The organism is Paraconexibacter antarcticus, assembly GCF_024220175.1.
GTDB classification, from domain to species: domain Bacteria; phylum Actinomycetota; class Thermoleophilia; order Solirubrobacterales; family Solirubrobacteraceae; genus Paraconexibacter; species Paraconexibacter antarcticus.
Genome location: NZ_CP098502.1, coordinates 1,835,990 through 1,947,316, shown reverse-complemented (window position 1 = coordinate 1,947,316; position 111,327 = coordinate 1,835,990). Strand labels below are relative to the sequence as shown.

Here is a 111,327-nt window from a genome sequence, read left to right as displayed (position 1 = left end):
CCGTCCCGGCGCCTGCGCCCGGCTGTCGTCGAGGTTCCATTCGACCTCGGCGCCGCCGTCGACCGCGCGGACCTCGACCCAGCGCGGGAGCGGCAGCGGCTCGGCGGGCAGCGGGAACGGCCGCCCGAGCAGGGCGTCGGCGGCGGCGATGCCCTCGAGCGGCTCCACGCGCGCACCGTACCGACCCGGGTAGGTTCGCCCCATGCCCGACCTGCGCTGGGGCCTGACCGTCCCGTTCACCGGCGTCCCGCTCGCCCACCACGCCGACCTCTACCGCACCGCGGAGGCGGCCGGCTTCGACGACCTCTGGACCGGCGAGACCGCCGGACCGGACGGCTTCACCCCGCTCGCGCTCGCGGCCGCGGTGACCGACCGCGTCCGCCTCGGCACCGGGATCGTCAACCCGTTCACGCGCGGGCCGGCCGTCCTCGCCCAGCACGCCGCGGCCCTCGCCGACGCCTCGGAGGGGCGCTTCGTCCTCGGCCTGGGCTCCTCGTCGAACGTCATCGTGGAGCGCTGGAACGGCGTCCCGTTCGTCAAGCCGCTGTCGAAGGTCCGCGAGGCCGTCGAGCAGCTGCGCCCGGTCCTCGCGGGCGAGCGGGGGCTCGGTGGCTTCAAGCTCGAGACCAGACCCGAGCACGAGATCCCGATCGTCCTCGCCGCACTGCGGGGCAAGATGCTCGGCCTCGCCGCCGAGGTCGCCGACGGCGCGTTCACGAACTGGCTGCCGGTGAGCGGGGCCCGCCAGGTCGCCGACGCGTTCGGCGCGCCGGACAAGGAGCTCGTCTGCCGCTTCTTCTGCATCCCGAAGCCCGCCGACGAGGCGATGGGCCTCGCGAAGTGGATGTTCTGCGCCTACGGGACGGTCCCCGTCTACACCGAGTTCTTCCGCTGGCTCGGGTTCGCCGAGCAGATCGACCCCGTCGCGGCGGCGTGGCACGGCGGCGACCGCGCGAAGGCCCTCGAGCTCGTCGACGAGGACCTCATGCACGAGATCTTCCTGTTCGGCGACGAGGCCGCGATGGGCGAGCGGCTCGCCGAGTTCCACGCGGGCGGCATCACGACGTTCGTCCTCACGGCGATCACCGAGCCCGCCGACCTGCCGCGGATGATCACGGCGCTGGCGGCAGCGCGGCCCTGAGGGCGGCCGCGGTCGCCGCGTCCGCCGGCAGGAACGTCTCCACCGCGAGCTCGGCGAGGGTCACGTCGGTCGCGGTGCCGAACGTCGTCACGGTCGAGAGGAACGTGAGCTCGCCGCCGTCCGCCCGCAGCCGCAGCGGGACGAAGAGGTCCGCGTGCTCCTCGTGCGCGCTCGCGTCCTCCCCGCCGGGCAGCGCGAGCAGCTCGGCGTGCAGCGCGGCGAGCGCCGGGTCGCCGGTCTGCTGCGCCTGGCGCCCGAGCCGGTGCAGGACGTGCCCGCGCCACTGCGCGAGGTTCACGATCCGCGGCGCGAGGCCGTCCGGGTGCAGGCTGAGCCGCAGGACGTTCACCGGCGGCGCGACGAGCTCCCCGGTCAGGCCGGCGAGCAGGAACCCCACCCCGCGGTTCGCCGCGACGAGGCCCCAGTGGCGGTCGACCGCGAGCGCCGGCGCCGGGTCGTGCGCCGCGAGCAGCCGGTCCAGGGCCGTGCGCACCGGGTTGCCCTCGCCGAGCTGCGCCTCGTCGAGGTCCGCCTGCCCGTAGACCGGCGCGAACCCGCCGGCCAGCAGCAGCCGGTTGCGCTCGCGCAGGGGGACGTCGAGCCGCTCGGCGAGCTGCAGGATCATCTCGGCGCTCGGCCGCGCCCGTCCCGTCTCCACGAACGACACGTGCCGCGCCGAGACCCCGGCCTCCAGCGCGAGCGCCATCTGGCTCAGCCGCCGCCGGACCCGCCAGTCCCTGAGCAGGTCCCCCACGCGCCGCCCCGTCACCGCGGTCTCGGTCATGGCCGGACCGTATCGCCGGCCCGGAGGCCCGGCGCTTACCTCGCAGGTCATCGACGCGACGGCCGCCGCGAGCGATCTTCCGGCCCATGACCGACATCACGACCCTCGTCGACACCTACCTGCAGACCTGGAACGAGACCGACGACGCCGCCCGGCGCGCCCTCGTCACCCGCGTCTTCGCCGCCGACGCCGACTACCTCGACCCCCAGATGGCGGGGACCGGCACGGACGGCATCGACGCGATGATCGCGGGCGTCCAGGCGCAGTTCCCGGGCCACCGCTTCACCCTCGCCTCGGGCCCCGACGCCCACCACGACCGCGTCCGCTTCAGCTGGCACCTCGGGCCGGAGGGCGGCGACCCGATCGCCCTCGGCATCGACTTCGCGACGCTCGACGCGGACGGCCGGATGCGCAGCGTCACGGGCTTCCTGGAGCCGGTGCGCGCCTGAAGCTCGCGGAATCCTCACGAGATCGGAGCCCGAGGTGTCTAGGATCGAAGTACGGGTATCCCATCTCACATCGGAGCATCGTTGGCGCAGCGCTGCATAGGAGTGGACATCGGCGGCACGAAGGTCGCCACCGCCGTCCTGGACGGCGCGGACCTGTCCACCCCGAACGAGGTGCGGACGGAGACCGGGAGCACCGACGCGCTGCTCGATCAGCTCACGCAGGCGATCACCGAGGCCGCCGACGGCGACCGCGACGCGCTGGTCGGCATCGGCGCGCCGTCGGTCATCGACTTCGCCACGGGGACGGCCCGGTCGTCCGTCAACGTCCCGCTGAAGGACGTCCCGCTGCGCAAGGTCCTCGGCGACCGCACCGGCCTGGAGGTCGTCGTCGACAACGACGCGACCGTCGCAGCGCTCGCGGAGGCGACGGACGACCGGACCGGCGAGGTCGTCGTCGACGTCCTCGCCATGCTCACCGTCGGCACCGGCGTCGGCGGCGGGGTCATCATCGGCGGTCGCATCTTCCGCGGCGCGACCGGCGCGGCCCCCGAGCTCGGCCACCTCATCGTCGCCGCCGACCTCACCGACGGCGCCCCCGCCGGGCAGCCGACCTTCCCCCAGCCCGCCTCGCTCGAGGCCCACGCGGCCGGCCGGGTCCTCGACGGGCTCGCGCACGCCCGGGGCTACGCGGACGGGCGCGCGGCCCTCGCCGCGGCGCAGGAGGGCCACGCCGACGCGATCGAGGCGTTCCGCATCCTCGGCAGCCGCCTCGGCGTCGGCATCGCGAACCTCATCAACGCCTTCGACCCGAACGAGGTCGTCGTCGGCGGCGGCGTCTCGGCGGCCGGCGATCTGCTGCTGCAGCCCGCCATCGCCGCCGCGTGGCCGCTCGTCCTCCCCGGCATCGGGACCGCGACGACGATCCGGATCGCCCGCCACCACGGCAGCGCCGGCGTGCGCGGGGCCGCGCTGCTCGCCCGCACCGAGCTCGGCGCGAGGTCCCGCGCATGAGGATCGCCGTCGCCTTCGACCACGCCGGCGTCCCGCTCCGCGACGCGATCCTCGCCGCCGTCACCGCCGCCGGCCACGAGGCCGACGAGCTCGGCACCTGGGACGACTACCCCGTCGCCGCGCTCGCCGCCGCCTCCGCGATCCTCGATCGCACGCACGAGCGCGCGATCGTCGTCTGCGGCAGCGGCGCCGGCATCGCGGTCGCCGCGACGAAGGTCCGCGGCATCCGTGCCGCCTGCTGCCACGACACCTACTCGGCGGCGCAGTGCGTTCAGCACGACGACGTGAACGTCCTCTGCCTCGGCGCGCGGGTCATCGGCCCCGCGCTCGCCGACGCGCTCGTCACCGCCTTCGCCGGCGCGACCTTCAGCGGGGAGGAGCGCCACGTCCGGCGCCTCGCCCAGGTCGCCGCGATCGAATCCTCCCCGCCGCCCGCCCCCACCACACCAGGAGCCCCCTCATGAGCCAGACCGACACCACCGTGAACGCCCACCTCGACGCCATCACGAAGGCCGGGACCTCGGTGTGGCTCGACCAGATCAGCCGTGGTCTCATCGAGACCGGAGAGCTCGAGTCGATGGCCCACGAGTACTCGCTCCGCGGCCTGACCTCGAACCCCGCGATCTTCGAGAAGGCGATCCTCGGCGTCGAGGAGTACGACGAGCAGCTCGCCGAGCTCGCCAAGGAGGGCAAGGACGCGCGGGAGATCTACCAGGGGCTCGCGATCAAGGACGTGCAGGACGCGGCCGACATCCTGCGCCCGGTCTTCGACGCGTCCGGCGGCACCGACGGGTTCGTCTCCTTCGAGGTCGACCCGGACCTCGCCGAGGACGCGGACAAGACGATCGCGCAGGCCCGGGAGTACTGGCAGCGGGTGGACCGCCCGAACCTCATGATCAAGATCCCGGGGACCCCGGCCGGCCTCGGCCCGATCGAGACGGCGATCTCGGAGGGCATCAACGTCAACGTCACGCTGCTGTTCTCGGTCGACGCGTACGCCGACGTGGCGGAGGCGTACATCAAGGGCCTCGAGAAGCGTCACGCCGCGGGCGAGTCGCTCGACGTGCAGTCGGTCGCCTCGTTCTTCGTCTCCCGCGTCGACAGCGAGGTCGACAAGCGCCTGGAGGCCCTCGGCCACGAGGCGCTCGCCGGGAAGGCCGGGCTCGCGAACGCCCGCGCGGCGTACCGCAGATACAAGGAGATCTTCCACGGTGAGCGGTTCGCCGAGCTGAAGGCGGCCGGCGCGCCGGTGCAGCGCCCGCTGTGGGCCTCGACGGGGACGAAGAACCCCGCCTACTCCGACGTCCTCTACGTCGACGGGCTCATCGGCCCGGAGACGGTGAACACGATGCCGATGGCGACGCTCAAGGCGGCCGCCGACCACGGGTCGGTCAGCCCCGACGGGCCGACGGTCGAGCTCGACCCGACGCACGACCTGAACGCGCTCGCCGGCGCCGGCATCGACATGGACGACGTCACCGCGAAGCTCCTCACCGACGGCATCGCCGCGTTCGTCACCCCGATGGAGTCGCTCCTCGAGGGCATCGAGAAGAAGCGCGGCGAGCTCGCATGACGGCGGTCCCCGAGACGCTCACGGCCCACCTCCCGGACGGCGTCGCCGAGGCGGTCGACGCGCGCCTGCTCGTCGCCGCCGAGGACGACATCGTCGCCCGCATCTGGCGACGCGACGACACGGTCTGGGGGCCGGCGGGGCAGCCCGAGGTCGCCGACCGGCTCGGCTGGCTCGACATCGCCGACCGGCTGCTGCCCGAGGCGGACGACCTGATCGCGTTCGCGGACGAGGTCCGCGACGCCGGCATCCTCGACGTCGTGCTCCTCGGCATGGGCGGCAGCTCGCTGGCCCCCGAGGTCCTGCGCCGGACGTTCGGCTTCCAGGCCGGGTACCCGCACCTGCACGTCCTCGACTCGACCGACGCCCAGGCCGTGCTCGACGTCGAGGCGGTCACCGACCCCGACACGACGCTCTACGTCGTCGCCACGAAGTCGGGCGGGACGATCGAGACGCTCAGCGCCTTCGCCCACTTCCACGCCCTGCAGCCGGACGGCACGCACTTCGTCGCCATCACCGACCCCGGGTCCAAGCTCGTCGACCTCGCGACGGAGCACGGCTTCCGGCGCACCTTCCTCAACGACCCCGACATCGGCGGGCGCTACAGCGCGCTGTCGTACTTCGGGCTCGTGCCCGGCGCGCTCATGGGCGCGAACATCCGGGGATTGCTCCAGGGCGCGGGCATCGCGGCCGCGGCGGCCCGCCCGATCGACACCCGGGTCGAGCACGCCGCCTTGTGGCTCGGCGCGGCCCTCGGTGAGCTCTCGGCCCGCGGGCGCGACAAGCTCACCTTCCTCATCGACGAGCCGCTGCAGTCCTTCGGCCTGTGGGTCGAGCAGCTCGTCGCCGAGTCGACCGGCAAGACGAACGAGCACCCCGAGCACGGGGAGAACGCCGTCGGGATCCTCCCGGTCGCCGACGAGCCGCTCGGCGCCGTCGCCGGCTACGGGCAGGACCGCGTGTTCGTCCACCTCGAGCGCAGCGACGGCGAGCCGTCCGAGGGCGACCTCGCCCGCGCCGCGCTCATGACCGAGCTCGCCGCGGCGGGCCACGCGACGATCACGACGAGGTTCTCGCCCGCGTCCCTCGCCGAGGACCTCGGCGGCCTCTTCTTCACCGCCGAGTTCGCGACGGCCGTCGCCGGGTGGGTCCTCGGGATCAACCCGTTCGACCAGCCGAACGTGCAGGAGGCGAAGGACAACACGGCCAAGGCGCTGGAGGCGCGCACGCCCGCGCAGCCGGACGCGCACGACCACGAGCTGCAGGAGCTGCTCGCGGCCGCCGGCCCGCCGTCGTACGTCGCGATCATGGCCTACGTCGCCCCGTCGGAGCAGTTCGACGCGGCGATCGCCGAGCTCCGCGCGGCGATCCGCGACGCGACGCAGGCGACGACGACGTTCGGCTACGGGCCGCGCTTCCTGCACTCGACCGGGCAGCTCCACAAGGGCGGGCCCAAGCACGGCCGCTTCCTCCAGCTCGTGCACGGCGCGGCGGCCGGCGTCGAGATCCCCGGGCAGGACTACGACTTCGAGACGCTCAAGGCCGCGCAGGCCATCGGCGACCTCGAGACCCTCCGCCATCACGGCCTCCCCGCCGAGCGCGTGACGCTCGGGGAGGACCCGGTGGCCGCCGTCAAGCACCTGACCACCCGCGTACAAGGACTCCTCTAAGACATGGCGCAGATCGGCTTCGTCGGCCTCGGCCGGATGGGCGGCAACATGGTCGCCCGCATCAAGCGCGACTCGGACCACGACGTCGTCGCCTTCGACCCGTCCAAGGAGGCGCGCGCGAAGGCGAAGGAGGCCGGCGCGCGGCCGGCGACGTCGCTCGCCGACCTCGTGAAGAAGCTCGACGCCCCCCGCACGGTGTGGCTCATGGTCCCGTCCGGGCAGATCACGCAGGACGCGGTCGACAAGCTCGCGAAGCTCCTCGAGAAGGGCGACACGATCATCGACGGCGGCAACTCGCGCTGGACCGACGACAAGGCGCGGGCGGCGGCGCTGAAGCCGCTCGGGATCGACTACATGGACGTCGGCACGAGCGGCGGCGTGTGGGGCCTCGAGGTCGGCTACTGCATGATGGTCGGCGGCCCCGCGGCCTCCGTGAAGCGCGTCGCGCCGATCCTCGATGTCCTCGCCCCGCCGAAGACCGAGCAGCACGGCCCGGGCTGGAACCACTTCGGCCCGGTCGGCGCCGGCCACTACGTGAAGATGGTCCACAACGGGATCGAGTACGGGATGATGCAGGCGTACGCGGAGGGGTTCTCGCTCTTCGACGCCTCCGAGTACGACATCGACAACGCGAAGGTCGCGCACCTGTGGATGCAGGGCTCGGTCGTCCGCTCCTGGCTCTGCGAGCTCGCGGCGAAGGCGTTCGACGAGGAGGGCAACGCCCTCGACGAGATCGCACCGTTCGTCGAGGACTCCGGCGAGGGCCGCTGGACCGTCGAGGACGCGATCGACAAGCGCATCCCGATGCCGGTCATCACCGCCTCGCTGTACGAGCGCTTCTCCTCGCGCGGGCAGAACGCGTTCGCGGCCAAGGTCAACGCCGCGCTGCGCAACCAGTTCGGCGGGCACGCGATCACGAAGGCCGTCAAGAAGACGAAGCCCTCATGAGCGAGGCCCCGGAGAACCCCCTCGCCAAGGGGCTCGAGCGGCTGCCGGTCCACCCCACCGTCCTCGTCATCTTCGGCGCCACGGGCGACCTCGCGAAGCGCAAGCTCCTCCCCGCGCTCTACAACCTCGCGCACGAGGGCGCGCTTCCCGAGCGGTTCCACCTCATCGGCGTCTCGCGCCGGGAGAAGGCGCACGAGGACTTCGCGGCCGAGGCGGCGGAGGCGATCCGCTCGTTCTCGCGGCGCGAGCCGGACGAGAAGGTGCTCGAGGCGCTGCTCGCGGAGGCGAAGTACGTCCCGGGGACGTTCGACGACGAGTCGGTCTACCGCGGTCTGAAGGAGCAGCTCGACGCGTTCGACGAGGCCGCCGGCCAGCCGCTGAACCGGGCCTTCTACCTCTCGACGGCGCCGGAGTTCTTCCCCGTCATCGTCGAGGCCCTCGGGAACGAGGAGCTCACGAAGGCCGCGGGCGAGCGCGAGGTCCGCGTCATCATCGAGAAGCCGTTCGGCACGACGCTCGCCGAGGCGCAGGACCTCAACCAGCGCGTGCTGTCGGTCCTCGACGAGTCGCAGGTCTTCCGGATCGACCACTACCTCGGCAAGGAGACCGTCCAGAACATGCTGGCGTTCCGGTTCGCGAACTCGATGTTCGAGCCGCTGTTCAACCGGAACTTCATCGACAACGTCCAGATCACCGCGTCGGAGGACATCGGGATCGGGACGCGGGCGGGCTACTACGACCACGCGGGCGCGCTGCGCGACCTCGTCCAGAACCACATGCTCCAGCTGCTCACGCTGCTGTGCATGGAGCCGCCGGTCGACTTCTCGGCCGACGAGGTGCGCTCGGAGAAGGTGAAGGTCCTCCACTCGATCCGGCCGCCGCACCGCGACGCGACGTTCCGCGCGCGGTACGGCCCCGGCACGGCTGCGGGCGAGGACGTCCCCGGGTACCTGCAGGAGGACGGCGTCCCCGCGGACTCGCACACGGAGACGTACGCGGCGCTGCGCCTGCACGTCGAGAACTGGCGCTGGGCCGGGGTCCCGTTCTACCTGCGGACCGGCAAGCGCCTGGCGCGGAAGGTCACCGAGATCGCGGTGACGTTCAAACCCGTCCCCCACCTCGCGTTCGGCAGCGAGGGGTCGGTCGGCGTCAAGCCCAACCAGCTCATCTTCACGATGCAGCCGAACGAGGGCGTGTCCATGTCGCTCGGCGCGAAGATCCCCGGCACCCGCATGCGCATCCGGCCGGTGAACATGGAGTTCCTCTACGGGACGGCGTTCATGTCGCAGTCGCCCGAGGCGTACGAGCGGCTCATCATGGACGCGATGCGCGGGGACGCGACGCTCTTCACGCGCAACGACGAGGTCGAGGCGCAGTGGCGCATCATCGACCCGGTCGTCCGCCGCTGGGAGGACGAGGCCGAGACGCTCGTCGAGTACCCGTCCGGCTCGCAGGGGCCGCCGGAGGCGAACGAGCTGCTCCTCGGCGACGACGAGTGGCGGGCGATCTGAATGGCGGCCCCGCCCGCCGCGATGATGGACGGGGTCTGGCGCGAGCGCGACACGTCGCCGGCCGCGATCGAGGCGGCGATCCGGCGGCTGCTCGGCGAGGCGCACGCCGCGAACAGCGCGTACGTCCCCGCGCGCGTCATGAACCTCGTGTGCATCGTCGACAAGCAGTGGAGCGGCGAGATCGCGAACCGGCTGCGGCGTGTCGGGCGGCTGCATCCGTCGCGGACCGTCGTCGTCGAGGTCGAGCCCAGGCGCACGACGCTCGACGCGGTGGCGACCGTCGCGGGCCCGGCGGAGACGAAGCCCGGCGATTTCGCCGTCCTCCGCGAGACGGTCATCGTCACCTGCGGCCCCCAGCACCTCGCGCACGTCGACACGATCGTCGACCCGCTCGTCGTCACCGACCTGTCGACGATGGTGTGGGCGCCGCACGGCCACGACGAGGCCGTCGACGCCCTGCGTCACCTCAGCCAGATCGTCCTGCTCGACTCGGTCGCGGACCCGGACGTCGACGAGGCGCTCCAGCGGGCGAGCGACCTGTCGGACGAGCTCTACGTCGTCGACCTCGCGTGGCTGCGCTCGACGCCGTGGCGCGAGCGGATCGCGGCGACGTTCGACCCGGCGCCCGTGCGCGGCGACCTGAAGCTGCTGAGCGGACTCCAGATCCGCCACCACCCGGACTCCGCCGCAGCCGCGCTGCTGGTCGTCGGCTGGCTCGGCTCCCGGCTCGGCTGGGAGCTCTCCCCGCTCGTCACGCGGGCGGGCAACGGCGCCACCCGCAGCGGGACCGCCCACGGCAAGCGCCAGGACGTGAAGGTCAAGCTCGTCGCCGACCCGTCGATGTCGGTCCCGGGGCTCGCCGGCGTGACGCTCGAGTCCGCCTCGGGCCGCACGCTGCGCTTCGACCGCGGAGAGGGCGGCCTGCGCGCGCACTACCGGCGGACGGTCCGCGGCGGCGCAGACGTCGAGCGCGAGTGGACGGTCCTCGGCGCGTCCCGCGGTGAGTCGGGCATCCTCGGCGAGGGCATCCGGCAGGCGCTGCTGCGCGACCCGACGTACGGGCCGGCGCTCGAGGCGGCGCTCGTGCTGGCGGGTTAGCGGCCGCCCGGATCGGGCGGCCGCTCCGTCCAGGCCAGGAGGGCGTCGACCGCCAGGCCGAGGTCCCAGGGGGCGCCGGCGGACTTCGGGTAGAGCGCTTGCGGGTCGCCGGGCGGGAGCTTCCCCGTGGCCGTGGGGTCCGGGCACGGGGGCGACGGCACGGCGGGGACGTGGTGGCCGTCCGGCGCGAGCGCGTCGACGGAGCGCATGTCCGGGGTGACGATGAGCTGCCAGCCGCCCTCGTGGACGAGCTGATGGTGGTGCCGGCAGAGCAGGACGAGGTTCTTCAGCTCCGTGTGGCCGCCGTGGGCCCAGTGCTCGATGTGGTGGGCGTGCAGCCAGCGCCGGCGCACGCATCCCGGGAAGCGGCAGCCGTCGTCGCGCACGGCGAGCGCGCGGCGGATCGCCGGCGGGATCGACCGGGTCCGGCGCCCGACCGAGAGCACCTCCCCCTCCGCCCCGCGGACGACCGGCACGATGCCGGCGTCGCAGCACAGGCGACGCACCGTCTCGGCGGCGAGCGGCGGGCCCGCCTCGACCTCGCAGATGCGGTCGCGCGTTCCCGCGGGAACGTCCGCCGGGTGGGGGTCCGTCAGGGTCGCGGCGTCGACGTGGACGGTGACCTGCACGGCACCGGGCGCCAGGCGCGGCGCGGTCTCGCCGTCGGTGATCGTCGTGTGGCCGGTGGCGGCCTGCGCGAGCGCGACGAGGGCGTCGGCGCGCAGCGCGCCGGCCGGGACGGGCTCGGGCCGGGGGCTCGCGTCGGTGATGGCGTCGTTGCCGGCCGCGGCGACCGGCCAGCGCAGGAGCTCCTCGGCCGCGAGGACCGCCGCCATGACGGTCGCACCGAGCTCGGCCGGCAGGCGGCCGTTGATGTGGAGCGTGCCGTCGGAGTCGGTGAACAGCTCGAGGCAGCGGTCGGCGTAGGCGTCGGCCGCGTCCTCGCGGGTGACCGACCGGAAGGCCCGGACGATGCGCTCGAGCTGCGCCGCGTTGGCGTGCCGCGCGAGCTCGACGAGCTCGGCCTCGTCCTTGATCGCCTCGACCCGGGTCAGCGCGCGGGCCTTGGCGTACGAGAGCTCCCCCGCGGCGAAGGCCGCGCCGACGAGCGGCAGCTCCTGAAGGCGCCGGGCGACGCGGACGTGCTCCCGCGCCGTGCCCGGGGCGACGCCGCAGCGCCACGAGACCCACGCCGCGCAGGACGAGGCACCGGCCGCGGCCCAGCCGAGCCGCTCGTCGAACTCCGCGATCAGGCCGAGCCAGCGACAGGTCGCCGCGCTGATGTGGGCCGCGAGGGACGCGATCTCGTCTCCGAGCGCCTCGACGCTCGCTGCCTCGGCCTCTGCTTCCTTGCTCGTGCGCACGAACGCATGTTCGCATGACGGTAGGACGGATTTGTCGGACGGACCTGCCGCACGGATCGGTCAGGCGGATCGGGCCGGGGGGGTGTCCCTATGGGTTTGTCAACTTTGGGGTCAGGCAGAGACGGGGATGGGTGAGCCGGTCTTGCCGGCGGGGAGTTCGCCGTAGGTCAGGCCGGTGCGGAGCATCTTGTGGATGAGGTCGCAGCGGCGGCGGGCGAGGCAAAGAATGGCGGCGTTGTGCTGCTTGCCCTGGGAGCGTTTCATGGCGTAGTAGTCGCGTGATGGCGGGTGATGCAGGCTGCAGAACGCCGAGAGCCAGAGCGCGTTCTTCAGGCGGTGGTTGCCGCGGCGCGATCGGTGCTCGCCGCGAATCGAGGTGCCGGATTGTTTGGTCACCGGCGCCAGGCCGGCGTAGGCGGCGAGGTGGCCCGGGGTGGGGAATCGAGAGACGTCACCGATCTCGATGAGGATCCTGGCTCCGGTCCGTGCCCCGATTCCCGGGATGCTCAGCAGGACCGGTGCCTGAGGGTGGCAGGTGAACACCGCCTCGATGTCGCGGGCGAGCTGCTCGCGTGATGTCGCAAGGCGGGTGAGCTCGATCGCGAGGTCGCGGATGATGCGGCCGATCGTCGCTTCCGCGGGAACGCTCACGGTCTGAGACTCGAGCGCGGCGAGGAGGTCGTCGACGAGTCATGCGCCCATCCGCGGCGCCTTCGGTTGAACGATCCTGAGCAGCCGGCGCTTGCCCGCCGCGCGCATCGCCGTGGGCGTTGGGTAGCGCTCGAGCAGTGCGCGAACGGCGGCGTGGTCAAGTCGTGGTCCGAGGACGCGCTCGACCGCGGGGCTGGCCTGCAGCAGCAGGTCCCGCAGCCGATTCGCGGTCCTCGTTCGGTCGTGCGCGAGGTCGTCGTCGTAGCCGCCCAGGACGCTGAGCTCCTGCAGCAGCTCGTCGCTCGGGGTCAGCCAGTGCACCCGTGCCTGGTGGATGCGGGCGGTGTCGGCGATCACGAAGCTGTCCTTGCGATCGGTCTTTGCCTCGCCGGGATACAGCTGCGAGGCGCGGCGCATGACCAGCCCCGGGATGTACGCGACCGGGATCCCGCGCCGCCGGGCGAGCGCGACCGCGAGCGTGCCAATCGAGCCGGGCTGGTCGATCACCAGCGCCGCGTTCGGGCCCGCATCGTCGAGCAGCTTCTCGATCGCCTGCTCGTCGTTGCGGCACGGCCTGTCGAACAGCACCGTTCCGGTTGGATCGATGAGCGTCGCGTGATGGTCGCTCTTGCCGACATCAAGCCCGATCCATCTCAGGATCTCGTCCACCACCAGGTCCCTTTCGCTCGCCGAGCACTCCGGGCTCGAACGGCACCTCCGTCGCATCCACCTTACGAATGAGCCCTCTCGGGGCAGGTCCCTATAAGCGACTCGAGGTGCCCGGACGGGTCGGGTGGCAACACCCCCCAGATCACGAAGACAGGGGGCAGAAAGCCCTGCCCGACCCGCCGAGCCCTACAAGACGAAAATCGTAAGGTGTCGGCCCCGGGCCGGGCGGGCGGGTGGCCCGGGCGGCCCGGCGGGGCGGACCGGCCTGGCGCGCCGCCGCCGGCGGCGGCGGCCGACGTTCCCGCGGGAACGCCGCGCGCGGCGCCGGCTACCGCCCGAGCGTCCGCACGAACAGCCGCGCGCGGCCGGGAACCTCGTGCAGGATGCGGCGGACCTCCGCGAGGCCCGCGCGGAGCTCCCCGTCGCCGACGTCGACGAGCTTCATGGAGTCCTGGAGGGTCACGAGCGTCGCGTCGGCGCGGCCGCAGGCGGCGACCGCGCTGTCGACGAAGCCCTTGACGCCCTGCGACGGGTGGCCGGGCGTCGCGGCGGTGAACGTCCGGGTGGGCAGGTCGTGACGCTCCGCGAACCCGGAGTGGGCGCGCTTCGCCCGGCCGTAGGCGGTCTGCACCGGGCGGAAGAGCTCCCCCTCCAGGCGCTCGCCGGTCTGGTCGTCGACGTGCTCGTAGGCCTCGCCGAGGTCGGCGAGGGCGACGCCGATGTGGTCGGCCGCGTCCCCGATCGCGTCCAGCAGCTCGCGCCGGGCCTCGGCCGTGTCGTACGTCATCCGCGGAGCCTAGCCCCCGCTCACGTGACGGTCGCGGCCTCGTGCACGTCGTGCGTGAGAATCACCGCGTCGTCGGTCATGGCGATGCGGCCGTAGTACGTCGACATGACGACCTGGATGAGGCTCCCGTCGACCGGGAAGCCGCACTCGTCCGACAGCTCGGCGAAGTCGAGGCGCAGCCGCCCGCGGGCGCGGACCTCGCAGTAGGACGCGTTCTCGTAGACCTCGACGCCCTCGTGCTCGCAGAGGGCGTCGACGATCGCGTCCCCCTCCACGCTGCGGGCGATCGTGATCCCGACGTAGTCGAAGGTCTGGTCGCCGTCGGCCTGCGGCGCGGGGCCGTTCGTCACCGACATCAGGTGCTCACCGCCGTATCGAGCCCGGACTCCGCCAGCAGCGCCTCGTAGTCCGCTCGCACCCGCTCTTGCGCGGTCGCGAAGTCGACCCCGGGCGCCCCGGCGAAGACGCCCTCGAGCGCGTCGATCGCGGCGGCCGTCTCCGGCTCCCAGTCGGCGAGCCAGCGCGCCACGAGGGCCCGGTTCGCATCGCCGTGGGTGGGATCGGCGACCGCGAACCGGGTGAAGGCGGCCGCGAAGTCGCGCCACCAGTCCCCCTCGCGCTGTGCGACACGGATGACCGCCGGGGTGACCGGGTCCGCGGCACGGTGGGCACCGCGGAGCAACAGCTCGCGGCGGACGAGGTTGCCGAGCAGGGGCTCGACGACGAGGCCGCAGACGACGATGACCTCGCCCCAGTCGGTGATCGTGCCGAGCCGCTCGACGAGCCGGCGCGTGGGCTGCCACTCGGGCGCCTCCAGCCAGCGGGCCTTCGCGGCCTCGATCGGGAACCCGCCGAGGTCCTCGTCGAGGTCCATCCCCTCGATCACGAGGGCCTGCGCCTGCCGCTGCTTGACGGCCGCGTAGAGCACGATCCCGTGGGTGAGGGTGTCGGCCAGGGCCGCGCGCGAGCGCCGGGTGGCCAGCGACCAGACACCGTGCTCCACGAACGCCTGGACCTGGCCGTCGCGGCGCAGGAACTCGACCCAGGCGGGATCCATGTCGGCGTACAGGGCCTCGGAGCGCGCGCTGCGCACGGCCCCCTCGATCTCCCGCTCACCCTGCGCCCCCTGCTGGTAGTACGGGCGTTCCCACAGCTCGTTCGGATCCCGGAAGGCCGACCACGTCTCGACGTCCAGGGCGGTGGAGTCCTCCCACCACGTCCCGCGCCCGTCGGGGAACGAGCACGTGTAGCCGCTCGTCATGAAGCGGTGGACCGACGGCTGCGTGTCGACGGTCAGGTCCTCGTAGAGCGACGCCTTGCGGCCCTTCGGGACGATCCACTGGAAGGAGCGCTCGGGATCGTCGCCGCGCCGCTGCCGGCGCTCGCCGGCCCGCACCTCGCCGGCCATCAGAGCTTCACCCACGGCGTGTCGCCGACCGCGGCGCGGGCGAGGTCGTCGACGCGCACGCGGCCGTCACCGGCCTGGCCGACGCCTCCGCCGTAAAGCGTCACGGGCTGGAAGCCGTTGCCGTCGCCCTGCACCGCCCCGAACGGGTCGCCGTCATCGTGCCAGCTCCCGCTCGGCAGGCCCATCGCCTCCGCGGAGGTGATGTTCGGCGACAGGACGGTGAAGTCGCAGTCGCGGATGTGGTCGATCGTCCACATCTTGTCGGTGCGCAGGTGCGGCTGGCCGACGAGGGTCTTCCCGTCGGCGCGGAGCAGCCCGAGCTTCACGATGACCTCCGAGAGCGCCATCCCGTGGTACTTGTCGAAGTAGTTGCGGTCGCCGGTGTAGCGACCGGGGTTCGTCTCGTCGAGCCACCGGCACTCGGGCGAGCAGTAGAAGCGGGTGCGCTCGACGCCGTGGCGGTCGCAGCACGTGCGGTGGCACATGTCGTCGTCGATGACGCACGCGAGCATGCACGTCCAGCAGAAGGGCGGCGCGCCCTCCATGAAGCCCGAGAGCAGGATCGCGCCCTCGGCCGGGTCCGCGAGGGCTCCGTAGGCCTCCCACGTCGCGCCGTACTCGTCGTACCAGCCGGGGTACTTGTCCTCGAACCACTCGAAGTCGGTCTCCGTCAGCGGGTCGAACTTCCAGAAGTTCAGCGGCCACGTGGCGAAGGCGAGCGGCGCCGTCTTGTGGACCAGGCCGGCGACGAGGCGCTCGCGGGCGCGGTCGAACATGTCCGGCGGGATCGTCACGCCCATCTTCCCGAGCTGCTCGACGTAGGAGCGGTACCAGTCGTCGCGGATCCAGCGGTCCCACTTCGTGATGTAGTTCTCGTTGTCGGAGCGGTCGGTCGAGAAGTACTCCATCACCGAGCCCACGAACGGGTCGACCCACGCGTGGACGACCCACCACGCCTGCTGCAGGTCGTGCTGGATCAGCGGGATGTTCTCCTCCTTCTGGAGGACCGTGAGCATCGTCGCGTAGCCGTTGGAGATGTGACGGGCCTCGTCGGACTGGACGCTCGAGTACGTCGTCGCCTGGATGAAGTCGCCGTTGCGCGTCGCGACGTCGGGGAGGGCGACGAAGGCGACGTTCGTGAACGCCGTCTCGATGACGGTCATCATCGTGAAGCCAGCGGCGATCGGGTCCCCCACGAAGGAGTGGGAGAACATGTTGATCCCGGCGCGGGTGATGAGGTTGTCGGCCATGTACTCCTGGCCCTTGTGCCAGCCGGCCGGGTCGGGCGTGTGCTTCGTGTACCAGCGCGCGAGGTTCATCTGCATGCCGATGTGGCGGACCTCGTCGACGAACTGCACGTGGTAGCCGTTGAGCAGCTCGTCGTTCGGGACGACGTCCATGACGACCGACATGCAGCGGCCGGCCGCGCCCTCGGCGAACACGAGGATGAGGATGAGCGGCTTCATGACCTGCAGCCAGCGCTCGTCGGCCTTCGTCGGCATCCCCGCGCGGAGGGCCGCGTCGAACCCGCCGTAGACGCGCTCGTCCTTCTCGAGCTGCATCGGCAGGTACTCGCGCATGATCTGCTTCATCGGGTCCTTCGCCTTCTCGGGGAAGACGTAGCGCGTGTCGTAGATCGGGACGGGCTGGTGGTAGTCCCGATCCCAGCCGAGCTGCGCGATGCGCTCGTGGGTCTTCGTGACGCTGCGGCGACGGGTCTGCTGGGAGGCCATGGGTCCACTCTCGCCGCGGGCGCGGGCGCGGGCATCGGGCGAGCGGGTGATATCCCTCACCCGATCGGCGTCGCGGGCCCCCGCGGCGTCCCCGGCGGGGGTACGGTCGCGTCCGATGTCACCCAGGATCAGCTTCGAGCCCATCGGCGTCGAGATCGAGTGCGACGAGGACGAGACGATCCTCGACGCGGCCTTCCGCGAGGGCTGGAACCTCGTCCACGGCTGCCGTGAGGGGCAGTGCACCGCGTGCAAGAGCTTCCTCCTCGAGGGCGAGGTCTCGCACGACCGCTACTCGCCCGACGCGCTGTCCGAGAGCGAGGAGTCGCAGGGCTACACGCTGCTGTGCCGCGCGCTCCCGGACACGGACGAGGTCGTCGTCGAGCTGCTCCACGTGCTCGACCCCGATCACCTGCGCCTCGCCCACCCGATCGCCGACGGCCGGGCGACGGTCACCGCCGTCGAGCCGCTGACCGGCGACATGGTGCGGCTGCGCCTGAGCGTCGGTGAGCCCGCGGGCTTCGGCTTCACCCCCGGCCAGTACGTCGACCTGCACCTCCCCGGGACCGACGGCGAGGAGCGCCGCTCGTTCTCGATGGCGAACGTCCCTCCGGAAAGCGGCGACGACGACCCGGCCACGCTCGACCTCGTCATCCGCCGGTACCCCGGCGGGCGCTTCTCCGGCCTCCTCGAGCCCGGCGGCGCCGGCAGCCTCGCGCCCGGCGACGAGCTCGCCTTCACCGGGCCCTACGGCTCGATGGCGCTGCGGCCCGGCGACCGCCCCGTCCTGCTCGTCGCGGGCGGCTCGGGCATCGGGCCGATCCTCTCGCTCCTCGGTGAGCTCGCCGCCGCCGAGGCGACGCGCCCCGTGCGCTTCTTCTACGGCGCCCGCACCGAGGCCGACCTGCCGCTGCGCGAGGAGATCGCCGCGCTCGGCGCGCGCCTGACCGACTTCGCCTTCGTCCCCGTGCTGAGCGAGGAGGAGTGGGACGGGGCGACGGGCCTCGTCCACGACGCGGCGGCGGCCGCCGTCGGCGCGGGGGAACTGCCGGACCCGATCGTCTGCGCCTGCGGGCCGCCGCCGATGATCGAGGCGCTGGTCGCCGTCCTCACCGGCCGCCACGGCGTCCCCGAGAGCGACATCGCGTTCGACAAGTTCACGCCGAGCGCGGCGGGAATCGAGACCTGAGCGCCGCACCGCTGGTAGCGTCGTCGCATGGCCGTGGCCGACGAGACGCAGACGCTCGCGGGCGTGCAGCGCGCCCTGGCCGAGCTGCGCGAGTCGGCGACCGCGGGCACCGTCATGGACCGCGGGCTGCGCGGCCTGTGCACGCACTGCGGGTTCACGCGGGCGGTGCTCTTCCGCCTGCAGGACTCCGAGCTCATCGGGGAGGCGATCCACTTCTCCGAGCAGCCCGAGTGGGCCGCCGAGCTGCTCCTCGAGAGCCGCCGCACGCGGCTGCCGCTGACCCACATGGTCCTCGAGACCGAGATGCTCCGGCGGCGGACGGCGGGCCTCGTCGCGAACCCGCAGGACGACAGCCGTGCCTTCCTCCCCCTGACCCAGCCGTTCCGGACGCGGTCCTACGTCGCGGCGCCGCTCATCCCCGACGGGCACGTCGTCGGCTTCGTCCACGCCGACCGCTACTTCGAACCCGAGCGGGACGTCGACGAGCGCGACCGCCTCTGCCTCGCCGCGTTCGCCGAGGGGTTCGCGTTCGCCCTCCACCGGGCGGTGCTCCTCGACCGCCTCGCGCAGCAGCGGCTCGAGCTGCGCCGCCTGCTCGCGGAGGCCGGCGAGGTGACCGAGCACATCGGGGCGCTCGGCGCGCACCTCGGCCGCGCCGAGGAGGACCTCCACGCCTCCCTGCGCTCGGCGGGCGCGCACCAGGTCCCCGACGAGCGGCTGCAGTCGCTTCTCACGCCCCGCGAGGTCGAGGTCGTGGAGCTCATGGCGGAGGGCTCGACGAACGCGGCGATCGCCCGGCAGCTCGTCGTCTCCGAGCAGACCGCCAAGACGCACGTCTCGCACGTCCTGCGCAAGCTCCGCGCGACGAACCGGGCGGAGGCGGTGTCGCGCTACCACGCCCTCACCGCGCGACGCGACCGCTAAGTGAAACACGCTGTCCCGCGAAATCCCTGCTGCCACGCGGGTTTCTCCCGTTTGTAGATAGGGTGGGCGCGCGCCCGACCACCCGGGCCGCCCCTCGCACCTCATGGCCGCCGACCTCGAGATGACGCCCGATCCGGGCACGGACGACGCCCGCCCGATCCGGCTGCTCCTCGTCGAGGACGACGACGGCGATGCGTTCCTCGTCACCGAGCTGCTCGACGAGGCCGGCATCGCGACGGACGTGACGCGAGCCCGGACGGTCGCGGAGGCGCGCGCCCTCCTCACCGACGGCCCCGCCCCCGACTGCGTGCTGCTCGACCTCGGACTGCCGGACGCGTCCGGCCTCGACGCGCTGACGCAGGTCCGCGAGGTCGCGCAGACCTCCGCGCTCGTCGTCCTCACCGGCGACGTGGACCGCAGCCGCGGGCTCGCCGCCGTCGCCGCCGGCGCGCAGGACTACCTCGTGAAGTCCCAGGTCGACGAGGACCGTCTCGACCGCTCGATCCGCTACGCCGTCCAGCGCTCGCACGCGGAGCTCGCCGCGCGCAGCCTCCGCGACGCCGCGCGGGCCGCGGAGGAGAACCGCCGCCTCGAGCGCGGCCTGCTCCCCGTCCTGCTCGTCGACCACCCGCGCCTCGCGGTCGGTGCGCGCTACCTCCCCGGCCGCCGCCGCGCGCTCCTCGGCGGGGACTTCTACGACGCGGTGCAGTCCGCGGACGGCGTCGTCCACGCCCTGCTCGGGGACGTCTCCGGCCACGGCCCCGACGAGGCGGCGCTCGGCGTCTGCCTGCGCATCGCCTGGCGCACGCTGCAGCTCGCGGGCGCGGGCCCGGACGACACGCTCGCCGTGCTCGAGGAGGTCCTCATCCACGAGCGCCACGACGAGGACGCGTTCGCGACGCTCTGCATGATCGCCCTCGACGAGGCCCGCGGGAGCCTCGACGTGCGCCTCGCCGGCCACCCGGCGCCGATCATCGTCGACGGGACCGGCACCGCCCGCGTCGTCGGCGGCATGGAGCGGCGGCCGCCGCTCGGCGTCGCGTGGGGCGCGCGGGCCCCCGCGGTGGACGTCACGCTCGCCGCGGGCGACGCCGTCGTCCTGTACTCCGACGGCCTCACCGAGGGCCGCGCCGCCGGGGGCCGCGAGCGGCTCGGCGACGATGCCCTCTGCGCGGTCGCGAGCGAGCAGGCCCGGGCGCTCGACGGCTGGCGCGGCCACCCGACGCTGCTCATCGACGCGACGATCGCCGCGGTGCAGGAGGCGAACGGCGGCCCGCTCGCCGACGACGCCGCGATGCTCGTCCTCGCCCAGCGGTCCCCCGCCGGCGACGCTCCGGCCGCCGCGTCGCCGCCGCCGTCGCTCGCGGTCCCGCCCGCATGAGGCGAGCCGGGCGCCTGCGGGTCGGGCAGCGCTTCGCCGTCGTCGCCACCGTCCTCGGCCTCGTGCTCGCCGGGGGCGTCGTGGCGGGGACGCAGGCGTCCGTCGCGCTCTCCCGCGCGCGCGACCGGCTCGTCCTGCGCATCGACCCGGCGATGACGACCGCGCTGCGGCTGCAGAACGCGTACCTCGACCAGGAGACGGGCGTGCGCGGCTTCGTCCTCGCGGGCGACGACCGGTTCCTCGCGCCGTACCTCCGGGGGCGCGCGGACGAGCGCCGGGCCGTCGCCCAGCTCGACCGCCTCATCAGCGGCGACGGCGTCCTGCAGCGCGCGGCGGGCTCGCTCCGCACCGCGGTCGCGCTCGGGGCGACGTGGCGGACCGGCTTCGCCCGGCCGGCGATCCGGGCGCGGCGCACGAAGGTGCGGACCGACGACGTGAACGTCGGGGCCGGGCGCGTCCGCTTCGACCGCGTGCGGCGCGGCACCGCGGCCCTGCAGCGCGAGCTCAACCTCGCGCGCATGCACGCGACGTCGACGCTGAACCACAGCGCCCGGCGGCTGAACATCGTGCTCGGGATCGTGTCCGGTCTCCTCCTCCTGGGCGGGGTGCTCGCGGTCCTCGTCATCCGGCGGACGATCACCGTGCCGATCGACGCGCTCGCCGGGGAGGTCCGGCGCGTCGCGGACGGCGACTTCGGGCGCGCGCTCGAGGCGACCGGCCCGCTGGACATCGTCACGCTCGCGGGGGACGTCGACTCGATGCGCGCGCGCATCGTCCAGGAGCTCGAGGCGAGCCAGGCGGTGCGGCAGGACCTCGAGCGCTCGAACGCCGAGCTCGAGCAGTTCGCCTACGTCGCCTCGCACGACCTGCAGGAGCCGCTGCGGAAGGTCGCCTCGTTCACCCAGATGCTCCAGCGCAAGTACGAGGGGCAGCTCGACGAGAAGGCCGACCAGTACATCTTCTTCGCGGTCGACGGCGCGAAGCGGATGCAGGAGCTCATCAACGACCTGCTCGCCTTCTCGCGCGTCGGCCGGCTCACGCGGGAGCACCAGTCGGTGCCGCTGCGGTCGGTCATCGACCGCGCGCTCACCGACCTCACCGGCGCGATCGAGGAGAGCGGCGCGGAGGTGACCGTCGCCGGCGACCTGCCGACCGTGCGGGTGGACCCGGGGCTCCTCGCGCTCGTCTTCCAGAACCTCGTCGGCAACGCGATCAAGTTCCACGGCGAGGGCTCGCCGCACGTGCGGATCGACGTGGGCGAGGCGGAGGGCGAGCCCGGCGTCTGCGCCGTCGCGATCTCCGACGACGGCATCGGCATCGACACCGAGTACGCCGACCGGATCTTCGTCATCTTCCAGCGGCTGCACCCGAAGGAGCGGTACGGCGGGACCGGCATCGGGCTCGCGATGTGCCGGAAGATCGTCGAGTACCACGGCGGCCGCATCTGGCTCGACACCGACCACGCCGCGGATCCGGCGCGGCCGGGCACGACGTTCCGCCTTACGCTTCCCATCGACGTCCCCGACCCCACCGAGGCCTCATGACCGCTGCTGCCGCCCGTCCCATCACCGTGCTCCTCGTCGAGGACGACCCGGGTGACGTCCTGCTCATCCGCGAGGCCTTCGAGGACCACAAGCTCAACAACACCCTGCTCGTCGCCGGCGACGGCGTCGAGGCGCTCGAGCTGCTGCGCAACCCGGAGACCGAGCGGCCCGACCTCGTGCTGCTCGACCTCAACCTCCCGCGCAAGGACGGCCGCGAGGTCCTGCGCGAGATCAAGGCGGACGACGGCCTGCGCTCGATCCCCGTCGTCGTGCTGACGACGTCGGACGCCGAGGAGGACATCCTGAAGTCCTACGACCTGCACGCGAACGCGTACGTCACGAAGCCGGTGGACTTCGACCGTTTCATCGACGTCGTCCGCCAGATCGACGAGTTCTTCGTCAGCGTCGTGAAGCTTCCGGGCCGGGGGTACTGACCGATATCGTCAGGCGCCTGATGATCAGGCGCCGCCTCGCTTCGTCGTCGCCGGACGGGCTCGACCCGGAGATCTGGCGCATCAGCTTCGTCGTGGTCCTGGGGTCGATCATGTCGATCCTCGACACCACGATCGTCAACGTCGCCCTGCGGACGCTCAGCCGCGACCTCCACGCGAACGTCGCGAGCATCCAGTGGGTCGTGACGGGCTACATGCTCGCGCTCGCCGCGGTCATCCCGCTCACCGGCTGGACGGCGCGCCGCCTCGGCGCCAAGCAGGTCTACCTCGCGACGCTCGTCCTCTTCACGTCGAGCTCGGCGCTCTGCGGGCTCGCGTGGTCGACCGGCAGCCTCGTCGTCTTCCGGGTGCTGCAGGGCGCGGCCGGCGGCATGCTGCTGCCGATCGGCCAGCTCATGATGGCCCAGGCGGCCGGGCCCCAGCGGATGGGCCGCGTCATGAGCATCGTCGGCGTTCCGATGATGCTCGCGCCGATCTTCGGCCCGACGATCGGCGGCGCGATCGTGGACCACCTGAGCTGGCGCTGGATCTTCTTCGTCAACGTCCCCTTCGGGATCGTCGCGGTCGTCGCGGCGCTGCGCGTGCTGCCGCGGAGCGTGCGCGCCGCGGTCGACCCGCTCGACGTGCGCGGCCTCGTGCTGCTCTCGACCGGGGTCCCGCTCGTGACCTACGGCCTCGCCGAGGTCGGCGAGACCGGCGGCTTCACGGCGGCGAAGGTCATCGTGCCGGCGGTCGTCGGGGCCGTGCTCGTCGTCCTGTTCGTCCGGCACGCGCTCGCGACGCGCTTCCCGCTGCTCGACGTGCGGCTCTACCGGCGCCCGACGTTCGCGGCGGCGTCGTTCGCGATGTTCTCGCTCGGCGCCGCGCTCATGGGCGGCATGATCCTGCTGCCCCTGTACTGGCAGGGGGTGCGCGGCGAGAGCGCGATGCACACCGGCCTGCTCACGGCCCCCCAGGGCCTGGGGATGGCGCTGTTCATGCCGCTGTCCGGCCGGCTCACCGACCGCTACGGCGGCGGGCCGCTCGCGCTCTTCGGCGTGACGGTGACCGCGGTGGCGACGATCCCGTTCGGGCTCATCGGGCCGGACACGTCGATGCTCGGGCTCTCGGTGACGATGTTCCTGCGCGGCATCGGGATGGCGTTCGCCTTCATGCCCGCGATGGCCGCGGCGTTCGCCTCGCTCGACCACGCCGACCTCCCCCACGCCACGCCCCAGCTCAACGTCCTGCAGCGGATCGGCGGCTCGATCGGCACCGCCGTGCTCGCCGTCGTGCTGCAGCGCGCGCTCACCGGCGCGCGCACGCCGGCCGAGGCGGCGTCGGCCTACGGCACGGCCTTCTGGGTGTCCGCCGGCCTCGCCGCCGCCGCGATCCTCCCGTGCGTCGTGCTGCTCCGGGCCGAGCGCGCGGCCCGCCACGGCGGCCCCCTCCCGCCCGCGGTCGATCCGGCCGACGCCCCGCCGGTCGCGGAGGTCGTCGCCTGAGGCGCACGCCCCCGCCGGGCGGCGGCGCGGCCCCGGGGCTGCGACCATGGCGTCCGCATGGCGCCGCCTCCCCGCAACCTCGTCAACCTGAAGTCGGTCAGCAAGGGCTACGGCAGCCGGACGGTCCTCGACGAGATCACGCTCGGCGTCGCCGCCGGGGACCGCATCGGCATCGTCGGCCGCAACGGGGACGGGAAGTCGACGCTGCTGCGGCTCATCGCCGGCCTCGAGGACCCCGACCGCGGCCAGATCACCCGGGCGGGCGACGTCGGGCTGCGCCTCCTCGGGCAGACCGACACGCTCGACCCGGACAAGACCGTGCGGGCCGAGCTCGTCCACGGCCTCGCCGACCACGAGTGGGCGGCCGACCGGCGCTTCCGCGACGTCCTCGACGGCCTCCTCGGGGGCGTGGACGTCAGCCGCTTCCCCCAGGGGATGGACACGCCGATCGCCGGCCTCTCCGGCGGCGAGCGGCGGCGGATCGACCTCGCCCGGCTGCTGCTCGACGGCCCCGAGCTCCTGCTCCTCGACGAGCCGACGAACCACCTCGACGTCGAGGGCGTCGACTGGCTCGCCCGCCACCTCGCCGCGCGCCGCGGCGCGATGCTCGTCGTCACCCACGACCGGTGGTTCCTCGACGCCGTCTGCACGTTCACCTGGGAGGTGTCGGACGGGACGATCCACCAGTACGAGGGCGGCTACGCGGCCTACGTCCTCGCGCGGGCCGAGCGCGACCGGCAGGCCTCCGCCCGCGAGGACCGCCGTCAGCAGCTCGTCCGCAAGGAGCTCGCGTGGCTGCGGCGCGGGCCGCCGGCCCGGACGTCGAAGCCGAAGTTCCGCATCGAGGCGGCGAACGCGCTCATCGCCGACGAGCCCGAGGCCCGCGACCGCGCCGAGCTGCTGCGCTTCGCCGGCAGCCGGCTCGGCAACAAGGTCCTCGAGGCCGAGGGCGTCTCCGTGACCTTCGACGGCAAGCCCGTCCTGCGGTCGGTCACCTGGCGCCTGGGCCCCGGCGACCGCGTCGGGCTCGTCGGCGTGAACGGCGCCGGCAAGACCACGCTCGTCAAGGTCCTCGGCGGCGAGCTCGAGCCGACCGGCGGGCACGTCGAGCGCGGCGCGACCGTCCGCCTCGCGCACCTCTCGCAGAACACCGAGGAGATCCCCGGGCACCTGCGCGTGCTCGAGTCGCTCGAGGAGGTGCGCGGCGTCGCGACGACGAGCGACGGGCAGCAGCTCACCGCCGGGATGCTCTGCGACCGGTTCGGCTTCCGCGGCGAGCGCGCCCGCACGCTCGTGAAGGACCTCTCCGGCGGCGAGCGGCGACGCCTGCAGCTCATGCGGCTGCTCATGGACGGCCCGAACGTCCTCATCCTCGACGAGCCGACGAACGACCTGGACATCGACACGCTCACGGCGCTCGAGGACCTTCTCGACCAGTGGCCGGGCACGCTCGTCGTCGTGAGCCACGACCGGTACTTCGTCGAGCGGGTCTGCGACGACGTCCACGCGCTCATGGGCGACGGCGGGCTGCGCCACCTGCCCGGCGGCATCGAGCAGTACGTCGAGCTGCGGCGGGCGGCGGGCTCGCCGGCGCCGGCGGCGGCGGGCAAGGGGGCGGCGTCCGGCGGCGCGGCCGCGGCGCCGGACGCGTCGGGGCTGAGCGGCGGCGAGCAGCGCGCGGCCCGCAAGGAGCTCGCGAAGCTCGAACGCGCGCTCGGGAAGCTCGAGGCCCGCGAGGCCGCGCTCCACGAGGAGATGGCCGCCGCGGCGACCGACCACGGCGGGCTGCGCCGCCTGCAGGCCGAGCTCGCGGAGCTCGTCGACCGGCGCGCGCAGCTCGAGTCCGACTGGCTCGAGACCTCCGAGGCGCTGGAGGGGTGAGCCACTAGGCTCCTCCCCATGCGACACGTCGCCGGGGATCTCACGCAGGGTGGCAGTGCGTTCCCGCCGATCGCCGACTACGCGTTCCTGAGCGACGGGGAGGTCACGGCGCTCGTCGCCCCGAGCGGCAACATCGAGTGGATGTGCCTTCCGCGGATGGACGCGCCGTCGGTCTTCGGCTCGATCCTCGACCGCGACGCCGGCTCGTTCAAGGTCGCGCCGACGACCACGAGGGTGCCCGCCGGCCGCCGGTACCTCCCCGGCACGATGGTGCTGGAGACGACGTGGGGGACCCGCACCGGCTGGGTCATCGTCCGCGACGTCCTGCTCATCGGGCCGTGGCGCCACGACCGCGAGCGGTCGCACACCCACCGCCGTGCCCCGACCGACCACGACGCCGAGCACGTCCTGCTGCGCACGATCCGCTGCGTCAACGGCACCGTCGAGATGACGCTCGACTGCGAGCCGCGGCCCGCCTACGGCCACGATCGCGTGAGCTGGGAGTACACGACCGACGGCTACGGGCAGGCCGTCGCGTCCCCCGTGTCCGGCCGTGAGCTCCACCAGCCGCTGACGCTCACGACCGACCTGCGTCTGGGCCTGGAGGGCGGCCGGGCCCGCGCCCGCTCGACGATGCACGACGGCGAGACCGCGTTCGTCGCCCTCTCCTGGAACGAGCACGGGCCGCCGACGACGTACGAGGAGGCCTACGAGGGCCTCGTGCGCACCGCCGATTACTGGCACGAGTGGCTCTCCCGTGGCCAGTTCCCCGACCATCCGTGGCGGACGTACCTGCAGCGCAGCGCGCTGACGCTCAAGGGCCTGACGTACGTCCCGACCGGCGCGATGATCGCGGCGTCGACGACGTCGCTCCCCGAGACGCCGCGCGGCGAGCGCAACTGGGACTACCGCTACTCGTGGATCCGCGACTCGACGTTCATGCTCTGGGGGCTCTACACGCTCGGCTTCGACTGGGAGGCGGGCGACTTCTTCGCCTTCATCGCCGACGTCGCCTCCGGGGCCGACGAGCTGCAGGTCATGTACGGGATCGGCGGCGAGCGCTCGCTCGAGGAGTACGAGCTCGATCATCTCGGCGGCTACGACGGCGCGAGGCCCGTGCGCATCGGCAACGGCGCCTTCAACCAGAAGCAGCACGACGTCTGGGGCGCCTACCTGGACTCGGTCTACCTCCACACGAAGTCCCGCGACCAGCTGCCCGAGTCGATGTGGCCGATCCTCTCGCGGCAGGTCGAGTGCGCCGTCGAGCACTGGCGCGAGCCGGACCGCGGCATCTGGGAGGTCCGCGGGGAGCCGCAGCACTTCGTCTCCTCGAAGGTCATGTGCTGGGTCGCCTGCGACCGCGGCGCGCGCCTGGCGCGGCTGCGCGAGGACGAGGAGCAGGCCGAGAAGTGGCAGGCCGTCGCCGACGAGATCAGGGAGGACGTCCTCGAGCACGGCGTCGACGAGCGCGGCGTCTTCGTCCAGCACTACGGGACCACGGAGCTCGACGCCTCCGCGCTGCTCATCCCCCTCGTGCGGTTCCTCCCGGCCGACGACGAGCGCCTCGTCGCGACGGTCAACGCGATCGCCGAGGAGCTCACCGAGCACGGGATGGTCCTGCGCTACCGGACGGCGACGACCGACGACGGGCTCAGCGGCGAGGAGGGGACGTTCGCCATCTGCTCGTTCTGGCTCGTGTCGGCGCTCGCCGAGATCGGCGACACGACGGCCGCGCGGGAGCTGTGCGAGCGGATGCTCTCCTACGCGTCGCCGCTGCTCCTCTACGCGGAGGAGATCGACTCGCGCTCGGGGCGCCATCTCGGGAACTTCCCCCAGGCGTTCACCCACCTCGCGCTCATCAACGCCGTCATGCACGTCATCCGGGCGGACGAGGCGATCATGCTCGAGAACCAGCCGCTCGACGCGCGCCGGGAGGAGTCATGAGCGGGGCGGGTGACGAGGCCCTCGAGATCGTCCGGACCGCGGACGCGGACGCCTGCGCGCGTGCGGCCGCCGACCTCGTGGCGGACGCGGTCCGCGGCGGCGCGCGGCACCTCGTCCTCGCGGGCGGGACGACGCCGATCGCGGCGTACGCGCTGCTCGACGCGATGGACCTGCCCTGGGACGGCGTGCACCTCTGGTACGGCGACGAGCGCTGCGTCCCCTTCGACCACCCCGACTCGAACCACGGCGCGGTCTCGGGCGTCCTGCGGGCCGCGGCGGCGACGTGGCACCCGATGCCCGGGGCGCTCGGCCCGCTCGCCGGCGCCGATGCCTACGCGACCGAGCTCGAGCGCGACGGGCCGCCCGGGCTCGCCTTCGACCTCGTCCTGAACGGCATGGGCCCCGACGGGCACACGGCGTCGCTCTTCCCCCACCACCCGCTCCTGTACGTCGGCGGCCTGACCGCGGGCATCACCGACTCGCCGAAGCCGCCGCCCGAGCGCCTGACCCTCACGCTCGGTGCGCTGAACGCCGGCGCCCGCCTCGTCCTCCTCGTCACCGGGGCGGGCAAGGCACAGGCGCTGGCCCGCGTCCTCGCCGGCCCCGACGACGGCACGCCGTCCTCGCTCCTGGCGCGTGACCGCCTGACCGTCCTCGCCGACGCGGCGGCCCTCGGCGGCGAGGACGCGTGACCGACCCGCCCCGCGACCAACCGCTCCCCCGCGGCGAGGTCTGGCTCGTGCGCCACGCCGAGACCGCGTGGTCGAAGGTCGGCCGGCACACCGGGCGCACCGACATCCCGCTCACCGACGTCGGCCGCGCCGCCGCCCGCGCGCTGCGCCCGCGGCTGGCCGCCGAGCGGTTCGCCGCCGTCCGCTGCTCGCCGCTCGGCCGGGCCCAGGAGACCGCCGCCCTCGCCGGGATCGAGCTCCTCGGCCCCCACGCGACCCTCGACCCCGACCTCCTCGAGTGGGACTACGGGGACTACGAGGGCGTCACGACCCCCGGCATCCGCGAGACCCGCCCCGACTGGTTCCTCTGGCGCGACGGCTGCCCGGGGGGCGAGCAGGCGGTGGACGTCGGAGCCCGGGTGGACCGCGTCATCGCCGCCGCCTGCGCCGCCGACGGCGATGTCCTCGTCGTCGCCCACGGCCACCTGCTGCGGGTGCTCGGCGCCCGCTGGATGGGCCTCGCGCCGCAGCACGGGGCGAACCTCGTGCTCGACACGGGTGGGATCTGCGTGCTCGGGCAGGAGCGGGGCGTCCGCGCGATCCGCCGCTGGGGGGCCTGACGGCGCCTCGCGACGCTCGACGCGGACGACAACCTGCGCTCGACCGTCGACTTCCGCGCCGATCATCCCGGGCGCGGCGTCGTTCGCGCGCCCCACGCTCCTGAACTGACTGTTAGCCTCGCCCGCGGGATGAGCGGACGTGCGAGGCGGGCGGCGGCGGTGGCCGCGAGCGTGATGGCGGGCGGGACCGGCGTGGCGGTGGCCGCCACCGGCGACGCCCCTCAGACGGTGCGGGGCCGCGTCTTCGCGACGGTCGCCCCGGCGGGCTGGACGACGGCGGTCGTCGCCGGCCCGAAGTCGCTGAAGAGCTACCAGCAGGCGTCGCACGGCAAGGTCGACGCGCTCGGCGTCCCCGTCAAGGGCGCCATCGCGACGACGATCTACGAGGCGAGCATCCGGAAGTCCGGCTTCGCGCACCCCGGCCGGCAGACGGCGGACACGCTCGCGCCGAAGCTCATCGGCATCCCGCGCGGCGCGACGAGGATCACGCCGGTGGCGGGCGGGCACGGCATCCTCGACGGCGAGCGGACCGTCTACGGGACCTACACCTACACGTACGCCGGCCGCCGGATCCGCCAGCGCGACCTCGTCGCCCGCCACGGCGCGTACTCGGTCGTCGTCGAGACGATCGCCGACACCTCACGGCGGGCCGCGGCCGACCGCGCGCGGTCGACAGTGCAGGACGCCTGGCACTGGCGCTGACGGTCAGCGCACGGGCTGCGGCGGGCCGACCGGGCCCGGCGACGGCTGCGGCTGCGGCTGCGGCTGGGGCTGGGGCCGCGGGAAGGCGGCGAAGCCCGCGGGCGCGAGCGTGTCGAGCGCGCTGCGCCCGAGCCCCGCGTAGGAGAGCGTGTAGAGGTGGTCGCCCACGACGAGGGAGCGGTCGATCGGCGCCTGCCCCCCGTCCACCGGGTGCGTGACCTGCCCGGCGTCGGCGATGCCGGCCGCCGTGACGCGCAGCCCGACGGCCGCGCTCGTGCCCGACCCCTCCGCGCCGTCGTACGTCGTGAGCGGCAGCACCGCAAGGCGCGTCGCGGGCCAGTACAGGAAGGCGTGCGGGTCGGACTCGACCGCCGAGCTGCCCGGCCCGAAGCGCTTCTGCGCCACCCGCCTGGGGTGCTCGGGGTCGGAGACGTCGAAGAGCGACACCTGGGAGCCCGCGAGCCGGCCGGCCGCCGTCGCCTCCTGCCCGACGCCGAGCAGGAGCCCGTCGCCGATCGGGTGCAGGTAGGCGGAGTAGCCGGTGAGCTCGAGCTGCCCGCGCACGCGCGGCGCGGACGGCGTCGTGAGGTCGACGACGTAGAGCGGGTCGACCTGCTTGAACGTCACGACGTACGCCGCGTCGGGGGTGAAGCGGACGGCGTAGATCCGCTGGCCGTGCCCGAGGTCGCCGGCGTGGCCGAGGGGGACGAGCGCGCCGTCCCGCTCCGCCAGCACCGTCACCCGGCTCGAGCCGTCGGTCGCCGGCCCGGAGCCGTCGGGGAACCACAGCGGCTCCTCGGTGCTCGCCACCCGCAGGTAGCCGCCCTCCTCGGACATCGCGTACTGGTTCAGGAGGAACCCCGGCACCTCGCCGCTCGAGCGGTACGTCGTGACGCCCGGCCGTGAGGCGTCGAAGCGGGCGATCTGCGTCGCCGTCCCCTGCGGGACGTTCCGGCCGTCCTCCACCGCCGGGCTGTACCTCCGGCTCGCGACGTAGAGGCTCCCCTGCGAGCCGTAGACCGTCTGCGCGCCCGCCATCACGCCGTCGCGGTCGACGGAGTAGAGGCCGCGGTCGAGGTCGACGGTCATGATCGTCAGCAACCCGGTGCCGGAGAACGCGCGCGGGCGCCGCACCTCGTCGCATCTCGCGAGCGGCCGGCGGAAGGTCCGCCCGCTGATCGCGCTCCGCAGGACCGTCCGCGGGATGAAGCGCGAGGTCCCCGTCGCGGCGATCGCCTGGCGGAGGCTCCGGGTGGCCGTCGCGACGATCGGGTCCGGCGCGGAGCCGATGACAACGCGGGCGGTCGCGCCGGTGAGCCGCGCGTCGACGTAGTCGCCGTCGACCGTCATGGCCCGCGCGACCTTCGGGGCGGTGCGGTCGCTCACGTCGACCTCGGTGAGCAGCGCCCTACCGTAGCCGGGGTACGGGTAGGGCGCGATCGACGCGACCTGGCGCGGCGCGGCCCCCATGGCGGAGGCCGCGAGCGGGACGGGGCCGGGCCCCGGATATCCGAAGCCGCGCGCCGAGGCGAGCACGAGCAGCCGGTCCTTGCGCAGGAGGAGCTGCTGGCCGTAGCCGTCGAGCGCGAGCGTGCCGACGACCCGCGGGACGACCCCCTGCACGTCGATGATCCGCAGCGTCCGGTCGGTGACCGCGTAGACGTAGCGCCCGTCGGTCTTCACGAGATCGGGCTCGTCGACGCCGGCCTCCTGGTCGTTCGTCGTCGAGAAGGACGGGTCGGCGGTCGTCGTGTCGGCCTTCGCGTTGCCGCTCGCGGGGGCGGCGGCGACCGGCGCCACCGTCCCGGTCGTTCCGTTCGCCTGCGGCACCGCGACCGGCGGTGCGATCGCCGGCAGGTCCCCGCCCGCCCGCATGACGACCCCCGGCGTGCCGCCGGTCCGCAGGGCCCCGGCGTGCGCGTAGGCGAGGAGCTGGGTGCAGGAGGAGAAGGCGCGGAGGGACGCGCGCGGCCTCGCGGCGGCCGCCGATCCGGTCAGCGCGGGCACGAACGCCGGGGTGAGGAGGCCCAGGAGCGCGCACCGGCGGAGGGCGGGCGACCGCGACCAGATATCCATCTGCACGGTCTACCGCCTGGACCGCCGCGACGCAACGTCGCCCGCCACGCTTGCCCTTCCGGCCTCCGACCCCGATCCTGTGTGCAGATGACGGACCTCCATACCGACGCGCCGAACCCCGCACCCGACGATGAGTGGGGGACGCATCCGCCCCGGCGCGGCGCGATGGACCCGTACATGTCGGAGACCTTCACGGCGGACCCGACGCCGTTCGTCGAGCGCCTGCCGACGCAGTCCCCGTTCCCGCCGATCGCCGACTACGGCTTCCTGAGCGACTGCCACACCGCCGCGCTCGTCGCCCCGGACGGCACCGTCGAGTGGCTGTGCCCGCCGCGCTTCGACGCCCCGAGCGTCTTCGCGGCGATCCTCGACCGCAGCGCCGGCGGCTTCCGCCTCGGCCCCTCGTCGATGGGCGTCCCCGCCGGCCGCCGGTACGAGCCGGGCACGAACATCCTCGAGACGACGTGGATGACCCCGACGGGCTGGCTCGTCGTCCGCGACGCGCTCGTCATCGGCCGCTGGCGCGAGCGGACGACGAACACGCCCACCGCCCACACCCGGCCCCCGACGGACTACGAGTCCCACCACGTCCTCGTGCGGACGATCACGTGCGTCCACGGCCAGGCGCAGATCGAGCTCCTCTGCGAGCCGATGTTCGACTACGGCCGCCTCCCCGCGAGCTGGGAGCACGTCGAGGACGACCCGATGTCCGTCGACGCCGTAGGGGAGGACGGCGCCCGCCTGCGCCTCATCAGCGACCTGCGCGTCGGGATCGAGGGCTCGGTCGCCCGCGCGCGGCACCGCCTGAAGACCGGCGAGACGCGCTACTGCGCCCTGTCGTGGTCGCGCCTGCTCGACGGGCCGCGCAGCGCCGACGAGGCGCTCCGCGCCCTGCAGACGACGTCCGAGTACTGGCGTGGGTGGCTCGCCGACGGCAAGTTCCCCGACCACCGCTGGCGCGGGCACCTGCAGCGCAGCGCCCTCGTGCTGAAGGGCCTCACCTACGCGCCGACCGGCGCGATGGTGGCGGCGCCGACGACGTCCCTCCCCGAGACCCCGGGCGGCGAGCGCAACTGGGACTACCGCTTCACCTGGATGCGCGACGCGACGTTCACGCTCAGCGCGCTGAACTCGCTCGGGCTCAACTGGGAGGCCGACGACTTCATCCAGTTCGTCGCCGACGCCGACCGCAACGAGGACGGCTCGCTGCAGATCATGTACGGCATCGGCGGGGAGCGGGAGCTCGCCGAGCGCGAGCTGTCGCACCTCACCGGCTACGAGGGCGCGTCCCCCGTCCGGGTCGGCAACGGGGCGTACGACCAGCGCCAGAACGACGTCTACGGCGCCGTCCTCGACTCGCTCTACCTCCACACGAAGGAGTACGGGCACAACTCGCAGCGCCTGTGGCCGGTCATCGAGGACCAGGTCCGGCGCGCGGTCGAGATGTGGCACCTGCCCGACCAGGGCATCTGGGAGGCCCGCGGCGAGCCGAAGCACTACACGTCGAGCAAGCTCATGTGCTGGGTCGCGCTCGACCGCGGCGCCCGCCTCGCGGCCCGCCGCGGCAAGATGGCGCTCGCCGACGAGTGGCGCGAGATCGCGAACGAGATCCACAACGAGATCTGCGAGCGCGGCGTCGACGACCGCGGCGTCTTCGTCCAGCACTACGACACCGACGCGCTCGACGCCTCGAACCTCCTCATCCCGCTCGTCCGCTTCCTCCCCCACGACGACCCGCGCGTGCGCGCCACGGTCATCGCGATCGCCGACGAGCTCTCCGACAACGGCCTCGTCCTGCGCTACCGCGTGGACGAGACCGACGACGGCCTGAGCGGCGAGGAAGGCTCGTTCCTCATCTGCTCCTTCTGGCTCGTCAGCGCGCTGCTGGAGATCGGCGAGCGCAAGCGCGGGCGCCAGCTCTGCGAGCGCCTGCTGTCGCTCGGCTCGCCGCTGGAGCTCTACGCGGAGGAGCTCGACGCGGCCACCGGGCGCCACCTCGGGAACTTCCCGCAGGCGTTCACCCACCTCGCGCTCATCAACGCCGTCATGCACGTCATCCGGGACGAGCAGATGGCGCCGCTGGCCTGACCGAGGGCGCGTTTCGGAAACGGTCACACCGGCACCGGGCCGACGCGCGATGATTGACGCGCCGCGCCTCCGGGCAGGGCAACCCAAACGGTCCATGGCCATCTCCCCCCGCCCATCCGCCGCCGACGTGATGGCCACCGACCTGGAGGCCGTCCGCGCACGGACCCGCGGCCTCGTCGCCCACCTCTCGACCGCGGACCTCGAGCGCCAGATCGACCCGATCCTCAGCCCGCTCGTCTGGGACCTCGGCCACATCGCCGCCTACGAGGACCTCTGGCTCGTGCACCGGCACGGGGGCCACGACCTGCTCCACGGCGAACTCGCGGCGCTCTACGACGCGTTCGAGACGCCGCGCGCCGTCCGCGGTGACCTCGCGATCCTCGGCCACGCGGACGCGCTGCGGTACCTCGACGACGTCCGGGCCCGCACGCTCGCGGTCATGGACGCCCGCGGCGTCGACCCCGTCCTGCACGAGATGGTCCTCCGGCACGAGCTGCAGCACACCGAGACGATGCTGCAGGCCATGGAGGTCGCCGGGCTGCTGCCGCCGCACGTCGCCGGTCCCGCCGCCGGCCCCGGCGTGGCGGGGCCCGAGTGGCTCGAGATCCCGGCGGGCCCGCTGCCGATGGGCGCCGCCGCCGGCGTCTTCGCCTACGACAACGAGCGCCCGGTGCGCCACGTCGAGGTCCCCGCGTTCCGCATCGCACGCCGCCCGGTGACCAGCGCCTCCTGGCTGACCTTCACCGAGGGCGGCGGCTACGTGCGCCGCGAGTGGTGGTCGGACGAGGGCTGGGCGTGGAAGGAGGACCAGGACATCAACGGGGACCACGTGCGGGCAGACGGGCCCTCCGGCACGCCCGTCTGCCACGTCTCCTGGTTCGAGGCCGAGGCCTTCGCCCGCTCCGTGGGCGCCCGCCTCCCCACCGAAGCCGAGTGGGAGAAGGCCGCCTCCCTCGCCCGCCGGCCGGCTCCGTCCTCCCCCATCGACCCGCTCGAAGGCGTCGGTCAGGTGTGGGAGTGGACGAGCAGCGAGTTCTCCGCGTACCCCGGCTTCCGCGCCCACCCCTACCGCGAGTACTCCGAGGTCTTCTTCGATCGCGGCTACCGCGTCCTGCGCGGTGGCTCGTGGGCCGCCGACCCACGCGTCGCGACGACGACGTTCCGCAACTGGGACCTCCCCCAGCGCAGCCAGATCTTCTCCGGTGTCCGCCTCGCGGCCGACGCCGTCCCCACCCCGTCCCCGCCGCCGAGCAGGAGCTGAAGCGACCTCATGGAGCCCATCCTCACCCTCGACCGCGTGACCGTCCGGTCCTACCTGGAGGCGGAGGCGGCGAGCAGCCTCGCCGAGGACGTCCTCGACGGGCTCACGCGGCCCTTCAAGGAGCTGCCGCCGAAGCACTTCTACGACGCCGCCGGCGCGGACCTCTTCGACCGGATCTGCGACCAGCCCGAGTACTACCCCACGCGGGCCGAGCGGACGATCCTGCAGCTGCAGTCGGGCGAGATCGCCCGGCTCACCGGTGCGGCGGAGCTCGTCGAGCTCGGGTCGGGGACGGCGGCGAAGACCCGCGTCCTCCTCGACGCGCTGCGGGACGCCGGAACCCTGCGCCGCTACGTCCCCTTCGACGTCACCGAGAACATGGTGCGCGAGGTGGCGACATCGATCGCGTCCGAGTACGACGACGTCGAGGTCCACGGGATCGTCGGCGACTTCGAGCGCCACCTCGAGCACGTCCCGGACCCGGTCGACGGCGAGCCGCGGATCGTCGCCTTCCTCGGCGGGACGATCGGCAACTTCACGCCCGGGTCGCGGCGCGGCTTCCTGCGCGGGATGGGCTCGCTGCTCGGCGACGACGACCACCTGCTGCTCGGCACCGACCTCGTGAAGGACCCCGCCGTCCTCGAGGCGGCGTACGACGACGCGGCCGGCGTGACCGCGGCGTTCAACCGCAACGTCCTGCGGGTGGTCAACCGGGAGCTCGACGCCGACTTCGACCCCGAGGCGTTCGACCACGTCGCCTTCTTCGACCGCGAGCACGAGTGGATCGAGATGCGGCTGCGGGCGCAGCGGCGGATGCTCGTGCCGATCCGCGGCCTCGGGATGGAGGTCGCGTTCGAGGCGCGCGAGGAGGTCCGCACCGAGATCAGCGCGAAGTTCACGCCGGAGCGGCTCGCGGCCGACCTCGCCGCCGCCGGTCTCGACCTCGTCGCGGTGCTCACCGACCCGGAGGAGCGCTTCGCCCTCAGCCTGTCGCGGCCCGCGGGGCCGGAGCGTCCTCCCGGGCGATTCCACCGCTGACCGCCGAGCCGAGCGGCTCGGCGCCGGTTAGGGTGCCGGGGATGGCGACGGAACTCAGCGCGTCCGACCGCTCCTCCCTCAGCGCCGAGCAGGGCCCGATCACCATGGCGATCGGGGGCGTCATGGTCTTCGAGGGCGGCCGGGCGTTCCGGCACGAGGTGCTCCACGAGCGGATCTCCTCGCGGCTGCACCTCATCCCGAAGTACCGCCAGCGCCTGCAGGCGCCGGCCCCCGGGGTGCTGAACCCCGTGTGGGTCGACGATCAGGGCTTCGACCTTGGCTACCACGTGCGCCGCGTCGCGCTGCCGGGGCCGGCGAGCGAGACGAAGCCGTCCGAGCAGCTCGCCGCCGTCGTCGGCGCCGAGATGTCCCGCAGGCTCGACCGCTCCCGCCCGCTGTGGGAGCTCACCGTCGTCGAGGGTCTGCCGCGCGGACGCGTCGCGCTGCTCACGAAGATGCACCACGCGCTCGTCGACGGCATGGCCGCGGTCGACATCGGGACCGTGCTGCTGGACCCGTCGCCCGAGCCGCTCGACATCCCGCCGCCCGACGAGCCGTGGCAGCCGCGGGCGTACGACCGCCGCCGGCACCTGACGAAGCTCGGGTTCACCCCGGCGCTGCAGGCGCGCAAGCTCGTGTTCGACTCGCTGGACCGGGCGCGGAACCCGCGCGCGCCGCTGAAGATGGCCGGTGACCTCCTGAAGGCGACCGAGCTCGTGACCGAGCTCGCGCGCTCCCGCCCGGCGGCGCCGATGACCCCGTTGAACGAGCCGATCGGCCCGAACCGGCGCTACGCGCTGCACCGGGCGCAGCTCGCCGACGTGAAGGCGGCGGCGAAGGCGGCCGGCGGGACGGTGAACGACGCGATCCTCTGCGTCGTCGCCGGGATGCTGCGGCGCTACCTCGCGGACGCGGGCGTCACGGTGACCTCGTCCCCCGTCGCGCTCATCCCGGTGTCGGTGCGCAAGGCCGGCGAGGAGGGCGGGAACCGCATCTCGACGGTGCTCGTCGACCTCCCGATCCACGAGGCCGATCCCGCCGAGCGGATCCGGCTGCTGAACGCGGCGATGCAGGAGATCAAGGACTCGGCGGCCGTCCGGGCGGGCGCGCTGGCGGTCGCGGCGAGCGGCTGGGCGCCGCCGCTCGTGTCGTCCGGGCTCGCCCGCGCGATGGGCGGCGTGCGCGCGTTCAACCTCGTTGTGAGCAACGTGCCGGGGCCGCAGACGACGTTCTACATGAACGGCTCGCGGATGCTGGAGGCGTACCCGTGCGTGCCGTTGAACCCGGCGAACCAGGGCCTGAACGTCGGCGTCATCTCCTACGACGGCGGCGTCGGTTTCGGCCTCATGGCCGACCGTGACCTGACGCCCGGGCTGGCCGTCGCGGCGAAGCACCTGCGCACGGCGGTCGACGAGCTCGTGGCGACCATCGGCTGAGGCGAACGCCGGGCGCGCGTCGGCTTGGGGGATGGCCCCCTGGGCCATCCCCCGGCGGTACTCGCCCCCTGGGCGACTACCGCAGGCGCTCGATGATCATCGCCTCGCCCTGGCCCTGAGCGACGCACATCGTCTCGAGGCCGATGGTGCCGTCGAGGGTCTCGAGGTCGTTCAGGAGCGTCGTCATGATGCGGACGCCGGTCATGCCGAACGGGTGCCCGAGGGCGATCGCCCCGCCGTGCGGGTTGAGCTTCGCGTAGTCGAAGCCGATCTCGTCGGCGATCGGGATGACCTGCGCGGCGAACGCCTCGTTGAGCTCGTAGACGTCGACGTCCCCGATGCTCATGCCGGCGCGCTGCAGGGCCTTCTTGATCGCCCCGATGGGCGCGACGCCCATGTACTCGGGCTCGTTGCCCCAGGTGGCGGCGGTGATGATGCGGGCGCGCGGCTTCAGGCCGAGCTCCTTCGCCTTGTCCGCGCTCATGACGAGCGAGGCGGCGGCGCCGTCGTTCAGCGGGCAGGCGTTGCCGGCCGTGACCGTGCCGTCCTCCTTGAAGGCGGGCTTCAGCGTCGAGAGCTTCTCGAGCGTCGTGCCGGCGCGCGGCCCGTCGTCCTTGGAGACGACCGTGCCGTCGGCGAGCGTCACGGGGACGATCTCGCGGTCGAAGAACCCGGCCTCCTGGGCGGCGACGGCGCGCTGCTGGGAGCTGACGGCGAACTCGTCCTGCTGCTCGCGCGTGACGCCGTACTTCGCGGCGACGTTCTCGGCGGTCATCCCCATCGCGATGTACGCGTCGGGCTCGCCGGGGTTCTTGCCCTGAAGGTGCTCGTTCTGGTCCTCGGGGTGCGCGGCCTCGGCCTGCGCGTTGTAGCGCGAGACGAACTCGACGCCGCCCGCGAGGTAGACGTCGCCCTGACCGGCGACGACGTTGTTCGCGGCGATGCGGATCGCGTCCAGGCCGCTCGCGCAGTAGCGGGAGATGGTCGACCCGTTGGTGGTCTGCGTGAGCTTGTCGGACAGCAGCACGGCGATGCGCGCGATGTTGTTCGCCTGCAGGCCCTGCTGGGCGCCGCAGCCGGCGATGAGCTCCTCGACCGTCGTCGGATCGACGCCGGGGTTGCGCTCCAGGAGCTGGTCGACGACGAACGCGAGCGTCTCGTCGGGGCGCAGGCTCACCATGGAGCCCTTGAACGCGCGGCCGATCGGGGTACGGATCGCGTCGACGATCACGGCTTCAGGCATGTTGTTCCTCTCGGATGTGGTGGTGCCCGGCGGTCTCACTCCACGGGCGGGTTTCCGATCCACGTCCCTGCCGGGACGGTGTCTCGCAGCACCCCGGCGGTCTCACTCCACGGGGCCCACCTCCAGGGTAGCGGATCGCTACGGACCCCACCATCGCCCTGCCTCCCCCGCTGCCGCCCCAGCTCCCTCTCGGGGACGCCGTCCATTTCCCCCGAGTGGGGTCGGAGGAACTGGACGGCCTGCCTCGCCGAACAGTGAGGCCGTCCATTACTTCCCAGTGGGGTCGGGGGAACTGGACGGCCTGCCTCGACGAGCAGTGAGGCCGTCCATTACTCCCCATTGGGGTCGGGGGAACTGGACGGGCCCTGGGTGATCGGGGGGGCGAGGTGAATCCGCCAGGGCCTAGTAGAGATATGCAGAGCGCGATCAGGGAACTGGCGTCACGGCAGGACGGTCTCGTCGGGCGGTGGCAACTCGCCGCAGAGGAGGACGCGCTCAAGTGCGCCCGCGCCGACTGGGCGCTGCGGGATCTGCGCCGTGTGTTCCCCGGCGTCTGCATCACCGGCTGGGGACCCCTCACCCAACGTCAGATCTGGCGCGCCGCGACACTCACCGCGCCCGACACGGCGCTGCACGTGGCGAGCGCCGCGGGGCTCCTCGGCATGCGACCCGACCCGGGACGATTCGTCACCGTCGTCCGTCCCGGCAACCGGGGTGCCACCCGGAGCGGGCGCCTGCGCGTCGCCTACTCGACGACGCTCGGGCCTGACCTGACGGTCGCGGACGGCATCCCGACGACCACCGCGGAACGGACCCTCGTCGACCTCTGGCCCCACCTCCATGCGCACGATCGCTCGAAGATGCTCCGAGAGGCGCTCCGGCTCGGGCTCACGACAGCACCGGCGCTGCTGTCCGCCCTTCATCGACACCGCCGTCGCCTGGGTGCCACCGCCCTCCGCACGGAGGTGCTCGCGCGAATCGACCTTCCGTTCGACCGCTGCAAGTCGGACGGCGAGGCCTTCGGGCTCGTCGTCCTGCAGGACGCCGGCGTGCCGATCCCCGAGGTCAACGCCCGATTCGCCGGCGAGGAAGCCGACTTCTGCTGGCCCGACCTCCGTCACATCATCGAGATCGACGGGCCGCAATGGCACCGGTTCAAGGAGGAGGACGCGCGGAAGACCGCCACCTGGGTGGCGGCCGGCTTCCGGGTCGACCGCATCCCGAGCGACCTCGTCTTTGCCGAACCGCAGGAGCTGCTGCGCCTCGCTCCCCCACCCCGCGTCTGAGCCCGTCCACTTCCCCCGATCAGGGTCGGGAGAAATGGACGGGCTCGCGGTGTCCGCGGTCAGGCCGTCCGTTTCTCCCGAGTGGAGGCGGGGGAAATGGACGGCGTCGAATGGACGGGCTCGCGGTGTCCGCGGTCAGGCCGTCCGTTTCTCCCGAGTGGAGGCGGGGGAAATGGACGGCGTCGAATGGACGGGCTCGCGGTCTCCGCGGTCAGGCCGTCCGTTTCCCCCGAGTGGAGGCGGGGGAAATGGACGGCGTCGCGCGGGGGTGGGCGGGCGCGGGCGGGCGGGCGCGGGCGGGCACGGACGGACGGACACCGGCGGGCGGGCGGGCGCTACAGCCCCAGCCCCTCCACCCCGAGCTCGTCGAACCCGATGTGGTGGGCGAGCTCGTGGCGGACGGTCTGGGTGACCTGGGCGCGGAGGAGCTCCGGGTCGTGGCCGAAGTCGCGGCGGAGGGTGTCGCGGTAGATGACGATGCGGTCGGGGACCTCGTCGCGGGTGGCGCCGTCGCCGTGGTAGAGGCCGTAGGCCTTGCGGCGGCGGCCACCGTCGGAGATGACGACCGCGACGTTGTGGTTCTCGACGAGCGGGCGCAGGAGGTCCGGGAGCTCGTCGAGGGCGTCGCGGACGAGCTCCTCGAAGTCGTCGTCGTCGTACGGGTCGAGGTCCAGGAAGTCGGTCTCGTCCGGCTCGGCGTACGTCCCCTCGCGGGCGAGGTGCTCGGCGCGGCGGACGACCTGCTCGAACTCCTCCTCGCTCTCCGGCTCGGTCCAGCCGGCGAGGCGGAGCCCGACGGCGACCATGCCGCCACCGAGGGCGGCCGCCGCCACGACGACGAGCGCGATCGTCTCGAGCGCCTTGATCGCGCCGTTCGAGGACCACCCCTGCAGGACGACGATCGCGCTGAGCCCGAGGCTCAGCGCGACGACCGCGGCGACCGCGGTCCGCCGCACCTGTTGCTGCTCCGATCCGCGCACACGACCCAGCCTAGCCGCTGGGTCCGGGGCCGTCAGGCCGTCATCTGGCGGGCGATGACGACGCGCTGGATCTCGTTCGTGCCCTCGTAGATCTGGGTGATCTTCGCGTCACGCATCATGCGCTCGACGGGGTAGTCGTTGACGTAGCCGTAGCCGCCGAGGATCTGGATCGCCTCGAGCGTCACCTTCATCGCGTTGTCGGACGCGAACAGCTTCGCCATCGACGTGTACTTCGGCAGGTCGGCGGGGCGCTCGGGCCGGTCGCACATCGCGCAGGCCTTGTAGAGGAGCTCACGCGCGGCGGCGGTCCCCGTCTCCATGTCGGCGAGCTTGAACTGCAGACCCTGCAGCTGATTGATCGGCTTGCCGAACGCCAGGCGCTCCTTCGCGTACTGGTTGGCGTAGTCGGTCGCGCCCTGGGCGATGCCGACCGCCTGCGCGGCCGCCCCGAGGCGCGTGCGCTCGAGCGTCGAGAGCGCGACGGACAGGCCCTTGCCCTCCACGCCGATGATGTTCTCGTGGGGGACGCGGACGTCCTCGAGCACCGGGGACCCCGTCGGCGAGCCCTTGATGCCGAGCTTGTGCTCGTAGTTGCCGATCGAGAACCCGGGCCGGTCGGCCTCGACGAGGAACGCCGTGATGCGGTTCTTCTCGCGGTCGGTCTTCGCGAAGACGACGTAGTAGTCGGCGATCCCGGCGTTCGTGATCCAGTTCTTCGTCCCGTTGATGACCCACTCGTCGCCGTCGCGCACCGCCGTCGTGCGCATCGCCGCCGGGTCCGAGCCCGCCTCGGGCTCCGACAGCGCGAAGGCGGGCGAGCACTCGCCGGACGCGAGCTTCGGGAACCACTTGGCCTTCAGCTCGTCGCTGGCGTGCAGCGTCAGCGGGAGCGAGCCGAGCTCCTGGATCATGAGGATGAGCGCCGAGGACGCGCAGACCTTCGCGATCTCCTCGACGGCCATCTGCAGCATGAGGGTCCCGGTGCCGGTCCCCCCGTACTCCTCCGAGAAGGGCAGCCCGAGGATGTCCTGCTCGGCCAGGAGCTTGCGGATGTCGTGCGGGTACGCCGCCTCACGATCGATGTCCGCCGCGCGCGGCGCGATCTGCTCCTGCGCGATCTGGCGCACCAGATCCCGGAAATCGAGCATGTCCTGCGGGATCGAGTACAGATCGGGCGCGGTGGTCTCCATGGCGGTCATCGTATCCACGCACACACGCCCGCGGACAGGCGGCCCGCGCCAGGAACCGCGGCGAAAACTGTCCCGCGACGACAGGAGATCGCCAGATCCTCGGAGATCAGACGACCGCAGGGCCGATGTTGGAGCTTGACCACCTTCGGATCACCGCGTAAACCGACCCGCAGATTGGCGCGTAGGCGCTCCTCGCGCCGGTCGCCCTCAGGCGATCTGCGTCGCGGTCCCGGGCGTGCTCGGCACCGAGGGTGCCGGGGACGGGGACGGGGACGGGGACGTGCCCCCGCCGGCCGCCGTGTCGAGCCGGTACCACTCGGCGATGTGCCCGTCGGCGACGCGGATCGCGCTGCGGGCCCGGCCCCCGGCCCCGCCCATGCAGTTGCCCCCGACCCGCTCGGTGAGGACGAAGTCGACGATCGTGAACCCGTGGGCCGCGCGCCGCATCCGCGTCGCCTTCGCGCCGCAGGGGAACGCGTCGTTGAAGATGACGCGGTCGGCGGGCGACCGCAGCGTCAGCACCTGCGTCCCGTTCTGCACCTTCGACGGCATCGCGAAGAAGCGGGCCGCCCGCTGGATCTGCCCGTCGCTCAGCGCGCCGAGCCACTTCGTGATGACCCGGCGGCTCACCGCGTCCGCCGCCTGCCCGCCGGCCCGCGTCGGCACCGCGGGCGGCAGCCCGAAGGCCTTCGGGGACGGCGCCACCCCCGGCGTGGAGGACGACGCGCCGCCCGCCGTGCCGTCGATCGTCAGGGTCGTCGAGCCCCCGCCCCCGCACCCAGCCAGGCCGCCCAGCGCGAGCAGCGTCAGGGCCACGGGAAGACGACGGTGCATGCCTCCATCATCGCAGCCCCCTAGCCTGCGCCCATGACCTGGGAGCCGGAGCTGGAGGAGCTGGCGCGCCGCCGCGCGCTCGCCCACGAATTGGGCGGGGCCGAGCGCGTCGCCCGTCAGCACGCGAGCGGGCGCCTCACCGTCCGCGAGCGCCTCGACGTGCTCCTCGACGCCGGCTCGTGGCGGGAGACCGGCGAGCTCGCGGGGGTCGCCACCTACGCGGACGACGGCACCCTCGAGAGCCTCACGCCCGCGAACATGCTCGTCGGGCAGGGCACGGTCGACGGCCGCGGCGTCGTCGTCCAGGGCGACGACTTCACGGTTCGCGGCGGCGCCGCCGACGCGGCGATCTGGCAGAAGATGGTCTGGGCCGAGCGGGCCGCGCACGACCTGCGCAGACCCCTCGTCCGGCTCGTCGACGGGACCGGCGGCGGCGGCAGCGTGAAGACGCTCACGTCGATGGGCTTCAGCTACGTCCCGCCGCTGCCGAGCGTCGACCTCGCCGTCGACAACCTCTCGCGCGTCCCGGTGGCGACCGCCGCGCTCGGGCCCTGCGCCGGGCTCGGCGCCGCCCGCGTCGTCATGAGCCACTTCAGCGTCATCGTCGACGGCCTCGCCCAGCTCTTCGTCGCGGGCCCGCCCGTCGTCGCCTGGGCGATGCACGAGACGCCGGACAAGGAGGAGCTCGGCGGGGCGAAGGCCCAGACCCGGGCGGGCGCGGTCGACAACCTCGCGAAGACCGAGGAGGACGCGTTCGCGCAGATCCGCCGCTTCCTCTCCTACCTGCCGTCGTCGGTCTTCGCCGCGCCGCCGGTCACGGCGACGACGGACCGGCCCGACCGCCGCGAGGAGGAGCTGCTGTCGATCGTCCCCCGCGACGAGCGCAAGACCTACCGGATGCGCCGCGTCCTCGAGCTCGTCTTCGACACCGGCTCGGTCTTCGAGCTCGGCGCCCGCCATGGCCGCTCGACGATCACGGCGCTGGCCCGGCTCGACGGGCGCCCGGTCGGCGTCCTCGCCTCCGACCCGCTGCACTACGGCGGCGGCCTCACCGCCGGGGCCGCCGAGAAGCTCGAGCACTTCGTCGACCTCTGCGATCAGTTCCACCTCCCGGTCGTGAACCTCGTCGACCAGCCCGGCTTCGTCGTCGGGACCGCGAGCGAGCGCGCCGGGACGATGCGCCGCGGCGCCCGCGCGCTGTGCGCCGTCCGCCACGCGCAGGTCCCGTGGTGCTCGATCCTCGTCCGCAAGTGCTACGGCATCGCCGGGGCCGGGCACGGGGACGGCGCGCGCCTGAACCTCCGGTACGCCTGGCCGAGCGGCAACTGGGGCTCGCTGCCGATCAGCGGCGGCCTCGAGGCCGCGTTCAGGCGGGACCTCGAGGCCGCCGAGGACCCGGTCGCCCTGCGCGCGCAGATCGAGGCCGAGCTGCAGGCCGTCATGTCCCCGTTCCGCACCGCGGAGAAGTTCTCCGTCGAGCACATCATCGACCCGCGCGACACCCGGCGCCTGCTCTGCGAGTGGGCGGCGCAGGCCCACGACATCGTCGCGCAGGACCTCCTCGCGGGCCGGGCCGAACGCGCGCACGGCTACCGGCCGTGAGCACGCCGCGACCGCACCCCCACCCCCTACCATGGTCGCCATGACGCCCGCCTTTCCCCCGTCGGACGGCCTCGAGGTCACCCCCGAGCAGACCGCGCAGGCGCTGTCCGCCGGCGACGTGCTCGTCGTCGACGTCCGCGAGCCGGCCGAACGCGACGCGGGCCACCTGCCGGGCTCGGTCCACATCGGCCTGCAGGAGCTGTCCGCCCGGGCCGCCGAGCTGCCGAAGGACCGCACGATCGTCTTCCAGTGCCGCGTGGGCGGGCGCTCGTTCATGGCCGCCCAGGCGCTGCGCCAGGCCGGCTACGACGCGTGGTCGATGTCCGGCGGCCTGCTCCAGTGGCACGCCGAGGGCCGCCCGCTCGCCCCCGAGGGCGGCGTCGTAGCCGACCACTGAGGGGCACGGCTGCCGACGGCCCGGCGGGACTCCCCGCCGAGGCCGTGGTGCGGGACTTCTCCGGGTGACCCCGGGCGTCTAGAGCTTCGTGACGGCGACGGCCTTCGGGCCCTTGTCGCCCTGCTCCTCCTCGTACGACACGCGCGCGCCCTCGGCGAGCGAGCGGTAGCCATCGGCGATGATCCCTGAGTGGTGGACGAAGAGGTCGCGGGAGCCTTCGTCAGGCGTGATGAACCCGAACCCCTTGTCGTCGCTGAACCACTTCACGGTGCCTGTCGGCATGTCTGGCAATCCTCCGAGAATCAGTTGCGTCCGGAGAGGCAGCCAGCCAAGGCCCCTCGCCGGGCGATGTACAGCAGGAAACGCTACCAGCAGCCCCCCGGCGATTCCTAGGGTTTCGCCGCGTGGGTTAGCGTTGTGCTCATGAGCTCCCCCATCGTCGCCGTCGTCACCGGGGCCTCCAGCGGGCTGGGCGAGGCCACCGCGCGGCTCCTCGTCGCCCAGCACGGGGCGCGCGTCGTCCTCGTCGCCCGCCGCGAGGAGCGGCTGCAGGCCCTCGCCGCCGAACTGCCCGGCGCGACGTACGTCGCCGCCGACCTCACGGACCCGCGCGCCGCCGACGCCATCCGCTTCCACCTCATGGAGGAGCACGGCGGCCGCCTCGACCTGCTCGTGAACAACGCCGGGGCGGCGTGGCGCTCGACGTTCTTCGACGGCGGCTTCGACAACGTGCAGCGGACGATGGCGGTGAACTTCGACGCCGTGCTCCGGCTGACCGAGGCGCTGCTGCCGCTCCTGCGCGCGAGCGCCCCCAGCGCGATCGTGAACGTGTCCTCGACCGCCGCGCGGGTGAGCCGCGCCGGGTCGGCGGCGTACTCCGCGTCGAAGGCCGCCCTCGCCGCCTGGTCCGACGGCCTGCACCTCGAGGAGGCGCCGCACGGCGTCCACGTCGGCGTCGTCCTGCCCGGCTTCATCTCGACCGAGGGCTTCCCCCAGGCCGAGCTCACCGCCAGCGCGGCGACCCGCTGGCTCGTCTCCACGCCGGAGAAGGGCGCGCAGGCGATCGTCGACGCCGGGCTGAAGCGCCGCGCGGAGCGCTACGTCCCGCGGCCCTACGCGCTCGCGGCGATCCTCCGCGTCGCGCTGCCGGCCGTCGCCCGCCTCATCCTCAGCGGCGGGCCGGCGAAGGCGATGACGACGCGCACCGGCGCCGACGCGGCCGACGCGCGCGCCGCCGAGGCGGGGGCCGCCTCGGACTGAGCCGGTCAGGCCTCGGGGGCCTGGATCTCGCGCTTGAGGATCTTCCCGGTCGGCCCCTTCGGCAGCTCGTCGACGAGCCACACGCGCCGCGGGTACTTGTAGGCGGCGACCTGGTCCTTCACGAAGGCCTGCAACTCCTCCGGCGTGACGTCCTCGCCGTCCTTCAGCGCGACGGCGGCGCCGACCTCCTCGCCGAGCTCGTCGTGCTTCATCGCGACGACCGCCGCCTCGCGCACCGCGGGGTGCTCGTAGAAGACCTCCTCGATCTCGCGCGGGTAGACGTTGTAGCCGCCGCGGATGATGAGGTCCTTCTTGCGGTCGACGACGAAGAAGTAGCCGTCCTCGTCGACCTTCGCCATGTCGCCGCTGAAGAACCAGCCGTCCTTGATCGCCTCGGCGGTGGCGTCGGGACGGTCCCAGTAGCCCTTCATGACGTTGTGACCCTTGATCGCGATCTCGCCGACCTCGCCGGCGGGCAGGTCGTTGCCCTCGTCGTCGACGACCTTCATCTCCACGCCGGCGATCGGGGTGCCGATCGACCCGGGCTTGCGCTCCCTGTCCGGGTGGTTGAAGGAGGCGACCGGCGAGGTCTCCGAGAGGCCGTAGCCCTCGAGGACCTTGCAGCCGAACTTCTCCTCGAACGCCTTCATCACCTCGACGGGCATCGCCGATCCGCCGGAGGCGCAGACCTTCAGCGTCGACGTGTCGAACGAGCCGGCGTCCGGGTGGTGGAGGATCGCGCCGAACATCGTCGGCACGCCCTCGAAGACGTTGACCTTGTCGCGCTGGATGATCTCGAGCGCCTTGCCGGGGTCGAAGCGCGGGATGAGCGTCAGGACGCCGCCGGCGCGCATCGTGGCGTTCAGGCCGCACGTCTGGCCGAAGGAGTGGAAGAGCGGCAGCGCCCCGAGGGCGACCGCGTCCTCGCCGAGCCCGAAGAGCTCGGTGGCGGCGATCGCGTTGCGGCGCATGTTGCCGTGGGTGAGCTCGGCGCCCTTCGGCGTGCCCGTCGTGCCCGAGGTGTAGAGGATGACGGCGGTGTCGTCGTCCGCGCGCTCCACCGGGGTCTCGCAGGCGACGGGCGCCGAGCCGATGAGCTCGATGAACCCGGTCGGGTCGACGACGATGCACTCCGCGCCGGCCTCGTCGGCACCGGTCTGCGCGGCCTCGGCGAAGTCCTTCCACGCGAAGACGGCCTTCGCGCCCGGGTCCTTGAGGTAGAACGCCGTCTCGCGGCCCTTGAGCAGGACGTTCATCGGGACGACGACGCCGCCCGCGCGGAGGATGCCGTAGTAGGCGATCGCGAAGTGCGGGACGTTCGGCAGCATGATGCCCACGCGGTCGCCCGGCTCGATGCCCTTCTCCTGCAGCATCCCGGCGACGTGCATCGTCGCGCCGTTGAGCTGCCCGTAGGTCAGGACGACGTCGTCGAGCCGGAGCGCGGGGTGGTCGGGGTTGCGCGCGGCGGACTCGGTGAGGAACCCGGCGAGGGAGGCGGTGGCGGTGGCGCTCATCGCCCCCGACCCTACCCCAGGGTCAGGGTTCTCGACACCGATCCGCGTGCGCCCGATCGCGCCACGTATGTCGCCCCCACGCGGTAGCGCCCGTGGGTGAGCCGACGGGTGAGCGTCACGGTGACCAGTCGCGAGCGGGCCGTCGTCAGCGCGCGTGCCGAGGCCGACCCGAGGCGCCGGCCGGCGGCGTCGTGGATCCGGACGGTCAGGGTGCGCAGTCCCTGACCGCTCACGCGCACCCGGACGCGCAGCCGGCGCGCGCCGCGCTTGGAGTCGCTCGGGCCCGGGAGGCCGAGCGTCACGCGCGCCTTCCGCACGCGCTTCACCGCGGCGGCCGCGGGCGTCGCCGGCGGCACGGTGACGGCCGGGAGCGTCACCTTCAGGGCGCTGACGTCGAGCGCGCCGGCGGCGGTCTGCGGCCGGTAGAGCGTCGTCGCCGGGATGAGCTGCAGCGTGTAGCGCGAGGACGGCGTGAGATGCAGCGCGACCGCCTCGAGGTCGCGGGAGATCGTGTGCGGCCTGCCGTCGAGGGTCACCGGGATCGGCGTCGCCTGGTTGCCCGCGACGAGGTTCGCCTGCGTGTCGACGAGCTGCGCGAAGACGTGGGTGGCGCCGCTGCCGGTGCCGGTGTAGGTGAGGTCCAGGTGCGGCGTGCCGACGACCTCGGTCGCCGCCGCCGGCGCGGGGATGGCCGTCGAGAGCGCGGCCGGCGACGGGCTCGCGTAGATCGTCCCACCGGTGCCCGGGCCGGGCGCGATGGCGAGCGTGCCGTGGCCCGTCGCGGTCGGCAGGACCTTCGCGGGCGGCAGCGGGTAGTCCGGGGCGGTGTGCCAGGTGCCGGTCTGGTCGACCCATTCGAAGCGCGGCCCCGTGCTCACCGTCGGGTCGGCCTTCAGGTAGCGGCCGAACCAGGCGAGGACGTCCTTCTCGATGCGGGTCTTCTCGGTGCCCGGGTTCGTGAGGCAGACGCCGTGGCCGCCGCAGTGCCAGAGCATCTTCACCTGGACGCCGTTCCGGCGGAGGATCCCGTAGTTCGTGATGGCCTCCTGGAGCGTGAAGAGCGTGTCCGGGGTGCCCTGGGTGAGAAACGTCGGGATCGAGATGCGGTCGACGAGATCCCCCGGGCCGCGCGCGGCGAAGTACGCGAGCGACGCGTCCGACAGCGTCCCCGTGGCCGTGCCCTCCAGGTACGCCTGGCTGATGCGGCTGTCGAGCGTCCCGGTCTGCGGAGAGGGCGCGACGAGGCCCTGGGCGAGCGAGGTCGGGACGCCGGCGCCGTAGAGGATGTCGCCCCACCCCGACTTGAAGGCGCCGTCCTTGTCGAGGCTCGTGAGGAGCGAGTGCCAGGAGATGTCGGGGACGATCGCGTCGAGGCGGTTGTCGATCCCGGCGCTGACGAGCTGGATGCCGCCGCCGTAGCTCGACCCGACCATGCCGACGCGCGGGTCGCCGGGCGCGTCGTTCAGCGACTCGGGCTGCTGGGCGACGTAGTCGATGAGCGCGCTGACGTCGCGGCCCTCGGCGTCCGGGCCGTCGACCTCGACGGTGCCGCCGGAGGCGCCGAACCCGCGCGCGTCCCAGACGAGGACGTTGTAGCCGGCGCGGCGCAGCGGGCCGTTGCCGATCGTGCCGGCCGCCGCGGAGCCGGAGTCGGGGTTCGTCGAGTGCGACCCGGCCCAGCCGTGGCCGGAGAGGACCGTCGGCGCGGTCTGCCCCGGCGCGAGGCCGGCGGCGGGGTAGAACGCCCCGACGATCGGGGGGCCGTCGAAGCTCTTGACGACGAAGTCGCGGGCGTGCGCGGCCGGGGCGGCGGCCGCCAGCGTCGCGAGGGCAAGGGACAGGACGGCCGGGACGCGCATGGACGCGGCATCGTACGGGCCCGGGCCGACGGGCGGCGTCGGTCAGCCTGCGGGCCCGGCGCTGCGGGCCTCGCGCTCGCGGCGCGCGCGGCGGGTGTCCGCCGACGCCTCGGCGTCCACGGCGAGGAGCATGAGGACCTTGCGCGCGAGGCCGAGCGGGCCGATGAAGTCGACGCGGCCGTCGGCGAGGCGGGCGAGCGCGGCCCGGCCGCGCGGGGAGAGCGGCTTCGGCAGCCCGCCCGCCAGCGGCGCCGCGATGAGCGAGTTCACGTCCCCGAGGCGGCCGACGATCTCGAGGTCGTGGGCGCGGTCCTCCTCCTCGCGCAGGTCCTCGACGTGGATCTCGTCGCCGCGGAAGTCGATGCGCACGGGCGAGTAGTCGTCGACGAACCGCAGCACGACGGTCCCGCGCAGCTCGCCGGCCAGCCCGGGCCGGAGGATGACGCCGTGCCGGACGAGGACGTAGACGCTCGCGGCGATCGACTCGTCGGTGAGGACGCCGAGCAGCACGGACGGGGCGGCGACGTCCGGCTCGTGCTCCTGCTCCGGGGCGGACATCCGGCGGAGCCTGAACGACGGTCGGCGCCGCGGGTGTGACACCAGTCACGCCCGTCCGGTGACGAGCATCTGCCCCGGCGCCCGCAGCAGCCGGCGCACGCGGACGTCCCGCAGCCCCGCCTCGGCGAGCATCCCGCGGACCTCGGCCGCGGTGCACGTCCGCGCGCCGCTCGAGACGTGGAAGAGGACGCCGGTGAGCGTGCCGATCTGCGTGCCCGTCGCCCCCGGCTCCGGCCGCTCCTGCTCGAAGACCGCGAGCCGGCCCCCCGGGCCGAGCGCGGCGCGCATCCGGCGCAGGAGCAGGACGGCGTCCGCGCGCGGCAGGTGGTGGACGATGTTCGCGGCGAGCGCGATGTCGTACCCGGCGGGCGGGCGGCGCAGGTCCGAGGTGAGGATGTCGCCGACGACGTGCTCCACGCGCCCGCTCATCCCGTGCTCGGCGACGATGCGGCGGCCGACCCGGGCGGCTCCCTCGAGCTCGACGACCGTCGCCCGCAGGCGCCGGTGGCGGCGGCAGAGCGCCATCGAGTACCCGCCGTGGCCGCCGGCGACGTCGAGCGCCGTCCGGGCCCGCCGCGGCGCCCTGATCGCCCGGGCGACGTCGGGAGCGCTGTAGCCCGAGAGCTGGAAGAGGCCGCGCAGGTACCGCTCCCAGTACGGGTCGTCGGGCCCGTAGGCGTGGATCCCCTGCGCCGGGCCGCCGCGCAGGACGTCCTCGAGCCCGTCGAACGCCTCCCACATGTCGTGGGTGAAGGTCATCCAGTCGGTGACCGAGGTCCGGCCGCCGGGCGTCATCGTCCGCCGGCCCTTCGCGGAGAGCCGGTGCACGCGGCCGGCGGCGTCGGCGTCGAGGTAGCCAAGGGCCCGCAGCGCGGGCAGGACGACGTCCAGGCCCGCCTCGGTGAGCCCCAGCCGGGCCGCGAGCGCGGGCGCGTCGGCCGGCGCCTCCGCGAGCGCCGCGAAGATCCCGACCCGGGCGGCGACCATGAGGGTCCGCGCCTGCATGAGGGCGACGTAGCTGTCGAAGATCGGCTCGGGCGCGAGGCCCGCCGCGAGGCCGACCGCCTCCGGGATCGTGTCGGGCCGGACCGAGAGGCGCATGCTGCAGGTCCTACCATGCCGGAGGCCATGGCGGACGTGCTGCCCATCACCGGATCCGTCGCGATCCCGCTCGCCGAGATCGAGCTGCGCACGACCCGCTCCTCCGGGCCCGGCGGCCAGCACGCGAACGTCACCGACTCCCGGGTCGAGGCGTCCTTCGACGTCGCCGCCTCCGCGACGCTCTCGGACGGCCAGAAGGCCCGGGTCATCGCGAAGGCCGGACCGACGATCCGCGCGGTCGCCCAGGACGCCCGCTCGCAGCTGCGCAACCGCGAGGTCGCCCTCGAGCGGCTCGCCGGCAAGCTCCGCGACGCGCTCCACGTCGACCGCCCGCGCCGGCCGACGAAGCCCTCCCGCCGGGCGAAGGCCAAGCGCGTGGACGCGAAGAAGCAGGTCGGCGAGCGCAAGCGAGGCCGGCAGCGCCCACGGCTCGACGACTGACCGCGCACCAGCCGGGCAACACGCGCGCCCCGTGCGCCTCGTTAGCGTGCACGGACCATGACGAGCCCGATCAAGGTCGCGACCCTCACGCAGGGTGGCCAGGACGCCGAGCAGACGGCGGCGATGCTCATCGGCTTCCTCGGCCTGGCCACCACGTCGCTCGACCTCGCGCTCTACGACGTCCGGCTCCCGGGGACGGTCGGCGACGGCGTCGCGGACGCGCTGCGGGCCGCCCGCGACCGCGGCGTCGCGGTCCGGATCGCCTACAACGGCGAGGACGAGCCGTCCGGCCGGCGCTTCCCGCCCCCGCCGCGCACCGTCCCCGAGATCCTCGCGGGGGTCGGCGTCCCGCTGCGGCCGATCCCGGGCGAGCCGGACCTCATGCACCACAAGTACGTCGTCCGCGACGGCGAGGCCGTGTGGACGGGATCGGCGAACTGGACGCTCGACTCGTGGACCCTGCAGGAGAACGCGATCGTCACGCTGCGCTCGCCGGCGATCGCCGCCGCGTACGCGCGGGACTTCGCCGCCCTGTGGGACGGCGGGCACGTGCAGGGCACCGGCGACTTCGACGTCCCGCCCGTCGAGGTCGGCAGCGCGACCGTGCGGGCGTGGTTCTGCCCCGGCCGCGGCGAGGCGCTGTCGCACCGGATCGCGAAGGCCATCGGCGCCGCCCGCACCCGCGTGCGCATCGCCTCCCCCGTCCTCACCGCCGGCCCGATCCTCGGGACGCTCGCGGAGGTCGTCGCCGAGCGGCGCGCCGACATCGCCGGGGTCTGCGACGCGACGCAGGTGCAGCACGTCTTCTCGCAGTGGCGGCAGAACCCGGCGTCCGCGTGGAAGGCGCCGCTGCTCGCGCGGGTCCTCGTCGGGGCCTCGTTCACCGGCAAGCGGTCGACGCCCTACGGGCCGGGCTCGGTCCACGACTTCATGCACGCGAAGGTCACCGTCGCGGACGACACGGCCTTCGTCGGCTCCTTCAACCTCAGCCGCTCCGGTGAGCTGAACGCCGAGAACGTCCTCGAGATCCGCGACCACGCGGTCGCCGACCGGCTCGCGGCCTACGTCGACGCGCTGCGCGCCGCCTACCCCGACCCGGTCGACGTGCCCGCGCCCGTCGCCCACTGACGGTCGGCCGCCGCCTGGCAGACCGCGACGATCTCGTCGATCGAGTCGGTGACGCGGAGCAGGTCGACGTCCCCGGGCGAGACGAGCCCGCGCGTCACCATCTGCGCCCGGATCCAGTCGAGGAGGCCGCCCCAGAAGTCGCTGCCGACGAGCAGCACGGGGAAGTCGGCGACCTTGCCCGTCTGGATGAGGCAGAGGGACTCGAAGAGCTCGTCGAGAGTGCCGAAGCCGCCCGGCATGACGACGAAGGCCCCGGCGTAGCGGACGAACATGATCTTCCGCGTGAAGAAGTAGTGGAACATGAGCTCCACGTCCTGGTACGCGTTCGGCGACTGCTCGAACGGCAGCTCGATGTTCAGGCCGATCGAGCGTGCCCCCGCCTCCTGCGCGCCGCGGTTGCCCGCCTCCATGAGGCCGGGACCGCCGCCCGTGATGACGTCGAAGCCCGCCTCCCCGAGCCGCCGGCCGACCTCGCGGGCGAGCGCGTACGTCGGGTCCCCCGCCGGGATGCGGGCGGACCCGAAGATCGAGACGGCCCGGTGCGTGCCCGTGAGCGCGGCGAAGCCCATCTCGAGCTCGGCCCGCATCCGCTCGACCCGCTGCGCGTCGGTGTACTGGCCCGTGACGGTCGGCAGCTCGGCCGCGAGCAGCTCCTCGTCAGGGGTCCGCGGGTCGTGGCGACGACGCGGGTCGGGCGGGGTCGGCTTCGAGGCGGCCATGGTGGCCTCACGCTAGCGGCCGGCTGCGTCAGGCGGTGGTGCCGGGCGCCGAGCGCCGGGCGAGCTCCGCGTCGGCGCGCCGCTTCGCCGCCGTCGGGACCGCCTTGCTCACGGTGACGCGGTTGCTCGCGATGACGCCGTAGCCGGAGCGGACGAGCCACGGGACGAGCCGCGCGACGAGCGTGACCGGGAGCCCGCCCCGGAGCAGGCGGCCGACGACGGCGACCGCGTCGCCCCCGGAGTGCACCACGCCGTCGGGGCCGACGACGTGGGCGGTCTTCAGGCGCAGCTCCGGCGCGACGCCGGCGAGGAGCTCCTGCCCGCGGGGCGACTGGATCGCGACGGGCGCGAGCGTGGCCCGGCCCTTCGCGTCCCAGGCCAGGAGCTGGACGACCGACCAGCGGCAGAAGCCGCAGTCGGCGTCGTACAGCAGGTGCGTCGGTCCGGAGGGCGTCAGGGTGCGCCCTCCGGCCGGGGGCCTAGAGGCCCGTGGGGTGCGAGACGCCGTAGCCCTTGGTGGGCCGGGTCGCGGACTGCCAGCGGCTGCCGGACGAGCTCGCGCCCGAGGTGTCGAAGCGCAGGCCGGCGACGTACATGAAGACGTGGCCGCTGTTGCCGTAGATCGTCACCCACTGGCCCGGACCGGGGGCGCCCCAGTTCGGGAAGTCACCGGAGACGAGCGGCTGGTCAAGGAGGTTCGCGCCGTGAAGCGCGTAGCTCACGCTGCCGGAGCAGTCGTAGCCCTTGTCCTCCCACTTACCGTGACCGCCGCCGTAGATGTACGGGGTCTTGGCGATCTTGTTGCCCGCGGCGATGATCTCCTTGACGGCGTCCGGCGCGTTCTCCGGAGCGATCGCCAGGCCGTCGGAGCCGACGGTCGCGCGGTCGCCGGGGGCGAGCTTCAGCGGCTGAGCCGCGGAGGCCGCGTCGGTGCCGGCCGAGGCCTGGCCGCGGAGGACGTCGATGTCCGACGCGTCGACGATGTCGTCGACGGGAAGCTTGTTGGCGGCCTCGAACTTCTCGAGCGCGGTGACGGTGCCCGAGCCGAACTCGCCGTCGATCCTCGTCTTGAAGCCGGCGCGGCCGAGGAAGTCCTGGAGGACCTTGATGTCGTGGCCGCTCATGCCGGGGCGGACCGGGATGCGGTCGCCGAGGCTCTGGGTGCCGCCCGTGTTCGTGCCGAAGCCGCCGCCCTCGTACTGGGCGGCGTCGCCGCCGGCCGCCGAGCGGCGCAGGGCGGTGATGGTCTTCGGGCCGACGGTGCCGCTCGCGTCGAGGCGGGCGACGCGCTGGAAGCGCTGCACGGCCTTCTTGAGGCCGGGGCCGAACTGGCCGTCCACCGAGACCTTGATGCCGATCTGCGTCAGGAGCTTCTGCAGCTCCTTCACGTCGCGGCCGGACATGCCGACGCGCAGCGAGCGGTCGCCGAGGTGGCGCGAGGCCGCCGCGGCGGGCGCCGCGGGCAGGATCGCGGGAACCGCGGCCGTGCCGAGCAGGACGGTGCAGGCGATGTGCGTGAGACGACGGCGGGCGGAGCCTGCACGCTGTCTATGGGTACCACGGATACGACTGGGCAGCACGGGGCTGAGACCTCGCTCTTTCGGGCGCCTACGGGGTTAGCTGACGGACTCGGGCTGAAAGAGCTGCCCTACGCCACCGAAGTGACGATTCGCCCCAGTGACCGCGCCTGCGAGAGCGCACGGTCAGTTGGTTCCCCCGATCTCACGCAGCGGGCTGCGCTCGATTCGGCATGTGCATTGACGACCTGCGGAAGGGTACAGAAACCGGGCGCAGAAGGCACGCCCATGTGCGTGCCAGCCCGGATATCCCGGTTTCAAGGGGTTTCCGTAACCATGCCTGGACGGACGTCCGAGGCCTGACAGGGTGTGGAGTCGATCAGGCGTCGACGGATGCGGCCGCGAGGATCGCCTCGAGGACGGCCAGCGCGACCTTCGCGCGGCGCTCGAGCGAGCCCTCCACGACGTACTCGCCGGGCGCGTGCGCGAGGCCGCCGAGCGGCCCCAGCCCGTCGACGCAGAACGGCACCACGTCCCCGAAGTGGCTCGCGTCGCTGGCCCCGCCCCGCTCCCCGGCGACGATCGGCGCACCCAGGCGCCGGGCGGCGTCCGCGAGCACCGGGGCCATCGACGCGCGGTGGTCCATCCCGGGCCAGGCGCGCTGGTTCTCCGCGACGAGCGTCGCGCCGCCGACCTCCGCGGGGATCGCGGCGAGGACGCGGTCGATGGCCCCCAGGCGATCGGCGCGCACGTCGCAGATGAGCTCTCCCGCCGCCGGGACGACGTTGAACGCCCCGCCGGCGCTCATGACGGTGGGGACCGCGGTCAGGTGGTCCGCCCCCTGCGGGTCGTGGCAGGCGGCCACGGCCTGCGCGGCGGCCGCGAGCGCGAGCAGGGCGTTCGCCCCGCCGTCCGGGTTCGCGCCCGAGTGGGCCGAACGACCGGTCGCAACGACCCGGACCGTCCCCGCCGCCTTGCGCTTGACGATGACCGCGTCGTGGCCCTCGGCGTCGAGCTCGCCCGCCTCGAAGCAGAGGCAGGCGTCGAAGCCGGCGAAGCGGGCGGTGTGCGCGAAGCCGCCCAGGCGCCACTCCTCGTCGGTGACGAGCAGCAGCGCCGCCTCCGCGAAGTCCTGCGGGCGGCCCGCGAGCGCGCGCAGCACGCCCAGCGCGAGGACGTCGCCGCCCTTCATGTCGATCGAGCCGGAGCCGACGACGCGCCCGGGGACGGCGGGATCGGCGATCAACGGGGCGTGGTGCTCGTGCGCGACCACGGTGTCGACGTGACCGACGAGGACGATCCGGGCCGCCCCCGTCCCGCGCACCCGCGCGATGAGGTCGTCCGCGTGACCGGCTGACGAGCAGGGCACCCGCTCGATGCTCGCGCCCGGCGGCAGCCGCTCGATCGCCAGCGCGATGACCGCCTCCGCGGCCGCGGCGTCCCCGGAGGGCGAGGAGACGTCCACGAGCGCGCGCAGATCGTCGGTCGCGGTGGCCGCGATCCGGGCGGCGGTCAGGGTGAGCCAGTCGGACATGTCGTGCGTAAGCTAGAAGCATGGCTTCCCTGAACGTCGGCGACCCGGCCCCGGACTTCGAGCTCAAGGGCACGAACGGCCCCTTCAAGCTCTCCGCGCACCGCGGTGAGCGCATCGTCCTCCTCTTCTACCCGGGGGACGACACGACCGTCTGCACGAAGCAGTTCTGCTCCTACCGCGACAACGAGGCCGACATGGCGTCGCTGAACGCGAAGGTCGTCGGCATCTCGACCGGCGACGTCGCCGCGAAGGAGGCGTTCGTCGCCAAGCACGGCCTCAAGACCGAGCTCCTCGCCGACGTGGACGGCGCGGTCGCGGAGCAGTACGGCATCTTCGCCAAGCGCCTGAAGATGGCCAAGCGCACCGTCTTCATCATCGACGAGCAGGGCCGCATCGCGCACAAGCACGGCAACCTCCTCTCGCTGACCTTCGACGACGTGGCCGACCTGAAGGCCGCGCTCGACAAGCTGCCGGCGGCGGCATAGGGGCCGACCGGCGGGCGGCCGAGGGACGCCCCTCCGCGGGGACGACGCCCTCCCCCGTGATCACGCCGCCCGCTCCTCCGCGGGCCGGTGCCACACCGTCTGCTGCGGGAACGGGATCTCGATGCCCGCCTCGTCGAAGGCGGCCTTGATGCGCTCGCGGAGCAGGCGGCTCACGCGCCACTGCTCGGCCGGGGTCGTCTTCACGACGAGGCGGATCGTGACGCCGTTGGCGCCGAGCGCCTCGACGCCCCACAGGTCGGGCTGCTCGAGGACGGAGTCGTGCTCCTTCCAGACGATGTCCGCCGTGTCCTGGATGACCTGCTTGGCGTGCTCGAGGTCGGTGTCGTAGGCCACCTCCACGTCGAGGAGCGAGCGCGACCACAGCTGGCTCTTGTTGCCGACCTTGTTGATCTGGCCGTTCGGGACGTGCCAGACGGTGCCGTCGACGGCGCGCAGGCGGGTCGTGCGGAGCGAGACGAGCTCGACGGTGCCGGACGCGTCGGCGTCGATCTGGACGATGTCGCCGACGCCGAACTGGTCCTCGACGAGGATGAAGACGCCGCTGAGGAAGTCCTTCACGAGGGACTGCGCGCCGAAGCCGACGGCGAGGCCGAGGATGCCGGCGCCGGCGAGCAGCGGGCGCAGGTCGATGCCGACGGCGCCGAGGATCATGAAGCCGGCGATGAGCCCGATGACGAAGGAGACGATCGAGCGCAGGACGCCGGAGAGCGCGTCCATCCGCTGCTCGCCGCGGAGGCTGTTCTCCCCGGTGGAGGCGAGGACGTTCGACATCGGACGGGCGCGGGCCGCGCCGTGCTCGTCCTGGCGGGCCCGCCGGCGGCGCCGGACCGTCTCGGGCAGCGCGAGCGCCCCGGGCTGCAGATGCGAGAGCAGCGTCCGCACCCCGCGGCGCGCGAGGCGGTTCGCGACGAAGGCGATGAGCAGGATGCCCGCGATGCGCAGCGGCACCCCGATGAACGTGTCCGAGAGCGTCGACAGCGTGCGGTTGTCGGTCGCGTTGAGGAGCGTCCGGCACCAGAAGTGCGGGCTGGAACCGCAGACCGACGTCATCCGGTGCGTGGAGACGTCGGCGAGCGCGGGCAGGGCGAGGAAGGACGACAGGGCCATGCTCCTGTGGTCTCCGCAGGCCCCGGATCGAAACCCGGGGTGGGTCGGGATCCGGCCGATCAGCCCTCGGGCTTCACCGGGAGTGACGCGAGCTGGTTGATGAAGAGCGCCTGCGCCATCCTCGGCTCGCCCGCGAGGGTCATCGCGGGAAAGCGCTTCAGTGTCTCCTCGAACATGACGCGGAGCTCGAGCCGGGCGAGGGCGGTCCCGAGGCAGAAGTGCCGGCCGCCGGCTCCGAAGGCCTGGTGGCCCGGCCGGCGGGTGACGTCGAAGCGGTCGGGGTCCTCGTAGACGGCCTCGTCGCGCCCGGTCGACGGGTACCACATGACGACCTTGTCGCCCTTGGCGATCGGGCAGCCGCCGAGCTCGGTGTCGGTCGTCGCCGTCCGGCGGAAGTGGGCGAAGGACGGAACATCCGCAGCATCTCCTCGACCGCGTCGGGGATGAGCGCCGGGTCGTCGAGCAGCATCCGGCGTTGGTCGGGGTGTTCGATGAGCGCGCGCATCCCGCTGCAGTACGTCGCCTTCGTCGAGTCGTTGCCCGCGACCATCAGGAGGATGAAGCCGGAGATGATCTCCCACTCCGTCAGCGTCTCGCCGTCGACCTCGGCGTGCACGAGGACGGACGTGAGGTCGTCGGTCGGGTCCGCGCGCCGGCGGGCGATGAGCTCCTGGCAGCGCCGGGCGACCTCGGGCATGTCGCGCTCCATGACCGACTCCGGGCCCTCCGGGTTGATGCCGGGGTCGTCCGCGCTGACGATCGCGTTCATGAGGTCGGCCCAGACCGCGTCGTCGGCGGGGTCGATGCCCATGAAGCGGCCGATGACCCGCGAGACGATCGACTGGGCGACGTCGGTCGTCAGCTCCACGGTGTCCCGGCCGCGCAGGCCGTCGAGGACCTCGCAGGTGATCGCCCGGATCTCGTCCTCGTGCTCGGCGATCCGCCGCGGGGTGAAGCCCCGCTGGAAGAGCGCCTTCAGCCGGTCGTGCTTCGGGGGGTCCATCCCGATGAACATGCCGTTCTGGATCTCGAGCGGGAAGAACCGCGCGGGCATGGCGAGCATCCCGCCGACCTCGGAGGAGAAGGTCTGCCAGTCGCGGCTGACCTGGTGCACGTGCTCCTGGGTCGTGACCGACCAGAAGCCGCCCTCCTCCGGCCACTCGCTCATGCCGGGGCTCCAGTGCACGGGACACTCCGCCCGCAGCCGGGCGAACTGCCGCAGCGGCGGGCCGTCGGACCAGTGCTCGCGGTCGGCGAGGCGCAGGTCCTCGAGCGGGACGTCGGGCGTCTGCGGGACCGGGTCGGTGAGCGGCGACATGAGGTCACCCAACCAGAGGCCTCGACACCCGGTCAAGCCGGTTGCGGCGCGGGTTCAGACCGGGGTGGCGAACTCGTTGCCGCGGGCCACGCGCCCGCCGCCCGCGCGCTTGGCGCGGTACATCGCCTGGTCGGCGCGCACCAGCGCGTCGAGCGTGTCGCCGGTCCCCGCCCCGAGCGCCGCGACACCGACGCTGATGGTCGTCCACGCGTCGCCGTCCGCGGTGTGGAGGCGCAGCGCCGCGACGGCGTCGCACAGGACCTGCGCCAGGACGCACGCGCCCGCCACGGTGGTCGCGGGCAGGAGGACGCCGAACTCGTCGCCCCCGATGCGGGCGGCCACGTCGGTCTCGCGCAGGCGGTCGGTGAGGACGCCGGCGACGTCCTGCAGCAGCCGGTCGCCCGCCGGGTGGCCGAGGGTGTCGTTCACGACCTTCAGCCGGTCGAGGTCGATGATGAGCAGGGAGCAGGCGACGCCCGCCCGGGCCGCGACGGCGGCCGCGTGCGCGAGCTCCTGGTCGAAGCGGTGGCGGTTGTAGAGCCCGGTGAGCGCGTCGTGGTTGGCGAGCGCGACGAGCTCCGCCTCGAGGACCCTTCCGCGCGCCGCGTACAGGCTGAGCTGCCCGGCGACCCGCGTGATCAGGACCGTGAGGACGACGGCGGTCGACGCCGCGAGCCACCATGTCCCGGCCCGCTGGCCGAAGATGCCGGCCTCGCCGAGCCGGAGCCGGATCCAGCCGAGGACGAGGGGCAGCGCGATCCCGAGGGGCAGCAGCCGTCGCAGCATCATGCCGCCGGGGTCGTCGGTCGTCGCGAGCGCGACGAGGCGCCCGTGCGGCCGCGCGAGGAGGACCCCGGTCGCGAGGCAGAGGACGCAGACCCCCGTGCCGAGCGCCATCTTCGCGGCCGACGCCGGCCCGTACAGGCCGGGGATCTCGTAGAGGTAGCCGATGAGCGTGAGCATGCCCACGACGGCCACCGGCAGGACGAGGAGCTCGGCCGGGCGCCAGCGACCGACCGGGCGGGCGTCGAGCAGCAGCAGGGCCGCGCCGACGAGGAGGAGGCAGAGCGCGGTCGTCGGGGCCAGGCGCCCCGGGTGCGCGGCCCCGACGCGGTGACCGGCGGTGTCGCGGAAGAGGAACTCGTCGAGCCCGGAACGCCAGCCGAGGAGGTACTCGGCGAGGACCGTCACACCGACGAGCAGCCCGATGAGCGCAGCGGCGTCCGCGAGCCGGCGACGCCGGGGCGACGGCGCGTCGATGAGCAGGAAGAGGCCGGCGGCAAGGGCGAGGAGCCCGACCGCGGTCTGCCACTTCATCCCGACGGTGCCGGGGACGATGCTCCGCAGGGCCGGGTCGCCGGCGACCCAGCCGCCGAGGAACACGACCAGCGCGACGACCGCCACGAGCGCGCACGCGGCCCGGCAGACGCGCCGGAGGCTGGGAGCGGGGACGCCGGACGTCACATCACCATAGTCGGCAGTCCGGCGCGTCACCTATAGACGCATGGCACGCGCCCGGGCGTCAGCCGAGGACGGCGGCGAGCCGGGCGTCGAGCGCCTCGGCGACCGCGTCGCGCACGATGCCCTCCTCGAAGCGCTCGACGAGCGCCTGGAGGAAGCCCTCGATGACGAGCCGCTGCGAGGTCCCCTCGGAGAGCCCGCGCGAGCGGAGGTAGAACAGCTGCTCGGCGTCGATCTTCGCGATCGCCGCCGCGTGGGTGCAGCGGACGTCGTCGGCGAGGATCTCGAGGCCCGGGATCGCGTCCGCGTGGGCCTTGCCGCCGAGGAGCAGGTTGCGCGACTCCTGGAAGGCGTCGGTCTGCTGCGCGTCCTTGTCGACCTGGATCATGCCGCGCCAGACGGTGCGCGAGCGGCCGTCGAGGATGCCGCGGAACGCGAGGTCGCTCGTCGTCGACTCCGCCGCGTGCTCCTGCAGGGTGTCGAAGTCGAGGTGCTGGCGGCCGTGCGTCGCGTACGCGCCGGTGACCGAGGCGTGGGCGCCGCGGCCGTCGAGCTTCGTCTCGAGGAAGACCTTGCCGAGCTTCGCGCCGAAGCCGAGCGTGATCCAGTCCAGGTGGCCGTCGCGCGCGACGATCGCGCGCTGGGTGCCGAGGATCGTCGACTGCTCGTTCAGGTTCTGGGCGCCGATGTAGCGCAGGCGCGCGTTCTGCCCGACCGACAGCTCGACGACGGTGTTGACGAGGCCCTCGGTCTCGTCGTCGGCGGAGAAGAGCTCGTCCCAGACCTCCGCCTGGGCGCCCTCCTCGAGCACGACGAGCGTGCGCGTGTTGAGCGACGTGCCGGCCTGCTCGTGGACGGCCGAGAGGTGGATCGGGGCCTCGACGTGCACGTTGCGCGGCACGTAGACGAAGGCGCCGTCGGTCCACTGGGCGGCGTTGCGCGCGACGAGCGGCGAGTCCTTCACGACCGAGCCGAGGTGCTTCTCGACGATGTCCGGGTGGCGCTCGCGCGCGACGGCGAGGCTGAGGACGACGGGGCCCTCGGACGTGGCCGTCGCCTCGGCGTCGGAGGCGGCGACCGTGACCGTGCCCTCGACGTCGTGGAACAGCGCGCGGCCCGCGTGGGCCGCCGCGTCCCCGCCGGGGGCGGGCGCGAAGCTGTCGGGGTCGACCTTGTCGAGCGGCGTGAACTCCCACCCCGGCGTGCCCTTGAACGAGGGCAGCGGCGGGAACGCCGTGGTGGTGTCGACGGCGGCCATCAGCCGATCGACCCTTCCATCTGCAGCTCGATGAGCCGGTTCATCTCGACGGCGTACTCCATCGGGAGCTCCTTGACGATCGGCTCGATGAAGCCGTTGACGATGAGCTTGCCCGCGTCCTCCTCGGAGATCCCGTGGGACATGAGGTAGAAGAGCTGCTCGTCGCCGACCTTGGAGACGGTCGCCTCGTGTCCGACGTCGACGTCGTCCTCGCCGATGCGGATCGTCGGGTACGTGTCCGAGCGGCTGTCCTCGTCGAGGAGCAGCGCGTCGCAGACGACCTTCGACTTCGAGCCGTGGGCGCCCTTGGCGACCTCGAGCAGCCCGCGGTAGGAGCTGCGGCCGCCGTCCTTGGAGATCGACTTGGCGAAGATGTTCGACGTCGTGTTCGGCGCGGCGTGGACGATCTTCGCGCCGGCGTCCTGGTGCTGGCCGGCGCCGGCGAAGGCGATCGACAGGACCTCGCCGTGGGCGCGCTCGCCCGTGAGGTAGACGGCCGGGTACTTCATCGTGAGCTTCGACCCGAGGTTGCAGTCGACCCACTCGACCGTCGCGTCGCGCTCGGCGACGGCACGCTTCGTCACGAGGTTGTAGACGTTCTGCGACCAGTTCTGGACGGTCGTGTAGCGGATGCGGGCGCCGGGCTTCGCGATGAGCTCGACGACGGCGGAGTGCAGGGAGTCGCCGCTGTAGGTCGGGGCGGTGCAGCCCTCGACGTAGTGCACGTAGGAGCCCTCGTCGGCGATGATGATCGTCCGCTCGAACTGGCCCATGTTCTCCGTGTTGATGCGGAAGTAGGCCTGCAGCGGCATCTCGACGTGGACGCCCGGCGGGACGTAGACGAACGAGCCGCCCGACCACACGGCGCTGTTGAGCGCGGCGAGCTTGTTGTCGTTCGGCGGGATGATCGTCGCGAAGTACTCCTTCACGAGGTCCTCGTGCTCACGGAGCGCCGTGTCCATGTCGGTGAAGATCACGCCCTGCTTCTCGAGGGCCTCGTTCACCTGGTGGTAGACGACCTCGGACTCGTACTGGGCGCCGACGCCGGAGAGGAACTTGCGCTCCGCCTCCGGGATGCCGAGGCGGTCGAACGTCTTCTTGACGTCCTCGGGCACGTCGTCCCAGGAGCGCTCGGCCTTCTCGGACGCGCGGACGAAGTAGTGGATGTCGTCGTAGTCGACGTCGGCGAGCATGGGGCTGCCCCACGTCGGCTGCGGACGGTCGAGGAAGTACTGCAGCGCCTTCAGGCGGAAGTCGCGCATCCACTGCGGCTCGTTCTTCATCTCGGAGATCGTCGCCACGACCTCCTTGTTGATGCCCTTCGGCGCCTTGTAGAGGTAGCCGTCCTCGCCGTCGTGGAACCCGTAGCGCTCGGTGTAGTCGCTACCCAGTCCCTTGAGGGCGGCTTCGTCGGCCGTGAGAGCCTTGGCGGAGGTGGGCTTGATCTTCTCGGGCGTGGCCATCAGATGGTCTCCAGCGTGGTTTTCCGGCGGTGGGATCGTAAATCCGATTCCCTCGGTAGGACATAGTACCGACCCGCCTGGCCGCCGCCCCTTCCGGGCGCCCCGGAGCGTCAGTCCACGTCGATGCGCACGATGCCGCCGGAGACGGTCACCGGGAAGGTCTCGACCGGCTGGTAGGCCGGGAGCGTCTTCGGCACGCCGGTCCGCAGGTCGAAGAGCGATCCGTGGCGGGGGCATTCGATCGTGCAGGCGGCGGCATCGATCGGCCCGTCGCCGAGCGGGCCGTCGTCGTGGGAGCAGCGGTCCTCGATGGCGTAGAGCGTGCCGCCGACGTTGACGACGGTGATGTCCAGGTCGTCGTGCTCGATCGTCCGGCGGGCGCCGGGCGGCAGCTCGTCGAGGGGGCAGATGTCGATCAGCGGGCTCATCGTGGGCCGCCATGGTGACACGCCAAAGCCGTACCTGATGCAATAGGTCGCGACATGGCTGACGACGAGACGACCACGCCCCCCGCCGAGACGACCCAGGCGCCCGACCCGGCGCCCGCGGCCGAGGCGGCCCCGGCCCCGGTCGACCCGGCGCCGGCCGCCGAGCCCGCGCCTGCGGATTCGGTGCCCGCGGCCGAGGCGCCGGCGGCCCCGGCGGAGGCAGCGGCGGCGCCCGCCGCCGAGGGTGACGCCCCCGCGGCGCCCGCCACCGAGGGTGGCGCGCCCGCCGCGCCCGCCGCCGAGGGTGACGCCCCCGCCCCGGGCGACAAGCCGAAGCGCCGCCGCTCGCGCGGTGGCGGCAGCAAGGTCGCCAAGGCCTGGGGCGTGAAGGCCGCGAACGTCGACGGCGTCCCGACGACCGACCTCACCCCGACCGGCGAGGGCGTCCCCGTCGGGGGCCAGCCGCGCCGGCAGGGCGGCGGCGGCAAGGGCAAGGGCGGCGGCAAGCGCCCCGACCGCGGCCCGCGCCCGCCGCGCGAGAAGGGCCCCCTCCCCTTCGACGAGCTCCGCGAGGCCGCGCGCACGATCGTCGAGATCCACGGCAAGCGCACCGCGCTGAAGGACGCCTTCGGCGAGCTCGCGCAGAAGGAGCGCGACCAGCTCTCCGAGATCGTCGCGTCCGACGGGGACTTCCGCGTCCGCGCCCGCGCCATCTCCGCCGGCTCGCTGAGCGCCGGCAAGATCGGCAAGGCGCTCGCCGCCCAGCAGATCGCCATCGCCGACGTCCAGGACCTCTGGGCGCTGACCCTCTCCAAGGAGGACGCGGCCGAGCGCCAGTCCTGGATCCGGAACGCCAAGCGGCGGGACGAGGAGCGGGCGAAGAAGCAGGCCGAGCGCCGCAACAGCGCCGACCGCATCTCCAAGGAGGACATGGCGAAGGCCCGCGACGGCCACGTCGGCGCGAAGGTCCGCATGGACCCGGCGATCCTCGCCGCGTTCGGCGGCGGCGACGCCACCCCCGCCGCGGAGACGGACGCCGAGCGCGAGGAGCGCAAGGCGAAGAAGGCCAAGAAGCAGCAGCAGTCGAGCGTGCTCGACCGCCTCGGCTACTAGCCGGGCTCGCCGTCCGGCCTACGTCGCCCGCGCCACCACGGTCGTGCGGTCGACCTCGTCGACGATCCGCCACCCGGGGAGCGCGTCCGGCCCACGGAAGAGGGCGTCGACGACGGCCGTCGGCCCCTCGAGGCCGCGCCCGCGGGGCTGCCCGAGGCGCGAGTCGTGGACGAGGACGACGCCGTCGGCGGCGACGTGGCCGTGGAAGCCGTCCCAGTCGCGGCGGCAGCCCTCCTCGGAGTGGTCGCCGTCGATGAAGAGCAGGTCGATCGGATCGGTCCAGCGGGGCGCGAGATCCTGGCTCAGCGCGACGTGCCAGTGCACCGACGGCGCGTCCGGGCCGCGGCGGGCGGCGGCACGGGCGACGACCTTGCGGGTCGCGGGCTCGAGCGCTCCCCAGCCGGCCGGCAGCGCGTCGGGATGCTCGCCGAACGGGTCGACGAGGTGCAGCTCGCTGCCCGGGTCCATCCAGCCGGCGAGCAGTGCGGCGGAGCCGCCCTCGTAGACGCCGAGCTCGACGACGCGGCGGCGGCCGCGGCACAGCCGCTGCAGGAGCGCGGCCTCCTCCCCGGAGTGCATCGCCCGCGGCGGGATGAGCCCGCTGCCGACGGCGAGCGCCCGCAGGCGGACGTCGTGCTTGAGCGCGGCGGGGGTGGCGCGGCGGAGGGCGGACGGCAGCTGCACCGCCCCGAGGCTACCGGCGCGCCGCGGGGCGGGTGGCGCGGCGGCGTGGCGCGGGGTGGCTGCAACGGGACTGCCGGATTCGGCACCCCCGCGTTGTTACCGTGCCCTTCCGGTCTGCGGGGACCGGCCCCTGCTCACATGCTCCGTCCCTCCTCCCCATCGTCCTTCCGCCGCCCCCGGACGGTCGCCGTCGTCGCGGTCTCCGCCGGCGTCGCGCTCGCGGGAGCGCTCGGGACGTCCGCCTCCGCCGACCTGCAGAGCCGCCTCGGCGCCTCGCAGGCGAAGGACCGGCAGCTGCAGCAGGGCATCGCGGCCGACGCGTCCCACATCCAGGGCTTCCAGGGCCGGATCGACGACCTGCGACAGCGGCTCGACGTCCTCCAGGGGACGCTCACCGGCGAGGAGGAGCAGCTCACGAGCCTGCAGACGAGCCTCCGCCACGCCCGCGCCCACCTGACGATCCTGCGCCTCCGCTACGTGCAGGACCGCAGGACGCTCGCCCGGCAGCTCGTCGGTCAGTACGAGGCGCCGAAGCCGTCGCTCGTCGACGTCGTGCTGCACGCGCACGGCTTCGCCGACCTCCTCGAGCTCGCCGACCAGTTCCGCGAGCTCTCCCAGCACAACGCGACGGTCGCCGGGGACGTCAGGGCGGCCCGCACCCGCGTCGGGCTCCAGACCGACCGCCTCACCGAGCTCGAGGCCCGCCAGGAGCGCGTCACCCAGGCGCTGCAGGCCCAGCGTGACGAGATCGCCCAGCTGAAGCTCGCCGTCGTCGACCGGCAGCTCGTCTACGTCCGCGCGCGCTCGGCCAAGAGCGCCGAGCTGACGAGCCTGCGGGCGAACCGCGGACGCCTCGAGAAGCAGCTCGCCGCGATCCAGGCGAAGAACGCGCGGATCTTCGCCTCGGCCGCGAGCGGCTCGGGTCCGGGTCTGCCCTCCGGCGGCGCCCCCGCCTTCTCCGCCCACGCCGGCACGTACGGCTTCTTCCAGGCGCCGGGGACGAACTACAGCGTCGGGGACACGCCCCGCATCGCCGCGCGCCTGGACGTCATGGGCAAGGCGCTACACCTGCACCTCATCGGCATCTCCGGCTACCGCACGCCGCAGCACTCCGTCGAGGTCGGCGGCTTCGCGAACGACCCGCACACGCGCGGCCAGGCGTCCGACACGCCCGGGCTGGAGGGCGTCCCCGAGGCGACGCTCAACAAGTACGGCCTCACGCGCCCGTTCGGCGGCGCGGCCGAGCTGGACCACGTGCAGCTCCTCGGCTCGATCTGAGCCGGCGGCGCGCTGCGCGCTGCGCGCTGCGCCTCAGCGGTGCGAGCGGCGCCGCTCGACCGTCAGGCGCCGGGGCCGCGCGGCGGCCGGGCGCGGCGACGCCTCGGCGTCCGGGTCGATCGCGGCCGACTCGGCGAGCGCCGCCTCCGCGGCCGCGGCGTCCCGCGCGCGCCGCCACGCGGGCGACCCGCGCAGGCAGCGGTCGAGCACGGCGAGCAGCGCCAGCACCCACGCGACCTGCAGGACGACGAGCAGCGCCGTCGCGCCCCGCTCGGACAGCCGTCCGAGCAGCCAGACCTCGAGGATCGGCAGCGCGTAGGCCACCGCGCCGAACCAGCCGAGGCGGGTCGTGAGCACGGCGCCGGACCCGATCCGCCGGTCCTAGAGCGCGTCGGCTCCGCCGGCGGGGCGCACGCCCTCGGGGACGTCCACCTCCCAGGCCGCCGTCGCGCCGCCGAGCCCGGCGGACTTCAGGACCTTGAGGGAGAGCAGCGCGCACTTCATGCGCGTCGCCGAGATCTCGATCCCGAGGAGGTCGAGGACGAAGGACTTGTCGAGCTGCAGGAGGTCGTCGACCTTCATCCCGATGACCTCGTCGGAGGCCATCGACGCCGACGCCTGCGAGATCGCGCAGCCGTGCCCGTCGAAGCGGATGTCCTCCACGGTGCCGTCGTCGGAGACCTTGAGCATGACCTTCAGCTCGTCGCCGCAGAGCGGGTTGTTGTCCTCGGCCTCGAGGTCGGGATCCTCCATGGGGCCCCAGTGGTGCGGGCGCTTGTAGTGCTGGAGGATCTCCTCGCGGTACATGTCGTCCATGGTCAGTCTCCGAAGAGCTCGTGCACCCGGCCGAGCCCGGCGATGAGGGCGTCGACGTCGGCGTGCGTGTTGTGCACCCCGAAGGACGCGCGCGTGCTCGCGCCGATCCCGAGGAGCTTCATGAGGGGCTTCGCGCAGTGGTGGCCGGCGCGGACGCAGACCCCCTGACGGCCGAGGATGTCCGCGACGTCGTGCGGGTGCGCGTGGTCGAGGTGGAAGGACACGAGGCCGCCGCGCTCGGCCGCCGAGGCGGGGCCGTGGATGTGCAGCCCGGGCTGGCCCGCGAGCTGCTCGAGCGCGTAGGCGGTGAGGTGCTGCTCGTGCGCGCGGATCACCTCGAGGCCGCCGAGCGACGCGATGAACCGCAGCGCCGCGCCGAGCCCGATGGCCTCCGCGATCGGGCCGGTGCCGGCCTCGAACTTCGCGGGCAGCTCGGCCCAGGTCGACCGCTCGATCGTGACGTTCGCGATCATGTGGCCGCCGCCGAGGAACGGCGGCATCGCCTCGAGGAGCGCGCGCCGGCCGTGGAGCAGGCCGAGGCCCGTCGGCCCGTAGGCCTTGTGGGCGGTCCAGACGTAGAAGTCGGCGCCGAGGGCGGCCGCGTCGACGGGGATCTGCGGGACCGCCTGCGAGCCGTCGACGAGGACGATCGCGCCCGCGGCGTGGGCCCGCTCGATGATGTCGGCGACCGGGTTGATCGTCCCCAGGACGTTCGAGATGTGCGCGACGGCGACGAGCTTCACATCGCCCTTGGCGAGCTCCTCGTCGAGGACGTCGAGGCGCAGATGGCCGTCGTCGGTGACGGGGACCGCGGCGAGCGTCGCACCGGTCATCTCGCAGGCGAGCTGCCACGGGACGATGTTCGAGTGGTGCTCCATCGTCGTCGTGAGGATGCGGTCACCGGGCCCGAGGTTCGTGCGGGCCCAGGTGTAGGCGACGAGGTTCACGGCCTCCGACGCGTTGCGCGTGAAGATCGTCTCCTCGACGCCCCAATTCACGATCCGCGCGGCCTCGGCGCGCGCGGCCTCGTAGAGGTCGGTCGCCTCCTCGGCGAGGGGGTAGACCCCACGGTGCACCGACGCGCGGTGCGACCCGTAGTAGTCCGCCATCGCCTCCAGGACGGGCAGCGGCGTCTGGGACGTCGCCGCGCTGTCGAGGTAGACGAGGCCCTCGCGCTCCAGCGTCGGGAACGTCCCGGGCGGGACGAGACCCTGCTGCGAGGCGACCGACGCGGTCATGACGCGGTCGCGGCCGCGACCTGCTGCTCGATCCAGCCGTAGCCCTCGGCCTCGAGGCGCTCGACGAGCTCGGGGCCGCCCTCGTGGACGATCCGGCCCTGGAACATGATCGAGACGCGCTCGGGCTTCACGAGATGCAGGATGCGCTGGTAGTGGGTGATGATGAGGACGCCGGTGCCGTTGGCCCGCGCGACCTCGTTGACGCCCTCCGCGATCGTGTTGAGCGCGTCGATGTCGAGGCCGGAGTCGGTCTCGTCGAGGATCGCCGTGACCGGCTTCTGCAGCGCGAGCTGGAGGGTCTCCAGGCGCTTCTTCTCGCCGCCGGAGAAGCCGTCGTTCAGGTAGCGCGAGGACCAGTTCTTCGGGACCTTGCAGAGCTGCATGGCCGTCTCGACGGTCTGGCGGAACTCCTTCAGCGAGACCTCCGCCTCGCCCTTGGCGACGCGGTGCGCGTTCATGACGGTGCGCAGGTACTTCGCGATCGTCACGCCGGGGATGGCGACCGGGTACTGGAAGGCCATGAAGAGGCCGAGCTGCGCGCGCTCGTCGGGGGACGCCTCGGTGATGTCCTCGCCGCCGAAGAGGATCTGCCCCTCGGTGACCTCGAGCGACGGGTGGCCCATGATCGCGTTCGCGAGCGTCGACTTGCCCGACCCGTTCGGGCCCATGAGGGCGTGGATCTCGCCCGGCTTGACCGTGAGGTCGAGCCCGCGCAGGATCTGCTTGTCGCCGGCCTGGACGTGGAGGTTGCGGATCTCGAGCTGACTCATCGGTGTCGGGTGTCGCTTTCGGGGTCGGGAGGGTCGGTACGGCGGAAGGTGTCGGGGTGGGACGGGTGGTTCAGCCGGCGGTGACCGCGGCAGGGACCGCGGCGATGGGCCGGGGCGCGGCGGGCGTCGTGTCGCGGACGGCGAAGGCGACGAGCTCGGCGAGCGTCGTCTGCTGGAGCTTCTCCATGACGCCGCCCTGCACGCGCATCCACAGGAGCTTCGTCGCGCACCCGTGCCCGCTGTCGGACTCGTGGGAGCACAGCACACGCGGGCTGTCGGTGTCGTCCACGAAGCACGTCATCGGCGCGACGGCGCCCTCGAGGGCGACGATGACCTCGTCCATCGAGACGGTCGCGGGGTCGCGCGTGAGGCGGTAGCCCCCGTGCGCGCCGCGCGTCGACTCGACGAGCCCGGCCTTCTTCAGGAGGGCGACGATCCGCTCGAGGTACGCGAGCGGCAGACCTTCGGCCTCGGCGATCGCCTTGAGCGACACCGGATGGTCCGCGCCGTGGCGCCCGAGCTCGACGAGGAGCCGCACGCCGTACTCCGCCTTCGTCGTGAAGATCATGAACGTCAATCCTACCAACGCGGTCGGAGATAAGGTCGCCGCCGCCGGAGAGCCGGCTCCTCGACGAGCCACCACAGGATCGCGGCCGCGACGACGCTCCCGGCGACCATCCCCGCGACGTTGATCCACAGCTGCGTGGAGACGCCGAGGCCGGACGGCAGGTGGCGGCGCAGCTCGCGCCCCGCGGCGATGTGCACGAGGTAGATCCCGTAGGACCAGCGCCCGAGGGCGTGCGCGGCGCGGGACTCGACGACGCCCGGCACCGAGCCCGCCGCCCACTGCCACAGCAGCGCGCCGGCGAGCAGGCCGCCGCCCATCGTGGCGTGGAGGTACTCCACGCGCAGCGGCGGCACGCGGGGGCTGCTGAGCGCGAGCCCGGCGAGGACGGCCGCGGCACCGGCGAGCAGCAGCAGCGCGAGCGCGCGCCCGGCCGTGCGGTGGGCCGCGAGCCACGGGCGCAGCCGTCCCTCGCAGGCCGCGAGCAGCAACCCCGGCGTGAACGCCCAGGCCGTCGCGAGGATCGTCAGCGACCAGTCCCCCGCCGGATCGTGGCCGTTGAAGGCGAGGCTCGCGACGGTGACGAGCGCGACCCCGCCGCCGACGACGGCGGCGCGCCGGCGCGGGCCCGGGGCGCCGCGGAGGACCGTCGCCGCGAGCACCGCGGCGAGCACGGGCAGCGCGAGGTAGAACGCGAGCTCGCAGCCGAGCGTCCACCCCTGCGGCAGGACGCCGTCGAGCTGCGCGGTGCCCGTGTTCTGCGCGAAGGCGAAGAGCCGCAGGACCTGCAGGCCGTCGTGGTCGTACGTGCCGAAGCGGACGAGGACGAGCGCGAGCACGACCCAGAAGGCGGGGACGATCCGGCGCAGCCGCCGCGAGAGGTAGCCGGCGGTCTGCGGCCGCGGCGTCCCGTCGAGCAGCGCCCGCACCCACGGGCCGCCGACGAGGTAGCCGGAGAGGGCGAAGAAGACCCACACGCCGGCGCTGCCCTGGGCGAGCAGCGGGCCGAGCGGCGAGACCGCGCCGGGGTCGCCGCGGTACGGATCGCCGAGGCCGTAGGCGACACCCTGCTCGGCGTGGAAGAGGACGACGGCGAGCGCGGCGAGCGCCCGCAGCGCGTCGCCCGCGGCGACGTACCCCGGGCGGTCGGTGGCGCTCGGCGTCACGCGGCGACAGTCTGCCAGCCGCGCCGCTGCGGGCGGGCCCGCCACCGGCCGGGGTGGGGACAGCCCCCCAATCCGTCGACTTCGGGGCGCCCAGGCCCCACGATGGGGGAGTGTCGACCATCGCCCCGCCCGCGCGCCCGCTGCGCGACGACGTCCAGCCCACCTCGAACGAGACGCTCGACCGCGTCCTCACCGGGACGATCACCGCGCTGCCGGTCATCGCGATCGGCCTCGCCGCCTGGCAGGCCTGGGGCGGCGCGCTCGGCTACAGCGACCTCGTCGTCTTCGCCGTCTTCTACCTCTGCACGTCGCTCGGCATCACCGTCGGCTTCCACCGGATGCTCACCCACCGCGCCTTCGAGGCGAAGCCGTGGGTCCGCGGGATGTTCGCGATCTTCGGCTCGGTCGCCGTCGAGGGCCCCGTCGTCGCCTGGGTCGCCGATCACCGCAAGCACCACGCGTTCTCCGACCAGGAGGGCGACCCGCACTCCCCGCACGTCGACCACGGCCACGGCCTCAAGGGCGCGCTGCGCGGCCTGCTGCACGCCCACGTCGGCTGGATCTTCAAGCACGACCAGCGCGCGCTGAAGACCCGCTACGCGCCGGACCTCCTGGCCGACCCGGTCATCGCGTGGGTCAACCGGACCTTCCTGCTGTGGGTCGCCGCGGGCCTCGTCCTCCCCTTCGGCCTCGGCTGGCTCCTCGGCGGCTCGCTCCACACGGCGCTCACCGGCCTGCTGTGGGGCGGCTTCGTGCGGATGTTCCTCCTGCACCACGTCACCTACGCCATCAACTCGCTCTGCCACTTCTTCGGCAGCCGCCCGTACGACTCGGGCGACCACTCGCGCAACCTCGCCTGGCTCGCGCCCTTCTCGATGGGCGAGTCGTGGCACAACAACCACCACGCCTTCCCGACCTCCGCGGCCCACGGCCTGCGCTGGTGGCAGGTCGACGTCAGCGCGCTCGTTATCCGCGGGATGGAGCGCCTCGGGCTCGTCTGGAACGTCGTCCGCGTGCCGCCGGAGCGGCAGGCCGCGAAGGCGCGGTAGGCGGGCCGCGAGGGGCTCGCGGGCCTCCAGCCCGTACCCTGGACCGTCGCATGCCGACGACCATCAGCCGAGACGACCTGCGCAATGTCGCGATCGTCGCCCACGTCGACCACGGGAAGACGACCCTCGTCGACGCCATGCTCTGGCAGTCCGGGGCCTTCCGCGAGGGCTCCGACGTCAACGAGCGCGTCATGGACTCGATGGACCTCGAGCGCGAGAAGGGCATCACGATCCTCGCGAAGAACACCGCCGTCCGCTACACGCCGGACGACGGCAGCTCCGAGGTGAAGTTCAACATCGTCGACACCCCCGGCCACGCGGACTTCGGCGGCGAGGTCGAGCGCGCCCTGACGATGGTCGACGGCGTCGTCCTGCTCGTCGACGCCTCCGAGGGCCCGCTCCCCCAGACGCGCTTCGTGCTGCGCAAGGCGCTCTCGCTCCACCTGCCGGTGATCCTCGTCGTGAACAAGGTCGACCGCCCGGACGCGCGCGTCGAGGAGGTCGTCGACGAGACCCTCGACCTCTTCCTCGACCTCGACGCGACCGAGGACCAGCTCGACTTCCCGACCGTCTACACGAACGCGAAGGCCGGCACCGCGTCGCTCGACGCGTCGAAGATGGACGAGGCGAAGGACCTGCGGCCGCTCATGGAGCTGCTGCGCTCCTACATCCCCGCGCCGCAGTACGAGGAGGGCCACCCGCTGCAGGCCCACGTCACGAACCTCGACGCCTCGCCGTACGTCGGCCGCCTCGCCGTCTGCCGCGTCCGCAACGGCACGATCCGCAAGGGCCAGGAGATCGCCTGGTGCCGCGCCGACGGCGAGACGATCACGAAGGGCAAGGTCACCGAGCTGTACGTCACCGAGGCGCTCGACCGCGTCGACGCCGCCGAGGCGGGCCCGGGCGAGATCATCGCCGTCGCCGGCCTCGCGGACGTCACGATCGGCGAGACGCTCGCGGACCTGAACGAGCCCGTCGCGCTCCCCGTCATCTCCGTCGACGAGCCGTCGCTGTCGGTCACGATCGGCATCAACACCTCGCCGCTCGCCGGCCAGGACGGCAAGAAGCTCACCGCCCGCCTCGTGAAGGACCGCCTCGAGCGCGAGCTCGTCGGCAACGTCTCCCTGCGCGTGAACCCGACCGAGCGCCCCGACACCTGGGAGGTCCAGGGCCGTGGCGAGCTGCAGCTCGCGATCCTCGTCGAGCTCATGCGGCGCGAGGGCTTCGAGCTCACCGTCGGCAAGCCGCAGGTCGTCACGCGCGAGGTCGACGGCAAGGTCCACGAGCCGGTCGAGCGCATGACGATCGACGTCCCCGAGGACTACGTCGGCGTCGTCACCCAGCTGCTCGCGCTCCGCAAGGGCCGCCTCGAGCAGATGATCAACCACGGCACCGGCTGGGTCCGGATGGACTACCTCGTCCCCGCCCGCGGCCTCATCGGGTTCCGCACCGAGTTCCTCACCGAGACGCGCGGCACCGGCCTCATGCACCACGTCTTCGACCGCTACGAGCCGTGGGCCGGGGAGCTGCGCACGCGGCCGTCGGGCGCGCTCGTCGCCGACCGCCAGGGCACGGTCACGCCGTTCGCCTGCTTCGGCCTGCAGGAGCGCGGCTCGCTCTTCGTCTCCCCCGGCGACGCGACGTACTGCGGGATGATCATCGGCGAGAACTCCCGCTCGGAGGACCTCGACGTCAACGCGGTCCGCGAGAAGCAGCTGAACAACATCCGCTCGTCCACGGCCGAGGAGCTCGTCCGCCTCACCCCGGCGAAGCTCCTCTCGCTCGACGGCGCCATGGAGTTCCTCCGCGAGGACGAGTGCGTCGAGGTCACGCCGCACCACGTCCGCATGCGCAAGGTCGAGCTCGACCCGAACCAGCGGGCGAAGGCGGCGAAGCGAGCCAAGCTCGCGGCGCAGGGCTGAGAGCCACCGCGCTCGCTGGCCGAGCGGCGAAGCGAGCCAAGCTCGCGGCGCAGTAGCGCGGCCGGCGGCCCCGCGGGCCCGCCCGCCCGCTCAGCGCAGGCGCAGACGGAGGTCGGTCCGTCCGCGCGCCTTGCGCTCGACGTTGCCCGCGGCGTCGACGCCGCGGACATAGACGCGGTAGCGCCCGGCCGGCAGGCGCACCCGCCGCGTGAACGTCCAGCGCGCGGTCCCGGTCGCCGGCAGGTACGAGGTCCGCGCGCACGACCGGACCGGCGACAGACGCCCGTCCGGCCGCAGGAAGCGGCAGGCGGCGGCCCTTCCCGGCACGAGGCGCGCGACGGAGATCGAGACGCCGGTCGTCGCCCCGGCGCGGCCGTCGCAGCCGGCGTCCGTGCTCGTGCCCGCGAGCCGCAGGCCGCGGCGCGTGAGCCGCGCGCGCGACCGGGTGAGGCGCGAGACGGGCGCCGTCGTGTCGCGGCAGGCGCGGAGGGCCTGCGGGCCCGTCGCCCCGGGCGGCGTCCCGGCCGCCCCCGCCGGCGCCTGCGTCGAGGGGCCGGTCAGCGCCGCCGGGGTGCCCGGGCCGGGCGCGGCGTCGGGCGTGTTCGCGGCGGCGAGGAACGAGTAGGGCACCGGGCCGCCGTCGGGCCGGAGGGCCGGGCAGGCCGCGCGCGCGTCCTCGCAGACGACGTGCATCCCGGCGGCGGTGTGCACGTCGAGCGGCGAGCTCGAGTAGCGCGAGTAGAGGTTGCCGTCGTGGTCGGGGTCGATCGCGCCCTCGGCGGCGTCCGCCCGCCAGCGGTCGGTCAGCAGCCGCGCGTCGGCCGTCGGGTCCGAGCCCTTGAGGTACTTGTCGAGCCACGCGGTCGTGTACCAGCTCACGAGGTCCTCGCCGCGGAGGCTCGCGCCGAACGCCGGGTTCGGGATGAAGGAGAACTCGTAGTGGGTGCCACCGCGGATGACGAACTCGGCGCTGTCGACGCCGGCGGCCGCCAGCGCCCGCGAGCCCGCCGACTTCGCCCCGCGCACCGGCTCGCTGAGGTTCGGCTGCGGCGTGAGGCCGTAGTCGGCGCTGAGGCCGAGGGCCGGCTTCGTGAGGGCCGGCACCGGCCGCGGCGACGAGCCGCTCCGGCAGCCGAACGGGGCGGCCTTCGGCGCGCTGAGGTTGTCGTAGGCGACGATCGTCCTCACGCGGGGGTCGAGCTGCCCGATGTACGAGACGGCCCCGGCGCCGAGCGAGTGCCCGACGAGCCCGACCCGCGAGAAGTCGACGAGGTCGTGCATCGGGTTGTAGGCCGAGTCGAGCCCGGCGGTGACCCGGGCGCGCTGCTTCGCGGCGTGGTCGGTCCCGGTCGAGCACGAGCGGCGCGGGACGTACGGCGCGCCCGGCCCGGAGAAGAAGAAGTCGAGCGCGTCCTCGGTCCCGTCGTAGAAGGGCTGCCCGTTCTGCGACGGGACGCCGTCGAGCGCGTCCGGGCCCTCCCCCACGGTGTCCGAGTAGCCCTGGCCCTGGGGGTCCCACGTCATGACGACGTAACCCGCCTTGGCGAGCGTCTCGGCGGCGAACCAGTAGAGCTCCTCGGGGGCCTGCACCGAGCCGTTCGTGATGACGACCCCGGGGCGGCGGGCCGGGCCCGCGACCGTCGCCCACACGTGGCCGGAGAGCGTCGCGCCGTTGCGGGCCGTGAAGAGGACCGGCGTGACGTGGCCGTAGCGCGCCGCCCAGTCGTAGAGGCGCGTGTCGCCGGCGCAGCCGTCCATGTGCTGCCAGCAGAGCTGGCCGAGGAACGTGCGACCGGTGGGCGGCCCGTCGGTGGCGAGGATCTGTGCCGCCTGCAGCTCGTTCGCCGTGCCGACCGTGCGCAGCTGCTGCTGGTAGTCGGGGAGGAGCGTCAGGTGCGTCGCGCGCTCGGTCGTCTTCGAGAAGTTCCGCGCCTCGTACCCCGGGTCGAACGCGGCCCGGGCGGGCGCACTCCCGAGGAGCAACGCCGCCGCCAGGGCGAGCAGCCCGCCAGTCCGCCTCCGTGCCTGACCCATGGGGCGACGCTACCAGCGGGCCGCGAGCGTGCGGGCGTCCGGCTCGTGGCGCCACCGACGGGGTGCTGTGCGGTACCGTTCCGGCCGTCATGTCTCTCGCCTCCCTCGTCCTGGCCCTGACCGCCACGAAGGCCACGATCGGCCTCGTCGTCGTGTTCTTCGTCGTGTTCCCGGCCCTCGCCCACGCGCTCATCGGCATGGCCGTCGCGCAGGTCCTGGGCGAGAAGGAAGCGAACGACAACTACCGCCAGGGCCTCACCGAGGACTGAGCGGCGGTCCGGCGGCCGCGCCCCCCGGGGACGCGGCACCCGCCGGCGGGCCGGCGTCAGCCGACCGGCTCGCCCGACGCCATCCGCTCGCGGGCCGCGTCCAGGCCGGGCGCCCCGCCGATGGACAGGCAGGCGACGACGCGCTTCTCCCCGTCGAGGTAGGTGACCGAGAAGGCGCCGTCCTCGACGGAGCCCTCGACGACCTCCTCGGCCCAGTCGGCCGCGGGACCGACGTACTCCAGCGAGAGCCAGTCGGCGAGGTCCGAGAAGAAGTACGGCACCTCGGTGTGCGCGTCCTCGGAGCCGAGGATCTGCCGCGCCACGGTCGCGCCCTGCGCCGCGGCGTGCTCCTCGTGCTCGACGCGGAGCGTGCGGCCGTGGACGACCGACTCGTACTCGCACATGTCGCCGGCGGCGTAGAGGCCGGGGAAGCCCTCCACGCGCAGGCGGCTGTCGCAGCGCACGCCGCCGAGGTCGCCGATCGGCAGGCCGCTCTTCTTCGCGAGCATGACGTCCGGCTGGGCGCCCACGCCCAGGACGACGAGGTCGGCGGGCACGGTCTCGCCGCCGGCGAGGTTCACGCCGCTGACCGCCTCACCCTCCCCGGCGAAGGACTCGACGTCGACGCCGCCGCGGACGGTGACGCCGTGACCCTCGAGCACCGAGCGGATGTGCTTGGCCGCCGTCAGGCCGAAGTGGCGGTCGAAGGGCTCCGCCTCCTGCATGAGGATCGTGCACGACCGACCGAGCTTCGTCAGCGTCGCGGCCGTCTCGCAGCCGATGTAGGAGCCGCCGACCATCACGACGTTCGTGGCGCTCTCGGCCTCCTTGCGCAGCGCGTCGGCGTTGCCGGTCGCGCGGAGGTAGTGGATGCCGTCGAGGTTCGCGCCGTCGAGCGAAAGACGGCGGACCATCGCCCCGGTCGCGACGAGCGCGTGCGTGAAGGCGACCTCCTCCTTCGTCGAGAGCTTCGCCGTCTTCGCCGCCGGGTCGAGGGAGAGGACCGACGTGCGGGTGAGGACCTCGACGTCGTCCGGGATGTCGATGAGCGTGTCCTCCTTGGACTCCTCGCCCGCGAGGTAGCCCTTCGTCACCGGGGGGCGGTGGTAGGGCGGGTCGAGCTCGCGGCCGACGAGCAGCACCGAGCCGGTGAAGCCCCCCTCGCGCAGGGTCTGGGCGGCGGTCGCCGAAGCGATCCCTCCACCGATGAGCAGGACGTCCACGGTGCGATCGGCCATGCTCGACATGCTGTCACGATCACGCGACCGTGAGCGCCTTCCCCCTCGCCGGCGAAGCCCGGTCCCTGCTCGAGCGCAACTGGCGCGAAGGCGACTACCGCGGGCGGCACTACGCCTTCGGCGTGCCCTCCCCGCGGAGCTATCCGTGGCAGTGGTACTGGGACTCGTGCTTCCACGCGATCGTGCGCTCGCGCTACGAGCCCGGCCGGGCGCGGCAGGAGCTCATGACGCTCCTCGGCGCGATGCGCGAGGACGGCTTCATCGGGCACACGGTGCTGTGGGGGACGCCGCTCGACCTCGGCCGGGCGGTCCGCTACAACATCGCCTCGCGCGCGGACCTCATGACGTCGACGATCCAGCCGCCGCTCATCGCCTGGGCGTGGGCGCGGGCACTCGGCGACCCGGCCGCCGACCCCGAGGCCGCCGCCGCGCTCGACCGTCACCACCACTGGCTGCGCGCCCACCGCGACCTCGACGGCGACGGGCTGCTGTGGCTCCTGCAGCCGGACGAGTCGGGCATGGACGCCTCGCCGAAGTTCGACCACGTGTGGGGACGCCGCGCGCAGGGGCGGCCGCTCTTCCCCGCGCTCATCCACGCGAACCGGCGCCTCGGCTTCGACGCCCGCCGCGTACAGGCGGCCGGCCGGCCCGTCGTCTGCGAGGTGCTGACGAACGTCGCGTGGTCGCTGAGCGAGCAGGCGCTCGGGCGCCCCTCGCACACCCCCGCGCTCGTCGACCGGTTGTGGGACGAGCGCGCGGGGCGCTTCTTCGACGACGTGCGCGGCGCCGTCTCCCCCACCCCCGGCCCGCGCCGGCCGGTGACGTGGGACACGCTCGCCCCGCTCGCGCTCCCCGACCTCCCGGACGCGATCGCCGACCGCCTGATCGAGGAGGTCCTGCTCGCGCCGCGCTTCGCCGCCGGGGTGCCGCTGCCCGCGGTCGCCCTCGACGACCCGCAGCACTCGAGCCGCGAGACGTGGTGGGGCCGCCACCGGCACTGGCGCGGGCCGAGCTGGGTGAACTCCGCCTGGCTCGTCTCGCTCGGGCTGCGCCGGCGTGGCCGCGACGACCTCGCCGACGCGATGGCCGCCCGCCTCACCGGGGTCGTCGCGCGCGCGGGCTTCCGCGAGTACTACGAGGCGCGCCAGGGGTACGGGATGGGCGCGCACGACTTCGGCTGGTCGACGCTGCTGTGGGAGCTCGCCGACCCGCGCCCGCCGGCCCACGGGCGGTGACGTGACACCGCCATTCGCACCGGAATGAGACCGATTCGCGACGGAACGCGACCGTTCACGGCGTAGGCTCGATCGGGTCGGGCAGTCAGGGACCCCGGACCGGGAGCGGTGGAGGATGGCCGTACGGCAGAGCGCCACGCAGCGAACGCGGGAGGCGGTCGCCCTCAACCGCCTCGGCGCGGAGATGCGCCGGCTGTGGGCGGAGGGGCTCGCCGGCAGCGCGACGATCGAGGCCGTGCGCGACACCGGCGAGCGCCTCGCCGGCAACGCCGTCGTCGACGTCGACCTCGTCGTCCTCGTCGACGGCCGCGCCCCCTACGCGACGACGCTGCGCACCCCGATCGGCGGCACCGACGTCACCCCCTACCGTCCCGGCGCGCGGTACAACGTCAAGGTCGACCCGCAGGACCCGGCGAACCTCACCTTCGCGGGCTGAGGACGGCGGGACGCGGCAGCCGGCCACCCTCGGCCGTTCCCGGCCCGGCGGCGGGTACCCTGGGCGGTCGTGGAAGCCGTCCCTCCCGTCGACAACGTCGTCCTGCGCGACGGGCCGGACGGACTCGTCGTCGTCCTCTCCTTCCCCTACGACGCGAACATCGTCGCCGCCGCGCGCCGCATCCCCGGGCGCCGCTTCGACTGGGATGCCAAGGAGTGGTGGGCGCCGGTCGACGACTGGGTCGCCGCCCAGGTCGCGGAGATCGTCGAGCGCTTCCCGGAGCTGCGCTGCTCGGAGGAGGCGGCGGCCTGGCTCGGCTCGCTCGAGCGCCGCTGGGTCGGGCGGGTCGGCGCGGCCCCCGCCGGCGACGGGGGCGGCGCCTACGCGCTGACCGTCCGCGCCGGCAAGCTCCCCGAGGAGATCGAGGCGCTCGCGACGCCGCACCCCGACGGGCGCCCGCGGCTCCCGATGACGGTGGAGATCACCGAGGTCCTGCAGGCCATGCACGGGGCGCGCTTCGAGGCCCCGGCGGTCCGCTGCGCCCAGCGCGTCCTCACCGGGCTCGACGTCCCCGCCGGCGCGCTGAAGATGACCGGGGGCGTGGACGCGCCCGCGCTGAAGCTCGACGTCCTGTGGGACACCGACGCGGGCGCCGCGTTCGAGCGCCTGCCCGGCGTCGGCGAGGCGACCCGCACGATGCCGCTGGACCCGTGGGTCCTCGAGGGCCTCGAGCCCTTCGTCGCCCTGCACCGCATCGAGGTCGACGGGATGGCCGCCGACGCGCTGCGCGCGCTCCGCCGAGAGCGCGACGAGGCGCAGGAGTCGATCCGCCGCTCGAAGGCCCGCGAGGCCGAGCCGCTGCCGGAGGTCGAGGCGGTCCTCGGCGGTGAGCTGCGGCCGTTCCAGTGGGCGGGCGTCCGCTACCTCCTCGACGCGCGGCGCGCCTTCCTCGCCGACGAGCAGGGCCTCGGCAAGACCGTGCAGGCGCTCGTGACGCTCGAGGCCGACGCGGCCTACCCCGCGCTCGTCGTCTGCCCGGCGTCGCTGAAGCTCGTGTGGGCGCGCGAGGCGGCGCGCTGGCTCCCCCACCGCACGGTCGCGATCGTCTCCGGGCGCTCCGCCGTCCCGCCCGAGGCGGACATCGTCATCCTCAACTACGAGATCGTCGCCGCCCACCGCGACGCGCTCGGACGGCGGCGACCGCGGGCGCTCGTCGTCGACGAGTCCCACCACTGCAAGAACCCGCGCGCGAAGCGGACGCAGGCGGTGCGGCGGCTCGCCGAGACCGTCCCCCGCGACGGGCTGCGCCTCGCGCTGACGGGCACGCCGGTCCTCAACCACGCCGAGGAGCTCGTCTCCCAGCTGCGGGTCATCGGGCGCCTGGAGGACTTCGGGTCGGCCGCCGGGTTCAGCCGCCAGTTCGAGGGGAACCTCAGCGAGGAGCGGCTGCACTGGCACCTGCGGCGGCGCTGCTTCGTCCGGCGGCGCAAGGACGAGGTCCTCCCCCAGCTGCCGGCCAAGCGCCGCGTCGTCGTCCCCGTCGCGCTCGCGAACACCCGCGAGTACCGCCTCGCCGAGGAGTCGGTCGTCGAGTGGCTGCGCACCCAGCCGCTGGAGCTCAGCGAGCTCAACGCGAAGATCGCCACGACGCTCCGGGCCGAGCGCCTCGCGCAGATCGGGACGCTCAAGCGCCTCGCGGCGCGCGGCAAGCTCCCGGCGGCGCTCGTGTGGATCGAGGACTTCCTCGAGCACGGCGAGCCGCTCGTCGTCTTCGCCCGGCACGTCGAGGTGCTCGACGCGGTCCGCCGGCGGTTCCCGGACGCGCTGCACCTCGTCGGCCGCGACAGCGCGAAGGCGCGTGACGAGGCGGTGCAGGCGTTCCAGGGCGGTGAGGGGCCCCAGCTGCTCATCTGCTCCACGCCCGTCGCCGGGCAGGGCCTGACCCTCACCCGCGCGTCGAACGTCTGCTTCCTCGAGCTCGAGTGGACGCCGGCGATGCACGACCAGGCCGAGGACCGCTGCCACCGCATCGGCCAGCACGACGCGGTGACCGCCTGGTACCTCCTCGCCGCGGAGTCGATCGACGAGACGATCGCGGAGCTGCTCGAGTCCAAGCGGTCGCTCGTGGGCGCGGTGACGGACGGGCGCCGCGAGCTGTCGGGCGGCCTGCTCGACGACCTCGTCGCCGACCTGCGCGCGCGACCGCTCCGGCACCTGCGCGCGGCGGGATGACCGCGGACGCCGTCCCGGATCCGGCGCGCGACGCGGGCGCGGGCGCGGGCGCGCAGCGCGAGCGCTCCTGGCGGGCCGGGCTCGCCGCCGGGGTGCCGTACGGGATCGCGACCGGCGTCGTGGCCGTCTCCTTCGGCGTGCTCGCGCGGGAGGCGGGCTTCTCCGCCGTCGCCGCGATCGTCATGTCGGCCGTCGTCTTCGCCGGGTCGGCCCAGTTCACGGCGGTGTCGATCATCGCCTCGGGCGGCAGCGGGGTCGCCGCGGTCGCCGCCGCGGCGCTGATGAACTCCCGCTTCCTGCCGATGGGCGTCGCGCTCGCGCCGTCGCTGCCCGGCGGCCGCTGGCGCCGGGCCGCCCAGGGCCAGGGCGTCGTGGACTCCTCGTGGGCGATGGCCGGGCGCGGCGACGGGACCTTCGACCGCTGGTTCCTCTTCGGGTCGACGGCCCCGCAGTACGCCGGCTGGCTCGGCGGGACGATCCTCGGCGCGCTGGCCGGCCCGGTGCTCGGGAACCCGAAGGACATCGGCCTGGACGCGGTCTACCCCGCCTTCTTCGTCGCGCTCCTCATCGCCGAGCTGCGCCGGCCCGGCGCGCCGCCGGTCGCGCTGGTCGGCGCCCTCATCGCCCTCGCGCTCATCCCGTTCACCCCCGCCGGCGTCCCCGTGCTCGCCGCGAGCGTCGCCGCGCTCGCCGGCATCCGGCGCCCCGTGGCCGTCGCGGCGACGACGACCCAGGAGGACCTCGCGTGACCTGGGGCGTCATCGCCGGCTGCGCGATCGTCACCGCGCTCATCAAGGGCTCGGGGCCGTTCGCCCTCGGCGGGCGCCCGCTGCCGGCGCGCATCACCGGGATCGTGCTGCTGCTCGCGCCCGCGCTGCTCGCCGCGCTCGTCGTCACCCAGACCCTCGCGCACGGCCGCCACCTCGAGGTCGGTGCGAACACGGCCGGGGTGGCGGTCGCGGCGATCGCGGCCTGGCGGCGCGCCTCGATCCTCGTCGTCGTCGGGCTCGCCGCCGTCGTCACCGCGGGGCTGCGCGCGCTGTAGCGCCGTCAAGCCGGGCCGGCGTGCGGCCTCGTCGGGGATATCCCCCCACGAGGCCGCACGCCGCCGGGGTGGGCGGGCGCGCGCCCAGACCTGTTCAAGCACGTACAAGGAGGGCATGATCGAGCCATGAGCACCGTCGCCGCCGGACCGACCCTCGACGCCGTCGCGCTGCGGCGCTGGCTCGACGGCGAGCACCGCGAGATCCGCGAGCAGGTCCGTGAGCGGCTCGTCGGGCTGGACCTCGCGCAGGCGGACGGGATCTCGCGCGCCGAGTACCGCGAGCTCGTCCTCGGGTGGGCGACCGAGCTCGGCCGCTCGGGCGAGACGGCGCTCGGCTTCCCGCGCCGGTACGGCGGGGAGGCGAACATCGCCGGGTCGATCGCGTCGTTCGAGACGATGGCCCACGGCGACCTGTCGCTGCTCGTCAAGTGCGGCGTGCAGTTCGGCCTCTTTGGCGGGGCGATCCTCCAGCTCGGCACCGAGCGCCACCACGACGAGTACCTGCGCGGCGTCATCGACGTCACGATCCCCGGCTGCTTCGCGATGTCCGAGAGCGCCCACGGATCGGACGTGCAGAACGTCCACACGACCGCGACGTACGACCCGGCGACGCACGAGTTCGTCGTCCACACCCCGCACGACGGGGCGCACAAGGAGTGGATCGGCAACGCGGCGACCCACGGCCGCGTCGCGGTCGTCTTCGCGCAGCTCATCACCGGCGAGGCGCAGGAGTCCTACGGCGTGCACGCGGTCGTCGTCCCGATCCGCGACGCGGACGGCAACCCGACACCCGGCGTCCGGATCGACGACTGCGGCGACAAGATGGGCCTGCAGGGCGTCGACAACGGGCGGCTGTGGTTCGACCAGGTGCGCGTCCCCCGCGAGGCCCTGCTCGACCGCTTCGCGTCGGTCGCGGGGGACGGCACGTACACGAGCGCGATCGAGAACCCCGACCGCCGCTTCTTCACGATGCTCGGGACGCTCGTGCAGGGGCGCGTGAGCGTCGGCGGCGCCGCGATCTCCGTCGCCAAGAACGCGCTGACGATCGCGATCCGGCACGCCCTGCGGCGCCGGCAGTTCACCGCGCCGGACGGCGAGGAGATCCTGCTCCTCGACTACCGCACCCACCAGCGCCGGCTGCTGCCGCTGCTCGCGCGGACGTACGCGCTGCACGCCGCGCAGGAGCAGCTCGTCGCGAAGCTCGACGCGGCGTTCTCGGGCGACGTCGGCGAGCGGGCCCGGCGCGAGCTCGAGGCGCACGCCGCGGGCATCAAGGCGCTGTCGACGTGGCACGGCAGCGCGACGGTCCAGGCCTGCCGCGAGGCGTGCGGCGGCCTCGGCTACCTCAGCGAGAACCGCTTCGCCTCGCTGAAGGGCGACAGCGAGATCTTCACGACGTTCGAGGGCGACAACACCGTCCTGCTCCAGCTCGTCGGCAAGTCGCTGCTCACGGGCTACAAGGACCAGTTCGGCGACCTGGACCCGCTCGGCATGGTCGGCTTCGTCGCGGGCCAGGCGCTGAAGGACGTCGTCGAGAAGACCGCCGTGCGCCAGGTCGCGCAGACGCTCGTCGACGTCGTCGTCCCCGCCCGCGACGACGACTCCGAGATGCTCGATCGCGGCGAGCAGCTCCTGCTCCTCCGCTACCGCTCCGAGCGCGTGCTCGCCTCGGTCGCCCGCCGCCTGGAACGCGGCATCGACGAGGGCCACCCGGCCTTCGAGGTCTTCCGTGCCTGCCAGGACCACGTCCTCGCCGCCGCCCGCGCCGAGATCGAGTGCGTCATCGGCGAGGCGTTCGCCGCCCGCGTCGCCGCCTGCGAGGACCCGGTCCTCAAGCTCCACATGGAGCGCCTCTGCGACCTGCACCTGCTGTCGACCATCGAGGCCGACCGCGCGTGGTACCTCGAGCACGGGCGCCTCTCGCCCTCGCGCGCGAAGACGCTGACGCGGACGGTCAACCGCATCCTGAACGAGGTCCGGGCGGACGCGTGGGCCCTCGTCGACGCCTTCGGCATCCCGGACGCGGTGCTCCGCGCGCCCATCGGGCTGCTGGACCAGGCCGACCGCACGCCCGGCCTGTGAGCACGCCCGGGCGCGACGCCACGCCGTCGGACCCCCGCAAGGAGGGCGCGCTCCTCGTCCTCGCGATGGTCGCGGTCATGTGGGTCGTCGAGATCATCGACAGCCTCGACTCGCAGCGGCTCGACCGGTACGGGATCGAGCCCCGGCACCTGGACGGGCTGCGGGGGATCGTCACCGCGCCGTTCCTGCACGCGAGCTTCTCGCACCTCTTCGGCAACACGATCCCGTTCCTCGTCCTCGGGATCGGCATCGCCCTGAGCGGCGCCGCGCGCGTGGCGGCCGTGACGGCGATCGTCGCCGTCGTCGGTGGCGTGGGCACGTGGTTCACGGGCGCGTCGAACTCGGTCCACATCGGGGCGAGCGGCCTCGTCTTCGGCTTCGCCGCCTACCTCATCTCACGGGCGCTCTTCAGCCGCAGCTGGCTGCATCTCGGCGCTGCCCTGCTCGTCGGTTTCCTCTACGGATCGACGCTCGGGAGCGGCCTCATCCCCCAGGACGGCATCTCCTGGCAGGGCCACCTGTTCGGCGGTGTGGGGGGCGTCCTGGCGGCCAAGCTGCTCGACTCGCGCGGGCCGCGAGCGGCCCCGCGACGGGCCGACCCGCTCGCCGGCCTCTGATTGCGGGCCTTTCGCCCGTTTGTGTCTTTCCTGTCGATCTCTCCCCCACTACGCGGCTCGCTGCTACGCTTGCCCTTCGGGCTGGGTCATAGGACCCGGCAACAAGCAGTGTCAGCGCACGCAGTCGTCGCCTCAAAGCACCTCCGCGAACGCAGCACGAACACAAGCGGAGGATCGATTTATATGGCTACTGGAACTGTGAAGTGGTTCAGCGACGACAAGGGGTTCGGTTTCATCACCCCCGATGAGGCCGGCAAGGACCTCTTCGTCCACCACTCGGCGATCATCGCTGACGGCTACCGCTCCCTCGCGGAGGGCGCCCGCGTCTCGTACGACGCGGAGCCCGGCGAGAAGGGCCCCAAGGCCGTCAACGTCCAGAACGTCTAAAGCGCCGGCGGGCACTGCTCGCCAAGCTTCGTAGGACCGACCGCCTCCGGCACCTCGTGTGCCGGGGGCGGTTTTTTTGTGGGTGACCGCACCCTCAACCCCCGCCCGCGCCTGCCGACCACCGGAGCGTGGCCCCGCTCATCCCCGTCGAGCCGTACCTCGCCGACGTCGAGCGCCGCGCACCGCACCCGCGGGGCCGGCGCCTGGAGGACGCACGCGTCAACACCCGGATCGGGAAGACCGGCTGCCGGGTCATCGACCTGCCGCGGGTGGCCGACCCGCGCGGCAACCTCACGTTCGTGGAGGGCGACAACCACGTCCCGTTCGACATCGCGCGGGTGTACTACCTCTACGACGTGCCGGGCGGGACCTCGCGCGGCGGGCACGCGCACCGCGACCTGCAGGCGCTCATCATCGCCGCCTCCGGCTCCTTCGACGTGAGCGTCGACGACGGCGAGCATCAGGAGCGCTTCTTCCTCAACCGCTCCTACCACGGGCTGCTCGTGCCGAACATGGTCTGGCGGGAGCTCGACAACTTCTCCTCCGGCGGCGTCTGCCTCGTGCTCGCGTCGGCGGTCTACGAGGAGGACGACTACATCCGCGACCACGCCGAGTTCCGGGAGGTCGCGCGCGCGCGCCGCGCCGCGGAGCCCGCGCCCCCGTCGGCCGCCGACGCCGCGTAGCCGTCCAGGACCCGTCGCACCCGTGCTGAGCGCGCCGCCCACCATCCCCTTCCTCGATCTGCAGGCGATCACCGCCGAGGTCGCAGGCGAGCTCCACGCCGCCACCCGCCGCGTCATCGACGGCGGCTGGTTCGTCCTCGGGCCCGAGCTCGAGGCGTTCGAGGCGGCCTGGGCCGCGCACTGCGGCGCGCGCCACTGCGTCGGGGTCGGCTCGGGCCTGGACGCGCTCGTGCTCGCGCTGTGGGCCGCCGGGATCGGCAGCGGCGACGAGGTCATCGTCCCGGCGCACACCTTCGTCGCGACGTGGCTCGCGGTGACGCGGGCGGGCGGGACGCCGGTCGGCGCGGACGTCGACCCGGCGACCGGGCTGCTCGACCCCGCGGCCGTCGCCGCCGCCGTCACCCCGCGCACCCGCGCGATCCTCCCCGTCCACCTGTACGGCCAGGCCGCCGACGTCGACGCGCTGCGGAGCATCGCCGACCGGCACGCCCTCGTCCTCGTCGACGACGCCGCCCAGGCGCACGGCGCGACGTACCGCGGCCGCCCGGTCGGTGCCCTCGCGGACGCGACCGCCTGGTCGTTCTACCCGGGCAAGAACCTCGGCGCTCTCGGCGACGGCGGCGCGGTGACGACCGACGACCCCGCGCTCGCCGAGCGCCTGCGGATGCTCCGCAACTACGGCTCGCGCGAGAAGTACGTCCACGAGCTCGCCGGGACCAACTCGCGCCTGGACGAGCTGCAGGCCGCGGTCCTCTCCGTGAAGCTCGCCCACCTCGCCGAGCACAACCTCCGCCGCCGCGCACTCGCCGAGCGCTACCGCGAGCGGCTCGCCCCGCTGGGACTCCCGCTCGCCGACGCCGGCCGCGGCACGCACGCCTGGCACCTGTTCGTCGTCCGGCACCCGGAGCGCGACGCGCTGCAGGCCCACCTCGCGGCGCGGGGCATCCAGACGCTCGTCCACTACCCGATCCCGCCGCACCGCCAGGCCGCCTTCGACGAGCCGGCCGGGCGCTTCCCGCACGCCGAGGCGCTCGCCGCGGAGGTCCTCTCGCTCCCGATCGGCCCGCACCTCACCCCGGCCGACGCGGACGTCGTCTGCGACGCGATCGAGGCCTTCTCGTGACCGCCGCGGCCACGTCCGAGGCCGTCGCCGCCGAGCCGTGGGTGACGCTCTTCAACCGCCCCGCCTTCCACGCCCTGAACCTCACCGGCAGCGCGCGGCGGCTCGACGCGCGCGTGCACGCCGCGGACGGGCGCCTCGTCGGCGCCCTCACCGGGGTCGTGAGCGACGGCGTCTTCGTCTCCGGCCACTCCGCCCCCTACGGCGGGGTCGACCTCGCCCGCGACCGCGAGACCCCCGCCCACGTCGCCGCGCTCGTCGACGGCGCGCTCGCCCGGCTCCGGGACGAGGGCGTCCGCACCGCCCGCGTCCGCCTGCCGCCCGCCTGCCTCGGCGCGAGCGACGGGCTCGTCGAGTTCACGCTGCTGAACCGCGGCTTCCGGGTCGAGCGCTGCGAGCTGAACCAGCACATCGACCTCACCGGCCTCGTGGACGCCGGCGCCTACCGTGCCGCGCTGCGCTCCCCCGCCCGCCGCGCGCTCAGGCCGCTCCTCGCCGACCCGGCCTTCCGGTTCGAGGAGGCGACGACCCCCGCCGCGTGGGACCGCGCGTACGCGACCCTCGCCGCCAACCGCGCCGCGCGCGGCCGCCGGCTGTCCCTCTCCCGGGACTACGTCGAGCGCGCCCGCCGCGCGCTCGGCGGCGCGGTGACGGTGCACGAGCTGCTGCGCGACGAGGACGCCGTCGCCGCCGCGCTGGTCTACCGCGTGCGCCCCGGCTGCGCGCTCGTCGTCGCCTGGGGGGACGCCGGCCACGGCCTCGAGGGCTCCCCGATGAACCTCCTCGCCCACCGCGTCGTCGAGCAGGCGCTCGCCGAGGGCGTGCGGATCCTCGACCTCGGCGTGTCCAACGAGCCCGAGCCCGGGCCGTCCGGCGGCCTGGAGGCGAACGGCGGCCTCGTGCAGTTCAAGCAGAGCGTCCTCGCGCGGACGCATCCCCGCCTCACCCTCGTGAAGGAGCTCGCATGACCCTGACGCCCGCCGCCCTCGACGCCTACGCGGACTCGTACTACCTCAACGCCGCGGTCGCGGACGTGCCGATCGAGGAGCTCGGGCAGCGCCGCTCGATCGACCGCACCGTCGCGGCCCTGCGCGGGGCCGGGCGTGTCCTGGAGATGGGCTACGGGACCGGCCTCGTCACCGGCGAGCTCGTCGCGCGCGACGTCCCCTTCGAGGTCCTCGAGGGCTCCCCGAAGCTCTGCGCCGTCGCCCGCGCCGCGCACCCCGGCCTCGTCGTCCACGAGGAGCTCTTCGAGGCGTTCGCCCCCGCCGCCGGCTACGACGCCGTCCTCGCCCTCCACATCGCCGAGCACGTCGACGACCCCGTCGCCCTCTTCCGGCTCGTGCACGGGTGGCTCGTCCCGGGCGGCGCGGTCGTCGTCATGGTCCCGAACGCCCGCTCGCTGCACCGCCGTCTCGCGGTCCGGATGGGGCTCCAGCCCCGCCTCGACACGCTCGGCGCCCGCGACCACCTCGTCGGCCACCAGCGCGTGTACGACCTCGGGACGCTGCGCACCGACCTGGAGGCCGCGGGCTTCACGGTCGAGGACGAGTTCGGCTACCAGCTGAAGACGGTCCCGAACGGCATGATGGGCGACTGGCCGATGGACCTGCACGAGGCGCTGAACGACATCAGCGACGAGCTCGCCCCGGACCTGCTCGCGAACATCGGCGTCCGCGCCGTGCGGGCCTAGCCCGTGCCGCTCGTCTCGATCCTCGTCCCGGTCTACAACGGCGAGCGCTGGCTCGGCCGCGCCCTCGACAGCGCCCTCGCCCAGACCCACGCGGACGTCGAGGTGCTCGTCGGCGACGACTGCTCGACCGACGGCTCGCGCGCCCTCGCGGCCGCCTACGCCGCCGTCGACCCGCGCGTCCGGCTGCTCGACGACGCCGGTCGCAACCTCGGCGCGCCCGCCAACCAGGTCCGCCTGCACCGCGCGGCCCGCGGGGCGTTCGTCAAGCCGCTCCTGCAGGACGACCTCCTGGCCCCCGACTGCGTCGCGACGCTCCTGGCGCCGCTGCTCGCCGACGAGCAGATCGTCCTCGCGACCTCCAAGCGCGGCCTCATCGACGCGGCGGGCGCCCGGCTCCCGGACCAGCCCTGGACCATGGCGCTGACGACGGGCGACGCCGTGATGGACGGCACGAGCTACGGCGACGCGATGCTCGTGCGCACCGCGAACCTCGTCGGCGAGGTGACGACCGCGCTCTACCGCGCCGGGGTCGTCGCGCCCGAGAACCTGTGGCACCTCGGCGGCCGCGAGTACCGGGCCAACGGCGACATCGTCCTCTGGCTGAAGCTCCTCGCCGGCCGCCGCGCCTTCTACACCCCGCGCGAGCTGAGCTCGTTCCGCCAGCACGGCGCGCAGTCCTCGCAGAGCCCCGCGGTCATCCTCGGCGGACGCCTGGAGTGGGCGCGCCTCGGGCTCGCGGCCCGGGAGCACGGTTACCTCGCCGACCCCGCCCAGGAGCACGCCGCGCTCGTCCGCGCCGCGCAGCTCGCCGGCGGCGCGCTCGGGACCGCGGCGGCCCACCCGGGGCTCCTCGCCGAGCTCACGGCGGCGCTGACGCCGCTGCTCGCCCGCCTGGACGCGCTCGGCGGTCAGGCCGCCGCGGCGGCCTGACGGTCGGCACCGCCGGCCGGCAGCCCTCGGGCTGGGGCCGCTGGGGGTGGCGCCGGGGTGACGCTCGCCGGGGCTACGCGGCGAGCTGTGCCGGGCCCGCGAGCGACAGCGGTCCGGCGGCCGCCGCCCCCGCCTGCAGGCCCTGCATGATCTGCTCGTTCAGCGAGTCGGCGCCGAACGCCTCCACGCCGCCGATGCAGCGCGCGGCCAGGCCGAGCTCGCCGAGCGCCGCGCGGGCCGCGGTGAACGCGTCACGGTTCGCGAACGTCGGCGCGGTGAAGGTCGGCCCCGAGAAGGTCGCGATCTCCCGGATGCCGGCGTCCTCCCGCACGAGCCCGAGGCGGACGAGCGCCCGCTCGGTGACCGACACGGCCGCGTCCTTCGCGACGTCGTGCGCGAGCTCGGCGCAGACGGTGACGCGACCGTCGCGCACCTCGCCCCGCGAGAGGCGGTGCACGCGCACCGCGAGGTCCGCGACGTGGACGAACGCCGGCATGAGCTCGACGTCCTCCACGGCGACGTCGACCCACGCGAGGACGGACGTCACGCGGTCGGCCGCGTAGGGGATCTGCGCGGCGGCGAAGAGCTCACCGGGCGCGAGCGCGAGGATCGGATCCTCCGCGACGACCGGCGCCTCGCCCCGCGGGGTGATGCTGACGCTTCCGGGCCGCGGGCCCGCCTCGATCCGCTCGACGCCGTCGATGCGCCGGACCGTCGCCGTCGGCGCCGCCTCGATCCGGGCGAGCAGGCGGGTGACGAGCTCGCCCGTCCCGCCCGGCTCGATGCCGCAGAGCGGCCGCTCGGGCCGGAAGGTCATCGGGCCGCCGGCGGCGGCCTCGCGCAGCGAGCGCGGGTGGAAGATCGGGAGCCAGAGCTTGCGCCGCAGCGTCGCCGGGACGTCCCGCGCGCCGTCCGGGCGCAGCTTCACCGCGAGCGGCGCGATGAGCGCGTTGTGCAGCGTGCTGCCGTGCTGGAGCCGGGAGGCGACGGCGAAGGGCATGTCGGCGAGGCCCTCGGCCCGGCCGGGGGCGAAGAGGCCGGAGGGGTTCGCGAGCGGCTCCCGCATGACGGCGTCGATCTCGGCCGCCGTGAGGTAGGCGCGCAGGCCGCGCAGGTCGCAGGTCGTGAGCAGCTCCGGCCCGAGCTGACCGCGCCAGTACAGCGCCGGCTCGCCGAGGTCGACGAGGTCGGCGCCCGCCAGACCGCGGACGTACGCGTCGACGAGCCGGACGAACGGGCGGTGCCCGGTGCCCGCGGGGTCGTAGAGGGCGAGCGGCGGCGGGTCGCCGGTGCCCTCGTAGTGGAGCTCGAGGGCGCGCAGGCCCCGGTCCAGGCGGTGGCCGTCGACCTCGAGCGGGGCGAACCCGCCGCCGACGTTCCTCCGCGGGAGCAGGAGCCGGACGTCGAGGCCGGCCGCGGCCGCGGTGTCCGCCGCGACGAGGGCGGCGACGGTGCCGCCCACGATGGTCAGGGTCATGCGACAGCCTCCTCGGCGGTGACGAAGATGAGGTAGTTGAGGGCGCCGTGGCCCGGAAGCGTGTTCGTGAGGGCGTCGAGGCCGTCGACGACCGCGTCCGGCAGCCCGGCGAGCTGGGCGTTCGTGAGGGGCTTGACGACGATCCCGGAGCGGTGGACGCAGACGAGGCCGGCCGCGCGGGCGAGGGCCTCGATCGTCTCGGCGTCCAGGAGTGGCGCCGACGGGTAACGGGCGCCGCGCTCGGAGACCGCGTGCAGGTCCTCGAGCAGGCCCATCTCGCGCGCGACGAGGCGGTGCAGCGAGTGCGGGTTGTTCGCGGTGACGTGCAGCAGCCCCGCCTCGTTCAGGTGGGCGGCGCAGTGCGCGAGGAACGCGCCCGGGTCGGGCAGCTCGTTCAGGAGGTTCGTCGCGACGACGTGGTCGTAGCGGAGGGCCGGCGTCGCGGCGACGACATCCCCGTGGTGGATCGTCGTGTCCGGCAGCGCGCGCGCACGCGCGGCGGCCACGTAGCGCCCGGAGCGCTCGACGGCGTCGATGCGCACGCCGCGCCCCGCGAGCAGCGCCGTCATCGCGCCGGTCGCGCAGCCGAGCTCGAGCACGGCGTCCCCCGGCCGCACCCAGCGGCGGATGCGCCGCCCGGTCGCCCGCGTGTAGTGCCGGTCGACGTCCGTGTCCGGGTCGTAGTGGGCGGAGTAGTCCGCCGGCGGCGAGGACGTGGTCATGCTGACCACCGTCATCGGCCGTACCGCGTCGCGAGTTGAGCGCGGTGGTCAGATCGGGCCGGCGGGAACCTCGCCCCCCGATGCACGCCATGGGTGCATCAGGGGGCAGGTTCCGGACGGGCCGCGCCGGCTACGGCGTGACGAGCACCTTGATCGACTCGCGGTCCTCCATGGCCTTGTAGCCGCCCGGGACGCCCTCGAGGCCGACCGTCGTGTCGAAGACCCGGCCCGGCTCCAGGCGGCCCTCGAGGATGTCGGGGAGCAGCTCCTCGACGTACGCGCGGGCGGGCGCGATGCCGCCGCTGATCGTGATGTTCCCGAGGAAGGCCTGCCGGTTGCCGGGGATGCCCGGCGTCTGCGGGACGCCGACGCGGCCGACCGCGCCGCCGGGCCGGGCGATGCCGAGCGCGGTGAGGAAGCTGTCCTCCATCCCGACGCACTCCAGGACGCTCTCGGCGCCGAGGCCGCCGGTGAGCTCGCGGACCTTCTCGACCGCCTCCTTGCCCCGCTCGGGCACGACGTCGGTCGCGCCGAACTCGCGCGCGAGGTCCGTCCGGTCGGTGTGGCGGCCGAGGATGATGATCTGGTCGGCGCCGAGGCGCTTGGCCGCCATGACGCCGCAGAGGCCGACCGCCCCGTCCCCGACGACGGCGACGGTCCCGCCCTGGACGACCTGGGCGCCGAGGGCCGCGTGATGGCCGGTCGCGTAGACGTCCGAGAGCGTGAGCAGCGAGGGCATGAGCGCGTCGTCCTCGGCGACCGGCAGCACGAAGAGCGTGCCGTCGGCCTGCGGGATGCGCACGGCCTCGCCCTGGCCGCCGTCGACGTCCGGCGTCCCCCAGAAGCCGCCGTTGAGGCACGACGTCTGCAGGCCCTCGCGGCAGAACTCGCAGCTGCCGTCCGACCAGACGAACGGGGCGACGACGACGTCGCCGCGCTTCAGCGTCCCGACGGCGGCGCCGACGTCCTCGACGACGCCGATGAACTCGTGGCCCATGCGGTTGCCCTGCTCGCTCGCGGGCATCGACTTGTAGGGCCACAGGTCGCTGCCGCAGATGCAGGAGCGGGTGACGCGGACGATCGCGTCGGTGGGCTGGAGGATCCGGGGGTCCGGGACGTCCTCGACGCGGACATCGCCGGCGCCGTACATGAGGGTGGCTCGCATGGGCGCCACGCTAGCGCCCGCGCCGGGTCACCCCGCCCGGATGGCCCGGCGCGCCACACTGTCGGCATGAAAAAGCTCGCCTACATCACGATCGACGACTCCGACTACGCCGATCGCTTCTGGGAGATCCTCACGGGAACCGGCCTGGACCCCGAGGAGTTCGAGGCCCTCGAGTACTTCTCGTACCTCCCGTTCTTCGTGCTGGCGGGCGCCTCCGTCGAGACGCACCTGCACATCCACGGGGACCACTTCCACTTCCAGGGCGTGACCCTGAGCGTCCCGGACGAGCTCGAGGAGGCGTTCTACGACGTCCTCCCCCAGATCCTGCAGCAGCTCATCGACGGCGAGGCCCCGGACGACGGCGAGGAGTAGCCCGCCCGCCGCGCTCCGAGCGGCCGGCGTGAGACGCAGAACGTCCTGGGGACGGATCGCGTCGCACGCCGGCCGCCGCGGGCTCAGCCGGCCGGCGCCGCCGCCCGCTCCCGCACGAGGCGCCCGACGGCGGCGCGCGCGTCGGGGGCCGACGGCGCCGCGAGCGCGACGGCGGCGAGCTCCCGGCACTGCGCGAGCGTGTGGGCGGCAAGTGTGCCGCGCACGTCCGCGAGCGACGCGGGCGCCATCGAGAGGCTCGTGATGCCGAGGCCGGCGAGGACGAGCCCGAGGAGCGGGTCGCTCGCCGCCTCGCCGCAGACGCCGACGGGCTTGCCGGCCGCGACACCCGCCGCCGCGGAGGCGGCGATGAGCTGCAGGACGGCCGGCTGCCACGGGTCGAGCAGGTCGGCGAGCTCCCCGGCGAGCCGGTCGGTCGCCATCGTGTACTGGGCGAGGTCGTTCGTCCCCAGCGACGCGAAGTCGACGTGGGTGAGGATCTGCGCGGCGCAGAGCGCGGCCGCGGGCACCTCGATCATGACGCCGACCCGGGCGATGCCGTGCTCGCGCGCGGTCCGGGCGAAGGACTCGGCCTCGTAGGCGGTCGCGACCATCGGGGCCATGACCCCGACCTCCGCGCCGCTCGCGGCGGCCGCCTCGGCGATCGCGGCGAGCTGCTCGGTCAGGAAGGCCGGGTCGCGGCGGGCGAGGCGCAGGCCGCGGACGCCGAGGGCCGGGTTCTCCTCGTCGCCCATGTCGAGGTAGGCCAGGGGCTTGTCGGCGCCGACGTCGAGGGTCCGGACGATGACGGTCCGGCCGGCGTAGGGCGCGAACGCCTCCGCGTAGGCCGCGACGTGCTCGGCGTGCGTCGGGGCGGTCTGGCGCCCCTGGAAGAGGAACTCGGTGCGCAGCAGGCCGACGCCCTGCGCGCCCGCCGCGGTGCCCGCGGCCGCATCCCCGGCCCCGCCGATGTTCACGTACAGGCGCACCGGGTGGCCGTCGGCGGTGCGGCCGGGACCGTGGCTCGACGCGCGCCGGGCGGCGAGCGCCGCCTGCGCCGCACGGGCCTCGTCGATGAGCTCCTGGCCCGGCTCGCGGACGACGCTGCCGGTCGAGCCGTCGACGAGGAGGATCGTCCCGTCGGCGAGCGCCTCGACGTCGGGGCAGGCGGTGACCGCCGGGATCCCGAGCTGCTTGGCGAGGATCGCCGTGTGGCCGGTCGGCCCGCCGCGGCGGGTGACGATCGCGAGGACCTTCGCCGGGTCGAGCGTCGCGGTGTCGGCGGGCGCGAGGTCGTCGGCGACGAGGACGAACGGATGCCCGGGGTCCGGGATGCCGGGCATCGGCAGCCCGAGGAGGTGGGCGACGGCGCGGGTCCGGAGGTCGTCGAGGTCGCTCACGCGCTCGGCGAGGTAGCCGCCGATCTGCAGGAACATCGCGCGGTGCTCGGCGAACGCCGCGTCGACCGCGTGGGGCGCGTCGCGTCCGCTGCGGATCACGGCCGCCGTGCTGTCGGCGAGCGCGGGGTCGCGGGCCATGAGGGCCTGCGCGGTGAGGACGTCGGCCGCAACCCCCGCGGCGCCGGCGGCCCGGGCGTCGAGGGCGTCGGCGACGGCGCCGAGCGCCTCGCGGGCCGCGGCGACCTCCGCCTCGACGTCCGCGACCGGCGCGTCGGCGGCGGGCAGCGCGGGGGCCGCCGCCAGCCGGGCGACGGGGCCGTGGACGACGCCGGGGCTCACCCCGATGCCGTGGAGCTCGGCGGCCGGCATCGTCCTACGCCTCCGCGTCGAGATCGCGGGCGAGGAGCGCGACGAGCTCCTCGAGGGCGGCGTCCGCCCCGTCCCCCTCCGCGCTGAGGACGACCTCCTCGCCGCCCTTCACGCCGAGGCCGAGGACCCCGAGGATCGAGCGGGCGTCGATCGGGTCCGCGTCCGGCCGGCCGATCTTCACGGGGACCTGCTGCTTGCTCGCGGCCTGCACGAAGAGGCTGGCGGGGCGGGCGTGGAGGCCGACGGACGAGCCGACGGTGACGGTGCGCTGGGACATGGGTGAGGCTCCTGGCTCGAGGGGGGTTCGGGGGTGGGGCGGGTCAGGCGGCGACGACGCCGCGCGAGGATGGGGCGGCCGCGGCGACGGCGTCGCCGGAGGGCACGAGGATCCGGCGGGACTTCAGCGCGACGACCGAGGCCGCGCTGACGCCGATGCCGGCGAGGATCGCCACGAGGTAGAGCAGCGGGTGGCCGATGAGGCCGACGACCCAGATGCCGCCGTGCGGCGCGCGGCTCGTCGCGTCGAAGGCCATCGACAGGGCGCCGGTGACGGCGCTGCCGGCCATCATCGACGGGATGACCCGGACCGGGTCGGCCGCGGCGAACGGGATCGCGCCCTCGGTGATGAAGGAGGCGCCGAGCAGCCACGCCGCCTCGCCCGCCTTCCGCTCCGCGTCGTTGAAGAGCTTCGGGCGGACGACCGTGGCGAGCGCCAGGGCGATCGGCGGCGTCATCCCGGCGGCCATGACCGCGGCCATGATGTTGAGGTTGCCCGCCGACAGCGACGCGAGGCCGAAGGTGTACGCGACCTTGTTCACGGGGCCGCCGAGGTCAAACGCCATCATCGCGCCGACGATGAGGCCGAGGAGGATCTTGTTGCTGTCGCCGAGGCCGTTGAGCCAGCCGGTCATCCCGTTCGTCGCGGAGGCGATCGGCTTGCCGACGACGACGAGCATGACGAAGCCGACGACGAGCGTCGAGACGAGCGGGATGATGACGACGGGCATGACGCCGGCGATCGCGCGCGGCACGTCGAGGCGGACGAGCTGCAGGACGATCGCGCCGGCGAGCAGGCCGCCGATGAGACCGCCGAGGAAGCCCGCGCCGACGGCGGACGCGAGGAGGCCCGCGACGACGCCGGGGACGAGGCCGGGGCGGTCCGCCATCGCGTAGGCGATGAAGCCGGCGAGGATCGGGACGAGCATCGAGAACGACGTGGCGCCGATCTTGAACATGACGCCGGCGACGCCGAACTGGTTGAGGATGAGCGTCAGGTCGCTCACGCCCTTGTAGGTGTGGCCGTCGAACGTCCCGCCGTTGACCTTCGAGGCGATCTCCGGTCCGCCGATGAGGAACGCCAGGGCGATGAGGATGCCGCCGGCGGCGACGAACGGGATCATGTAGCTCACGCCGGTCATGAGCCAGCCGCGGAGCCGGCCGGCCCACGAGGCGCCCTCCTCGGCCTTCGTGGCCGGGGAGACGCCCGCCGCGGGGACCGCGGCGGCCGGCGTCGACGCGGCCGGGGCCTCGGCCGCCGCGGCGACCGCGCGCTCGATGAGCTCGGCCGGGCGGTTGATGCCGTCCTTGACCTTGGCGACGACGGTCGGCTTGCCGTCGAAGCGGTCGCGCTCGCGGACCTCGACGTCGGCGGCGAAGATCACCGCGTCGGCGGCGGCGATCGTGGCGGGGTCGAGCCGGTCGAGGCCGGCGGAGCCCTGCGTCTCGACCTCGAGCTCGTGCCCGGCGGCCTTCGCGGCCTCCGACAGCGCCTCGGCGGCCATGTACGTGTGCGCGATGCCCGTGGGGCACGACGTGACGGCGACGAGCTTCATGCCGCGATCTCCTGGGTGATGAAGGTGGCGGCCGCGGCGGGATCCGCGGCCTGGTTGAGGCCGTCCTTGAAGGACGCGTGGATGAGCCGGCGGGCGAGGGAGGCGAGGATCTTCATGTGCTCCGCGCCCTCCCCGTCCGGGGCGGCGATGAGGAAGACGAGGTGGGCCGGGCCGTCCTCGGCCCCGAAGTCGACGCCGGCGGCGCAGCGGCCGAAGGCGAGCGAGGGCTCGGAGACGTGGGCGGAGCGGGCGTGCGGGATGCCGATGCCGCCCTCCAGGCCGGTCGGCATCTGCGCCTCGCGGGCGGCGACATCGGCGAGGAAGCCGTCGAGGTCGGTGACGCGCCCGGCGGCGACCAGGCGCTCGGCGAGCGCGCGGGTCGCGGCGACCCGGTCGGTGCCCGGGAGGTCGAGGTCGACGAGGTCGGGGGTGATGATCTGGCTCATGGACGGCTCTCCTGGGTGACGGGGACGGCGGCGGGGGACGGGCGGGACGGGTCGGGCAGCGGGGCGACGGTGACGTCGGTGCGGCGGAGGTCGGACGGGCCGGGCATCCGCGAGCCGGGCAAGCCGACGGCGGCGGCGCCCCAGGTGACGGCCTCGGCGAGGGCGGCGGGGCCGGTGGCGCCCGCGGCGAGGAAGCCGGCGAGCGACGCGTCCCCCGCGCCGACGGTGGAGCGCGGCGCGGCGACGGCCGAGGACGCGTGGTGGACCGGGCCGCTCGCGTCCTCGACGAGGATCGCGCCGCGGGAGCCGAGGCTCGCGAGGACCGCGCCGGCGCCGTCGGCCATGAGGACGCGCGCCGCGAGGACCGCGTCCGCGGGCGACTCGATGCCGACGCCGGTCGCCTCCGCCAGCTCGCGGCGGTTCGGCTTGACGAGGTCGGGCCCGGCGGCGAGCGTCGCCAGCAGGAGCGGGCCGTCGCAGTCGACCGCGACGCGGACGCCGCGCTCGTGCAGGTCGCGGACGAGCGTCGCGTAGAAGTCGAGCGGGACGCCGGGCGGCAGGCTCCCGGCGAGGACGGCCCAGGTGCAGCGGCGTTTCCGCGCGGTGTCGATGACCTTCGCGGCGAGCCGGTCAATCTCGGCGAGCGTCAGGACCGGGCCCGGCTCGTTGAGCTTCGTCGTCGTGCCGTCGGGCTCGGCGATCGTGACGTTCGCGCGGACCGCGCCGGCGATCGGCACCGTGCGGACCCGCAGCTCCTGCTCCTGCAGCAGGCCGAGGAGCTGGTTGCCCTCGTGCCCGCCCACCGGGAGGATCGCGATCGAGGCGACGCCGTTGGCGTGCAGGGCGCGGGTGACGTTCACGCCCTTGCCGCCGGCGTCGACGCGGACCGCGACCGTGCGCATGACGGTGCCGGGGACGAGGGCCGCGACCTCCGCGGTGCGGTCGACGGACGGGTTCGCGGTGAACGTGAGGATCATCGCCACGCCTCCGGGGTCTGATTACACCGAACCGTGCAGGTGAGGATCATGCGAGCACCACGCGCGGCCCTGCGGCCTCGAGGGCGGACGCGTCGTCGGGATGGAGGCCGCGGTCGGTGATGAGGACGTCGACGTCGGCGAGGTCGCCGAAGCGGGCGAAGTGGTCGGCGCCCGCCTTCGTGTGGTCGGCGAGGACGACGACGCGGCGGGCGGCGTGGATCATCGCGCGCTTCGCGGCCGCCTCGGCCGTGTCGGGGGTGGTGAGGCCGCGCTCGGCGCTGATGCCGTTCGCGCCCATGAAGGCGACGTCGACGACCATCTCCTCGAGCGTCCGCACGGCCCACGCGTCGACCATCGCGCCGGTGCGGCCGCGGACCCGCCCGCCGACCGACATGACGGTGAGGTTGGGGCGCGACGCGAGCGTCATCGCGATCGGCAGGGCGTTCGTGACGACGGTGAGGGTCGCGGAGGCCGGGAGGATCTCGGCGAGGCGGGCGGTCGTCGTGCCGGCGTCCAGCAGGATGACCCCCTCCCCCTCGGGCAGCTCGGCGAGCGCGGCGGCCGCGATGCGCTCCTTCTCGTCGTTCATCGCAGCGTCGCGGTCGGCGAGGCCGGGCTCGAAGCCGAGGCGCTCCACCGGGATCGCCCCGCCGTGCACGCGGCGCAGGACGCCGTGGCGCACGAGCGAGGTGAGGTCGCGGCGGACGGTCTCCTGCGTGACGTTGAACGTCTCGGCGAGGGTGGCGACGTCGACCCGGCCTTTGGCGCGGGCCTCTTCGACGATGTGGGTTTGGCGCTCTTCGGCGTACATGTTGTTTCCTGCCCGACTTGATGTTGTTTTGTGTTTGTACTCCTGTGGTTGTTTGCGTGTCAAGGGTCGTGTGTGACGCATAACACACACAAGCGGGCCATGAACGACGTTGCGCCCGCCGTCCCCAACCCCGAGGACGACGGGCGCGCGCCCATCCGGGTACGGCAGGGAAGGTCAGCGGCGCGGCGCGGTCCCCTTCACGATCACCGGGGCGCCGGCCCCGGCCGTGGCGGAGGTCCCGGTCCCCGCGGCGGCGACGGGCGCCGTCGGCGCGGACTGCGCGTAGGCGAAGCCCGCGCCGTTGGCCGCGCGGACGACGACCACGAAGCGCGTCCCCGGCGGCGCGCTCTGCGGCGTGTACGTCGTGCCGGTCTGCGGCGTGTAGTAGCAGACGTTCGAACCAGGGGCGCAGGAGGCCCAGGAGATCGTCGTGCCGATCGTCGGCGCGCCGTACCACGTGCCCGCGGATGCCGTGAGCGTGAGGCCCGCGCCGGGCGTCCCGCTGATGACGGGCGGTGCCGTCGGGACCGGCGGGCCGGTCACCGGCGCCGTCACGATGGCCGTCGGGGCCGAGGTCGCGACCGCGCTGCCCCGGCTGTTCGCCGCGGTGATGCGGCTGCGCAGCATGAGCCCGATGTCCGCCGTGCCGACGGGGTAGGTCCCGCCGCGGGCGCCGCTGATCTCCGTGCAGCCCGTCAGGACGGTGCTCGCGCAGCGCAGCCACTGGACGGTGACCGTGATCGGGCCGCTGCCGCTCCAGGTGCCGGCGCTCGTCGCCATGACGCCGCCCACTCGCAGCGTGCCCGTGAGCGCGGGCGCCGTCACGCTCGCCGGCGCGGCGAGCGGCGCGGGCACGAGGGCGGTCGTGACGGATGCCGCGCTCGTCGTGCCCTTCGCGTTCGTCGCGGTGACGAGGGCGCGCAGCGCCTTGCCGGCGTCGGCCGCCTGCGGCGCGTACGTCGCCGCGGTCGCGCCGGTGATCGCCGTGCACGAGGTGGCGGCGGTGCTCGTGCAGCGCTGCCACTGGGTCGCGGTCGCGATCGGGGCGCTGCCGGTCCACGTGCCGGTCGTCGCCGGGAGCGTGCCGCCCACGGTGCCGCTGCCGCTCAGCGCCGGCCTGACCGTGTTCGCCGGGGCCACGAGCGGGGCCGGGGCCGGCGCCGGCGCCGGCGCCGGCGCTGGCGCCGGCGCCGGCGTCGTCCCGCCGGCCGGGAAGGTCGCCCAGGCGAGCGGGCCGTAGTAGCGCGTGCCGCTCGGCCGGGCCGGGTCGCCCGCGAAGCCGCTCGACGGGGCGGCCGCCAGGTGGTCGGCGGCCGCCTGCCGGAGGATCTGGATGACCTGCGCCGGCGTCCTCCCGGCGCACGGACCCGGCGTCGTCCCCTGCCCCTCGCAGAGCGCGACGAGGCCGGCGACGTGCGGCGAGGCCATGCTCGTGCCGGACATCGTCGCGTAGCCGCCGGGGTAGGTCGAGCGGATGCACGAGCCCGGCGCCGCGATCGTGTGGGCGGTGTCGGCGGCGCGCGTCGCGTAGTTCGAGTAGCTCGCGGCGGTGTCGTCGCCGTTCGCGATGCAGCTCAGCGACCCGCCGAGCCCGCCGGGGAGCCCGTCGCTGTCGGAGACCGCGGTGACGGTGAGGACCTCCGGGTAGGCCGCCGGGGTGAAGTTCTGCTCGTCGGCGCCCGAGTTGCCGGCGGCGACGACGAAGGTGACGCCCGCGGCGGTCGCGTTGCAGATCGCGATGTGCAGCGCGTCGCCGGTCGTCCGGCCGCAGTTGTCGGTCGAGACGCCGTAGCCGCCGAGGGACATGTTCGCGACGGTGATGTCGTTGCTCGGGTCGGCGTCGGTCCGCGTCGACGTGACCCAGTCGATGCCGCAGATGACGCCGGAGGTGAGGCCCGAGCCGCTCGCGTCCAGCACCCGGACGGACCACAGCTTCGTGCCCGGGGCGACGCCGACCGCGCCGGTGCCGTTGTTCTTCGCGGCGATCGTGCCCGCGACGTGGGTGCCGTGGCCGTTCTGGTCGTTCGTGTCCCCCGCGACGCAGCTCTTGCCCGCGACGGCGTTGAGGTCCGGGTGGGTGAGGTTGATGCCGGTGTCGATGACCGCGACGTTCACCGGGCTCGCCTGCGACACCGTCTGGTCGACGGCGGCGCCGGTGCGGCGCACACCGGTCGGGATGTTGTCCCCCGTGAGGATCGGGACGAGGCCGGTCGCCTTCACCGGCTTGTCCGGGGTGACGAAGGCGACCCGCGGGTCGTCGCGCAGGTCGGCGACGTCGTGGGCGTCGAGCTTCGCCGAGAAGCCCTGCACGACCCCCGTGAACGTGTGCGTGGCGGTGACGTCCTCCTCGCGCTGCAGGCGCGCGTTCGTCGCGTTCGTCGCGGCCTTCGTGGACCGGTCGAGCACGACGATGTAGGGCCGCGGGGCGGCGGCCGCGGTGGCGGCCGGCGCCGCGGCGGCGGCGCCAAGCGTGGTGGCGATGAGCAGCGGCAGCGCGAAAGCGGCCCGCAGCGCCCTCCATGGGCGGGGGAGTGTCGTCCGTGACATGCCGGGAGCATCGGTGGCGGGCGCCCCTCAGCCGACCCGCTCAAGCCCCCGTGGACGCGTGGCCGCGGGCCGCTCCCCAGATTTCGGGCCATCGGGTGGCCGCGTGATCGGCGGCGCGCGCTCAGGTGCGGCTGAAGGGGAGCTGCCCCGTGAGCCAGGTGACGAGCTCGTGCGGGTTGCGGCTCTGGACGATGACCTCGCCGGGGCCCATGACGTCGTAGACGATGCCCTCGCCCGACTTCGCCGACTGCATGAGCCCGCCGGCGGACGCGCGGCGCGCCTGCATCTGGACGGTGTCCGAGTAGGACACGAGGTGGCCGGAGTCGACGGTGATGCCCTCGCCCGCGGCGAGCGTGAGCCGGTCCAGCGCGCCGTAGCAGGAGCCGACGAGCGTGCCGGTCCCGGTGACGTGGACGAGGAACCCGCCCTCGCCGCCCGCGAGGTTCCCGAAGCCGCCCCACTTCGTGTCGAGCTCGAGCCCGTCCGAGGAGGCGAGGAACGACCCGCGCGTGAGGATGTAGGCGCCGTCGACCTCGACGGTGAAGGCGTCACCCGGCAGGCGCGGCGCGACGTCGACCCAGCCGCCGCCGTCGGGCGCGGTGTAGGTCGAGACGAACAGCGACTCGCCACCGAGCACGCTGCGCTTGAGCGACTTCATCAGCCCGCCCTGCAGCTTCGCCTCCAGGCTCATGCCCGCCGAGTGGGCGGCCATCGCCCCGGCCTCGACCCGGGCCCTCTCACCCCCGGACAGCTCGAGACGCGCGACGGCGAAGGACGGGTCGTGACGGATGGCGACGTTCATGAGAGGAAGCTTATCCGCGCCTCCGGGCGCCGGCGCGGACGGATGGATGACGTTTGAGTGCCAAGTCTGCGGGCATCCATCACACCTGAACGGAGTCGTACGCCCCCCACGGAGAGAAGGTCGCACATGGTCGCTGTCATCATCGTCGTCGCCGTCGTACTCGTCGTCGCGCTGGGGGTGATGGTCCTCCTCCCCCGCCTGCGGGCCCAGCAGGAGGCCCGCCGCCACGAGGCGGAGCTGAAGCACCAGCGTGAGGAGCTCGCCCGTGGTCACCGCATGGCCGCCGACGAGGACCGCGCGCAGGCCGCCGCCGCCCTGACCCAGGCCGAGCAGCAGCGCGCCCGCGCCGAGCACCGTGCCGCCGAGGCCGAGCGGGAGGCCGCGCAGGCGAACCTCGCCGAGAAGGAGGCCCGCGTCGCCGAGGCCCGCGCCCGCGCTCACACCGACGTCGCCGACCGCCACGAGCACGGCCTCGCCGACGAGGAGCTGCCGGAGGCGAGCCCGCGCTTCACCCGCGGCGGCGAGCGCACCGACGCCCCCGAGACCGGCCCCGCCCACCGCAGCTGAGCGGGCCCGGCCCCGCCCGCCACGGCCGAGCGAGGTCAGTGGCGGGCGAGGTCGCGGCGCAGGCGGGAGCGCAGCTCCGAGAAGCGCACGGCCTCGTAGACGATCAGCCCGATGAGGACGGCGGCCACGAAGCCGACGGTCGCCGCCGCCGGGATCCGGTGGCCCGCCGGGACGAACGCGACGAGCACCGCCGCCGCGACCACCCGGTGGGAGCTGAAGCGCCCGACGTTCCGCAGGCGGAACGCGACGTGGGCGAGGAGGTAGACCGCACCGCCACCGAGCAGCGCGGTGACCGGCACGAGCCCGAGGTCGTCGCCGACGTGGCTGAGCGTCTTCTTCAGCCCGAGCGCGATGAGGACGATGCCCGCGATCATCGGGAAGTGCAGGTAGGAGAACGAGTCGCGGGCGATCGCGTTGCGCTCGCGGCCGGGCGCCGCGTGGTGGAGCCGGCGCTCGGCGACGAGCGCGACGATGTCGAAGTACAGCCACCACAGCGAGGCGACGACCGCCATCCCGAGGACGGAGGCGAGGACCACGCCGGCGTCGATCTCGAGGCCGTCCGCCCCGACCCCGATCGCGACGATCGACTCGCCGAGGGCGATGATGATCATGCCCGAGTGGCGCTCGGCGAAGTGCCCGGGGACGAGCTGCCAGCCCTCCGTCCCGAAGAAGAACGGGCCGCCGGCGTCGAGCACGAGCGCCGCCGCCCACAGCGCGTCCTGCAGCGTGCCGTCGGTCGCGGAGGCCGCGAAGATGAGCCCGACGCCGATCGCCGTGCTGACCGCCAGGCCGGTGACCGACCGGCGCAGCGCCGGGTCCTCCCGGCTCGCGAGGACGAAGAGGACGATGTGCATCCCGCGGACGAACGCGTAGCCGACGGCGAAGAGCAGGCCGTCCTCGTCGAACGCGCGCGGGATGCAGAGCGCGACGAGCAGCAGCGCCGCCATCGCGGTGAACATCGCGATCCGGACGAGGCCCTCCTCCGGGTCGATGACGCTCGTGAGCCAGGCGTACCCGACCCAAGCCCACCAGACGACCCCGAGGATGAGCAGCCCCTTCGCCAGGCCCTGCCACGTCGGCTCCTTCGCCATGAGCGCCGTGCACTGCGTCAGCGCGAGGACGACGACGAGATCGAAGAAGAGCTCGAGCGACTTGACGCTCGCGTCCTCCGAGCGGAACGTCGTCGTGACCTGCGCGGCGCGGTGGCCGGGCGTGCTCACCGCCGGACGGCGACCGAGACGACCCGGCTGCGCACCGTCTTCCTCGTGCGTGGGTCCTTCCACGTGAGTCGCACGAAGCCGCTGTGGGCGAGCGTGATGCGGGTCTGCACGACCCCGCGGCCGTAGAGCGTCCGGACCCGCTTCACGGTGCGGAACCCGCCGCCCCGTCGCTTGAACTGGATCTGCGCGAGCTGCGGGCGCCCGATGAGCGACGCGGGCCGCACGAGGCCCCAGACGAGCACGCGGCGGCCGCGCGCGACCGTCCGCACCGGGAGGTTCAGCGCCAGCTCGTAGGCGGCGAAGGACGGCTTCCGGCGGCCGCTGAGGTACTGCAGCCCGGTCTGGAACGTCGCGCCGTAGCCGGCGGTCACGCCGTTGCGCCCGGGGCGCGGGGCGTCGTCGATGAGCAGGAACTGCGTGAGCGTTCGGACGCTCGGGTTCGTCGACGCGATGTACTGCGCCTGGTTGAGGTACGACGCCTGCCGGCCCGGGGACACGCCGAGCGGGTTCGGCGGGTCCGTGTTGTAGCCGAACTCCGTGAGGTACAGGGGGAGCCCGTTCGCGCGGCCGTAGATCGTGAAGATGTCCCGCAGGGCGAGGGTCAGCCGCGGGAGGTTCGCGATCGTCACGTAGTCCGGGTCGGTCGGGCGCCTGGTCGGCGGCGCGGTGAGCTCGTACGGGTGGTGCGCGTACCCGGTCGCGGCGAAGAGGCCGGGGTGTGCGTCCGCGAAGGCGGCGGTGCCGGCGTCGTCGGTGGGGCAGTCGCGCATCGCGGCCTCGGCCCCCCGCAGCGGGTGCATCTGGTCGTCGAGGCAGTAGAGCTGCCGGATGAAGCGCATCGGCTTGATCGCCCGCGTCGTGTCCTGGAGGTTCAGGCCCTTCGGCGCGGTCTCGCCGATGAGGAAGGTGTCGGAGCCGTGGTTCGTCGCCTGCAGGCCGCGCCAGGCGGCGTCGACGAGGCCGCGGTACAGGTGCGGTGCCGCCTCGATGTAGCCGGGCGCGCCGTCGGGGCGGACGATCCACTGCGGGGTGAGCCAGCCGGGCTGGTTCGGCTCGTTCCAGATCGAGAAGTAGCTCACGCGCGGCACCGGGCCGTCGGCGAGGACCGGCGGCTGGGGCTCCTTCGGCGGGCAGGTGCTCGACAGCTCGCAGAGCGCCGGGCGGGGCGGCTGCGGGTAGCTGCCACCGGGCGCCCCGAACGTGCCGCTGTAGCGGTTGCCGACGGCCCGGACGAACTGCTCGAACTCGGCCGGGTCGGGCTGGAAGGTGTTCGCGATGTCCGCGCGGGGCGAGTCGCCGGTCGCCCACAGCGGCGCGGGCGAGGTGATGTCGAAGTTCACCGCGATGCCGCGCGCGGTCGCGAGGCGGACGAGCTGGTCGTAGCGGTCCCACGCGTGCGCGGGGTACGCGGATGGGTTCGCGGCGTCGAACACCGGGCGCGTCTGCGAGTCGGACTTCGGCGCCACCGTCGCCCAGAAGACGGAGACCCGCACGCGGTCGACCCCGAGGGTGACGAGCCGGTCGAGCGCCTTCGCCGTGCCCTGCGGCGTGTTGAAGATCAGCGTGTTGTCGTCCTGGAGCATCGACTCCTGGTTCACGGCCGCGGGCGCGGCCGCGGGGACCGCGGTCGCGGCGGCGGCCGTGAGGAGCGCGGCGGACAGGAACGTGCGCAGCGCCCGGGGGCGCCGGAGGGGACGGCTCGGGGTCATCGACGGGGCGCTCAGTACCCGGGCGTGCAGGCCTGCTGCGCGGCGGGCTTGTCCGTCGCGAGCCTGTCCTCGGCCTTCGCGAGCTTCGCGTTCGCCGCCTTGAGCGACCGGCGGGCCGCGGTGAGCCTCCGGTTCGCCGCGGTGAGCCTGCGCTTGTGCGCGGCCGTCGGCGAGCGCTTCGCGGTGGCCTTCGCCTTCCTGACGGCGGTCTTCGCCCGTTTGACGGCGGTGGTCGCGTGCTTCACCGCGGTCCTGTCCGCCTTGATCGCGGCCTGGTCCTTCGTGACCTGCTTCGTCGCGGCGGTGCAGACGGCAGGGTCGACGGCCTGCGCGGCGGCCTCTGCGGTGATGGTGGCGCCGGTGCCGGCGATGGCGGCGATCGCCAGGCCCGTGCGGATGAACGTCCTCATGCTGCCTCCCGTGGCATCGATGTAGCGACCGATCCTAACCGGCGGTCGTCCTCCCGGCCGCACACCCCGTTCCGGCCCGCCGCGACCTGAACAGACGTTCGCCTCGGTGACCCCTGTCACACACGTACGTGCGTTCGTGCCGCACCATGGATGTCGAGCGAGAGGCTCCGTCCTTCCGAGAAAGGCACACCATGGACACCATCACCGCCAGCCCCACCCTGAGCATCACCCGCGACCGCGGGATCTACACGATCCACGCGCTCGACCTCGATGGCCTCAAGCCGGTCGGCACGTACAAGAGCGCGTCCGCCGCGTGGGCCGCGATCGACCAGCTCGACATGCCGTCGTACGGCGAGGTCGAGACGGCGCTCGCCGCCTGAGCACCCCGGCCGCGCCCCGCGCGCGGCCGCCCAGCTTCCACCGCCGGCGCCCGGGTCCTCCCGAGGCGCCGGTCGCGTCCGAGGGACCGTCGGCGCGCCCCGGCCGCCGCGTCAGGCGGCGGCCCGCTCACGGGGCGCCGTGGCGCGCCCGGAGGGCCCGAACTCGAGCGTCCCGTCCTCGAGCTCGCCGCGGCGCAGCACGCGCAGGTCCCGCAGGTAGTTCTGGTAGAGCTTCCACGGCGCGACCTCGCCCTGCTTCGGGAAGCGGTCGAGCGCACGCTGCACGTAGCCCGAGGCGAAGTTCAGGAACGGCTCGGTCGCCGGCGCCGCCTCGCGATAGCGCGGGACGCAGACCGCGTGGCCCCCCGCGGCCATGTGGTTCAGCAGGCGGCAGACGAACGCCGAGGCGAGGTCGGCCTTGAGCGTCCACGACGCGTTGGTGTACCCGAGCACGAACGCGAAGTTCGGCACGTCGGAGAGCATGAGCCCGCGATAGGTCACCGTGTCGGGAAGCGACACCTCCTCCCCGTCGACGACGAGCTCCGCGCCGCCGAACGCGACGAGGTCGAGGCCCGTGGCGGTGACGATGACGTCGGCCTCGAGCTCCCGCCCGGAGACGAGCCGGATGCCCGTCGGCGTGAAGGTCTCGATGCGGTCGGTGACGACCTCGGCGCGGCCGGAGCGGAGCGCGCGGAAGAGGTCACCGTCGGGGACGAGGCACAGGCGCTGGTCCCACGGGTCGTACGAGGGCCGGAAGTGGGTGTCGACGTCGTAGCCCTCGGGCAGCTGCCGGGTGACCATCCGTCGGATCGCGGCCTTCACGATCGCCGGCCGGCGCTGGCTCAGCTGGTACTGACCCATCGTGAGCAGGACGTTCTTCCAGCGGGTGACCGCGTAGGCGGCCTTCTCGGGCAGGACCCTGCGGAGCCCCATCGCGATCGGATCGACGGCCGGCAGCGTCACGACGTAGCTCGGGGACCGCTGGAGCATCGTGACGTGGGCGGCGTCCGGGGCCATCGCCGGGACGAGCGTCACGGCGGTGGCGCCGCTGCCGATGACGACGACGCGCTTGCCGGTGTGGTCGAAGCCCTCGGGCCAGTGCTGCGGGTGGATGAGCGTCCCGCCGAAGTCGGCCGCCCCGGGGAACTCCGGGGTGTAGCCCTCGTCGTAGCGGTAGTAGCCGCTGCAGGAGAAGAGGAAGCTGCTCGTCAGCTCGACGCGCTCGCCCGTGTCCGTGCGCTCGGCCTCGACCGTCCAGCGGGCGTCGGCGGTCGACCAGGAGGCGCGCACGACGCGATGGCCGAAGCGGATGTGACGGTCGACGCCCGTCTCCTCGGCGGCCTCGCGGACGTAGGCGAGGATCGAGGGCCCGTCCGCGATCGCCTTCGCCGCCTTCCACGGCTTGAAGCGATAGCCCAGCGTGTACATGTCCGAGTCCGAGCGGATGCCGGGGTAGCGGAAGAGGTCCCACGTGCCGCCGATGGCGTCGCGCGCCTCGAGGATCGCGAAGCTCCGCCCGGGCGACTCGGCCTGCAGGTGCCGGGCCGCACCGATACCGGAGAGGCCGGCCCCGACGATGAGGACGTCGACGTGGGCAGGGGCGGCGGACTGCGTCATCCGCCCATTGTGCGCCATCGGCGCGCGGGACGTGGCGGGCCGGCGCCGCTAGAAGAGCCAGCCGGTCCAGTCGCACGGGCGGCGGGGGACCGGCGGTGAGGGGGTGCCGAGCGTCCCGCGGCCGGGCGACGCCGCCGCCCGGTGGCGGCGTCCCCCGTGCCGAACCCGGCGGCGGCGGCGGCGCGCGCCGCCGCGCGAGGCGGGCGGAGAGCACGAGGGGCGATCACGATGGCGCTGGGACATCCCGTCCCAGTATGGACGCGCGCCCCCATTGGTCAATGTTCGACGTACTCGTGCTGACTGAAAGGCCGATTATCGGCGCATAAGCACCCAAGGGCGAGTCCGACGAGAACTTGAGCCCTCGCGTTCGCCGGGCGACACCCTGACCGGGGCGATCCACGAACGCCGACGTTCGTGATGTGAGAGGCTGGCGCGCATGCACTCGCGCACGGGCCGGGTCCTTCTCGCGGTGACCGCCGCCGTCACGCTGGCCCTCACCGGGGCGCCGCCCGCGCCGGCCGCGACGACGACCGCCCTGCGCTTCACCGCGTCGGACGGCGTGACGCTGCAGACGACGCTCACCGGGGACCGCCCCCGGCCGACGATCGTCGAGTTCAGCCCCTACGGGCGCGGCAGCGGGACGCTCGAACCGGGGCCGGGCTTCAACACGCTGCTCGTGCAGATCCGCGGCACGGGCGACAGCGACGGGCGCTTCGACGCGCTCGGGCCGCGGACGCAGGCGGACGTCGCCGAGGTCCTGCGCTGGGCGTGCGATCAGCCGTGGAGCACCGGCGTGCTCGGCCTCAACGGCTTCTCGGCCAGTGCGATCACGATCTACAACTCGCTGCACCTGCCGCTGCCCTGCGTGAAGGCGGCGGTGCTGAAGTCCGGGACGTACGAGCTCTACCGCGACCTCCTCTCCCCCGGCGGCGTGAGCAACATCGTGCCCGGCGCCGGGGTGCTCGGCCTCATCGGCGCCCCCGCGCTGACCCAGGGCCTCGACCGTCTCGGACGCAACCCCGCGTCGGTCCCGGACACGGCGGGCGGCCTGCTGACGGCGGGCCTCAGCGTCCTCGCCCACCCGCAGCTGGACGGGTGGTGGCGCGAGCGGGGCTTCCGCGGCGACGCGAACCACCTGTCGATCCTCATGATCGACGGGTTCTACGACGTCGAGTCCCGCGGCGCGTTCCAGGCCTACCAGGCGCTGCGCGGCGACGGCGCGCACCTCGTCGTGGTCGGCGCCCACGACGGCGCGCCGACCGGGACCGACGGCGCGGTGGGCGAGAGCCGCGCCTGGCTGCAGCACTACCTCTCGGGCGTCGAGAACGGCGTGGAGTCGCATCCGCGCGTGCAGCTGTGGCTCTCCGAGGGCGACCGCGAGAGCCTGCTCAAGGGGCGCTTCGCGCGCTACGACGCGACGGACTGGCCCGTGCCCGGGACGCGCTGGACCACGCTCCGGCTCGGCCCGGCGCGGAGCGGGACCGCGCACTCGCTGAACGACGGCACGCTGGGCCTCGGCGTCCCCGCCCGCGCGCGGCAGTCCTACCCGGCCCTCCCGTCCTCGCCGCTCGCGAGCGACCCGCCGAACGCGGCGATCGTCGGGGCCGCGGGCCTCAACGCGCTCACCGGCGCCCTGCCGGTGCTGAGCAGCATGACCCTCGCCGAGCCGCTCGGGCTCTCGTACACGACGCGGCCGCTGCGCTCGGACGTCGTGGCGGC

The 111,327-nt window shown here is 73.8% G+C and carries 103 protein-coding genes, 2 pseudogenes and 1 riboswitch (2 of these 106 only partly in view); of the genes and pseudogenes, 53 read left to right on the top strand and 52 right to left on the bottom strand.

Going from position 1 to position 111,327, the window contains the following annotated elements:
- On the bottom strand, window positions 1–168 hold the 5' portion of the coding sequence (locus NBH00_RS09575) for a hypothetical protein (RefSeq protein ID WP_254573112.1). It extends 234 nt beyond the left edge of the window; 168 of the gene's 402 nt are visible here — the first part of the coding sequence; its start codon is at window positions 166–168; the stop codon falls past the left edge of the window.
- A 34-nt stretch (window positions 169–202) separates the two neighbouring features.
- Between NBH00_RS09575 and NBH00_RS09570 the strand changes: the two genes are divergently transcribed.
- Window positions 203–1,141, top strand: a complete 939-nt coding sequence (locus tag NBH00_RS09570; protein ID WP_254573111.1) for an LLM class flavin-dependent oxidoreductase — start codon at window positions 203–205, stop codon at window positions 1,139–1,141.
- On the opposite strand, the gene NBH00_RS09565 is transcribed toward NBH00_RS09570, so the two are convergent.
- A complete protein-coding gene (locus NBH00_RS09565) occupies window positions 1,113–1,925 on the bottom strand; it encodes a helix-turn-helix domain-containing protein (RefSeq protein ID WP_254573110.1) in 813 nt (270 codons plus the stop codon). The genes NBH00_RS09570 and NBH00_RS09565 overlap by 29 nt on opposite strands.
- Window positions 1,926–2,011: 86 nt before the next feature.
- On the opposite strand from NBH00_RS09565, the gene NBH00_RS09560 reads away from it, so the two are divergent.
- The 8 genes from NBH00_RS09560 (at window position 2,012) to NBH00_RS09525 (ending at window position 10,182) form a co-directional block, all read left to right on the top strand.
- A complete protein-coding gene (locus NBH00_RS09560) occupies window positions 2,012–2,374 on the top strand; it encodes a nuclear transport factor 2 family protein (protein WP_254573109.1) in 363 nt (120 codons plus the stop codon).
- Between the two features lie 102 nt (window positions 2,375–2,476).
- Complete coding sequence (locus tag NBH00_RS09555) at window positions 2,477–3,385, top strand: ROK family protein (RefSeq protein WP_254573108.1); 909 nt, start codon at window positions 2,477–2,479, stop codon at window positions 3,383–3,385.
- On the top strand, window positions 3,382–3,849 hold the full coding sequence (locus NBH00_RS09550) for an RpiB/LacA/LacB family sugar-phosphate isomerase (protein ID WP_254573107.1): 468 nt from the start codon (window positions 3,382–3,384) through the stop codon (window positions 3,847–3,849). Before NBH00_RS09555 ends, NBH00_RS09550 begins: the two co-directional genes overlap by 4 nt.
- Window positions 3,846–4,958, top strand: a complete 1,113-nt coding sequence (gene tal / locus NBH00_RS09545; RefSeq protein ID WP_254573106.1) for a transaldolase — start codon at window positions 3,846–3,848, stop codon at window positions 4,956–4,958. Before NBH00_RS09550 ends, tal begins: the two co-directional genes overlap by 4 nt.
- Window positions 4,955–6,625: a phosphoglucose isomerase-related protein gene (locus NBH00_RS09540; protein WP_254573105.1), complete on the top strand. Its 1,671-nt coding sequence runs from the start codon at window positions 4,955–4,957 to the stop codon at window positions 6,623–6,625. Before tal ends, NBH00_RS09540 begins: the two co-directional genes overlap by 4 nt.
- Before the next feature lie 3 nt (window positions 6,626–6,628).
- Window positions 6,629–7,573: a phosphogluconate dehydrogenase (NAD(+)-dependent, decarboxylating) gene (gene gnd, locus NBH00_RS09535; RefSeq protein WP_254573104.1), complete on the top strand. Its 945-nt coding sequence runs from the start codon at window positions 6,629–6,631 to the stop codon at window positions 7,571–7,573.
- Window positions 7,570–9,084 (top strand): glucose-6-phosphate dehydrogenase, encoded by a 1,515-nt coding sequence (zwf, locus tag NBH00_RS09530; protein WP_254573103.1) that lies wholly within the window; start codon window positions 7,570–7,572, stop codon window positions 9,082–9,084. Before gnd ends, zwf begins: the two co-directional genes overlap by 4 nt.
- On the top strand, window positions 9,085–10,182 hold the full coding sequence (locus tag NBH00_RS09525; RefSeq protein ID WP_254573102.1) for a glucose-6-phosphate dehydrogenase assembly protein OpcA: 1,098 nt from the start codon (window positions 9,085–9,087) through the stop codon (window positions 10,180–10,182).
- On the opposite strand, the gene NBH00_RS09520 is transcribed toward NBH00_RS09525, so the two are convergent.
- The 6 genes and pseudogenes from NBH00_RS09520 to NBH00_RS09495 form a co-directional block, all read right to left on the bottom strand.
- Window positions 10,179–11,546, bottom strand: coding sequence for an HNH endonuclease (locus tag NBH00_RS09520; protein WP_254573101.1), 1,368 nt, complete (start codon window positions 11,544–11,546; stop codon window positions 10,179–10,181). The two genes, NBH00_RS09525 and NBH00_RS09520, sit on opposite strands and share 4 nt — an antisense overlap.
- A gap of 111 nt (window positions 11,547–11,657) precedes the next feature.
- A pseudogene (locus tag NBH00_RS09515) lies at window positions 11,658–12,923 on the bottom strand (IS110 family RNA-guided transposase).
- Between the two features lie 271 nt (window positions 12,924–13,194).
- Window positions 13,195–13,653 (bottom strand): hypothetical protein, encoded by a 459-nt coding sequence (locus NBH00_RS09510; protein WP_254573100.1) that lies wholly within the window; start codon window positions 13,651–13,653, stop codon window positions 13,195–13,197.
- A 20-nt stretch (window positions 13,654–13,673) separates the two neighbouring features.
- Entirely contained in the window at window positions 13,674–14,003 is a 330-nt protein-coding gene (locus tag NBH00_RS09505; protein ID WP_254573099.1) for an MmoB/DmpM family protein, read from the bottom strand.
- A 5-nt stretch (window positions 14,004–14,008) separates the two neighbouring features.
- Window positions 14,009–15,076: a ferritin family protein gene (locus tag NBH00_RS09500; RefSeq protein ID WP_254573098.1), complete on the bottom strand. Its 1,068-nt coding sequence runs from the start codon at window positions 15,074–15,076 to the stop codon at window positions 14,009–14,011.
- A complete protein-coding gene (locus tag NBH00_RS09495; RefSeq protein ID WP_254573097.1) occupies window positions 15,061–16,794 on the bottom strand; it encodes a ferritin family protein in 1,734 nt (577 codons plus the stop codon). Before NBH00_RS09495 ends, NBH00_RS09500 begins: the two co-directional genes overlap by 16 nt.
- 115 nt (window positions 16,795–16,909) lie before the next feature.
- Here NBH00_RS09495 and NBH00_RS09490 point away from each other — a divergent pair, with 115 nt between their 5' ends.
- The 11 genes from NBH00_RS09490 to NBH00_RS09440 all read left to right on the top strand — a co-directional run bounded on the left by NBH00_RS09490 (window position 16,910) and on the right by NBH00_RS09440 (window position 29,583).
- The gene (locus NBH00_RS09490; protein WP_254573096.1) at window positions 16,910–17,980 is read left to right on the top strand and encodes a 2Fe-2S iron-sulfur cluster binding domain-containing protein; all 1,071 of its coding nucleotides are present in this window, start codon (window positions 16,910–16,912) and stop codon (window positions 17,978–17,980) included.
- Between the two features lie 27 nt (window positions 17,981–18,007).
- On the top strand, window positions 18,008–18,904 hold the full coding sequence (locus NBH00_RS09485) for a helix-turn-helix transcriptional regulator (protein ID WP_254573095.1): 897 nt from the start codon (window positions 18,008–18,010) through the stop codon (window positions 18,902–18,904).
- Window positions 18,905–19,007: 103 nt separating this feature from the next.
- Window positions 19,008–20,285: a PP2C family protein-serine/threonine phosphatase gene (locus NBH00_RS09480; protein ID WP_254573094.1), complete on the top strand. Its 1,278-nt coding sequence runs from the start codon at window positions 19,008–19,010 to the stop codon at window positions 20,283–20,285.
- Entirely contained in the window at window positions 20,282–21,829 is a 1,548-nt protein-coding gene (locus NBH00_RS09475; protein ID WP_254573093.1) for a sensor histidine kinase, read from the top strand. The genes NBH00_RS09480 and NBH00_RS09475 overlap by 4 nt, the downstream gene beginning before the upstream one ends.
- Window positions 21,826–22,263, top strand: a complete 438-nt coding sequence (locus NBH00_RS09470; protein WP_254573092.1) for a response regulator — start codon at window positions 21,826–21,828, stop codon at window positions 22,261–22,263. The genes NBH00_RS09475 and NBH00_RS09470 overlap by 4 nt, the downstream gene beginning before the upstream one ends.
- Before the next feature lie 20 nt (window positions 22,264–22,283).
- Window positions 22,284–23,765, top strand: a complete 1,482-nt coding sequence (locus tag NBH00_RS09465) for an MDR family MFS transporter (RefSeq protein ID WP_254573091.1) — start codon at window positions 22,284–22,286, stop codon at window positions 23,763–23,765.
- 57 nt (window positions 23,766–23,822) lie between these two features.
- Window positions 23,823–25,646 carry an ABC-F family ATP-binding cassette domain-containing protein gene (locus tag NBH00_RS09460; RefSeq protein ID WP_254573090.1) on the top strand — a complete coding sequence of 608 codons (1,824 nt, stop codon included), beginning with the start codon at window positions 23,823–23,825 and terminating at the stop codon, window positions 25,644–25,646.
- An 18-nt stretch (window positions 25,647–25,664) separates the two neighbouring features.
- Window positions 25,665–27,590, top strand: a complete 1,926-nt coding sequence (locus tag NBH00_RS09455; protein WP_254573089.1) for a glycoside hydrolase family 15 protein — start codon at window positions 25,665–25,667, stop codon at window positions 27,588–27,590.
- The gene (gene pgl / locus NBH00_RS09450; protein ID WP_254573088.1) at window positions 27,587–28,282 is read left to right on the top strand and encodes a 6-phosphogluconolactonase; all 696 of its coding nucleotides are present in this window, start codon (window positions 27,587–27,589) and stop codon (window positions 28,280–28,282) included. The genes NBH00_RS09455 and pgl overlap by 4 nt, the downstream gene beginning before the upstream one ends.
- Window positions 28,279–28,881 (top strand): histidine phosphatase family protein, encoded by a 603-nt coding sequence (locus tag NBH00_RS09445; protein WP_254573087.1) that lies wholly within the window; start codon window positions 28,279–28,281, stop codon window positions 28,879–28,881. Before pgl ends, NBH00_RS09445 begins: the two co-directional genes overlap by 4 nt.
- A 129-nt stretch (window positions 28,882–29,010) precedes the next feature.
- Window positions 29,011–29,583, top strand: a complete 573-nt coding sequence (locus NBH00_RS09440; protein WP_254573086.1) for a hypothetical protein — start codon at window positions 29,011–29,013, stop codon at window positions 29,581–29,583.
- A gap of 3 nt (window positions 29,584–29,586) precedes the next feature.
- Here NBH00_RS09440 and NBH00_RS09435 read toward each other — a convergent pair whose 3' ends face one another.
- Window positions 29,587–31,659 (bottom strand): beta-propeller domain-containing protein, encoded by a 2,073-nt coding sequence (locus NBH00_RS09435; protein ID WP_254573085.1) that lies wholly within the window; start codon window positions 31,657–31,659, stop codon window positions 29,587–29,589.
- 87 nt (window positions 31,660–31,746) lie between these two features.
- Between NBH00_RS09435 and NBH00_RS09430 the strand changes: the two genes are divergently transcribed.
- The 4 genes from NBH00_RS09430 (at window position 31,747) to NBH00_RS09415 (ending at window position 37,482) form a co-directional block, all read left to right on the top strand.
- On the top strand, window positions 31,747–33,747 hold the full coding sequence (locus tag NBH00_RS09430) for a glycoside hydrolase family 15 protein (protein ID WP_254573084.1): 2,001 nt from the start codon (window positions 31,747–31,749) through the stop codon (window positions 33,745–33,747).
- Window positions 33,748–33,841: 94 nt separating this feature from the next.
- Window positions 33,842–35,008: an SUMF1/EgtB/PvdO family nonheme iron enzyme gene (locus NBH00_RS09425; protein ID WP_254573083.1), complete on the top strand. Its 1,167-nt coding sequence runs from the start codon at window positions 33,842–33,844 to the stop codon at window positions 35,006–35,008.
- A 9-nt stretch (window positions 35,009–35,017) separates the two neighbouring features.
- On the top strand, window positions 35,018–36,046 hold the full coding sequence (gene egtD / locus NBH00_RS09420) for an L-histidine N(alpha)-methyltransferase (RefSeq protein WP_254573082.1): 1,029 nt from the start codon (window positions 35,018–35,020) through the stop codon (window positions 36,044–36,046).
- Window positions 36,047–36,087: 41 nt separating this feature from the next.
- Window positions 36,088–37,482, top strand: coding sequence for a wax ester/triacylglycerol synthase family O-acyltransferase (locus tag NBH00_RS09415; RefSeq protein ID WP_254573081.1), 1,395 nt, complete (start codon window positions 36,088–36,090; stop codon window positions 37,480–37,482).
- A 76-nt stretch (window positions 37,483–37,558) separates the two neighbouring features.
- Here the strand turns inward: NBH00_RS09415 and NBH00_RS09410 are convergent, their stop codons facing one another.
- Window positions 37,559–38,725 (bottom strand): acetyl-CoA C-acyltransferase, encoded by a 1,167-nt coding sequence (locus tag NBH00_RS09410; RefSeq protein ID WP_254573080.1) that lies wholly within the window; start codon window positions 38,723–38,725, stop codon window positions 37,559–37,561.
- A gap of 413 nt (window positions 38,726–39,138) precedes the next feature.
- Here NBH00_RS09410 and NBH00_RS09405 point away from each other — a divergent pair, with 413 nt between their 5' ends.
- Window positions 39,139–40,011, top strand: coding sequence for a DUF559 domain-containing protein (locus NBH00_RS09405; protein ID WP_254573079.1), 873 nt, complete (start codon window positions 39,139–39,141; stop codon window positions 40,009–40,011).
- Window positions 40,012–40,346: 335 nt separating this feature from the next.
- On the opposite strand, the gene NBH00_RS09400 is transcribed toward NBH00_RS09405, so the two are convergent.
- From NBH00_RS09400 to NBH00_RS09390, 3 genes are all read right to left on the bottom strand, one after another.
- The gene (locus tag NBH00_RS09400; RefSeq protein ID WP_254573078.1) at window positions 40,347–40,991 is read right to left on the bottom strand and encodes a metallopeptidase family protein; all 645 of its coding nucleotides are present in this window, start codon (window positions 40,989–40,991) and stop codon (window positions 40,347–40,349) included.
- Window positions 40,992–41,023: 32 nt separating this feature from the next.
- Window positions 41,024–42,181 (bottom strand): acyl-CoA dehydrogenase family protein, encoded by a 1,158-nt coding sequence (locus NBH00_RS09395; RefSeq protein WP_254573077.1) that lies wholly within the window; start codon window positions 42,179–42,181, stop codon window positions 41,024–41,026.
- A 207-nt stretch (window positions 42,182–42,388) separates the two neighbouring features.
- Window positions 42,389–43,015 carry a hypothetical protein gene (locus NBH00_RS09390; RefSeq protein ID WP_254573076.1) on the bottom strand — a complete coding sequence of 209 codons (627 nt, stop codon included), beginning with the start codon at window positions 43,013–43,015 and terminating at the stop codon, window positions 42,389–42,391.
- Window positions 43,016–43,048: 33 nt separating this feature from the next.
- Here NBH00_RS09390 and NBH00_RS09385 point away from each other — a divergent pair, with 33 nt between their 5' ends.
- Both NBH00_RS09385 and NBH00_RS09380 read left to right on the top strand, forming a co-directional pair.
- Window positions 43,049–44,617 carry an acyl-CoA carboxylase subunit beta gene (locus NBH00_RS09385; protein ID WP_254573075.1) on the top strand — a complete coding sequence of 523 codons (1,569 nt, stop codon included), beginning with the start codon at window positions 43,049–43,051 and terminating at the stop codon, window positions 44,615–44,617.
- Between the two features lie 40 nt (window positions 44,618–44,657).
- The gene (locus NBH00_RS09380) at window positions 44,658–45,014 is read left to right on the top strand and encodes a rhodanese-like domain-containing protein (RefSeq protein ID WP_254573074.1); all 357 of its coding nucleotides are present in this window, start codon (window positions 44,658–44,660) and stop codon (window positions 45,012–45,014) included.
- 78 nt (window positions 45,015–45,092) lie between these two features.
- Here the strand turns inward: NBH00_RS09380 and NBH00_RS09375 are convergent, their stop codons facing one another.
- Window positions 45,093–45,296 (bottom strand): cold-shock protein, encoded by a 204-nt coding sequence (locus tag NBH00_RS09375; RefSeq protein WP_254573073.1) that lies wholly within the window; start codon window positions 45,294–45,296, stop codon window positions 45,093–45,095.
- 141 nt (window positions 45,297–45,437) lie between these two features.
- Here NBH00_RS09375 and NBH00_RS09370 point away from each other — a divergent pair, with 141 nt between their 5' ends.
- Window positions 45,438–46,274 carry an SDR family NAD(P)-dependent oxidoreductase gene (locus NBH00_RS09370; RefSeq protein ID WP_254573072.1) on the top strand — a complete coding sequence of 279 codons (837 nt, stop codon included), beginning with the start codon at window positions 45,438–45,440 and terminating at the stop codon, window positions 46,272–46,274.
- Window positions 46,275–46,279: 5 nt separating this feature from the next.
- On the opposite strand, the gene NBH00_RS09365 is transcribed toward NBH00_RS09370, so the two are convergent.
- The 4 genes from NBH00_RS09365 to NBH00_RS09350 are packed head-to-tail and all read right to left on the bottom strand — an operon-like array spanning window position 46,280 to window position 51,306.
- Window positions 46,280–47,788 (bottom strand): long-chain-fatty-acid--CoA ligase, encoded by a 1,509-nt coding sequence (locus NBH00_RS09365; RefSeq protein WP_254573071.1) that lies wholly within the window; start codon window positions 47,786–47,788, stop codon window positions 46,280–46,282.
- A gap of 11 nt (window positions 47,789–47,799) precedes the next feature.
- The gene (locus NBH00_RS09360) at window positions 47,800–49,647 is read right to left on the bottom strand and encodes an alpha/beta fold hydrolase (protein ID WP_254573070.1); all 1,848 of its coding nucleotides are present in this window, start codon (window positions 49,645–49,647) and stop codon (window positions 47,800–47,802) included.
- Window positions 49,648–49,689: 42 nt separating this feature from the next.
- Entirely contained in the window at window positions 49,690–50,205 is a 516-nt protein-coding gene (locus tag NBH00_RS09355) for a hypothetical protein (RefSeq protein ID WP_254573069.1), read from the bottom strand.
- Window positions 50,206–50,250: 45 nt separating this feature from the next.
- Window positions 50,251–51,306, bottom strand: a complete 1,056-nt coding sequence (locus tag NBH00_RS09350; protein WP_254573068.1) for a class I SAM-dependent methyltransferase — start codon at window positions 51,304–51,306, stop codon at window positions 50,251–50,253.
- Window positions 51,307–51,333: 27 nt separating this feature from the next.
- Here NBH00_RS09350 and arfB point away from each other — a divergent pair, with 27 nt between their 5' ends.
- Both arfB and NBH00_RS09340 read left to right on the top strand, forming a co-directional pair.
- Entirely contained in the window at window positions 51,334–51,747 is a 414-nt protein-coding gene (gene arfB, locus NBH00_RS09345) for an alternative ribosome rescue aminoacyl-tRNA hydrolase ArfB (protein WP_254573067.1), read from the top strand.
- 57 nt (window positions 51,748–51,804) lie between these two features.
- Entirely contained in the window at window positions 51,805–52,875 is a 1,071-nt protein-coding gene (locus NBH00_RS09340) for a phospholipase D-like domain-containing protein (protein WP_254573066.1), read from the top strand.
- On the opposite strand, the gene NBH00_RS09335 is transcribed toward NBH00_RS09340, so the two are convergent.
- The 4 genes from NBH00_RS09335 to NBH00_RS09320 all read right to left on the bottom strand — a co-directional run bounded on the left by NBH00_RS09335 (window position 52,833) and on the right by NBH00_RS09320 (window position 56,645).
- A complete protein-coding gene (locus NBH00_RS09335) occupies window positions 52,833–53,594 on the bottom strand; it encodes an LOG family protein (protein ID WP_254573065.1) in 762 nt (253 codons plus the stop codon). The genes NBH00_RS09340 and NBH00_RS09335 overlap by 43 nt on opposite strands.
- Before the next feature lie 28 nt (window positions 53,595–53,622).
- Entirely contained in the window at window positions 53,623–54,024 is a 402-nt protein-coding gene (locus NBH00_RS09330) for a thiol-disulfide oxidoreductase DCC family protein (RefSeq protein WP_302182742.1), read from the bottom strand.
- 49 nt (window positions 54,025–54,073) lie between these two features.
- Complete coding sequence (locus NBH00_RS09325) at window positions 54,074–55,174, bottom strand: peptidoglycan-binding domain-containing protein (RefSeq protein WP_254573064.1); 1,101 nt, start codon at window positions 55,172–55,174, stop codon at window positions 54,074–54,076.
- 10 nt (window positions 55,175–55,184) lie between these two features.
- Window positions 55,185–55,355, bottom strand: a riboswitch (cyclic di-AMP (ydaO/yuaA leader).
- Window positions 55,356–55,490: 135 nt separating this feature from the next.
- On the bottom strand, window positions 55,491–56,645 hold the full coding sequence (locus NBH00_RS09320; RefSeq protein ID WP_254573063.1) for a M20/M25/M40 family metallo-hydrolase: 1,155 nt from the start codon (window positions 56,643–56,645) through the stop codon (window positions 55,491–55,493).
- Window positions 56,646–56,665: 20 nt separating this feature from the next.
- On the opposite strand from NBH00_RS09320, the gene NBH00_RS09315 reads away from it, so the two are divergent.
- Window positions 56,666–57,130 carry a peroxiredoxin gene (locus NBH00_RS09315; RefSeq protein WP_254573062.1) on the top strand — a complete coding sequence of 155 codons (465 nt, stop codon included), beginning with the start codon at window positions 56,666–56,668 and terminating at the stop codon, window positions 57,128–57,130.
- Between the two features lie 60 nt (window positions 57,131–57,190).
- Here NBH00_RS09315 and NBH00_RS09310 read toward each other — a convergent pair whose 3' ends face one another.
- The 6 genes and pseudogenes from NBH00_RS09310 to NBH00_RS09285 all read right to left on the bottom strand — a co-directional run bounded on the left by NBH00_RS09310 (window position 57,191) and on the right by NBH00_RS09285 (window position 64,186).
- Complete coding sequence (locus NBH00_RS09310; RefSeq protein WP_254573061.1) at window positions 57,191–58,258, bottom strand: mechanosensitive ion channel family protein; 1,068 nt, start codon at window positions 58,256–58,258, stop codon at window positions 57,191–57,193.
- A gap of 200 nt (window positions 58,259–58,458) precedes the next feature.
- Window positions 58,459–58,839, bottom strand: a pseudogene (locus NBH00_RS09305) (cytochrome P450); the annotation flags it as partial.
- 791 nt (window positions 58,840–59,630) lie between these two features.
- A complete protein-coding gene (locus NBH00_RS09300) occupies window positions 59,631–61,040 on the bottom strand; it encodes a GGDEF domain-containing protein (RefSeq protein WP_254573060.1) in 1,410 nt (469 codons plus the stop codon).
- Between the two features lie 58 nt (window positions 61,041–61,098).
- Complete coding sequence (gene sufD / locus NBH00_RS09295) at window positions 61,099–62,295, bottom strand: Fe-S cluster assembly protein SufD (protein ID WP_254573059.1); 1,197 nt, start codon at window positions 62,293–62,295, stop codon at window positions 61,099–61,101.
- Window positions 62,295–63,758, bottom strand: coding sequence for a Fe-S cluster assembly protein SufB (gene sufB, locus NBH00_RS09290; RefSeq protein ID WP_254573058.1), 1,464 nt, complete (start codon window positions 63,756–63,758; stop codon window positions 62,295–62,297). The genes sufD and sufB overlap by 1 nt, the downstream gene beginning before the upstream one ends.
- A gap of 110 nt (window positions 63,759–63,868) precedes the next feature.
- Window positions 63,869–64,186, bottom strand: coding sequence for a Rieske (2Fe-2S) protein (locus tag NBH00_RS09285; protein ID WP_254573057.1), 318 nt, complete (start codon window positions 64,184–64,186; stop codon window positions 63,869–63,871).
- Between the two features lie 54 nt (window positions 64,187–64,240).
- On the opposite strand from NBH00_RS09285, the gene NBH00_RS09280 reads away from it, so the two are divergent.
- Complete coding sequence (locus tag NBH00_RS09280) at window positions 64,241–65,299, top strand: hypothetical protein (protein ID WP_254573056.1); 1,059 nt, start codon at window positions 64,241–64,243, stop codon at window positions 65,297–65,299.
- 18 nt (window positions 65,300–65,317) lie between these two features.
- On the opposite strand, the gene NBH00_RS09275 is transcribed toward NBH00_RS09280, so the two are convergent.
- Entirely contained in the window at window positions 65,318–65,983 is a 666-nt protein-coding gene (locus tag NBH00_RS09275) for a class I SAM-dependent methyltransferase (RefSeq protein WP_254573055.1), read from the bottom strand.
- Window positions 65,984–66,121: 138 nt separating this feature from the next.
- Here NBH00_RS09275 and NBH00_RS09270 point away from each other — a divergent pair, with 138 nt between their 5' ends.
- Complete coding sequence (locus tag NBH00_RS09270) at window positions 66,122–67,261, top strand: hypothetical protein (protein ID WP_254573054.1); 1,140 nt, start codon at window positions 66,122–66,124, stop codon at window positions 67,259–67,261.
- Window positions 67,262–67,294: 33 nt separating this feature from the next.
- Here the strand turns inward: NBH00_RS09270 and NBH00_RS09265 are convergent, their stop codons facing one another.
- The 6 genes from NBH00_RS09265 to NBH00_RS09240 all read right to left on the bottom strand — a co-directional run bounded on the left by NBH00_RS09265 (window position 67,295) and on the right by NBH00_RS09240 (window position 71,816).
- The gene (locus NBH00_RS09265; RefSeq protein ID WP_254573053.1) at window positions 67,295–67,618 is read right to left on the bottom strand and encodes a hypothetical protein; all 324 of its coding nucleotides are present in this window, start codon (window positions 67,616–67,618) and stop codon (window positions 67,295–67,297) included.
- 24 nt (window positions 67,619–67,642) lie between these two features.
- Window positions 67,643–68,077, bottom strand: a complete 435-nt coding sequence (sufU, locus tag NBH00_RS09260; RefSeq protein WP_254573052.1) for a Fe-S cluster assembly sulfur transfer protein SufU — start codon at window positions 68,075–68,077, stop codon at window positions 67,643–67,645.
- Window positions 68,078–68,079: 2 nt separating this feature from the next.
- Window positions 68,080–69,315 carry a SufS family cysteine desulfurase gene (locus NBH00_RS09255; protein WP_254573051.1) on the bottom strand — a complete coding sequence of 412 codons (1,236 nt, stop codon included), beginning with the start codon at window positions 69,313–69,315 and terminating at the stop codon, window positions 68,080–68,082.
- Window positions 69,312–70,085, bottom strand: coding sequence for a Fe-S cluster assembly ATPase SufC (gene sufC / locus NBH00_RS09250; RefSeq protein WP_254573050.1), 774 nt, complete (start codon window positions 70,083–70,085; stop codon window positions 69,312–69,314). The genes NBH00_RS09255 and sufC overlap by 4 nt, the downstream gene beginning before the upstream one ends.
- 70 nt (window positions 70,086–70,155) lie before the next feature.
- The gene (locus tag NBH00_RS09245; RefSeq protein ID WP_254573049.1) at window positions 70,156–70,653 is read right to left on the bottom strand and encodes an RrF2 family transcriptional regulator; all 498 of its coding nucleotides are present in this window, start codon (window positions 70,651–70,653) and stop codon (window positions 70,156–70,158) included.
- Window positions 70,654–70,664: 11 nt separating this feature from the next.
- The gene (locus NBH00_RS09240; protein WP_254573048.1) at window positions 70,665–71,816 is read right to left on the bottom strand and encodes an acyltransferase family protein; all 1,152 of its coding nucleotides are present in this window, start codon (window positions 71,814–71,816) and stop codon (window positions 70,665–70,667) included.
- Between the two features lie 110 nt (window positions 71,817–71,926).
- Here NBH00_RS09240 and NBH00_RS09235 point away from each other — a divergent pair, with 110 nt between their 5' ends.
- Together NBH00_RS09235 and typA are read left to right on the top strand one after the other, a co-directional pair.
- Window positions 71,927–72,865, top strand: coding sequence for an acyl-CoA desaturase (locus NBH00_RS09235; RefSeq protein WP_254573047.1), 939 nt, complete (start codon window positions 71,927–71,929; stop codon window positions 72,863–72,865).
- A gap of 50 nt (window positions 72,866–72,915) precedes the next feature.
- A complete protein-coding gene (gene typA, locus NBH00_RS09230; protein WP_254573046.1) occupies window positions 72,916–74,787 on the top strand; it encodes a translational GTPase TypA in 1,872 nt (623 codons plus the stop codon).
- Between the two features lie 90 nt (window positions 74,788–74,877).
- Here the strand turns inward: typA and NBH00_RS09225 are convergent, their stop codons facing one another.
- Entirely contained in the window at window positions 74,878–76,821 is a 1,944-nt protein-coding gene (locus NBH00_RS09225; RefSeq protein WP_254573045.1) for a hypothetical protein, read from the bottom strand.
- 89 nt (window positions 76,822–76,910) lie between these two features.
- Here NBH00_RS09225 and NBH00_RS09220 point away from each other — a divergent pair, with 89 nt between their 5' ends.
- On the top strand, window positions 76,911–77,090 hold the full coding sequence (locus NBH00_RS09220; protein WP_254573044.1) for a hypothetical protein: 180 nt from the start codon (window positions 76,911–76,913) through the stop codon (window positions 77,088–77,090).
- 56 nt (window positions 77,091–77,146) lie between these two features.
- Here NBH00_RS09220 and NBH00_RS09215 read toward each other — a convergent pair whose 3' ends face one another.
- A complete protein-coding gene (locus NBH00_RS09215; RefSeq protein WP_254573043.1) occupies window positions 77,147–78,328 on the bottom strand; it encodes an NAD(P)/FAD-dependent oxidoreductase in 1,182 nt (393 codons plus the stop codon).
- A gap of 29 nt (window positions 78,329–78,357) precedes the next feature.
- Here NBH00_RS09215 and NBH00_RS09210 point away from each other — a divergent pair, with 29 nt between their 5' ends.
- The 13 genes from NBH00_RS09210 (at window position 78,358) to NBH00_RS09150 (ending at window position 90,788) form a co-directional block, all read left to right on the top strand.
- On the top strand, window positions 78,358–79,563 hold the full coding sequence (locus NBH00_RS09210; protein ID WP_254573042.1) for an MGH1-like glycoside hydrolase domain-containing protein: 1,206 nt from the start codon (window positions 78,358–78,360) through the stop codon (window positions 79,561–79,563).
- Window positions 79,564–79,678: 115 nt separating this feature from the next.
- Window positions 79,679–79,999 (top strand): hypothetical protein, encoded by a 321-nt coding sequence (locus tag NBH00_RS09205; RefSeq protein WP_254573041.1) that lies wholly within the window; start codon window positions 79,679–79,681, stop codon window positions 79,997–79,999.
- A gap of 69 nt (window positions 80,000–80,068) precedes the next feature.
- Window positions 80,069–82,231, top strand: a complete 2,163-nt coding sequence (locus NBH00_RS09200; RefSeq protein ID WP_254573040.1) for a DEAD/DEAH box helicase — start codon at window positions 80,069–80,071, stop codon at window positions 82,229–82,231.
- The gene (locus NBH00_RS09195) at window positions 82,228–82,980 is read left to right on the top strand and encodes an AzlC family ABC transporter permease (RefSeq protein WP_254573039.1); all 753 of its coding nucleotides are present in this window, start codon (window positions 82,228–82,230) and stop codon (window positions 82,978–82,980) included. Before NBH00_RS09200 ends, NBH00_RS09195 begins: the two co-directional genes overlap by 4 nt.
- Window positions 82,977–83,276, top strand: a complete 300-nt coding sequence (locus NBH00_RS09190; protein ID WP_254573038.1) for an AzlD domain-containing protein — start codon at window positions 82,977–82,979, stop codon at window positions 83,274–83,276. The genes NBH00_RS09195 and NBH00_RS09190 overlap by 4 nt, the downstream gene beginning before the upstream one ends.
- A gap of 126 nt (window positions 83,277–83,402) precedes the next feature.
- Window positions 83,403–85,358 carry an acyl-CoA dehydrogenase family protein gene (locus NBH00_RS09185; protein ID WP_254573037.1) on the top strand — a complete coding sequence of 652 codons (1,956 nt, stop codon included), beginning with the start codon at window positions 83,403–83,405 and terminating at the stop codon, window positions 85,356–85,358.
- On the top strand, window positions 85,355–85,975 hold the full coding sequence (locus tag NBH00_RS09180) for a rhomboid family intramembrane serine protease (RefSeq protein ID WP_254573036.1): 621 nt from the start codon (window positions 85,355–85,357) through the stop codon (window positions 85,973–85,975). Before NBH00_RS09185 ends, NBH00_RS09180 begins: the two co-directional genes overlap by 4 nt.
- 183 nt (window positions 85,976–86,158) lie before the next feature.
- On the top strand, window positions 86,159–86,362 hold the full coding sequence (locus NBH00_RS09175) for a cold-shock protein (protein WP_254573035.1): 204 nt from the start codon (window positions 86,159–86,161) through the stop codon (window positions 86,360–86,362).
- Window positions 86,363–86,592: 230 nt separating this feature from the next.
- Window positions 86,593–87,045 (top strand): sugar 3,4-ketoisomerase, encoded by a 453-nt coding sequence (locus tag NBH00_RS09170; protein WP_437126617.1) that lies wholly within the window; start codon window positions 86,593–86,595, stop codon window positions 87,043–87,045.
- A gap of 25 nt (window positions 87,046–87,070) precedes the next feature.
- A complete protein-coding gene (locus tag NBH00_RS09165; RefSeq protein WP_367401311.1) occupies window positions 87,071–88,168 on the top strand; it encodes a DegT/DnrJ/EryC1/StrS family aminotransferase in 1,098 nt (365 codons plus the stop codon).
- Window positions 88,165–89,133 carry a GNAT family N-acetyltransferase gene (locus NBH00_RS09160; protein WP_254573032.1) on the top strand — a complete coding sequence of 323 codons (969 nt, stop codon included), beginning with the start codon at window positions 88,165–88,167 and terminating at the stop codon, window positions 89,131–89,133. The genes NBH00_RS09165 and NBH00_RS09160 overlap by 4 nt, the downstream gene beginning before the upstream one ends.
- Window positions 89,130–89,858, top strand: coding sequence for a class I SAM-dependent methyltransferase (locus tag NBH00_RS09155; RefSeq protein ID WP_254573031.1), 729 nt, complete (start codon window positions 89,130–89,132; stop codon window positions 89,856–89,858). The genes NBH00_RS09160 and NBH00_RS09155 overlap by 4 nt, the downstream gene beginning before the upstream one ends.
- Window positions 89,859–89,861: 3 nt before the next feature.
- The gene (locus tag NBH00_RS09150; protein ID WP_254573030.1) at window positions 89,862–90,788 is read left to right on the top strand and encodes a glycosyltransferase family 2 protein; all 927 of its coding nucleotides are present in this window, start codon (window positions 89,862–89,864) and stop codon (window positions 90,786–90,788) included.
- A gap of 73 nt (window positions 90,789–90,861) precedes the next feature.
- On the opposite strand, the gene NBH00_RS09145 is transcribed toward NBH00_RS09150, so the two are convergent.
- The 3 genes from NBH00_RS09145 to NBH00_RS09135 all read right to left on the bottom strand — a co-directional run bounded on the left by NBH00_RS09145 (window position 90,862) and on the right by NBH00_RS09135 (window position 94,152).
- Complete coding sequence (locus tag NBH00_RS09145) at window positions 90,862–92,265, bottom strand: NAD(P)-binding protein (RefSeq protein ID WP_254573029.1); 1,404 nt, start codon at window positions 92,263–92,265, stop codon at window positions 90,862–90,864.
- Window positions 92,262–92,987: a class I SAM-dependent methyltransferase gene (locus tag NBH00_RS09140; protein WP_254573028.1), complete on the bottom strand. Its 726-nt coding sequence runs from the start codon at window positions 92,985–92,987 to the stop codon at window positions 92,262–92,264. The genes NBH00_RS09145 and NBH00_RS09140 overlap by 4 nt, the downstream gene beginning before the upstream one ends.
- Before the next feature lie 130 nt (window positions 92,988–93,117).
- Entirely contained in the window at window positions 93,118–94,152 is a 1,035-nt protein-coding gene (locus tag NBH00_RS09135; protein WP_254573027.1) for a zinc-dependent alcohol dehydrogenase family protein, read from the bottom strand.
- A gap of 66 nt (window positions 94,153–94,218) precedes the next feature.
- Here NBH00_RS09135 and NBH00_RS09130 point away from each other — a divergent pair, with 66 nt between their 5' ends.
- Complete coding sequence (locus NBH00_RS09130) at window positions 94,219–94,524, top strand: hypothetical protein (RefSeq protein ID WP_254573026.1); 306 nt, start codon at window positions 94,219–94,221, stop codon at window positions 94,522–94,524.
- An 83-nt stretch (window positions 94,525–94,607) separates the two neighbouring features.
- Here the strand turns inward: NBH00_RS09130 and ptsP are convergent, their stop codons facing one another.
- From ptsP to NBH00_RS09090, 8 genes are all read right to left on the bottom strand, one after another.
- Window positions 94,608–96,290: a phosphoenolpyruvate--protein phosphotransferase gene (ptsP, locus tag NBH00_RS09125; protein WP_254573025.1), complete on the bottom strand. Its 1,683-nt coding sequence runs from the start codon at window positions 96,288–96,290 to the stop codon at window positions 94,608–94,610.
- 4 nt (window positions 96,291–96,294) lie between these two features.
- The gene (locus tag NBH00_RS09120; RefSeq protein WP_254573024.1) at window positions 96,295–96,567 is read right to left on the bottom strand and encodes an HPr family phosphocarrier protein; all 273 of its coding nucleotides are present in this window, start codon (window positions 96,565–96,567) and stop codon (window positions 96,295–96,297) included.
- Between the two features lie 43 nt (window positions 96,568–96,610).
- Entirely contained in the window at window positions 96,611–98,122 is a 1,512-nt protein-coding gene (locus NBH00_RS09115; RefSeq protein WP_254573023.1) for a PTS fructose transporter subunit IIC, read from the bottom strand.
- Window positions 98,119–98,568, bottom strand: coding sequence for a PTS sugar transporter subunit IIA (locus NBH00_RS09110; RefSeq protein ID WP_254573022.1), 450 nt, complete (start codon window positions 98,566–98,568; stop codon window positions 98,119–98,121). Before NBH00_RS09110 ends, NBH00_RS09115 begins: the two co-directional genes overlap by 4 nt.
- Window positions 98,565–99,545: a 1-phosphofructokinase family hexose kinase gene (locus NBH00_RS09105; RefSeq protein WP_254573714.1), complete on the bottom strand. Its 981-nt coding sequence runs from the start codon at window positions 99,543–99,545 to the stop codon at window positions 98,565–98,567. Before NBH00_RS09105 ends, NBH00_RS09110 begins: the two co-directional genes overlap by 4 nt.
- Window positions 99,546–99,591: 46 nt before the next feature.
- A complete protein-coding gene (locus NBH00_RS09100) occupies window positions 99,592–100,356 on the bottom strand; it encodes a DeoR/GlpR family DNA-binding transcription regulator (protein ID WP_254573021.1) in 765 nt (254 codons plus the stop codon).
- Between the two features lie 174 nt (window positions 100,357–100,530).
- On the bottom strand, window positions 100,531–102,903 hold the full coding sequence (locus tag NBH00_RS09095; protein ID WP_254573020.1) for a S8 family serine peptidase: 2,373 nt from the start codon (window positions 102,901–102,903) through the stop codon (window positions 100,531–100,533).
- A 121-nt stretch (window positions 102,904–103,024) separates the two neighbouring features.
- Window positions 103,025–103,705 (bottom strand): TIGR00266 family protein, encoded by a 681-nt coding sequence (locus NBH00_RS09090; RefSeq protein ID WP_254573019.1) that lies wholly within the window; start codon window positions 103,703–103,705, stop codon window positions 103,025–103,027.
- A gap of 126 nt (window positions 103,706–103,831) precedes the next feature.
- Between NBH00_RS09090 and NBH00_RS09085 the strand changes: the two genes are divergently transcribed.
- Entirely contained in the window at window positions 103,832–104,272 is a 441-nt protein-coding gene (locus tag NBH00_RS09085; RefSeq protein ID WP_254573018.1) for a hypothetical protein, read from the top strand.
- Window positions 104,273–104,307: 35 nt separating this feature from the next.
- Here NBH00_RS09085 and NBH00_RS09080 read toward each other — a convergent pair whose 3' ends face one another.
- Genes NBH00_RS09080 through NBH00_RS09070 form a run of 3 tightly spaced genes read right to left on the bottom strand, consistent with a single transcriptional unit; the run spans window position 104,308 to window position 107,611 of the window.
- Window positions 104,308–105,492 carry a low temperature requirement protein A gene (locus NBH00_RS09080; RefSeq protein ID WP_254573017.1) on the bottom strand — a complete coding sequence of 395 codons (1,185 nt, stop codon included), beginning with the start codon at window positions 105,490–105,492 and terminating at the stop codon, window positions 104,308–104,310.
- A complete protein-coding gene (locus NBH00_RS09075; RefSeq protein WP_254573016.1) occupies window positions 105,489–107,201 on the bottom strand; it encodes a hypothetical protein in 1,713 nt (570 codons plus the stop codon). The genes NBH00_RS09080 and NBH00_RS09075 overlap by 4 nt, the downstream gene beginning before the upstream one ends.
- An 11-nt stretch (window positions 107,202–107,212) precedes the next feature.
- Window positions 107,213–107,611, bottom strand: coding sequence for a hypothetical protein (locus tag NBH00_RS09070; RefSeq protein ID WP_254573015.1), 399 nt, complete (start codon window positions 107,609–107,611; stop codon window positions 107,213–107,215).
- Window positions 107,612–107,802: 191 nt separating this feature from the next.
- Between NBH00_RS09070 and NBH00_RS09065 the strand changes: the two genes are divergently transcribed.
- Entirely contained in the window at window positions 107,803–107,991 is a 189-nt protein-coding gene (locus NBH00_RS09065) for a hypothetical protein (RefSeq protein WP_254573014.1), read from the top strand.
- A 111-nt stretch (window positions 107,992–108,102) separates the two neighbouring features.
- Here the strand turns inward: NBH00_RS09065 and NBH00_RS09060 are convergent, their stop codons facing one another.
- The gene (locus NBH00_RS09060; RefSeq protein ID WP_254573013.1) at window positions 108,103–109,608 is read right to left on the bottom strand and encodes a flavin-containing monooxygenase; all 1,506 of its coding nucleotides are present in this window, start codon (window positions 109,606–109,608) and stop codon (window positions 108,103–108,105) included.
- A 436-nt stretch (window positions 109,609–110,044) separates the two neighbouring features.
- Between NBH00_RS09060 and NBH00_RS09055 the strand changes: the two genes are divergently transcribed.
- A protein-coding gene (locus NBH00_RS09055; protein ID WP_254573012.1) for a CocE/NonD family hydrolase crosses the window boundary here: on the top strand, window positions 110,045–111,327 show its 5' portion. It continues 457 nt past the right edge of the window; 1,283 of the gene's 1,740 nt are visible here — the first part of the coding sequence; its start codon is at window positions 110,045–110,047; its stop codon lies off the right edge, out of view.

Excerpts from the sequence above, each read along its gene's own strand:
- NBH00_RS09570 (WP_254573111.1), top strand. The coding sequence starts at position 203 with ATGCCCGACCTGCGCTGGGGCCTGACCGTCCCGTTCACCGGCGTCCCG.
- NBH00_RS09565 (WP_254573110.1), bottom strand. The coding sequence starts at position 1,925 with ATGACCGAGACCGCGGTGACGGGGCGGCGCGTGGGGGACCTGCTCAGG.
- NBH00_RS09560 (WP_254573109.1), top strand. The coding sequence starts at position 2,012 with ATGACCGACATCACGACCCTCGTCGACACCTACCTGCAGACCTGGAAC.
- NBH00_RS09550 (WP_254573107.1), top strand. The coding sequence starts at position 3,382 with ATGAGGATCGCCGTCGCCTTCGACCACGCCGGCGTCCCGCTCCGCGAC.
- tal (WP_254573106.1), top strand. The coding sequence starts at position 3,846 with ATGAGCCAGACCGACACCACCGTGAACGCCCACCTCGACGCCATCACG.
- NBH00_RS09540 (WP_254573105.1), top strand. The coding sequence starts at position 4,955 with ATGACGGCGGTCCCCGAGACGCTCACGGCCCACCTCCCGGACGGCGTC.
- gnd (WP_254573104.1), top strand. The coding sequence starts at position 6,629 with ATGGCGCAGATCGGCTTCGTCGGCCTCGGCCGGATGGGCGGCAACATG.
- zwf (WP_254573103.1), top strand. The coding sequence starts at position 7,570 with ATGAGCGAGGCCCCGGAGAACCCCCTCGCCAAGGGGCTCGAGCGGCTG.
- NBH00_RS09525 (WP_254573102.1), top strand. The coding sequence starts at position 9,085 with ATGGCGGCCCCGCCCGCCGCGATGATGGACGGGGTCTGGCGCGAGCGC.
- NBH00_RS09510 (WP_254573100.1), bottom strand. The coding sequence starts at position 13,653 with ATGACGTACGACACGGCCGAGGCCCGGCGCGAGCTGCTGGACGCGATC.
- NBH00_RS09495 (WP_254573097.1), bottom strand. The coding sequence starts at position 16,794 with ATGGCCTCCCAGCAGACCCGTCGCCGCAGCGTCACGAAGACCCACGAG.
- NBH00_RS09490 (WP_254573096.1), top strand. The coding sequence starts at position 16,910 with ATGTCACCCAGGATCAGCTTCGAGCCCATCGGCGTCGAGATCGAGTGC.
- NBH00_RS09485 (WP_254573095.1), top strand. The coding sequence starts at position 18,008 with ATGGCCGTGGCCGACGAGACGCAGACGCTCGCGGGCGTGCAGCGCGCC.
- NBH00_RS09480 (WP_254573094.1), top strand. The coding sequence starts at position 19,008 with ATGGCCGCCGACCTCGAGATGACGCCCGATCCGGGCACGGACGACGCC.
- NBH00_RS09475 (WP_254573093.1), top strand. The coding sequence starts at position 20,282 with ATGAGGCGAGCCGGGCGCCTGCGGGTCGGGCAGCGCTTCGCCGTCGTC.
- NBH00_RS09470 (WP_254573092.1), top strand. The coding sequence starts at position 21,826 with ATGACCGCTGCTGCCGCCCGTCCCATCACCGTGCTCCTCGTCGAGGAC.
- NBH00_RS09465 (WP_254573091.1), top strand. The coding sequence starts at position 22,284 with ATGATCAGGCGCCGCCTCGCTTCGTCGTCGCCGGACGGGCTCGACCCG.
- NBH00_RS09460 (WP_254573090.1), top strand. The coding sequence starts at position 23,823 with ATGGCGCCGCCTCCCCGCAACCTCGTCAACCTGAAGTCGGTCAGCAAG.
- NBH00_RS09455 (WP_254573089.1), top strand. The coding sequence starts at position 25,665 with ATGCGACACGTCGCCGGGGATCTCACGCAGGGTGGCAGTGCGTTCCCG.
- pgl (WP_254573088.1), top strand. The coding sequence starts at position 27,587 with ATGAGCGGGGCGGGTGACGAGGCCCTCGAGATCGTCCGGACCGCGGAC.
- NBH00_RS09440 (WP_254573086.1), top strand. The coding sequence starts at position 29,011 with ATGAGCGGACGTGCGAGGCGGGCGGCGGCGGTGGCCGCGAGCGTGATG.
- NBH00_RS09435 (WP_254573085.1), bottom strand. The coding sequence starts at position 31,659 with ATGGATATCTGGTCGCGGTCGCCCGCCCTCCGCCGGTGCGCGCTCCTG.
- NBH00_RS09430 (WP_254573084.1), top strand. The coding sequence starts at position 31,747 with ATGACGGACCTCCATACCGACGCGCCGAACCCCGCACCCGACGATGAG.
- NBH00_RS09425 (WP_254573083.1), top strand. The coding sequence starts at position 33,842 with ATGGCCATCTCCCCCCGCCCATCCGCCGCCGACGTGATGGCCACCGAC.
- egtD (WP_254573082.1), top strand. The coding sequence starts at position 35,018 with ATGGAGCCCATCCTCACCCTCGACCGCGTGACCGTCCGGTCCTACCTG.
- NBH00_RS09415 (WP_254573081.1), top strand. The coding sequence starts at position 36,088 with ATGGCGACGGAACTCAGCGCGTCCGACCGCTCCTCCCTCAGCGCCGAG.
- NBH00_RS09410 (WP_254573080.1), bottom strand. The coding sequence starts at position 38,725 with ATGCCTGAAGCCGTGATCGTCGACGCGATCCGTACCCCGATCGGCCGC.
- NBH00_RS09405 (WP_254573079.1), top strand. The coding sequence starts at position 39,139 with ATGCAGAGCGCGATCAGGGAACTGGCGTCACGGCAGGACGGTCTCGTC.
- NBH00_RS09395 (WP_254573077.1), bottom strand. The coding sequence starts at position 42,181 with ATGGAGACCACCGCGCCCGATCTGTACTCGATCCCGCAGGACATGCTC.
- NBH00_RS09390 (WP_254573076.1), bottom strand. The coding sequence starts at position 43,015 with ATGCACCGTCGTCTTCCCGTGGCCCTGACGCTGCTCGCGCTGGGCGGC.
- NBH00_RS09385 (WP_254573075.1), top strand. The coding sequence starts at position 43,049 with ATGACCTGGGAGCCGGAGCTGGAGGAGCTGGCGCGCCGCCGCGCGCTC.
- NBH00_RS09380 (WP_254573074.1), top strand. The coding sequence starts at position 44,658 with ATGACGCCCGCCTTTCCCCCGTCGGACGGCCTCGAGGTCACCCCCGAG.
- NBH00_RS09375 (WP_254573073.1), bottom strand. The coding sequence starts at position 45,296 with ATGCCGACAGGCACCGTGAAGTGGTTCAGCGACGACAAGGGGTTCGGG.
- NBH00_RS09370 (WP_254573072.1), top strand. The coding sequence starts at position 45,438 with ATGAGCTCCCCCATCGTCGCCGTCGTCACCGGGGCCTCCAGCGGGCTG.
- NBH00_RS09365 (WP_254573071.1), bottom strand. The coding sequence starts at position 47,788 with ATGAGCGCCACCGCCACCGCCTCCCTCGCCGGGTTCCTCACCGAGTCC.
- NBH00_RS09360 (WP_254573070.1), bottom strand. The coding sequence starts at position 49,647 with ATGCGCGTCCCGGCCGTCCTGTCCCTTGCCCTCGCGACGCTGGCGGCC.
- NBH00_RS09355 (WP_254573069.1), bottom strand. The coding sequence starts at position 50,205 with ATGTCCGCCCCGGAGCAGGAGCACGAGCCGGACGTCGCCGCCCCGTCC.
- NBH00_RS09350 (WP_254573068.1), bottom strand. The coding sequence starts at position 51,306 with ATGCGCCTCTCGGTCCGGCCCGACACGATCCCGGAGGCGGTCGGCCTC.
- arfB (WP_254573067.1), top strand. The coding sequence starts at position 51,334 with ATGGCGGACGTGCTGCCCATCACCGGATCCGTCGCGATCCCGCTCGCC.
- NBH00_RS09340 (WP_254573066.1), top strand. The coding sequence starts at position 51,805 with ATGACGAGCCCGATCAAGGTCGCGACCCTCACGCAGGGTGGCCAGGAC.
- NBH00_RS09335 (WP_254573065.1), bottom strand. The coding sequence starts at position 53,594 with ATGGCCGCCTCGAAGCCGACCCCGCCCGACCCGCGTCGTCGCCACGAC.
- NBH00_RS09320 (WP_254573063.1), bottom strand. The coding sequence starts at position 56,645 with ATGTCCGACTGGCTCACCCTGACCGCCGCCCGGATCGCGGCCACCGCG.
- NBH00_RS09315 (WP_254573062.1), top strand. The coding sequence starts at position 56,666 with ATGGCTTCCCTGAACGTCGGCGACCCGGCCCCGGACTTCGAGCTCAAG.
- NBH00_RS09310 (WP_254573061.1), bottom strand. The coding sequence starts at position 58,258 with ATGGCCCTGTCGTCCTTCCTCGCCCTGCCCGCGCTCGCCGACGTCTCC.
- sufD (WP_254573059.1), bottom strand. The coding sequence starts at position 62,295 with ATGGCCGCCGTCGACACCACCACGGCGTTCCCGCCGCTGCCCTCGTTC.
- sufB (WP_254573058.1), bottom strand. The coding sequence starts at position 63,758 with ATGGCCACGCCCGAGAAGATCAAGCCCACCTCCGCCAAGGCTCTCACG.
- NBH00_RS09285 (WP_254573057.1), bottom strand. The coding sequence starts at position 64,186 with ATGAGCCCGCTGATCGACATCTGCCCCCTCGACGAGCTGCCGCCCGGC.
- NBH00_RS09280 (WP_254573056.1), top strand. The coding sequence starts at position 64,241 with ATGGCTGACGACGAGACGACCACGCCCCCCGCCGAGACGACCCAGGCG.
- NBH00_RS09270 (WP_254573054.1), top strand. The coding sequence starts at position 66,122 with ATGCTCCGTCCCTCCTCCCCATCGTCCTTCCGCCGCCCCCGGACGGTC.
- sufU (WP_254573052.1), bottom strand. The coding sequence starts at position 68,077 with ATGGACGACATGTACCGCGAGGAGATCCTCCAGCACTACAAGCGCCCG.
- NBH00_RS09255 (WP_254573051.1), bottom strand. The coding sequence starts at position 69,315 with ATGACCGCGTCGGTCGCCTCGCAGCAGGGTCTCGTCCCGCCCGGGACG.
- sufC (WP_254573050.1), bottom strand. The coding sequence starts at position 70,085 with ATGAGTCAGCTCGAGATCCGCAACCTCCACGTCCAGGCCGGCGACAAG.
- NBH00_RS09245 (WP_254573049.1), bottom strand. The coding sequence starts at position 70,653 with ATGATCTTCACGACGAAGGCGGAGTACGGCGTGCGGCTCCTCGTCGAG.
- typA (WP_254573046.1), top strand. The coding sequence starts at position 72,916 with ATGCCGACGACCATCAGCCGAGACGACCTGCGCAATGTCGCGATCGTC.
- NBH00_RS09225 (WP_254573045.1), bottom strand. The coding sequence starts at position 76,821 with ATGGGTCAGGCACGGAGGCGGACTGGCGGGCTGCTCGCCCTGGCGGCG.
- NBH00_RS09220 (WP_254573044.1), top strand. The coding sequence starts at position 76,911 with ATGTCTCTCGCCTCCCTCGTCCTGGCCCTGACCGCCACGAAGGCCACG.
- NBH00_RS09215 (WP_254573043.1), bottom strand. The coding sequence starts at position 78,328 with ATGGCCGATCGCACCGTGGACGTCCTGCTCATCGGTGGAGGGATCGCT.
- NBH00_RS09205 (WP_254573041.1), top strand. The coding sequence starts at position 79,679 with ATGGCCGTACGGCAGAGCGCCACGCAGCGAACGCGGGAGGCGGTCGCC.
- NBH00_RS09195 (WP_254573039.1), top strand. The coding sequence starts at position 82,228 with ATGACCGCGGACGCCGTCCCGGATCCGGCGCGCGACGCGGGCGCGGGC.
- NBH00_RS09185 (WP_254573037.1), top strand. The coding sequence starts at position 83,403 with ATGAGCACCGTCGCCGCCGGACCGACCCTCGACGCCGTCGCGCTGCGG.
- NBH00_RS09175 (WP_254573035.1), top strand. The coding sequence starts at position 86,159 with ATGGCTACTGGAACTGTGAAGTGGTTCAGCGACGACAAGGGGTTCGGT.
- NBH00_RS09155 (WP_254573031.1), top strand. The coding sequence starts at position 89,130 with ATGACCCTGACGCCCGCCGCCCTCGACGCCTACGCGGACTCGTACTAC.
- NBH00_RS09145 (WP_254573029.1), bottom strand. The coding sequence starts at position 92,265 with ATGACCCTGACCATCGTGGGCGGCACCGTCGCCGCCCTCGTCGCGGCG.
- NBH00_RS09140 (WP_254573028.1), bottom strand. The coding sequence starts at position 92,987 with ATGACCACGTCCTCGCCGCCGGCGGACTACTCCGCCCACTACGACCCG.
- NBH00_RS09135 (WP_254573027.1), bottom strand. The coding sequence starts at position 94,152 with ATGCGAGCCACCCTCATGTACGGCGCCGGCGATGTCCGCGTCGAGGAC.
- NBH00_RS09130 (WP_254573026.1), top strand. The coding sequence starts at position 94,219 with ATGAAAAAGCTCGCCTACATCACGATCGACGACTCCGACTACGCCGAT.
- ptsP (WP_254573025.1), bottom strand. The coding sequence starts at position 96,290 with ATGCCGGCCGCCGAGCTCCACGGCATCGGGGTGAGCCCCGGCGTCGTC.
- NBH00_RS09120 (WP_254573024.1), bottom strand. The coding sequence starts at position 96,567 with ATGTCCCAGCGCACCGTCACCGTCGGCTCGTCCGTCGGCCTCCACGCC.
- NBH00_RS09115 (WP_254573023.1), bottom strand. The coding sequence starts at position 98,122 with ATGAAGCTCGTCGCCGTCACGTCGTGCCCCACGGGCATCGCGCACACG.
- NBH00_RS09110 (WP_254573022.1), bottom strand. The coding sequence starts at position 98,568 with ATGAGCCAGATCATCACCCCCGACCTCGTCGACCTCGACCTCCCGGGC.
- NBH00_RS09105 (WP_254573714.1), bottom strand. The coding sequence starts at position 99,545 with ATGATCCTCACGTTCACCGCGAACCCGTCCGTCGACCGCACCGCGGAG.
- NBH00_RS09100 (WP_254573021.1), bottom strand. The coding sequence starts at position 100,356 with ATGTACGCCGAAGAGCGCCAAACCCACATCGTCGAAGAGGCCCGCGCC.
- NBH00_RS09095 (WP_254573020.1), bottom strand. The coding sequence starts at position 102,903 with ATGTCACGGACGACACTCCCCCGCCCATGGAGGGCGCTGCGGGCCGCT.
- NBH00_RS09090 (WP_254573019.1), bottom strand. The coding sequence starts at position 103,705 with ATGAACGTCGCCATCCGTCACGACCCGTCCTTCGCCGTCGCGCGTCTC.
- NBH00_RS09085 (WP_254573018.1), top strand. The coding sequence starts at position 103,832 with ATGGTCGCTGTCATCATCGTCGTCGCCGTCGTACTCGTCGTCGCGCTG.
- NBH00_RS09075 (WP_254573016.1), bottom strand. The coding sequence starts at position 107,201 with ATGACCCCGAGCCGTCCCCTCCGGCGCCCCCGGGCGCTGCGCACGTTC.
- NBH00_RS09070 (WP_254573015.1), bottom strand. The coding sequence starts at position 107,611 with ATGAGGACGTTCATCCGCACGGGCCTGGCGATCGCCGCCATCGCCGGC.
- NBH00_RS09065 (WP_254573014.1), top strand. The coding sequence starts at position 107,803 with ATGGACACCATCACCGCCAGCCCCACCCTGAGCATCACCCGCGACCGC.
- NBH00_RS09060 (WP_254573013.1), bottom strand. The coding sequence starts at position 109,608 with ATGACGCAGTCCGCCGCCCCTGCCCACGTCGACGTCCTCATCGTCGGG.